This is a genomic window from Hyphomicrobium denitrificans ATCC 51888, assembly GCF_000143145.1.
GTDB classification, from domain to species: Bacteria; Pseudomonadota; Alphaproteobacteria; order Rhizobiales; family Hyphomicrobiaceae; genus Hyphomicrobium_B; species Hyphomicrobium_B denitrificans.
Genome location: NC_014313.1, coordinates 1253209 through 1366701, shown reverse-complemented (window position 1 = coordinate 1366701; position 113493 = coordinate 1253209). Strand labels below are relative to the sequence as shown.

The 113493-nt window shown below is 60.4% G+C and carries 112 protein-coding genes and 3 tRNA genes (2 of these 115 cut by a window edge); 40 read left to right on the top strand and 75 right to left on the bottom strand.

Going from position 1 to position 113493, the window contains the following annotated elements:
- A protein-coding gene (locus tag HDEN_RS06610; protein ID WP_169305484.1) for a non-ribosomal peptide synthetase crosses the window boundary here: on the top strand, positions 1 to 1670 show its 3' portion. The gene continues 4654 nt to the left of window position 1, outside the view; only the last 1670 of its 6324 coding nucleotides appear in the window; the start codon falls outside the window, past its left edge; its stop codon occupies positions 1668 to 1670.
- A 147-nt stretch (positions 1671 to 1817) separates the two neighbouring features.
- A complete protein-coding gene (locus tag HDEN_RS06605; protein ID WP_013215366.1) occupies positions 1818 to 2720 on the top strand; it encodes a cupin-like domain-containing protein in 903 nt (300 codons plus the stop codon).
- Positions 2721 to 2731: 11 nt separating this feature from the next.
- Here the strand turns inward: HDEN_RS06605 and HDEN_RS17735 are convergent, their stop codons facing one another.
- Together HDEN_RS17735 and HDEN_RS17730 are read right to left on the bottom strand one after the other, a co-directional pair.
- On the bottom strand, positions 2732 to 3688 hold the full coding sequence (locus HDEN_RS17735) for an alpha/beta fold hydrolase (protein ID WP_013215365.1): 957 nt from the start codon (positions 3686 to 3688) through the stop codon (positions 2732 to 2734).
- Positions 3685 to 4371: a serine aminopeptidase domain-containing protein gene (locus HDEN_RS17730; protein WP_013215364.1), complete on the bottom strand. Its 687-nt coding sequence runs from the start codon at positions 4369 to 4371 to the stop codon at positions 3685 to 3687. Before HDEN_RS17730 ends, HDEN_RS17735 begins: the two co-directional genes overlap by 4 nt.
- 818 nt (positions 4372 to 5189) lie before the next feature.
- Here HDEN_RS17730 and HDEN_RS18310 point away from each other — a divergent pair.
- The 3 genes from HDEN_RS18310 to HDEN_RS06580 are packed head-to-tail and all read left to right on the top strand — an operon-like array spanning position 5190 to position 8348.
- Entirely contained in the window at positions 5190 to 6308 is a 1119-nt protein-coding gene (locus HDEN_RS18310; protein ID WP_169305483.1) for an ATP-grasp domain-containing protein, read from the top strand.
- Positions 6305 to 7612, top strand: a complete 1308-nt coding sequence (locus tag HDEN_RS06585; RefSeq protein WP_013215362.1) for an NAD(P)-binding domain-containing protein — start codon at positions 6305 to 6307, stop codon at positions 7610 to 7612. The genes HDEN_RS18310 and HDEN_RS06585 overlap by 4 nt, the downstream gene beginning before the upstream one ends.
- Positions 7596 to 8348: a class I SAM-dependent methyltransferase gene (locus tag HDEN_RS06580; protein ID WP_013215361.1), complete on the top strand. Its 753-nt coding sequence runs from the start codon at positions 7596 to 7598 to the stop codon at positions 8346 to 8348. Before HDEN_RS06585 ends, HDEN_RS06580 begins: the two co-directional genes overlap by 17 nt.
- Here HDEN_RS06580 and HDEN_RS06575 read toward each other — a convergent pair.
- The 5 genes from HDEN_RS06575 to HDEN_RS06555 form a co-directional block, all read right to left on the bottom strand.
- Positions 8345 to 8542 carry a hypothetical protein gene (locus tag HDEN_RS06575; protein ID WP_013215360.1) on the bottom strand — a complete coding sequence of 66 codons (198 nt, stop codon included), beginning with the start codon at positions 8540 to 8542 and terminating at the stop codon, positions 8345 to 8347. The genes HDEN_RS06580 and HDEN_RS06575 overlap by 4 nt on opposite strands.
- A gap of 8 nt (positions 8543 to 8550) precedes the next feature.
- Entirely contained in the window at positions 8551 to 9699 is a 1149-nt protein-coding gene (locus HDEN_RS06570; RefSeq protein WP_013215359.1) for a PepSY-associated TM helix domain-containing protein, read from the bottom strand.
- A gap of 11 nt (positions 9700 to 9710) precedes the next feature.
- Positions 9711 to 12197, bottom strand: a complete 2487-nt coding sequence (locus HDEN_RS06565) for a TonB-dependent siderophore receptor (RefSeq protein WP_169305482.1) — start codon at positions 12195 to 12197, stop codon at positions 9711 to 9713.
- 337 nt (positions 12198 to 12534) lie between these two features.
- On the bottom strand, positions 12535 to 13470 hold the full coding sequence (locus tag HDEN_RS17725; protein WP_169305481.1) for a helix-turn-helix transcriptional regulator: 936 nt from the start codon (positions 13468 to 13470) through the stop codon (positions 12535 to 12537).
- A 273-nt stretch (positions 13471 to 13743) separates the two neighbouring features.
- Entirely contained in the window at positions 13744 to 14046 is a 303-nt protein-coding gene (locus tag HDEN_RS06555) for an EF-hand domain-containing protein (protein WP_013215356.1), read from the bottom strand.
- A gap of 248 nt (positions 14047 to 14294) precedes the next feature.
- Here HDEN_RS06555 and HDEN_RS06550 point away from each other — a divergent pair, with 248 nt between their 5' ends.
- Complete coding sequence (locus tag HDEN_RS06550; RefSeq protein WP_013215355.1) at positions 14295 to 14744, top strand: DUF3617 domain-containing protein; 450 nt, start codon at positions 14295 to 14297, stop codon at positions 14742 to 14744.
- Between the two features lie 57 nt (positions 14745 to 14801).
- Here the strand turns inward: HDEN_RS06550 and HDEN_RS06545 are convergent, their stop codons facing one another.
- The 4 genes from HDEN_RS06545 to HDEN_RS06530 form a co-directional block, all read right to left on the bottom strand.
- Positions 14802 to 15449: a hypothetical protein gene (locus HDEN_RS06545; protein ID WP_013215354.1), complete on the bottom strand. Its 648-nt coding sequence runs from the start codon at positions 15447 to 15449 to the stop codon at positions 14802 to 14804.
- A gap of 108 nt (positions 15450 to 15557) precedes the next feature.
- The gene (locus HDEN_RS06540) at positions 15558 to 16208 is read right to left on the bottom strand and encodes a response regulator transcription factor (protein ID WP_013215353.1); all 651 of its coding nucleotides are present in this window, start codon (positions 16206 to 16208) and stop codon (positions 15558 to 15560) included.
- Entirely contained in the window at positions 16205 to 17677 is a 1473-nt protein-coding gene (locus HDEN_RS06535) for an ATP-binding protein (protein ID WP_013215352.1), read from the bottom strand. Before HDEN_RS06535 ends, HDEN_RS06540 begins: the two co-directional genes overlap by 4 nt.
- A gap of 4 nt (positions 17678 to 17681) precedes the next feature.
- On the bottom strand, positions 17682 to 18182 hold the full coding sequence (locus HDEN_RS06530; RefSeq protein WP_013215351.1) for a hypothetical protein: 501 nt from the start codon (positions 18180 to 18182) through the stop codon (positions 17682 to 17684).
- A gap of 410 nt (positions 18183 to 18592) precedes the next feature.
- Between HDEN_RS06530 and HDEN_RS06525 the strand changes: the two genes are divergently transcribed.
- The 14 genes from HDEN_RS06525 to HDEN_RS06460 all read left to right on the top strand — a co-directional run bounded on the left by HDEN_RS06525 (position 18593) and on the right by HDEN_RS06460 (position 31124).
- Positions 18593 to 20452 carry a methanol/ethanol family PQQ-dependent dehydrogenase gene (locus HDEN_RS06525; protein WP_342446783.1) on the top strand — a complete coding sequence of 620 codons (1860 nt, stop codon included), beginning with the start codon at positions 18593 to 18595 and terminating at the stop codon, positions 20450 to 20452.
- Positions 20453 to 20683: 231 nt separating this feature from the next.
- On the top strand, positions 20684 to 21595 hold the full coding sequence (gene moxJ, locus HDEN_RS06520) for a methanol oxidation system protein MoxJ (protein WP_013215349.1): 912 nt from the start codon (positions 20684 to 20686) through the stop codon (positions 21593 to 21595).
- Positions 21596 to 21641: 46 nt separating this feature from the next.
- Complete coding sequence (gene moxG, locus HDEN_RS06515; RefSeq protein ID WP_425337343.1) at positions 21642 to 22235, top strand: cytochrome c(L), periplasmic; 594 nt, start codon at positions 21642 to 21644, stop codon at positions 22233 to 22235.
- Positions 22236 to 22377: 142 nt separating this feature from the next.
- Positions 22378 to 22641, top strand: a complete 264-nt coding sequence (locus tag HDEN_RS06510) for a methanol dehydrogenase [cytochrome c] subunit (protein WP_425337342.1) — start codon at positions 22378 to 22380, stop codon at positions 22639 to 22641.
- Positions 22642 to 22799: 158 nt separating this feature from the next.
- Positions 22800 to 23858, top strand: a complete 1059-nt coding sequence (locus tag HDEN_RS06505) for an AAA family ATPase (RefSeq protein WP_013215346.1) — start codon at positions 22800 to 22802, stop codon at positions 23856 to 23858.
- Complete coding sequence (locus HDEN_RS06500) at positions 23855 to 24712, top strand: DUF58 domain-containing protein (protein ID WP_013215345.1); 858 nt, start codon at positions 23855 to 23857, stop codon at positions 24710 to 24712. Before HDEN_RS06505 ends, HDEN_RS06500 begins: the two co-directional genes overlap by 4 nt.
- Positions 24712 to 25692 carry a hypothetical protein gene (locus HDEN_RS06495; RefSeq protein WP_013215344.1) on the top strand — a complete coding sequence of 327 codons (981 nt, stop codon included), beginning with the start codon at positions 24712 to 24714 and terminating at the stop codon, positions 25690 to 25692. Before HDEN_RS06500 ends, HDEN_RS06495 begins: the two co-directional genes overlap by 1 nt.
- Entirely contained in the window at positions 25689 to 26693 is a 1005-nt protein-coding gene (locus HDEN_RS06490; protein ID WP_013215343.1) for a vWA domain-containing protein, read from the top strand. Before HDEN_RS06495 ends, HDEN_RS06490 begins: the two co-directional genes overlap by 4 nt.
- Positions 26683 to 27261, top strand: a complete 579-nt coding sequence (locus HDEN_RS06485; RefSeq protein ID WP_013215342.1) for a hypothetical protein — start codon at positions 26683 to 26685, stop codon at positions 27259 to 27261. Before HDEN_RS06490 ends, HDEN_RS06485 begins: the two co-directional genes overlap by 11 nt.
- A complete protein-coding gene (locus tag HDEN_RS06480; protein WP_013215341.1) occupies positions 27258 to 28262 on the top strand; it encodes a vWA domain-containing protein in 1005 nt (334 codons plus the stop codon). The genes HDEN_RS06485 and HDEN_RS06480 overlap by 4 nt, the downstream gene beginning before the upstream one ends.
- A gap of 3 nt (positions 28263 to 28265) precedes the next feature.
- Entirely contained in the window at positions 28266 to 28808 is a 543-nt protein-coding gene (locus tag HDEN_RS06475; RefSeq protein WP_013215340.1) for an SRPBCC family protein, read from the top strand.
- Positions 28805 to 29761 carry a YncE family protein gene (locus HDEN_RS06470; RefSeq protein ID WP_013215339.1) on the top strand — a complete coding sequence of 319 codons (957 nt, stop codon included), beginning with the start codon at positions 28805 to 28807 and terminating at the stop codon, positions 29759 to 29761. The genes HDEN_RS06475 and HDEN_RS06470 overlap by 4 nt, the downstream gene beginning before the upstream one ends.
- 31 nt (positions 29762 to 29792) lie before the next feature.
- Positions 29793 to 30767, top strand: coding sequence for a TraB/GumN family protein (locus HDEN_RS06465; RefSeq protein ID WP_013215338.1), 975 nt, complete (start codon positions 29793 to 29795; stop codon positions 30765 to 30767).
- A gap of 21 nt (positions 30768 to 30788) precedes the next feature.
- The gene (locus HDEN_RS06460; RefSeq protein ID WP_013215337.1) at positions 30789 to 31124 is read left to right on the top strand and encodes a hypothetical protein; all 336 of its coding nucleotides are present in this window, start codon (positions 30789 to 30791) and stop codon (positions 31122 to 31124) included.
- 19 nt (positions 31125 to 31143) lie between these two features.
- On the opposite strand, the gene HDEN_RS06455 is transcribed toward HDEN_RS06460, so the two are convergent.
- The 4 genes from HDEN_RS06455 to HDEN_RS06440 form a co-directional block, all read right to left on the bottom strand.
- On the bottom strand, positions 31144 to 31527 hold the full coding sequence (locus tag HDEN_RS06455; protein WP_013215336.1) for a hypothetical protein: 384 nt from the start codon (positions 31525 to 31527) through the stop codon (positions 31144 to 31146).
- Positions 31528 to 31714: 187 nt separating this feature from the next.
- Positions 31715 to 32122 (bottom strand): lanmodulin LanM, encoded by a 408-nt coding sequence (lanM, locus tag HDEN_RS06450; protein WP_013215335.1) that lies wholly within the window; start codon positions 32120 to 32122, stop codon positions 31715 to 31717.
- A gap of 272 nt (positions 32123 to 32394) precedes the next feature.
- A complete protein-coding gene (locus tag HDEN_RS06445; RefSeq protein ID WP_013215334.1) occupies positions 32395 to 33012 on the bottom strand; it encodes a response regulator in 618 nt (205 codons plus the stop codon).
- A 165-nt stretch (positions 33013 to 33177) separates the two neighbouring features.
- Positions 33178 to 33498 (bottom strand): hypothetical protein, encoded by a 321-nt coding sequence (locus tag HDEN_RS06440; RefSeq protein ID WP_013215333.1) that lies wholly within the window; start codon positions 33496 to 33498, stop codon positions 33178 to 33180.
- Positions 33499 to 33834: 336 nt separating this feature from the next.
- Here HDEN_RS06440 and HDEN_RS06435 point away from each other — a divergent pair, with 336 nt between their 5' ends.
- Positions 33835 to 35661: a methanol/ethanol family PQQ-dependent dehydrogenase gene (locus tag HDEN_RS06435; RefSeq protein WP_013215332.1), complete on the top strand. Its 1827-nt coding sequence runs from the start codon at positions 33835 to 33837 to the stop codon at positions 35659 to 35661.
- A gap of 151 nt (positions 35662 to 35812) precedes the next feature.
- On the opposite strand, the gene HDEN_RS06430 is transcribed toward HDEN_RS06435, so the two are convergent.
- On the bottom strand, positions 35813 to 37078 hold the full coding sequence (locus HDEN_RS06430; protein WP_013215331.1) for an MFS transporter: 1266 nt from the start codon (positions 37076 to 37078) through the stop codon (positions 35813 to 35815).
- Positions 37079 to 37472: 394 nt separating this feature from the next.
- Here HDEN_RS06430 and HDEN_RS06425 point away from each other — a divergent pair, with 394 nt between their 5' ends.
- The 5 genes from HDEN_RS06425 (at position 37473) to HDEN_RS06405 (ending at position 41824) form a co-directional block, all read left to right on the top strand.
- The gene (locus HDEN_RS06425; RefSeq protein WP_013215330.1) at positions 37473 to 38741 is read left to right on the top strand and encodes a PAS domain-containing sensor histidine kinase; all 1269 of its coding nucleotides are present in this window, start codon (positions 37473 to 37475) and stop codon (positions 38739 to 38741) included.
- Entirely contained in the window at positions 38731 to 39387 is a 657-nt protein-coding gene (locus HDEN_RS06420; protein ID WP_013215329.1) for a response regulator transcription factor, read from the top strand. Before HDEN_RS06425 ends, HDEN_RS06420 begins: the two co-directional genes overlap by 11 nt.
- 103 nt (positions 39388 to 39490) lie before the next feature.
- A complete protein-coding gene (locus HDEN_RS06415) occupies positions 39491 to 40030 on the top strand; it encodes an OsmC family protein (RefSeq protein WP_013215328.1) in 540 nt (179 codons plus the stop codon).
- Positions 40031 to 40032: 2 nt separating this feature from the next.
- Positions 40033 to 41442 carry a dihydrolipoyl dehydrogenase gene (lpdA, locus tag HDEN_RS06410; RefSeq protein ID WP_013215327.1) on the top strand — a complete coding sequence of 470 codons (1410 nt, stop codon included), beginning with the start codon at positions 40033 to 40035 and terminating at the stop codon, positions 41440 to 41442.
- Positions 41423 to 41824, top strand: coding sequence for a glycine cleavage system protein H (locus HDEN_RS06405; protein WP_013215326.1), 402 nt, complete (start codon positions 41423 to 41425; stop codon positions 41822 to 41824). Before lpdA ends, HDEN_RS06405 begins: the two co-directional genes overlap by 20 nt.
- Positions 41825 to 42123: 299 nt before the next feature.
- Here the strand turns inward: HDEN_RS06405 and HDEN_RS06400 are convergent.
- Both HDEN_RS06400 and HDEN_RS06395 read right to left on the bottom strand, forming a co-directional pair.
- A tRNA-Pro gene (locus HDEN_RS06400) sits at positions 42124 to 42201 on the bottom strand.
- Positions 42202 to 42361: 160 nt separating this feature from the next.
- Positions 42362 to 43333 carry an alpha/beta hydrolase gene (locus tag HDEN_RS06395; protein WP_245256746.1) on the bottom strand — a complete coding sequence of 324 codons (972 nt, stop codon included), beginning with the start codon at positions 43331 to 43333 and terminating at the stop codon, positions 42362 to 42364.
- A 362-nt stretch (positions 43334 to 43695) separates the two neighbouring features.
- Here HDEN_RS06395 and HDEN_RS06390 point away from each other — a divergent pair, with 362 nt between their 5' ends.
- Together HDEN_RS06390 and HDEN_RS06385 are read left to right on the top strand one after the other, a co-directional pair.
- Complete coding sequence (locus HDEN_RS06390) at positions 43696 to 45048, top strand: APC family permease (RefSeq protein ID WP_013215324.1); 1353 nt, start codon at positions 43696 to 43698, stop codon at positions 45046 to 45048.
- A gap of 12 nt (positions 45049 to 45060) precedes the next feature.
- Positions 45061 to 46353, top strand: a complete 1293-nt coding sequence (locus HDEN_RS06385) for a hypothetical protein (protein WP_013215323.1) — start codon at positions 45061 to 45063, stop codon at positions 46351 to 46353.
- A 43-nt stretch (positions 46354 to 46396) separates the two neighbouring features.
- Here the strand turns inward: HDEN_RS06385 and HDEN_RS06380 are convergent, their stop codons facing one another.
- The 7 genes from HDEN_RS06380 to HDEN_RS06350 form a co-directional block, all read right to left on the bottom strand.
- On the bottom strand, positions 46397 to 47107 hold the full coding sequence (locus tag HDEN_RS06380) for a 4'-phosphopantetheinyl transferase family protein (RefSeq protein ID WP_013215322.1): 711 nt from the start codon (positions 47105 to 47107) through the stop codon (positions 46397 to 46399).
- Between the two features lie 37 nt (positions 47108 to 47144).
- Positions 47145 to 47693: a MerR family transcriptional regulator gene (locus HDEN_RS06375; protein WP_013215321.1), complete on the bottom strand. Its 549-nt coding sequence runs from the start codon at positions 47691 to 47693 to the stop codon at positions 47145 to 47147.
- Positions 47694 to 47775: 82 nt separating this feature from the next.
- On the bottom strand, positions 47776 to 48081 hold the full coding sequence (locus HDEN_RS06370) for an integration host factor subunit alpha (protein WP_013215320.1): 306 nt from the start codon (positions 48079 to 48081) through the stop codon (positions 47776 to 47778).
- Between the two features lie 133 nt (positions 48082 to 48214).
- The gene (locus HDEN_RS06365) at positions 48215 to 49195 is read right to left on the bottom strand and encodes a beta-ketoacyl-ACP synthase III (RefSeq protein WP_013215319.1); all 981 of its coding nucleotides are present in this window, start codon (positions 49193 to 49195) and stop codon (positions 48215 to 48217) included.
- A 2-nt stretch (positions 49196 to 49197) separates the two neighbouring features.
- Positions 49198 to 50286, bottom strand: coding sequence for a phosphate acyltransferase PlsX (gene plsX / locus HDEN_RS06360; protein ID WP_013215318.1), 1089 nt, complete (start codon positions 50284 to 50286; stop codon positions 49198 to 49200).
- 152 nt (positions 50287 to 50438) lie between these two features.
- Complete coding sequence (locus tag HDEN_RS06355; protein ID WP_013215317.1) at positions 50439 to 50960, bottom strand: YceD family protein; 522 nt, start codon at positions 50958 to 50960, stop codon at positions 50439 to 50441.
- Positions 50957 to 51409: a ubiquinol-cytochrome C chaperone family protein gene (locus tag HDEN_RS06350; protein ID WP_245256745.1), complete on the bottom strand. Its 453-nt coding sequence runs from the start codon at positions 51407 to 51409 to the stop codon at positions 50957 to 50959. Before HDEN_RS06350 ends, HDEN_RS06355 begins: the two co-directional genes overlap by 4 nt.
- 254 nt (positions 51410 to 51663) lie before the next feature.
- Here HDEN_RS06350 and HDEN_RS06345 point away from each other — a divergent pair, with 254 nt between their 5' ends.
- Together HDEN_RS06345 and HDEN_RS06340 are read left to right on the top strand one after the other, a co-directional pair.
- Entirely contained in the window at positions 51664 to 52152 is a 489-nt protein-coding gene (locus HDEN_RS06345) for an outer membrane protein assembly factor BamE (protein ID WP_013215315.1), read from the top strand.
- A gap of 124 nt (positions 52153 to 52276) precedes the next feature.
- The gene (locus HDEN_RS06340) at positions 52277 to 52531 is read left to right on the top strand and encodes a hypothetical protein (protein ID WP_013215314.1); all 255 of its coding nucleotides are present in this window, start codon (positions 52277 to 52279) and stop codon (positions 52529 to 52531) included.
- 90 nt (positions 52532 to 52621) lie between these two features.
- On the opposite strand, the gene HDEN_RS06335 is transcribed toward HDEN_RS06340, so the two are convergent.
- The gene (locus tag HDEN_RS06335) at positions 52622 to 54778 is read right to left on the bottom strand and encodes a sodium-translocating pyrophosphatase (protein WP_013215313.1); all 2157 of its coding nucleotides are present in this window, start codon (positions 54776 to 54778) and stop codon (positions 52622 to 52624) included.
- Between the two features lie 248 nt (positions 54779 to 55026).
- The gene (locus HDEN_RS06330) at positions 55027 to 55452 is read right to left on the bottom strand and encodes a hypothetical protein (RefSeq protein ID WP_013215312.1); all 426 of its coding nucleotides are present in this window, start codon (positions 55450 to 55452) and stop codon (positions 55027 to 55029) included.
- Between the two features lie 261 nt (positions 55453 to 55713).
- Here HDEN_RS06330 and HDEN_RS06325 point away from each other — a divergent pair, with 261 nt between their 5' ends.
- Complete coding sequence (locus HDEN_RS06325; RefSeq protein ID WP_013215311.1) at positions 55714 to 56595, top strand: DUF937 domain-containing protein; 882 nt, start codon at positions 55714 to 55716, stop codon at positions 56593 to 56595.
- 69 nt (positions 56596 to 56664) lie between these two features.
- Here HDEN_RS06325 and HDEN_RS06320 read toward each other — a convergent pair whose 3' ends face one another.
- The 4 genes from HDEN_RS06320 to HDEN_RS06305 form a co-directional block, all read right to left on the bottom strand.
- Entirely contained in the window at positions 56665 to 57015 is a 351-nt protein-coding gene (locus tag HDEN_RS06320) for a hypothetical protein (RefSeq protein WP_013215310.1), read from the bottom strand.
- A gap of 189 nt (positions 57016 to 57204) precedes the next feature.
- Positions 57205 to 57552 carry a RidA family protein gene (locus HDEN_RS06315; RefSeq protein WP_013215309.1) on the bottom strand — a complete coding sequence of 116 codons (348 nt, stop codon included), beginning with the start codon at positions 57550 to 57552 and terminating at the stop codon, positions 57205 to 57207.
- Positions 57553 to 57615: 63 nt separating this feature from the next.
- Positions 57616 to 58200 (bottom strand): GDYXXLXY domain-containing protein, encoded by a 585-nt coding sequence (locus HDEN_RS06310; RefSeq protein WP_013215308.1) that lies wholly within the window; start codon positions 58198 to 58200, stop codon positions 57616 to 57618.
- Positions 58197 to 59294 (bottom strand): DUF2157 domain-containing protein, encoded by a 1098-nt coding sequence (locus tag HDEN_RS06305; RefSeq protein ID WP_013215307.1) that lies wholly within the window; start codon positions 59292 to 59294, stop codon positions 58197 to 58199. The genes HDEN_RS06310 and HDEN_RS06305 overlap by 4 nt, the downstream gene beginning before the upstream one ends.
- A gap of 348 nt (positions 59295 to 59642) precedes the next feature.
- Here HDEN_RS06305 and HDEN_RS06300 point away from each other — a divergent pair, with 348 nt between their 5' ends.
- Positions 59643 to 61013, top strand: a complete 1371-nt coding sequence (locus tag HDEN_RS06300; protein WP_013215306.1) for an Nramp family divalent metal transporter — start codon at positions 59643 to 59645, stop codon at positions 61011 to 61013.
- A gap of 12 nt (positions 61014 to 61025) precedes the next feature.
- Here the strand turns inward: HDEN_RS06300 and HDEN_RS06295 are convergent, their stop codons facing one another.
- Complete coding sequence (locus HDEN_RS06295) at positions 61026 to 61652, bottom strand: hypothetical protein (protein WP_245256744.1); 627 nt, start codon at positions 61650 to 61652, stop codon at positions 61026 to 61028.
- Positions 61653 to 61804: 152 nt separating this feature from the next.
- Here HDEN_RS06295 and trmFO point away from each other — a divergent pair, with 152 nt between their 5' ends.
- Positions 61805 to 63238, top strand: a complete 1434-nt coding sequence (gene trmFO, locus HDEN_RS06290) for a methylenetetrahydrofolate--tRNA-(uracil(54)-C(5))-methyltransferase (FADH(2)-oxidizing) TrmFO (RefSeq protein WP_013215304.1) — start codon at positions 61805 to 61807, stop codon at positions 63236 to 63238.
- On the opposite strand, the gene HDEN_RS06285 is transcribed toward trmFO, so the two are convergent.
- The 6 genes from HDEN_RS06285 to yajC all read right to left on the bottom strand — a co-directional run bounded on the left by HDEN_RS06285 (position 63235) and on the right by yajC (position 70064).
- On the bottom strand, positions 63235 to 65736 hold the full coding sequence (locus tag HDEN_RS06285) for an SGNH/GDSL hydrolase family protein (RefSeq protein ID WP_013215303.1): 2502 nt from the start codon (positions 65734 to 65736) through the stop codon (positions 63235 to 63237). The two genes, trmFO and HDEN_RS06285, sit on opposite strands and share 4 nt — an antisense overlap.
- A 33-nt stretch (positions 65737 to 65769) precedes the next feature.
- Positions 65770 to 66606 (bottom strand): squalene/phytoene synthase family protein, encoded by an 837-nt coding sequence (locus HDEN_RS06280; protein ID WP_013215302.1) that lies wholly within the window; start codon positions 66604 to 66606, stop codon positions 65770 to 65772.
- A gap of 22 nt (positions 66607 to 66628) precedes the next feature.
- On the bottom strand, positions 66629 to 67003 hold the full coding sequence (locus HDEN_RS06275; protein ID WP_013215301.1) for an Mth938-like domain-containing protein: 375 nt from the start codon (positions 67001 to 67003) through the stop codon (positions 66629 to 66631).
- A gap of 28 nt (positions 67004 to 67031) precedes the next feature.
- The gene (secF, locus tag HDEN_RS06270; RefSeq protein ID WP_013215300.1) at positions 67032 to 68006 is read right to left on the bottom strand and encodes a protein translocase subunit SecF; all 975 of its coding nucleotides are present in this window, start codon (positions 68004 to 68006) and stop codon (positions 67032 to 67034) included.
- 12 nt (positions 68007 to 68018) lie between these two features.
- Positions 68019 to 69641: a protein translocase subunit SecD gene (secD, locus tag HDEN_RS06265; protein WP_013215299.1), complete on the bottom strand. Its 1623-nt coding sequence runs from the start codon at positions 69639 to 69641 to the stop codon at positions 68019 to 68021.
- A gap of 87 nt (positions 69642 to 69728) precedes the next feature.
- Entirely contained in the window at positions 69729 to 70064 is a 336-nt protein-coding gene (yajC, locus tag HDEN_RS06260; RefSeq protein WP_013215298.1) for a preprotein translocase subunit YajC, read from the bottom strand.
- A gap of 208 nt (positions 70065 to 70272) precedes the next feature.
- On the opposite strand from yajC, the gene HDEN_RS06255 reads away from it, so the two are divergent.
- On the top strand, positions 70273 to 71136 hold the full coding sequence (locus HDEN_RS06255) for an ATP-binding protein (protein ID WP_013215297.1): 864 nt from the start codon (positions 70273 to 70275) through the stop codon (positions 71134 to 71136).
- Positions 71137 to 71304: 168 nt separating this feature from the next.
- Here HDEN_RS06255 and HDEN_RS06250 read toward each other — a convergent pair whose 3' ends face one another.
- From HDEN_RS06250 to HDEN_RS06195, 12 genes are all read right to left on the bottom strand, one after another.
- Positions 71305 to 72891 carry a LysM peptidoglycan-binding domain-containing M23 family metallopeptidase gene (locus tag HDEN_RS06250; RefSeq protein ID WP_013215296.1) on the bottom strand — a complete coding sequence of 529 codons (1587 nt, stop codon included), beginning with the start codon at positions 72889 to 72891 and terminating at the stop codon, positions 71305 to 71307.
- A gap of 284 nt (positions 72892 to 73175) precedes the next feature.
- The gene (gene surE, locus HDEN_RS06245; protein WP_013215294.1) at positions 73176 to 73940 is read right to left on the bottom strand and encodes a 5'/3'-nucleotidase SurE; all 765 of its coding nucleotides are present in this window, start codon (positions 73938 to 73940) and stop codon (positions 73176 to 73178) included.
- A gap of 1 nt (position 73941) precedes the next feature.
- Positions 73942 to 74193, bottom strand: a complete 252-nt coding sequence (locus HDEN_RS06240) for a hypothetical protein (protein ID WP_013215293.1) — start codon at positions 74191 to 74193, stop codon at positions 73942 to 73944.
- Complete coding sequence (gene serS, locus HDEN_RS06235; RefSeq protein WP_013215292.1) at positions 74193 to 75581, bottom strand: serine--tRNA ligase; 1389 nt, start codon at positions 75579 to 75581, stop codon at positions 74193 to 74195. The genes HDEN_RS06240 and serS overlap by 1 nt, the downstream gene beginning before the upstream one ends.
- An 88-nt stretch (positions 75582 to 75669) precedes the next feature.
- Positions 75670 to 76500 (bottom strand): twin-arginine translocase subunit TatC, encoded by an 831-nt coding sequence (gene tatC, locus HDEN_RS06230; protein ID WP_013215291.1) that lies wholly within the window; start codon positions 76498 to 76500, stop codon positions 75670 to 75672.
- 3 nt (positions 76501 to 76503) lie between these two features.
- The gene (gene tatB / locus HDEN_RS06225; protein WP_013215290.1) at positions 76504 to 76887 is read right to left on the bottom strand and encodes a Sec-independent protein translocase protein TatB; all 384 of its coding nucleotides are present in this window, start codon (positions 76885 to 76887) and stop codon (positions 76504 to 76506) included.
- Between the two features lie 34 nt (positions 76888 to 76921).
- Positions 76922 to 77131 (bottom strand): twin-arginine translocase TatA/TatE family subunit, encoded by a 210-nt coding sequence (locus tag HDEN_RS06220; protein ID WP_013215289.1) that lies wholly within the window; start codon positions 77129 to 77131, stop codon positions 76922 to 76924.
- Positions 77132 to 77309: 178 nt separating this feature from the next.
- Positions 77310 to 78167, bottom strand: coding sequence for an SMC-Scp complex subunit ScpB (scpB, locus tag HDEN_RS06215; protein ID WP_013215288.1), 858 nt, complete (start codon positions 78165 to 78167; stop codon positions 77310 to 77312).
- Between the two features lie 39 nt (positions 78168 to 78206).
- The gene (locus HDEN_RS06210; protein ID WP_013215287.1) at positions 78207 to 79058 is read right to left on the bottom strand and encodes a segregation and condensation protein A; all 852 of its coding nucleotides are present in this window, start codon (positions 79056 to 79058) and stop codon (positions 78207 to 78209) included.
- Positions 79059 to 79299: 241 nt separating this feature from the next.
- Positions 79300 to 80970 (bottom strand): SPOR domain-containing protein, encoded by a 1671-nt coding sequence (locus HDEN_RS06205; RefSeq protein ID WP_013215286.1) that lies wholly within the window; start codon positions 80968 to 80970, stop codon positions 79300 to 79302.
- A 60-nt stretch (positions 80971 to 81030) separates the two neighbouring features.
- The gene (argS, locus tag HDEN_RS06200; RefSeq protein WP_013215285.1) at positions 81031 to 82791 is read right to left on the bottom strand and encodes an arginine--tRNA ligase; all 1761 of its coding nucleotides are present in this window, start codon (positions 82789 to 82791) and stop codon (positions 81031 to 81033) included.
- Between the two features lie 90 nt (positions 82792 to 82881).
- The gene (locus tag HDEN_RS06195) at positions 82882 to 84111 is read right to left on the bottom strand and encodes a deoxyguanosinetriphosphate triphosphohydrolase (protein WP_013215284.1); all 1230 of its coding nucleotides are present in this window, start codon (positions 84109 to 84111) and stop codon (positions 82882 to 82884) included.
- A 116-nt stretch (positions 84112 to 84227) separates the two neighbouring features.
- On the opposite strand from HDEN_RS06195, the gene erpA reads away from it, so the two are divergent.
- Positions 84228 to 84551, top strand: a complete 324-nt coding sequence (erpA, locus tag HDEN_RS06190; protein ID WP_013215283.1) for an iron-sulfur cluster insertion protein ErpA — start codon at positions 84228 to 84230, stop codon at positions 84549 to 84551.
- Between the two features lie 49 nt (positions 84552 to 84600).
- A complete protein-coding gene (xth, locus tag HDEN_RS06185; RefSeq protein WP_013215282.1) occupies positions 84601 to 85383 on the top strand; it encodes an exodeoxyribonuclease III in 783 nt (260 codons plus the stop codon).
- A gap of 8 nt (positions 85384 to 85391) precedes the next feature.
- Here xth and HDEN_RS06180 read toward each other — a convergent pair whose 3' ends face one another.
- Positions 85392 to 86504 carry a tetratricopeptide repeat protein gene (locus HDEN_RS06180; RefSeq protein WP_013215281.1) on the bottom strand — a complete coding sequence of 371 codons (1113 nt, stop codon included), beginning with the start codon at positions 86502 to 86504 and terminating at the stop codon, positions 85392 to 85394.
- Positions 86491 to 88215: a dihydroxy-acid dehydratase gene (ilvD, locus tag HDEN_RS06175; RefSeq protein WP_013215280.1), complete on the bottom strand. Its 1725-nt coding sequence runs from the start codon at positions 88213 to 88215 to the stop codon at positions 86491 to 86493. The genes HDEN_RS06180 and ilvD overlap by 14 nt, the downstream gene beginning before the upstream one ends.
- 420 nt (positions 88216 to 88635) lie before the next feature.
- On the opposite strand from ilvD, the gene HDEN_RS06170 reads away from it, so the two are divergent.
- Entirely contained in the window at positions 88636 to 89772 is a 1137-nt protein-coding gene (locus tag HDEN_RS06170) for a M48 family metallopeptidase (RefSeq protein WP_013215279.1), read from the top strand.
- Between the two features lie 67 nt (positions 89773 to 89839).
- Positions 89840 to 90475 carry a DUF2939 domain-containing protein gene (locus HDEN_RS06165; RefSeq protein ID WP_245256743.1) on the top strand — a complete coding sequence of 212 codons (636 nt, stop codon included), beginning with the start codon at positions 89840 to 89842 and terminating at the stop codon, positions 90473 to 90475.
- 149 nt (positions 90476 to 90624) lie between these two features.
- Here the strand turns inward: HDEN_RS06165 and HDEN_RS06160 are convergent, their stop codons facing one another.
- The 5 genes from HDEN_RS06160 to HDEN_RS06140 form a co-directional block, all read right to left on the bottom strand.
- On the bottom strand, positions 90625 to 93444 hold the full coding sequence (locus HDEN_RS06160) for a valine--tRNA ligase (protein ID WP_013215277.1): 2820 nt from the start codon (positions 93442 to 93444) through the stop codon (positions 90625 to 90627).
- Positions 93445 to 93565: 121 nt separating this feature from the next.
- Positions 93566 to 94255: a DUF2497 domain-containing protein gene (locus HDEN_RS06155; protein WP_013215276.1), complete on the bottom strand. Its 690-nt coding sequence runs from the start codon at positions 94253 to 94255 to the stop codon at positions 93566 to 93568.
- Between the two features lie 306 nt (positions 94256 to 94561).
- On the bottom strand, positions 94562 to 96058 hold the full coding sequence (locus HDEN_RS06150; RefSeq protein WP_013215275.1) for a DUF2497 domain-containing protein: 1497 nt from the start codon (positions 96056 to 96058) through the stop codon (positions 94562 to 94564).
- 285 nt (positions 96059 to 96343) lie between these two features.
- Positions 96344 to 97819 (bottom strand): TolC family outer membrane protein, encoded by a 1476-nt coding sequence (locus HDEN_RS06145; RefSeq protein WP_150103209.1) that lies wholly within the window; start codon positions 97817 to 97819, stop codon positions 96344 to 96346.
- A 302-nt stretch (positions 97820 to 98121) separates the two neighbouring features.
- Positions 98122 to 98778, bottom strand: coding sequence for a protein-L-isoaspartate O-methyltransferase family protein (locus HDEN_RS06140; RefSeq protein ID WP_013215273.1), 657 nt, complete (start codon positions 98776 to 98778; stop codon positions 98122 to 98124).
- Between the two features lie 242 nt (positions 98779 to 99020).
- Between HDEN_RS06140 and HDEN_RS06135 the strand changes: the two genes are divergently transcribed.
- A tRNA-Cys gene (locus HDEN_RS06135) sits at positions 99021 to 99094 on the top strand.
- A 225-nt stretch (positions 99095 to 99319) separates the two neighbouring features.
- Positions 99320 to 99394, top strand: a tRNA-Asn gene (locus tag HDEN_RS06130).
- Positions 99395 to 99745: 351 nt separating this feature from the next.
- Here HDEN_RS06130 and HDEN_RS06125 read toward each other — a convergent pair.
- The 18 genes from HDEN_RS06125 to HDEN_RS06045 all read right to left on the bottom strand — a co-directional run.
- Complete coding sequence (locus HDEN_RS06125) at positions 99746 to 100084, bottom strand: hypothetical protein (RefSeq protein ID WP_013215272.1); 339 nt, start codon at positions 100082 to 100084, stop codon at positions 99746 to 99748.
- Positions 100085 to 100131: 47 nt separating this feature from the next.
- Positions 100132 to 100734: a hypothetical protein gene (locus HDEN_RS06120; protein WP_013215271.1), complete on the bottom strand. Its 603-nt coding sequence runs from the start codon at positions 100732 to 100734 to the stop codon at positions 100132 to 100134.
- Between the two features lie 5 nt (positions 100735 to 100739).
- Positions 100740 to 101033 (bottom strand): hypothetical protein, encoded by a 294-nt coding sequence (locus HDEN_RS06115; protein ID WP_013215270.1) that lies wholly within the window; start codon positions 101031 to 101033, stop codon positions 100740 to 100742.
- Positions 101030 to 101425, bottom strand: a complete 396-nt coding sequence (locus HDEN_RS06110) for a hypothetical protein (protein ID WP_013215269.1) — start codon at positions 101423 to 101425, stop codon at positions 101030 to 101032. Before HDEN_RS06110 ends, HDEN_RS06115 begins: the two co-directional genes overlap by 4 nt.
- A complete protein-coding gene (locus HDEN_RS17720; RefSeq protein WP_013215268.1) occupies positions 101425 to 102303 on the bottom strand; it encodes a glycoside hydrolase family 108 protein in 879 nt (292 codons plus the stop codon). Before HDEN_RS17720 ends, HDEN_RS06110 begins: the two co-directional genes overlap by 1 nt.
- A 42-nt stretch (positions 102304 to 102345) precedes the next feature.
- On the bottom strand, positions 102346 to 103170 hold the full coding sequence (locus HDEN_RS18140) for a hypothetical protein (RefSeq protein ID WP_150103208.1): 825 nt from the start codon (positions 103168 to 103170) through the stop codon (positions 102346 to 102348).
- A complete protein-coding gene (locus HDEN_RS17715; protein ID WP_013215266.1) occupies positions 103167 to 104477 on the bottom strand; it encodes a hypothetical protein in 1311 nt (436 codons plus the stop codon). The genes HDEN_RS18140 and HDEN_RS17715 overlap by 4 nt, the downstream gene beginning before the upstream one ends.
- A 4-nt stretch (positions 104478 to 104481) precedes the next feature.
- Positions 104482 to 105399 (bottom strand): hypothetical protein, encoded by a 918-nt coding sequence (locus HDEN_RS06090; protein ID WP_013215265.1) that lies wholly within the window; start codon positions 105397 to 105399, stop codon positions 104482 to 104484.
- Complete coding sequence (locus HDEN_RS06085) at positions 105392 to 106123, bottom strand: DUF2313 domain-containing protein (RefSeq protein ID WP_013215264.1); 732 nt, start codon at positions 106121 to 106123, stop codon at positions 105392 to 105394. The genes HDEN_RS06090 and HDEN_RS06085 overlap by 8 nt, the downstream gene beginning before the upstream one ends.
- Complete coding sequence (locus tag HDEN_RS06080) at positions 106120 to 107202, bottom strand: baseplate J/gp47 family protein (protein ID WP_013215263.1); 1083 nt, start codon at positions 107200 to 107202, stop codon at positions 106120 to 106122. The genes HDEN_RS06085 and HDEN_RS06080 overlap by 4 nt, the downstream gene beginning before the upstream one ends.
- Before the next feature lie 12 nt (positions 107203 to 107214).
- Positions 107215 to 107808, bottom strand: a complete 594-nt coding sequence (locus HDEN_RS17710) for a phage GP46 family protein (protein WP_013215262.1) — start codon at positions 107806 to 107808, stop codon at positions 107215 to 107217.
- Entirely contained in the window at positions 107808 to 108065 is a 258-nt protein-coding gene (locus HDEN_RS17920; protein ID WP_013215261.1) for a PAAR domain-containing protein, read from the bottom strand. Before HDEN_RS17920 ends, HDEN_RS17710 begins: the two co-directional genes overlap by 1 nt.
- A 6-nt stretch (positions 108066 to 108071) precedes the next feature.
- Positions 108072 to 108431: a phage baseplate assembly protein domain-containing protein gene (locus tag HDEN_RS06070; RefSeq protein WP_013215260.1), complete on the bottom strand. Its 360-nt coding sequence runs from the start codon at positions 108429 to 108431 to the stop codon at positions 108072 to 108074.
- On the bottom strand, positions 108431 to 109477 hold the full coding sequence (locus HDEN_RS06065; protein ID WP_013215259.1) for a phage baseplate assembly protein: 1047 nt from the start codon (positions 109475 to 109477) through the stop codon (positions 108431 to 108433). Before HDEN_RS06065 ends, HDEN_RS06070 begins: the two co-directional genes overlap by 1 nt.
- An 8-nt stretch (positions 109478 to 109485) precedes the next feature.
- Positions 109486 to 110745 (bottom strand): DNA circularization N-terminal domain-containing protein, encoded by a 1260-nt coding sequence (locus tag HDEN_RS06060; protein WP_013215258.1) that lies wholly within the window; start codon positions 110743 to 110745, stop codon positions 109486 to 109488.
- Positions 110745 to 112577 (bottom strand): phage tail tape measure protein, encoded by a 1833-nt coding sequence (locus tag HDEN_RS06055; protein ID WP_245256780.1) that lies wholly within the window; start codon positions 112575 to 112577, stop codon positions 110745 to 110747. Before HDEN_RS06055 ends, HDEN_RS06060 begins: the two co-directional genes overlap by 1 nt.
- A gap of 341 nt (positions 112578 to 112918) precedes the next feature.
- Positions 112919 to 113323, bottom strand: coding sequence for a phage tail assembly protein (locus HDEN_RS06050; protein ID WP_013215256.1), 405 nt, complete (start codon positions 113321 to 113323; stop codon positions 112919 to 112921).
- A 38-nt stretch (positions 113324 to 113361) separates the two neighbouring features.
- Positions 113362 to 113493: the end of a phage tail tube protein gene (locus HDEN_RS06045; RefSeq protein ID WP_013215255.1), read on the bottom strand. It continues 234 nt past the right edge of the window; 132 of the gene's 366 nt are visible here — the last part of the coding sequence; the start codon falls outside the window, past its right edge; its stop codon occupies positions 113362 to 113364.

The following is a 113493-nucleotide window of genomic DNA, read 5'->3' as shown; positions in this document are numbered from 1 at the left end:
CCAGAGCGAACCAGCTCGCCAACCTATTGCTGCAGCAGGGCGCCAAGAGCGGCATGGTCGTCGGGGTCTGCCTCGACCGCTCGCTCGAGCTTTTGGTTTCGCTGCTCGCAATTCAAAAATCCGGCGCGGCCTATCTTCCACTCGATCCGGGATTCCCGGCCGAGCGCTTGACCTACATGGTGCAGGATAGCGGCGCGACGGTGTTGCTGACCGCCGGCGATGCAGCGGCGGCGCTCGACAAGCAGGATGGCGTCAGCATCCTAGATCTTGATCGCTTGCCTCTGGATGGAGTCTCGCGCGACAACCTCTCAGTCGCGCCGGGGCCCGACGATCCCGCCTACCTCATCTACACGTCAGGTTCGACCGGACGGCCGAAAGGCGTCGTCGTTCATCACCGTGCACTCGTGAATTTTCTCTCCGCGATGCGCGTGAAGCCGGGCCTGTCGGATCGAGACGTGTTTGCCGCGATCACCACGATCTCGTTCGATATCGCGGCGCTCGAACTCTACCTGCCCTTGCTCGTAGGCGCGCGGATCGAACTCGTGCCACGCGAAGCGGTCGTCGATGGCGCCAAGCTTTTAGAATTGCTGACCGCCAGCAAGGTCACGGCGTTGCAGGCGACGCCCGCCACGTGGCGCATGCTGATCGACGAGGAATGGCAGGGCAACGATCGTCTGCGAGCCTTCAGCGGCGGCGAAGCGCTGACGGCCGACCTCGCAAAGGCGCTGCTGCCACGGGTCAAGGAACTCTGGAATCTCTATGGCCCGACCGAAACGACGGTCTGGTCGAGCATTGAAAAGATCGAGCCCGGCGACGACCTTCTCTCCATTGGCCGCCCGATCTCCAATACGCAAATGTATATCGTCGACCGCGCGGGCAAAGCCGTATCCGCCGGCGTTCCCGGCGAAATCTGGATCGGCGGCGATGGCGTCGCACTCGGCTATCGCAACCAGCCGGACATGACCGCCGAACGCTTCGTGCGCGATCACTTCTCCGATCATCCCGGCGCACGGCTCTATCGCACCGGCGATCTCGGCCGCTGGCTGCCTGACGGGCGTTTGCAGCACCTCGGCCGCATCGACAATCAGGTGAAGGTCCGCGGCTTCCGCATCGAGCTTGGAGAAATCGAAGCCGCCCTCAAGGCATGCCCCGGCGTCGCCGATGCTGTCGTCGTCGCACGCGAAGACGTCCCAGGCGACAAGAAGCTCGTCGCATACTTCGTCGGCGTCAAAGGCGACGATCTGACGGCGAGCGAGATCCGCCGGTATCTGCGTAGCGTGCTCCCGGATTACATGATCCCGTCTTTCTTCATCACCCTGCAGGCGCTTCCCCTGACCGCCAACGGCAAGGTCAATCGCCGTGCTTTGCCGAATACGTTCCGCTCGGCAAGAAGCGATACGGTCGTCAGCGAACCGCCCTCCACGGACATGGAGAAGCTGCTCGCGAGCATCTGGCGCGATGAACTGCGGATCGAAAAGATCAACGCCGGAGAGAACTTCTTCAATCTTGGCGGTCATTCGCTGCTAGCGATCAAAGTGACAGTCGCGCTGCAGAAAAAAATCGGCTGGCGCATGGATCCCCGGAGCCTGTTCTTCCAGTCTCTGCGCCAGATAGCGGCCCAGGCCGAAGCCGCGGTCGCACGATCGCAACAGCGCGACGGAAGCACGTGAGGCGCCGGAATTAATGCAAACAAGCTAAAAATTGCCAATTCCCTGGTGGGGGAATAGTGTCCCGAAAAATGACGTCATGCTTTACGAACGTCCGCATGCGTCGCTCTTCAAGTTCATATATCTGAACTCGGTTTACAGGTGGTGGGAATGGATTTTCCTGTCGAAGATATTTCAGACGCTCCCATGTTCTCCGACAAGATCGACCGCATGGAATGGTCTGAGCTCAGCCCCGAGCGCTATCAGCGCGATTACGTCCTGCCCCTGAAGCCCGTCATCATCACCGGCGGTTTGGATCACTGGGCCGCGCGAGACAAATGGACGTTCGACTATTTCCAGAACCAGTATGGCGATATGCCCCTCGAAATCGAAGGTCGCCGCCTGTCGATGGCGGAACTCATCGCCGAAGTTCGCACGTCCTCGCCTCAGTCCCCCGCACCGTACCTGCATAACTATCCAGTCAAGAATTTGCCGAAAGAGCTGCAGGACGATATCGAGCCGATGCCTGCGTGCACGGCGCCGAACTGGCTCGACCATCCGCTGATAACGGTGCGCGCTCCGTATCTGACTTACAAGGAACTCTACATCGGCGGGCAAGGCGCGAAATTTCCCGTCATGCATTACGACGGCCTCCACACGCATGCCTTCCTGATGCAAATTCAGGGCGTGAAAGAATACATCGGCTTCGCGCCTGATCAGGGCAAATATTTATACGTTCGAAACGGCGGCAACGGTCAGCCGAACCTTTCGGACGTCAACGACGTCGACAAATATGATCCCGCACGCTTTCCGGAATTCCGCAACGCCAAGGGAATCCGTTTCAAGCTTCATCCCGGCGAAACGCTTTTCATGCCGTCCGGCTGGTGGCATACCGCGCGCATCCTTTCGCCCTCGATCACTGTTTCGATCAATGGGGCCAATGCCGCGAACTGGAGCAGTTTCCGGCGCGATTTCTGCCGTTACAATATGCCAGGCCGAAAGTTTCTTCCGTGGGCTTTGAACGGCTATCTCATGTTCGTGGGCAACTGGCTGTCCATGCTCCCGCCCATATAGGCGAGTTGCCTTCAGTCGCCGGCGGCACTCTCACGCGTCGGCGACACCGTCATCCTGGACAGCTCTTCGGAATTTTCGATTGAACCGTCTGCCGGCACAGCGACGCGATCGGGATCCTGAAATCCTCCGACCCAGCCATAGACCAGTTCTTGCAGCCGCTCACGCGCAGCCGGCGACGTAAACGTGTGATCGGCGTCCTTGTAGTATTCGACCTGCGCTCGCCCGCGCAGCGGAACATTCGGCAGGGCATCGAAAAGCTGCTCGCGATAGTTCTGGCGGCCGTCCAGCGTTCCGGCCGTAAGAACGATCAGAAGCTTCAAGTCGCGGTCGAGCGCCTGCCCATAAAGGTGCTCGAGCTCATTGCGAACCTTGTCATCCATCGTGCCGGGCGCCGGCCGCGCCTCCGCGCCAACCGCCCGCTTCGCGCGTGTACTCAGCTCTTGCCATATACGGCCGCGCCCGCTCGCGAATGACAACCAGCTGCGCAGACTAACCAAGCGCCGCGCAATATATTGCGCGTAGAAACGAGGAGTCGGAGGAACGGTCGGATCGAGCAGCACCATGCCGAGCACGCGCTGATCCTTATAACCGTACCTCAGCGCGATCTCCGCACCCGCGCACAGCCCAATCAACACGACATCTTGGACATCGCAATTCTCGGTCAGCCAATCGAGCGCGTCCGCCAAGTCCGCCTGGTGCGCATCCGTCGGACTGAGGCTGTCCTCTCGGCCCGCGCTGTCGCCGATGCCGGAAAAATCAAACCGAAAAACCAAATGTCCGAGCTTTGCCAGATCGCGCGCCATCGTCACGTACATGCGATGATGCCCGATCCGATGCGCTATGCCCGTATTGAGGATCACGACGGCCGTGCGCCGCACCTCGAACTCGGGAAGAGGCCGCGACAGAATTCCCACCAGCGATGCCGAGGGGCCGAACTGCACGGCAAGTTCGCTGAATCCTCGTGTCATTGTAGCCAATCTACTATGCGTTGAACCGCTTCGACCGGGATGGATCCTGAATTCAAACGCTCCTCGTCCCAAGCGGACATGTCGGGTACGTTCTGAACGGTCAAGGCGCCGAAATCCAACGGCGCGCGCGATTGCTCCGTGAGCAGCAGCATCGTTTTGGCAGGCAGCGATTGCGCTTTGCCCGCGATAGCTTCCTTCGCGAAATCCTCAGCGAGTTTGGACTTCGGCTCGCTCGATGCAGCCGGAATTCCAGCCGACGCAATCTCATCAGCCTCGAGCGGCTCCCAAAGGATGAGTTTGCTGATGTCTTTCCGGCGGTTGACGGCAACGCGAGCCGCGAGATTTGCGCCAAGCCTGAGCCCCGCCAGGTTCACCGTGGCGGCGCCGCTGATCTCCTTGATCTCGTCGATGGCCGTTTCGATGTCCTCGCACCACCCTGCGAGATCGCCTTCGCCGGATTCACCATAAGAGTCTCCGGTCCCGAAGTAATCAAATCGCAAGACGTGATGGCCGCCCGATGCCAGCCGTGCCGCCAGCTGCCGCATGGTTCGGTAGGCGAAGACCTGCTCGTTCCCCAACGGGTAGCAGAGCAAAACGCTGCGCGCTTTGCCAGTCTCGTCCAGTGCCGGTTCATAGTAACCAAAAAGGCGGCGGCGACGACTTCCGAAATGAAATGCCGTCATGCCGTGCATTTCCTCGACTGTCCGGCGTTCATTTTCTCCCAGCGAGTAGCCATCACCCCAAACTTTCTACCCGGCGCGTCCGATCACCACCAAACAACCGCCAGCCGGCGAGCGTCCGTTGCGATGCGAAACCACGAGACGCAATCCGATTTAAACCAATCGGTTTTGCGTTGTATCGACCAAAGTCTCTCTTTTCACACGCTCGCATATTCAAGAAATATGAGCCTTTACGCTATCATGTTTCAAGTCAACCTTGGCCGTCACAGTCCGAAAATCCATGTAAACCTAAATTGTCTCTAGAAATCCTTTTCTACCGCCGAGAAAGGGTTTCAGTACCGGATGGCCCGGAATTGCTGACGCCATAAAATCCGACTTCGAACACGCCTCGAATTGTCAGTTTCCGCGCACTGCCGCGATCGGCGTGACAAGGCAGGATAGAGCCGTACGCCAAGCCCGCGTTCGATCGCGAGCGCCCGAGATGCTCAAAATTTCAGCAAGCTGGAAAGGCTGTCATAGATCGAATTAAGTATTTGCAATGGAGTAATAAATTTTGACTCGCGACAGCAGCGGGGTGCGAATAAAAGACGATGCCTCAAGATTGGGGCACGGGGCAGTTTTTTATTTCAAACAGTGCATTAGTGGATTTTGGCGATCATAAGCGCGCTGAACGAGCGCAACCGAGCATCCTGCTCTGCAACGCGGGTTATTACGGCACATTGGCAGCGATCCGCTCTCTCGGCCGCGCCGGCATCCCAGTAATATCGATCGACCCTTCCCCGCTCTCCGCCGGATCTTATTCCCGCTATTGCACCTCTCATTTGCGATCTCCCCCGTTCGAGGAGACCACGCGATTTGCGCAGTGGTTGCTCGATGCCGGCAAGCCATTCGCCGGCAGCGTCCTCTATGCGACGAGCGATGCTGTTTCCTATGCGCTCGCAAAATACCGTCAGGATCTGGAGAAGCTGTTTTTATTGTATCAGCCTGACCTCGAGACCATGATGTGCGTCCTCGATAAGGGTCAGCTGCTGCGCCACGCTCAGGCTACGGGCATCGACACGCCGCCGACATGGCTCCCGACCTCGCGCGCCAACGCGCAGGAAATCGCCAACTCGATCTCAGAACGCCTGATCATCAAGCCGCGATGCCAACTCGCGGCGCGCAACTTGGTGAAAGGCACCGTTCTGAAGCCCGGCCCAGATGCACTGATGCAGCAGTTCGACCGCATGGCGGCAGTCGGGCCGGGCGATCCAAGCTTCGCGAAATCGCATCCTGAAATCATGTTTCCGATGTTTCAGGCTTTCTATCCCGAAGCCGTCAACAGCGTTTACAGCCTATCCGGATTTCGCGACCGGTCGGGAACGAAAACCGCCGTGCTTGCGGCCGTAAAATCGATGCAGCGCCCCCACAACCTCGGGATCGGCCTTTGCTTCGAGGAAGCCCCCGTCGATACGGCGCTCGCTGGCAAAGTCATGGAGCTATGCGAACGGATTGGCTATTACGGTGCCTTTGAATGCGAGTTCATTCAGGCTGGCGATAAAAAACTTCTGATCGATTTCAACGCCCGCTTCTATAATCAGATTGGCCTGGAAATTGCGCGGGGCCTCGACATTCCCGGATTGGTTTACGCCGCGGCGACCGGGCAGGACGAAAAAGTCGATGACTTGATCGCCGCCTTCGAGAAGCGCGAGAAAGGCCAGAACTATGCGTTTTGCAACAGCTTCCAGTTTCAGCTCATCACGCGCTTTCGTCGTGGCTTGGGATCGATGTCGCCCGAGGAATCCGGCCGCTGGACTGCATGGCGGCAGTCCTCGAAAAACATCGTAGAAGCCGCGTTCGATCAAAACGATCTCGTTCCCTACGCCATCGATTCCACGCAGCAGATCTTCGCCATTCTTCGTCGCCCACGAGCGTTCTTCAGAGACTGCCTAACGAAATGAGCATTTCGGCGCCCAACCCGGATGTCGTGATCATCGGAGCCGGCCCCTACGGGCTCTCCCTCGCTGCGCATCTGCGTGCACGCGGCGTGAATTTTCGCATCTTCGGCATCCCGATGGGCTTCTGGCGCGACTTGCCCGCGGGCATCAACCTCAAATCCCCGGCATCGAGCACCAACATTTCGGTGCCAAAGACGCCCGTCACATTTTCCGAATGGTGCAGAGAGCGCGGCCTTGAGGACTACGAGCCATGCTCGATGGAGTCGTTCGCCAACTACGGGCTCTGGATCCAGGCGCATTTCGTGCCGAACGTCGAGCTTACGAAAGTAACCGCCATTGCCCGGACGGATCGCGGCTTTGACATCACGCTCGATGACGGCTCCGAACTTTCCGCGCCGCATGTGATCGTCGCAACCGGATTATCCTATCTGGACGCAATCCCGGCCGCGTTTCGTGAACTGCCTCAAGAAATTTCAAAGCACACGTTCCATCTCTCCGATTATTCCGAGTATCGAGGCAAGCGTGTCGCGATTGTCGGCGGTGGCGCTTCCGCAATCGAAGCTGGCGCACTGGTGCACGAGGCGGGCGGATTCCCCGAAGTATTCATCCGCGAGCCGAATGTTCTGATTTATGATCGGACGCCGCGCTATCGCAGTCTTCGCGAGCGCATCCTGCAGCCGTCATCGCCCATCGGAAACGGCAAGGTGCCATTTCTGATCGGGCATTTCCCGCAATTGCCGTACCTGCTGCCCGAAGCTCGGCGTCTAAGATTGCTGCACGCGTTCGTTCCCCCGTCCGCACCCTGGTGGATCAAGGATCGCGTCGTAGGCGTCGTTCCGATGCATGTCGCGAGTTCGATCACCGGCGCGCGCACTCTTGAGCACGGCCTCAGCCTCACAATTCGGCAACAAGATCAGCCCGAGCGCGAGCAGGATTTTGACGCAATCATATGGGGCACGGGTTACGAAAAAGACGTGAGCCGCCTCTCCTTCCTGTCCGGCGATATTCTGAGAACAATGACGCTGATCGAGCAGGCCCCCAAGTTGTCCATCAACTTTGAGTCGTCCGTCGGCGGTCTCTATTTTATCGGCCCCATGTCCGAAATGAGCTTCGGGCCGATCACACGCTTCGTGGCCGGCGCCAGCTTCACAGCAAAATCGCTCTCCCGGCATCTCGCCCGCCGCGTTCCAAAACGCAGATCAGTTCAACCGTTACAGCAGCAAGCCTCCATCCCGCGCCTTGACGACAGGGTTCGCCAGCAACGCGCAGATCCAATGGATGTGAAGATCGATGAACGGCTCACCTGAATTGCAGCGCAGTTCAAAAACGCGATCCGCCGCGTTCGATCCGATCGCAGCCGCGAGAACGCTCAAACGCCGGTTAGCCGATCGCGTAGCAGAACATCTCACTCACAAATGGGACCAGCAGCACGGCGTTGACACCGGCGGACGCGTGGCCATCAACGCCTCGCGCGTCGCGGTCGTCGGAAATCACGCTGGGTCCGGCTACGACATCGTATCGACCCCGCCGAGCGTCTTTGCCTATCTCTCGCGATATTTCCCAGCGCAGCGCAACGACTACAGCTACATGGATATAGGCTGCGGCAAGGGCCGCACCGTCATGCTCGCCTCCGAGCTCGGATTCAAATCCTGCATCGGAGTCGACTTTGCGAGCTTCGCATGCGACGTCGCTCGCGAAAACTTGCCGCGCTATAAAAGCCCTGTTCCGGAGCGATCGCCGTGCGCCATCTTCAATGACTGCGCTACAAAGTGCGCTTTTCCCGACGGGAACCTACTTCTCTTCTTCAACAACCCGTTCGCGATGGATCTATGGCCCGAGGTCGCCCGCCGCGTAACCGAAGCGGCGGATCAAGAGCGTGCAGTGACCATCATCCTGATCGGCAGCTTCCCCGATACGATACGAGCCGCCGCCGATATTTTCACCCGCTCGCACGCCATCACCAAACGCGCCGAAGGATTGACACCGCGCTTTTGGGATTCATACGCCCCATTCCACTTTATTGTCCTCGCAAACGACCGCTAGCGTGCCTTGCCGCGGATAGACGTTGCTTGCCACCAAACCCACACCGCAATCGCGACCGGCAGACCGACCGCTAACCAGGACAACGCATCCCAGATGCCGTCGCCGAGCAGTGCGAAGATCAAGCCTACGCCGCTCACCACCGCCACGGCTGTTGGAAGAATGTAGGTTCTCTGCCAGATCGGCTTTCTCAGCATCGGCGGGCTCATGCGTGCGACCGCTCAACCGATGGCAACGCCAGCTCCGGCGGTTGCTCGGCAGGCAAGCGCCTGCGGGCAATCCAGAGGTAGAGCCCCGTGATGAGAATGATGATCGTGATCACGTCGAGGATCGCCCAGATTACCTTCAACGTCATCCCGCCGTAGTCGCCGAAATGCAGGGGCTTCGAAATCAACAGCGTGGTCACGAACCACGGCATATCCTGCATGTCCGTAAAGGCGCCCGTTTCTCCATCAATGACGACCGGCTTCAGCAAGTGCGACGTCAACGGCGTGTTGCCTTTGAAAAAGATGACGTAGTGCGCGGGGCCAGCGAAAATCGTGCCGGGAAAGGCGACGGTTTGCGGCTCCATATCGGGCAACTTGCTTCGCGCCAGCTGCATGGCGTCTTCCACGGAGGCGAGCTTCGTCGGAACCGGACGGTCCCTGCCCGGCCCCAGCATTTCGGAGAGCTGCGTGAACTGCCACACCTTCACGACGAGATCAGCCCAGGTGTTCACAACTCCTGTCGCGCCAACGACAAGCGTCCAGGCGATAACGACGATCCCGAGAAAATTATGCCAGTCGAGCCAGCGAACGGCGCGCGTTCGGTTAACGCGTATCGCGCCGAATTTCAGCTTTCGCATGAACGGGCCGTAGATGACGATCCCCGAGACGATCGCCGCAACAAAGAAGAGGCCCATCAACCCGAGAAAGAGCTTGCCGGGCAAGCCCGCATACATGTCCGTATGCAGCCGGTACATGATCATCGTGAACCGGCCATTGAAATCCGGCTCGTCCAGAAAGTTGCCGGTGTTCGCGTCAAATCGCGCGAACTGGTTTGTCGTCGGATCAGCACTGGCGCTGTCATTGACCGACAAAAACAGGACGCCGGGATTTTCATCATCCCACGACAGAAACTGAACAACCTTGCCGGGATAGCGCTCGCGCACGTTTTGCAGAACCTGGTCGAGACTGACCGGCTGCGTGCCCGGCGCGACCTCTGCCGGGTGTGCAGAGTCGTGCAGCAGATCGTCGATCTCATGATGGAAGATCAGCGGCAGCCCGGTGATGCAAAGCATGAGCAGGAAAATCGTCGAGACGAGGCTCGACCATTTGTGCACCCAGGCCCATTTCCGCAAAGAACTATTCGTCATCCGAACTCAGCTCACCATTTGTAACGCAACGTCGCGAGAATGGTGCGCTCCGCGCCAAGTCCGCAATAAGCGTCGCTCGTGACGCACGTTGCTACGTAATAAGTGTTGAACAGATTGGCGACATTCAGTTGCAGCGACGCGCCTTCGTATTTCGGCGACAGATAGCCGAGATCGTAACTCGCCGCGAGATCGAACAGGGTATAGCCCGGTACCTTCCAGACATTGCGCGAGTCGGCATACTGCGAGCCGGTATATCGAACGCCGCCGCCAAGTCCGAAGCCCGCGATCCAGCCTTCATGCCATGTGTATTTCGCCCAGAGCGAGGCGTTGTCGCGCGCAACGCTCGGAAAAACGTTGCCTATGTTCGCCGGGTTAGCGTCGTCCGTGATCTCGGCTTTGAAATAGTGACTGTACGCGGCGATGATATCGAGGTTCTCCGTGACCTTCGACCTAGCCTCGAGTTCCACACCGGCAACTTCGACTTCGCCCGCTTGTATAGTGATCGGCGGATTCGAAGCGTTGGGCGTGGCGACGTTCTGCTGCTTCAGATCGAATACCGCCGCCGACAGCATCGTTTGCGTTCCCAGCGGCTGATACTTGACGCCCGCCTCGACGCCTTCGCCCGTCGTCGGCTTCAGCACATTGCCGTTACCATCTTTCAGCGTCAGACCGCTGGCTGGCTGAAACGATGTCGAATAGCTGACATAAGGCGCAAAGCCATTGGCAAAGACATACGATAGCCCAGCAAAACCGGTCCACGCCTGATCGTCGATCGACACATCGACTGGATCATAGGCGAACGTGTTGAAGTTGAATTGCGTGCCGTTCGTCTCGGTATGCGCCCAATCGTGGCGCCCGCCGAACGTAAAATTCCAGCCATCGAACTTGATCTGATCCTGAGCATACACCCCGAGCTGATCATGCTGGTTGCGCGAGTTGAGATACCGCAGCAGCGCGCTCACAGGCGGAAGAGGTAGATCGTAGTTTGGGTTGTAGGCATCGATCGGCGGCGCGGCCCCGAACCGATAGTCCGAAGCGCCCTGGCCGTATTGGTAATCAAGACCGACCAGCGCCTTGTGCGCGAGTGCGCCCGTGAAGAAGCGCGCCTCGAGCTGGTTATCGACCACGATGTCGTTCGTATACCCGGCGACGTAATTATTCGTGCGATTGACAGTGCGGTAATCGATGATCTCACCCGTGAGATCTCTTGCCAAACCTTCCGTCCGGATGGACGTCACCTCCGCATCGACGCTGCTGAAGCGGACGTTCTGACGGAACGTCAGGGCGCTGTCGAAACGATGCTCGAAGGCATAACCGAACCAATATTCGTCGAGACGCGAATGATCGTTGTCGGGATCACCGAGATAACGGCTGTATGGAATACGCCCGAGCGGCGCGTATTTTTTCGTCAGCTCCAGCGGCACATATTGCTGCGGACCGTACCCGTTGGTCGTTGCGAAGCTTCCAAGTAGCGTGAGCGTGGTGCTGGTGTCGGGCCGGTAGGTCAGACTCGGCGCGATGAAGAAGCGCTGCCGATCGGTGAAATCCATCTGCAGATCGGTGGTATTGCCCATTCCGACCAGGCGGTATGAAAGCTTGCCATCCTTGTCGACCGGACCGCTGAAGTCGAACCCGCCCTGCACCCAATCGTGATTGCCGAACGTGAAGAAGACTTCGTTCTGCGCTTCCTCCGTCGGACGCTTACTGACCATGTCGATCAAGCCCCCGGGAGGCGCCTGTCCGTAGAGCGCCGACGCAGGACCCTTGAGCACTTCGATGCGCTCCAGCATGTACGGATCGACGAACGGTTTCGCGAACGTCAGGGTCTGCTCGTTCGGCAAGATCAGGCCGTCGAGATAGGTCGGCGCTTCGAACCCGCGAACGACGAACACGTCGAAGAGTCCGCTGGCCGTATATTTTTCGAGCATGATGCCGGGCGTATAGCGGAGCGCCTGACCGATCGTCTGCGCATTCTGTTGCTCGATCTGATCCTTCGTAACCACATTGACCGTGCGTGGCACTTCGAGCAAAGGCGTGTCGGTCTTGATGCCGGTCGCAGTTCTGGTCGCCACGATGCCATCGACAGGCCCCGTCGCCGTTTCGGTGGCGGTTCCGGCTGCACTGCCGACCTGCTCCGTAATTTCGACCGGAGGCGGTGCAGGCTGCGGCGCACGTGCCTGAGCGGTGCCCGCACGCTTCGTCGTCTTCTTGGCCTTCGACGCCGTTTTAACTTTGGGCGCCGTTGTTACCACGACTTCGGGCAACTCCGCTGCGCCAGGACTCGTTGCGTCCTCAGTGGCTGCGGGCGGAGCTTGCTCCGGAGGTACCGGAGATGATTGCGCGGGAGCTGGCGGCGCAGGCGTGGCGGGCTCCTGCGCAGCAGCCGGATACAAACCAGCCGCCGTCGTCGTTATAAAGAAGAATGCAAGCGTCCAGACATGACCGGCTCGCACCGAGCGCCGCGTACCAACCTCGGAAGCAATCACGGAACGAGTCAATTTCCCCTCCAACATACTCTTTCTCCCCCCGGAGAAATTTTCCGAACCGTACGAAGTGCATTGATCGCGAGTGCGCCGAGTACTCTTCGACGCGCAAGCGTTACGCTTGACCGCGCACGGCATGCGATCAGTCCAAATTCTCCGGTGCATCAGAAGCGAGCGCGCAGCAGGTTTCCCGAGGCCTCTCCGCAAAGCTCGCTCACCACTGACCTCGCAGCGCTTCGGCGCCCGCCGCAAATCCTTACTAAATTAGTCATCATTTAGCGGAGATGGCGAACGCTCCGCCAGACAGGCGGCTATTCTCGTTCAACGAAATACTATCGCGGAATGCGACGGCTCATCGGCGGGGAAACTTGCGCGTGGGCGGCTCGCCGAAGTGACGGCGATAGGCGGCTGTGAAGGCCGCGGGGCTCGAAAAGCCGACCTGATAGCCGACTTTCGCGACGGGCAGTTCCGTGTCACTCAGCATCGCGCGCGACAATTCCAGGCGTTCGCGGCGTATATAGCCGAAGATCGACGTCCCGTACGCGGCTTTGAAGTGCGCCTGCAAGGTCGTCAGGTTGAGCCCAACCTGCATCGCGAGATCGAGCGACTTCGGCGGCGATGCGAGGTTGGCATCTATGATCTCGCGCGCTTGCACGACTCGGTCATAGTTTTTTCGGCCGAGCGTGTTCGCAATCCTGTTCGCCTCTTTGAGCATAGATGCCGCTTCGAGGACGAATCCGAGCGTGTTGGTCTCGAGAAAGAGTTCAGCAAGTTCGCCGCGATAGGGATGCGCGAGACTGCGCTTCGCGATCTCGACCATGCGGCGGGACTTGGGAAGAACGACGGCCTGATAGTCGACGTTCAACAACCCACGCAACGCCGCCAGACCATCATCGGTCACATCCGGCCCGAAGCGTTCGAAGAAGTCTGGCTTCAGATAGAAGCCGGCCATCGCATTGTGCTGGTTTGCCTTGTAGTGGGTGAAGGCCTTTACGGGTTTGCCGTTGCCCGCGATGACGGCACGCCCGGCCTCATGGCGAACTTGGCCGTGCCCTTCGATATCGAAGACGGGAGGATCGCCGGAAATCAGAATTCCGCACCCTAGTGCGGACTCGATTTCGTACTCGACCTTACTATCGTAATTGACCCTCAAACGATGAGCGGCAGCAATCAGGCCGGGCTGAACCATGCTGAGAACGATCTGGCCGGTCACCGCTGGCGCGTCTACCTTGCCCGCATCGATCGAGTTCGCAGTTATGCGCGAGATCGACATGCACTTTGCAGTCAATCTGGCCATCTCCGAGACCGAGATGTCTCCGTCGTGAGTCTGGAATTCGCGCACGAGATCGTAGCTCCGCTAAATAATACAAAAATAGTATACTTAGCGGATCGCGAAAAGAACGCCGTTATGACAACGGCTTGATAAGCTGAGGCAACTGCCGACGGTCCTGGGCCGTCTCACGCGCATATTGAAAAACTTCTAATCTACAGAGCTCGCGAACCTCCCGATCTAGACCGAAACCCGGAGGCAACCGGGTTTCGGGACTTCATCAGGCGCAGATCAGTACTGCTTCGGGCACCAAGATTCCTTCGACGACTTGCAGGCTACGGGAAATGCTTTGGCCATCTTCTCGGCCTGGGCCCATTCGTCCGAATCGACGCTATTATTCACGTCCTGATCCATTGCGGTGAACGTCGGTGCCGGATCGAGCTTCAGGGTTGCAACGTTGGCTTCCCACTCGGTTCGGCTGATCGACCCGTTACCATCCGTGTCGAGCTGCTTGAACTTACTGGCCCAATCGTCAGCATAAGCCGCGCCGGAAAACAGAAGAATTGCAGCAGTCGCGAATATGGCTCTCGTCATGCGTCTTCTCCCAATATTATTTTATTGCGTCCCGTTCGGTCGAGCGCGAAGCCCATCCCGCGGCAACACCACTAGCGGCGCCTTGTTTCGGATTTTTCGCAATGGCACGTTTAGCAATATGATGCTGGAGAGTTGGCAATACGCCGAACTTTCACCCGTGCTTCAACGCATTACGGATAAATGATTTGACGATTTTATTTAATCGATCCTGATGTGTTCGATTACGAACGAAAGCAGGAAAGCGCGCCATGACCTATCGTAGAGTTTCCACGATTTACCTATGCGGCGCGGCGTTGCTCAGCACGTCCGGACATGCGCTGGCGGCCGACGTTCCGGCAAGAAAGGCGGGACAATGGCAGCTCACATCGGTTTCGGATTCAATCGGGATGACAACCATCAGATCGTGTATCGCCGCGACCGATAACGTCGTTCTCGGCGACAATTCAAAAAATTGTGGACCTGTCGACGTCAAGACAATCGCGAATGAAACATTCGTCAATGTTACGTGCTCGGCCGGAAATAGCCGGCAAAAGATCAGCACATTGCTGACCGGCGATTTCAATACCTGGTATCGAGCCGTTACAAAAATAACGTTCGATCCGCCTCAGGCCGGCGTTTCGCACCTCGGCGTGATCGTCGATGGCAAATATCTCGGCGAGACCTGCGAAGCGGACAAATCCGCCGCGGCCAAACCCTGAACTGACGCCTCCGGCGCTTGCAAACGCCGGAGTGCGCCGTCCTTTAGCGAGCCAGTATTAGTTGGGCAGCACCACTTTCGGCGGCTCGATGCTCAACTCCTTGACGATCGTGAAAGTGCCGTCGAACACGCGGCTTTCGGGCTCAGTGACCGGCGTCACGATGTTGCGCGCGGGCAGCCCTGTCGCCTTATCGACGTAGACGTTCTGCAGATTGGGCGCGCTAAGCGCTTTAACGCGCGGACCTTTGTCCTTGGCATCGGCAGGCAACGGCATCGCCAGAACGCCCTGATAAAGCGCGTAGGTCTTGCCCTCGAATTCCTTGTCGCCGAGGCATTTGTACTCGGTCGAAACTTTCGGAGAATCGGCAACCGTGTCCTTGATCTGGTTGGCCACCGTTTGGGCAAACGCCTCCGGCAATTCCGCCCAGCCACCACCCTGGTTCGACCAGGCTTTTTTGCCGACGACGATCATTTCCATGGCAGCACCCTCGCCGCCCAGCGTCACCGTCTGGTGCATGCGATCCGGCAGCACATAGTCCGCCTGCATCTTCAGCATGCCGTCCTTGTTTTTGATCGTCGTTTCCAGCCGGAATTTGCCCGCCTCGCGAAGCTTGGCGAATGCTGCATCGACCTGGTCCTTGCAGCTGACATCCGCAAACGCCGAACCGGATAGGCAAGTCAGAAAGATAGCGAAAATGATACGCATGGGGCTCCGCACCGGTTGGATCTGAAGGATGCACATGGATCGCCCGAAACCGATTTCCAAGTCACGGCATACTTCGATGGAAATAGTTCCCGGCGAGGACAGCGGCCGTCACTTGGTCCGCTGTCCTGCCATTTCCGGCAGATGATCGATGGCGATGCGCATGAGTTCGGGAAGGGATTTCACACCGAGCTTCGCCTTGATCTGCGAGCATGTGTTGGCGATGGTCTTATAGCTGACGTGCAGTTCCTCGGCGATCGCCGCATATTGCTTACCCTGCGCGATCAGCTCCAAGGTTTGAAGCTCGCGTAACGTCATGCCGCTCAGCGGATTGCTGCGGCCCTTGGTTTCCATCAGCGCGATCGCCGACGCGACCGTGTGGCTGAGAAACGGCCTGCCCTGGCGCACGGCCTGCAGCGCCTTCACGATATCGACCGACGACGTGTCCTTTAAGATGTAGCCGTTGGCTCCGAGGCGCAGCGACTGGCTGGCGATCATCGGATCCTCATGCATCGTCAGAACCAGGATGGGCGTATGCTTGTCATGCACGCGCAATCGCCGGATGAATGTCAGACCGACGAGAACGCCCTTCTTGATCGCAAGATCGATAATGATGACGTCGGGCTTGTCGTTCCGATAAGCACGGAAGCCATCGATCAGGTTCGAGGCCAGCGTGATGTTTTCGATGCCGGCATCCTCGAGAACGCGGCGGCATCCCTGCAGCACAACGGGATGGTCGTCGATCACAAGAATTTTTGTCATGATGTTATCCGTGAAGCTTCGCGTACCTGCAGGCGGCTAGCGTCCCTAGGCTCCGCTGGAATTTTGATGGCGATCGACGTGCCGCGTGGATTTCGCGCTTCGACGGCAAGCGTCCCGCCAGCGGAAAGCACACGTTCCCGCATCGCTGAGAGACCAAAGCCGGCAGCCGCCCCAGGTTTGAAACCGACGCCGTCATCGCTCACCCGCAAGCAGATCAGGATGCCGGGCTCCTGCTCTCTCGATCCGGCGCGAGACGATTCTTCCCGCAGTTCGATCAGGATGTTGTCGGCCTGCGCGTGCCGGACGGCGTTCGTCAAAGCCTCTTGCGTCGCCCGGTAGACGGTCAGCTCGATTTTCTCAGCATAAGCGCGAGCAAACGGACCGATCTCCGAAATGATGCGGACGTCCGTATGCCGCCGATCGAAATCGTTGATGAGATCCTTGATCAACGCCGGCAGCGGCACCTTGCCGATGGAAACCGGATGCAATCTTTTGAGTAGCGCACGGTTCATGGCTTTCAGACGATCAGCGATCGACAGGATTTCATCCGTTCGCGTCGTGATTCTGCGCGCCGACTCGTCATCGAGCTTTATCGATATTCTGTTGATCGACTCGGCGCTCGCCGTGATGCCGAACAGACAAGGCCCTGCTTCGTCGTGCAGCTCGCGCGCGATTTCGCGCCTTTCGTCTTCCTGAACGGATTGGATTTGCTTGTATAGCTCGCCGTTTTCCGCCCGCGTCTGATCGAGCGATGCCGCAAGCGAATTGAACTTGCGCGAAATGTCGGCGATCTCGACGACGCGCGGTATTTCGAGACGCCGCGCATTCTCGCCGGCTTCCAAAGCTACGAGGCCACGCGCCAGCGCTTGCAACGGCGTCAGTATCCATCCGAGCACGAAATAGAATGCTCCGACGAGCAGCAGCATTGAGATCGAAGCAACGATCGCGAGGGATGAGAGCTGCTGCCACTTCTCGGCGATTTCATCATCCGGATCGCCTTTGAGAATGATCTGCCGGTCGCCATTCGGCACACGGATGACGCGTGTATGATCCTCGCCGCCAGCCGGCATCATCAGGCTTTCGAACCAATCTGGCGTTTCGCTCAACGGCGACGGACCGTCATCGTCCGACGAGGACGAGCGCAAAAGCTTTGGCGGCGTGCCGCCATCCTGAACATAGATGCGCGCATGGCGCATATGGTCGACTTCCCGCGACACGAGGTAATCGAGGTTCGAAAGCAGGTTTTCCGCGGCGATGCGCCGAACCAGTTCGCGCAGCAGACCCTCCGCGAAATCTATCGACGCCTTGATCTCGACGTTCACCGCGTTACGGCCATTGACGACAGCAATCGTACCGGCAGCGGTGGTGGCGAGCAGAAGCATCAAGGAGATCGCGAGCAGGACCTGATGACGGATCGAACGTCCGAACCAGGCAAACCCCGAAACTTTCCGAAACAAGGCGTCCAGCATCAAACTAGCCGCGCGATCTGTAGCGCCGCGAGAGGTCATCGAGCGCGGCACGCTCGCTTAATCCCGCCTTGCGCAAATTGAAGTACTGTTGGCCGATTGCGCCAAATCCCTCGACCTTGCCCGGCTCGCGAACGACGTCTGCCAGCACTTCGACCAACCAGACCGCGGTTTCGCGGTCATCGGTCGGATCGAGCATCACCTCGAGCTGAACGGCCCTGTTCGCGATCATCCGTGGATCTTCTTTGAATATCTTAGCTGCGTTCGCAATCGACGCCTTGATGATGTCGGCCTCCTCCGCCTTGATGGCCTTGCCCCGGCTCGCCTCGCGCGAGATCAGCCATCCGGCTGGGTCAAGGTCCGAGGTCGGATCAAGCCAGCCCGGCTGTGCTTGCGATTGCGCCAACCTCGAGCGTTGATCCGCATGCTGATTGATTGAGCTGCTATCATCACATCCCGCGGAAAGCAGGGCGCACGCGCCCATCAGCCAGAATGTTCGAGATTTCATTGCTCTCGCGAGTTGTGAGGCGCGCAGAGCGCACGATGCGATCTGCGTTTGTGCCCGACCTATGCCAGAGAGAACGCCAGACTTCCAGGACAACGTCTGCAGCGTTCTTTGCCGATTCTTCCCGGCGCTATTTGCCGATCACACTGAAGACCCCCGCTAGTTACGTTGTTACGGTCCCGCCCGTGCTGAACGCGAAGTCATCGGAGAACCAGTAATCCGAGCGCGCGGTACGCCTACGAAGAGCGGAGAGATGGGCGGAGGAATTACCCAGATTTCCCTCTGACTAAAGGACGGATGTTGTGGCGTCGGGTTCCCGTCCCTCGCCACGCGCTCGTCGTCCAGAACAATAGCTGGGATTGGAAACGCGAGGATAAATTGGCATGAAAAGACTTGCTAGCACATCGATGCTGATGTCGGCGTCCTGCATGGCGTTAGCTGCCGCCGTGCACATGGGCGCGGCCACCAGCGCGCTTGCGAACGACAAGCTCATCGAGCTGTCGAACAGCAATGAAAACTGGGTAATGCCGGGCAAAAACTACGATTCGAACAACTACAGCACGAGCACGCAGATCAACGTCGACAACGTCAAGCAGCTGAAGCACGCCTGGTCGTTCTCGACCGGCGAGCTGCATGGCCATGAAGGTGCACCGCTCGTCATCGGCGACGTGATGTACGTTCACAGCTCGTTCCCGAACAAGACCTTCGCGCTCGATCTCAACGATCCCGGCCACATCCTGTGGCAGCACAGCCCGAAGCAGGATCCGGCCGCACGCTCGGTTGCCTGCTGCGACCTCGTTAACCGCGGTCTGGCGTACTGGCCGGGCGATGACAAGACACCTTCGCTGATCATCAAGACGCAGCTCGACGGCCATCTCGTCGCGTTGAACGCCAAGACGGGCGAAGAGTTCTGGAAGGTTGAGAACGGCGACATCAAGGTCGGTCAGACGCTCACGCAGGCTCCCTATGTCGTTCACGATCTCGCGATCGTCGGTTCGTCAGGCGCCGAACTCGGCGTTCGTGGCCACGTGACAGCCTACAACGTCCGCACGGGCGAGCAGGCTTGGCGTTACTACGCGACCGGTCCCGATGCCGAAATCGGTCTTGCTGACGACTTCAACAGCGCCAACCCGCACTATGGTCAAAAGGGCCTCGGCACCGCGACCTGGGAAGGCGATGCGTGGAAGATCGGCGGCGGCACGAACTGGGGCTGGTATGCCTACGATCCGGCAGCCAACCTGATCTATTACGGGTCCGGCAACCCGGCTCCGTGGAACGAGACGATGCGTCCTGGCGACAACAAGTGGACCATGACGATCACGGCTCGCGACGCCGACACCGGCAAGATGAAGTTCGGCTACCAGAAGACCCCGCACGACGAGTGGGATTTCGCTGGCGTCAACGTCATCATGCTTTCCGAGCAGACCGACAAGACCGGCAAGAAGCGTAAGCTTCTGACGCATCCCGATCGTAACGGCATCGTCTACACGCTCGATCGTGAAAACGGTGACTTGATTTCGGCCGACAAGCTTGACGATACCGTCAACGTGTTCAAGACGGTCGACCTCAAGACCGGCCTTCCGGTTCGCGATCCGGAATACGGCACCCGTATGGACCACAAGGGCACGGACATCTGCCCGTCGGCCATGGGGTACCACAACCAGGGTCACGACTCCTACGATCCCCAGAAGCAGCTGTTCTTCATGGGCATCAACCACATCTGCATGGACTGGGAGCCATTCATGCTTCCCTACCGTGCCGGCCAGTTCTTCGTCGGCGCGACGCTGTGGATGTACCCGGGCCCGAAAGGCGATCGTCAGAACTACCTCGGTCTTGGTCAGATCAAGGCCTACAACGCGATCACCAACGAGTACAAGTGGCAGCACATGGAGCGCTTCTCGGTCTGGGGCGGCACGCTCGCGACCGCAGGCAATCTGGTGTTCTACGGAACGCTCGATGGCTTCCTCAAGGCTCGCAACTCGGACACCGGACAGCTGGTCTGGAAGCATAAGCTTCCGTCGGGCGTGATCGGTTACCCGATGACGTACGAGCACAAGGGCGTCCAGTACATCGCTGTGATGTCGGGCGTTGGCGGTTGGCCGGGCGTTGGTCTGGTGTTCGACCTTCAGGACCCGACCGCAGGTCTCGGCGCGGTTGGCGCATTCAAGAACCTGCAGAACTACACGCAGATGGGCGGCAGCCTCGAGGTGTTCTCGCTTGATGGCAAGAACCCCTACGACGACGTCAACGTCGGCGAGTACGAGAAGGGCTGATGAAAGCCTCGGATCGCGGCTCGGCATCGAGCGGTGCCGCGATCCTCTCTCACAAGCTTAGCGTCTGCGAGGATGCTGGGCCGCGTGACGGCAGCCATTTCCGCTTCACTACATGGCGAGCCGTCCCGCGAGTTCCTTGCAACGCGATTGCCCCGAAGACTGGCGACTTCGGATCTCAAAATCACAAGCCGTCAGATGACTCTGACCAGCATTCGAAAGGTCTTTTTGCGCATGCCGCTTAGTATCCGTACGGATCGAAGCCATAGCACCATCGGCAAGGTTTCCAGACCGTTGCTCGCCGCCGCCGGGCTTTCCGTCCTAGCTTGGACGTCGATCACTCCGTCCTTTGCGCAAGACGCAACGACGAAAACAGCGGTCGACAGCTCCGTCCTTCGCGTATGCGCAGCCGCAAACGAAGCTCCGTATTCCACGAAGGACGAAAACGGCTTCGAAAATAAAATCGCGAAGATCATCGCTGAAGGGATCGGCCGCAAGGCGGAATTCGTATGGTCGGCGAAACCAGCGATCTACGCAGTTCGCGACCAGCTCGACAAAAAGCTCTGTGACATCGTCGTCGGAACCGATGCCGGTGACGAACGCGTCCTGACATCGAAGCCCTATTATCGCGCGCCTTACGTTTTCATCGTGCGCAAAGACTCGAACTTGAAGATCGCGAACTGGGACAGCCCGGACTTGGCGAAGGCCGGCAAGATCGGCTTCGTGCCGAGCACGCCCGCGTCGGTCATGATGGAAAAAGAAGATCTGTATAACGACAACATCAATTACGCATCGTCGCTGACGAACTTCAAAGATCGCAGAAACGCTTATACGCGCATTCCGCCCGATCGCATGGTGGGCGAGGTCGCGAACCAGACCGCTGGGCTCGCGGTGGCGTTTGCTCCCGAAGTCGCGCGCTACGTGAAGGCAAACGATGCGCTGAAACTGATTGTCGTCCCCGACAACAACGTGCGCTCGGACGGCATGAAGGTTCCGTTCCATTTCGACCAATCGTTTGCCGTTCGCAAGGACGACAAAGCATTGCTCTCAGCAATCGATGAAGCGCTGCCCAAGGTGCAATCGAAAATCGAAGATGTTCTGAAGGACGAGGGAATCCCTCTCGTTCAGCCGGCATCCAATAAATAAACGTCCGGCAAGCGCCGGTAATATCGAGGAAAGTGGACAAGTGGGACTGAAATCAAAGTTGAAATTCACAGTGGCGGCAGCGGGCCTGACTTTCTGTGCGTTGGTGGGGCTCGGTACGAGCGCCGGCGCACAGGAAGTTTTCCGGAATACGGTGACCGGCGAAGCGCTCGACGTAGAAGGTCAGGCTCCGAAAGAAGGGCGCGACACTCCTGCGGTCAAGCAGTTCATGCAGACGGGCGTCGACCCCTACGTTGAAGTCGCTGGCTGCCTTCCGAAAGGTGAGGAAATCTATCTCGAGTCTTGCTCGGGCTGCCATGGTCACCTCGGCGAAGGCAAAGTTGGACCGGGGCTCAACGACTCCTATTGGACCTACCCGAAAAACACGACCGACAAAGGCCTGTTCGAAACGATCTTCGGCGGCGCCAACGGCATGATGGGTCCGCACGGTCAGGATCTCGAACTCGACAACATGCTGAAGCTCATCGCCTGGATTCGCCACATCCAGAAAGATGATGTCGCGGATGCCGATTGGCTGAGCGACGAGCAGAAAAAGAACTTCAAGCCCTTCGACATCAAAGCCTGGGAAGCCACGGGCAAAGCTGCTGCCGAAAAGGCGCAGTGCAAGATTTCCGGAAACTAGTCTGGCCGCCGTCCCGATTGAAAACGGGCGGATCCATGCTGGTACGGAACAACAAGGGCGGCGAAGCCGCCTGAGCAAAGTAGAAGATGGAGGAAAGCCGATGAAGAAGAGTTCACTCCCGATCTTGGCAGGTGCAGTGATCATGGCCGCCGGTCTCATTGGTGCGACCGCACCGGCTGCGCTGGCATACGATGGCACCCACTGCAAAGCTCCTGGCAACTGCTGGGAACCGAAGCCGGGCTTCCCGGAGAAAATCGCGGGTTCGAAATATGACCCGAAGCACGACCCCAAGGAACTCAACAAGCAGGTTGAGTCTCGCAAGGGCGAAGAAGAACGCAATGCGAAGCGCGCAGAACACTTCAAGAAAACGGGCAAGTGGGTCTACGACGTAAAGAAGATTCAGTAGACGCGCACCCCTTAAAGACCCTCGGGATCTTGCCACGCTAAGACAAGACTTCCTCTTCCGAGGTCATTGGGGTGCTGCAAATGCAGCACCCCATTTTTTTTAATCGGCCGTCGAACCGATGCGTTTCTCCGGCAAATATTTGCATGGAATTTTCTGCGATGAATGGCGCGCTCGCGGGCTTGGAACAGGAACAAACCGCCTTGAAAAGCATGAATCTCGCGGACTGGCGTCAACACGCGCTCGAGCTTGAAAGCGAGGTTGCAAAAGCGGTGGTCGGGCAGGACCGCGCAATACGCCTCATGGTCATCGCCATCTTCGCGCGCGGCCACGTCCTGCTCGAAGGCGACGTCGGCGTCGGCAAAACCACCTTGCTCAGAGCCGTCGCACGAACGCTCGGCGGCGCTTACGAACGCGTCGAAGGCACGATCGATCTCATGCCTTCGGACATGATCTACTACACGTTTCTGAACGAAGAAGGAAAACCGCGCGTCGAGCCCGGCCCGGTACTTCGTCACGGCAGCGATCTTTCGGTATTCTTCTTCAACGAAATCAACCGCGCCCGTCCGCAGGTTCACTCTCTGCTCCTGCGCTTGATGGCCGAACGCAGCATTACGGCCTTCAACACGGAACATTCGTTCCCGCATCTTCTGGTGTTCGCCGACCGAAACCGCATCGAGCGCGAAGAGACGTTCGAGCTTCCCGCAGCCGCGCGCGATCGCTTCCTGATGGAAGTCGCCATCGCCACGCCGCCAGATGAAGAGTCACGCCGGCAACTTCTGTTCGAGACTCGTTTCCACGACGTCGACGCGCTGATCGGCATTTTGAAGGAAGGCGTCGTCGATTATCGGCAGCTCAATGCGCTGGCGAAAGTCATTCAGTCTAGCATCACCGTCAGCCCCGCGCTCGAACGCTACACGCTCGATCTCTGGAACGCGGTTCGCAATCCCGCAAGCGCCGGCCTGAACGTTGCAGGCGTCGACGTCGGCAAGCTGGTCGCGGGCGGCGCCAGCCCTCGCGGCATGAGCTACCTGATCCGCGCCGCACGCGTGTCAGCATGGTTGACCGGCCGCGACATGGTCGTGCCGGAAGATATTCGAGATATTTTCTACGAATGCATGGCGCACCGCATCTTCCTTGCGCCCGTCTACGAGCTACGACGCGAAGAACTCGTCCGCGCATTGATCAGCGACGTCTTTGCGAAGGTGCCCGCGCCGTGAGTGACGAGCTCCGAGATGTCGCCTACAGCATTCCGTGGCGAACGAGCGGCATTCGCGCCGGCGCGCATCGGAGTCATTTGTACGGCGGAGGCGGACGCTTCCGCGATATCGTACCCCTACTCTCTCTTCCCGATCCGAGGCGGATCGCAATCCGCGCTTCGCTGAACGATCCCTTCGAACGCCTTCTCGTGCGCCGCTTCGAGCAGCCGAGCGCGATCGACGTCGCCGTGCTTGTCGACGTTTCGACATCGATGGCATTCGAGGGCCGCTGCAATAAGATTTCACTCGCGGCGGACTTGGCGCAAGCGCTCGCGGTTTGCGCCGAGCGCGCCGGTGATACCTTCTCGCTCCTTCCCTTCGACAGCACGCTGCGAGAGGATTTGCGCCTGCAGAGAACGCTCTCGCGCGCCGCCCACTCGCAAGCCATCGAGAAATTGCGAGCGTTCACTCCGGAAAAACCTGGCGTCTCCGGAGTCTTGGAAGCGGCGACGGCGGTCTCCGGAACACGAAGGCTCGTGTTTCTCGTCTCGGATTTCCTATGGTCGACAGAAGATGCGCGCCGCGCCGGAGAAGCGCTCGCCTTTCACGACGTCGTGCCGGTCGAAATCGACGACAGCTTGCAGCTGGATGAGCTGCCCGACTGGGGCCTTCTCAATCTTCGCGACCTCGAAACGGGCTCACGGAGGCTGGTCGCCATGCGGCCGTCACTCAAAGCACGCTGGCAAGCCGCCCGCCAGGAACAACGCGCGCGCACGCGGCAAGTCTTCGATACGACGGCGCGCGAAATGTTCACGATCCGCGATCGCATCGACTGGATGCGGCTCACGTCATTTCTTCTATACGGAAGCGTTTGATGCGCGCCTGGCTGATCCTTGCATTTCTAATCATCGGCGGCGCGCCGTGCAAAGCGGCCGTCGAGGCGGTGAATATCTATGAGCCCCGCGCATTCGGTTATTTCATCGGCGATACGTTCGAGCGCCGGATCGAGGTTGTAACGACAGGCGATACCGAGCTTCTGGCGGCCGGACTTCCGCGATCCGGGCCACTCACCTATTGGCTCGAGCTGATCAACGTCGATCACAAGGTCCGCGAAACACAAGGACGCAAGATCCACGACATCACGCTGAAGTATCAGACGTTCTATGCGCCGATCGAAGCGGTCAAAGTCAAAATTCCAGCGTATCCGCTGAAATTCCGAAATCCGGGAACGGTTCCCGCCGCGCAAACTTCGGACACCGCACCGGGTACGGAGATTCCCTCATCCCAGGACGTCGCCTCGATCCCAGCGTTTCAAATCGTCATGTCGCCACTCAGGGAGTATGCCGTCAGCGACTTCATGTCGGGGAAATCGGTTGAGCTTGCCGACATCATGGCGCCCGATGCCAAGGCTCACGCCATCAGCACATCGCGACAGACGACATGGCTCGGACTTGGACTTGCGGCCTTGGCTCTCTCTGCGCTTCTGCTGCTCTGGCACTACGCCAAAGGCCCATTCGCGAAACGGAAAGGACGTCCGTTCACGATGGCCGATCGCCGGATTCGAGAGCTGCAAACCGCCGCGGGAAGCGATAGTCGCTACAGAGATTCGTTGATCGCGCTGCATCGCGCGTTCGATGAATCCTATGGCCGGCGCTTGTTCGCCGAGGATCTTTCGACCTTCCTCAGCCAGCGCCAGCGCTTTTCGACACTCAAGGAAGCGCTGCAGAAGTTCTTCGAAAGCTCGCGCATCTTCTTCTTTTCCGGAAACAAGCAATCCGCGGAAAGCAAGTTTCCCATCGAAGACGTTCGAAAGCTGGCTGCCGATCTCGCACGTGAAGAGAAGGCGGCGGCATGATCTTCACCAATCCCATGGCGCTCTATTTGTTGCCGCTGGCGATCCTGCCGCTTCTGCTCAGCGTGCAACGCCAGGAGGGCTACCCGTCACTTAGCGGCTTTGAAGCCGACCGAACGTCGCAAGTCATTGCGCTCGCACTCCGGATTGCCGGCACACTGGCGATGCTCGGACTCATTCTCGGCATCGCAGGGCTTTCGCTTCGCGAACGGACGATCGATCGCTTTGGCCAAGGCGCACATATCGTTCTGCTGATCGATCGCTCCTCAAGCATGGACGACACGTTTGCGGGACGACCGCCGAGCGGCGGGCAAGAATCGAAATCAGCAGCCGCAAAACGCTTGCTCAAAGACTTCGTAACGGAGCGTGCCCACGACCGCTTTGGAGTCGCCGCGTTCTCGACATCGCCCATTCATGTGCTGCCAATCACCGATCACAAAAAACTCATTCTCGGAGCAATCGACGCCATCGACCGGCCTGGCCTCGCCTTCACCGACGTCGGCCGCGGCCTTGCGATGGCGCTCGACATGACACAGGAGGACATTTCGCAGGCCTCGCGCGCGATCGTACTCGTCTCGGATGGCGCCGCCGTGATCGCGCGCCGTGTTCAGGAATCGCTACGCGCCGAATTCGCGCGCCAACCGGTCCACCTCTACTGGCTCTATCTTCGCACGCAAGGCACGAACGGAATTTTTGAGCCGCCGCCACCCGGCGTCGACGACATTCCGCAGGTTCTGCCCGAGCGCCATCTGAACATGTTCCTACAGGGGCTGCATGTTCCCTATCGCGCCTTCGAGGCCGAAAGCCCTGAAGCCGTGAAAGCCGCAATTACCGAGATCGGCAAACTCGAGCAGACGCCCATCGTCTATAGCGAACGCGTTCCTCAATACGATCTTTCGCGATGGGCCTACAGCCTCGCCGCACTTGGCATGGGCGTGCTGCTCGCCGCGAAATTTTTCGAACGATCGGTAACGCCGAAGCGGGGGGACGCTCATGCCGCTTAGCTTGGTCAAATTCTTATCGCCCTGGCGCGGACCGATCCTTTGGATGATCGCCGTCCTGGCGCTGCTTTTTACGGCGGCAACGTCCATGCAGCTTTGGCGAACGCAAAGCGCAAACAGTGCGATCTCGGCGCTTACCGCTAATAAGGACACCTCCGTTGATCCGAAACACTCGCCGTCGGAGCTCATTCTCGCGCGCGTCAATCAGCTGATTACGCACGATCGCATCGAGGATGCACAAGCGTTACTCAGCAGCAGCGAAGCGAACATCGATCCGCACGTGCGTGCCCGCGCGCTTTACAACATCGCCAACGAGCGCACGCGCCGGGGCTCCGAGTTTGTGCGCAAAGGCGACCTCGATCATGCCGCGGCTTTGATCAACGTCGCGAAATCCGAATACCGCCTGGCGCTCAAACTCGATCCGGCAGATTGGAACACAAAATTCAACCTCGACATCGCGATGCGCATCGTCCGCGATCTGCCGCAGGCTGAAAATCTTCCGGACGATGAGCAGGCAACGCCTAAGAAGGTGTGGACGGACCTGCCGGGCGTTCCGAAAGGCTTGCCATGATGGCATTCGGCATACCCTGGGATCGCCGCATGTTTCTGCTGATTGCAGGACTGACGTTGACGCTTGCGGCGCTCGTCGGATTTCACGTCGTCCGCAACCAGAACGTGGTCGATGCGGTCGCAATCGTCGACATCACAGGCAGCATGAACACGCGCGACATGGGGAGCCCGCCGGGCTCCGCTTCGCGACTGCAAGCGGCGCGTAACGCGCTGGTCGATCTGGTTCAAAGCGTGCCCTGTCAATCACGTTTGGGCCTCGGTGTTTTCACCGAGCGCATTTCGTTCCTGCTCTTCAATCCCGTCGAGATCTGCAACAACTATGACGGTCTGGAAGACGCACTGTCGGAACTCGACTGGCGCATGGCCTGGCAGGGCGACAGCTACATCGCGAAGGGGCTCTATTCCGCGATCGACATCGCCGCGAGCCTCAAAGCCGATCTCATTTTTCTAACGGATGGGCAGGAAGCGCCGCCACTTCCGTTCACGGGCACGCCGCCGTTCGAAGGCAAGCTCGGCGATGTCAAAGGATTGATCGTCGGCGTCGGTGGTACGGAGAAGGTCCCCATCCCGAAGTTCGACGATGAAGGCCGCCAGTCGGGCGTTTATGGACCGAGTGACGTTCCGCAAGACAACCGCATCGGCGCGGCACCGCCCGGAGCCGAAACGCGCGAAGGCTACAATCCCCGCAATGCTCCGTTCGGCGCGCCACCCGAATCCGGCGAGGAACATCTTTCGTCGGTAAAAACCGCGCACCTGACGGATCTCGCCGATAAAACAGGGCTGACATACGTCGAGCTTCAGAAATCCGGCGGCATCGCAAATAAACTGATGGCTTCGGCAAAAAAGCGCGTTGTGCCGACATCGATGAACATGGCCTACGTCCCGGCCTCCCTCGCGCTTCTCTCACTGATCCTTCTCTACGCGCTCTCGCTCGTCGGCGATCCCCGGCTAACAAATCGTGCCCGTCTGGCGCGCCTGCTTTCCTCAAAATCTGGAGCTTAACGCATGAATTTCGTTCCACCTCTCGTTGCTTCGCTTCTTATTCTTGCCGCAAGCTTCAGCGCCGCCAGCGCGCACGGACCAACGCCGCAGAAGGCCGATGAAAAGATCACCGTCGCGGCTCCGCCCGCAGCCGTCTGGGACGTGATCAAGGAATTCGCCGCAATCGGCGATTGGCACCCTGGTCTCGCGAAAGTGACGGCAGAAGGCGGCAACAAGGAAGGCGCGACGCGCACGCTGACGCTCAAGAGCGGTGGCGACATCGTCGAAAGTCTCGACTCCTACAACGAGAAGGAGATGTCGATCGAATATCGCCTTCTGAAGGAGAACGTCGACGCGTTTCCGGTGAGCTTCTATTCGGATCAGATCTCGGTTCGTCCTGCGGACGGCGGCAGCGAGATCGAATGGACGTCGCGTTTCTATCGCGCCGACACGACCAATGAACCGCCCGAGGACAAAAACGACGAAGCCGCAACCAAGGCGACAACCGACTTCTTCCAGGCGGGCCTCGCCGCGATCAAAGCGAAGGCGGAAGGCAAGGGCAAGTGATCGCCCGCGTCGTTGGCCTAGTGCTGGCGCTGACACTGGCTGCGGCTTCGGCAAATACTGCCGAAGCGCGGCAGGCAGTGTACGTCCTCTGCCAAGATGCGGGCATCCTTGCCGTCATCGACACTCAGGTCGATGAGATTTCCGCCCGCATCGAACTCGCGGGGAAACCCGCGTCATTCGCAATCGATGCAATGTCCGGCGACGCATTCGTCACCCAGCCCGAAACCGGTAAGATCGTCGTCGCCGATTTGAGGACGCACAACGTGGTTCGCACGTTGGATATCGGCGGCCAGCCCTTCGGCGTCGGCATCGATCGCAGCGGCACGCTCTACGTCGGAGACTGGAGCAAGGATCGAGTCGCCGTTGTTGATCCGCGGTCCGGGGCAATTTCGAAGTCCATTCCAACGGGTCGATCGCCGGCACATCTGGTGATTTCCGAGGACGGCTCACGCCTCTACGTTGCGAACCGCGAAGCCGATTCCATTTCCGTCATCGACACGCGCAAGCAGGACGTGATCAAGGAGATCGGCGTTGGCCATGCTCCGTTTGCGCTGACGCTGACGCCGGACCAGACAAAGTTGATCGTCGCCAACGCACAGTCGGCAACGCTTTCGATCATCGACACATCCTCGCTTTCCGTCGTCTCCTCATCCGAGACGCGCAAAATGCCTTATGGCCTCGCCGTCACCAAAAACGGTTCGCAGCTTCTCGTCGCGAACCAGGCAAACGGAAGCGTTTCGGTGTTCGACGCCAGCACGCGGCAACTACGCGCCGAAATCAAAGTCGGACGCTACCCCGAAGGACTGGCAGCCATCCAGGATGGGAATAAAGCCTATGTCGCAAACTGGTTTTCTGCGACCGTTTCGGTCATCGATCTCGCAACCAACACAGAGATCAAGCGCATCAAGACGCCCGACGGACCGCGCGTCGTGCTCGCCGCCTCGCTGCGCTAGGCACCGCTGCGGCTGGATTCTGTTGTTGGCGATGACAACAAACTTCGGCTTCTCAGCGACATCGAAAGACGCCGACGAGACGCCATGCGTGCCGACGAGCGTGCTGTACGAGATCGACCATCGCGATAGAGGCAAGCTCGAAAAGATCCTCAATGACGCAAGTCGCGTTGCCAACAGCGAAGCCGTTCTTTGGCGGATCGACAAGAGCGGGACACCCGCATCGTTCTTGTTCGGAACGGTTCATGTCATCGATAAAAATCTGCAGAGTCTGTCACAAGCCACCCTTGCAGCGATCGACTCCTCGAAGGTCGTCGCCGTTGAAGCCGCTGAGACATCGCGATCCTCTCTGACCAACGCGATGGCGCAAGCGCAGCCGTTGATGGTTTCGCGCGATCGCGAGTTGCAGCGCATTCTCGCCGACGATGAAATGGCCGTCGTCGAAAAAGTTCTTGCCGATGCCGGTTATCCGCCGCAGCTGGCTTTGGGCTTGAAGCCTTGGGCCGTCACGATGTTCCTGGCCGACTCGCGGTGTCAGCGGCAGCTTCAGGACCTCGGCATGAAGCCGATCGATACGCTCGTCATCGAAAGAGCGCAGGCGTCGGGCACGCGCATCGTCGGCCTGGAGACGACGTTCGAGCAATATAGTTCGCTCGCATCGATCCCTTCCGATCTGCAGGCGACGTGGTTGAAGGCGAGCATCGAGCTTCATCCTCGCGTCGATGACGTGACGCAGACGATGTCTGAGTTGTATCGCTTCCGCCGCATGGACGCGGCCTGGACTCTCACGCGGGAACTGGCGCCGAATGCCGGTCTGGATGATGCGACGCTCGCATCATTGCGCGAGGAGCTTGTCAGCAAACGCAACGAGCGGATGATCGAGCGCGCCTTACCGCTGCTCGATCAAGGCAGCGTCTTCATCGCCGTTGGCGCGATGCATCACCTCGGCCCGCACGGACTCGTTGCATTGCTGCGTGAGCGCGGCTTCGCGGTGACGGCGATTGAATGACAACCCAATCAGGAGCGACCGATGCTGAAAATTATCGACGCAAGATGTGCAGTTCTCATGTGCGTGACGCTTGCCGCAAGCATGCCGGCAGCAGCGGAGGGCCGGTTCTGCGGCTCACAAGTCGAAAGCGGCGAAGCGTCTGCCGCAACGGAGGATGAGGCCAAAAAAGCCGCGACCGTCTGGTGGTCGTCACGCGCGGGCGCACTCGGCCGCGGTTACGAGTTCTGGGAGAACTCCAAGGATAAGGCCGTCAATTGTCACGCAGGGCCGCGAAACACGTTCAAGTGCATCGCCGTCGGCAAACCGTGTCTCCCAGAGGGCGTTCTCCCCCAACATGGGCCGAAACAGGACTTGTGATAGCGCGGCGACATAAACGTCAGATGTCGCCGTACTTCGATTTCGAGTGCATCGAACCGAAATACGTCCCGGTCCAACGCTCGACCTTTTCAGGCAGGAAGACGAAGCTTTGCACCTTGAACACCAGTCCTCCGCTCATGACGACCTGGTCTTTGACCGGGATCGCGTCGGCAGGAAGGAAATAGGCGCAGGTCTGCTTGCCCGCAGATTTGTTCACGGTGTTGGCCGCGATTTCTTCGCTGTCGCCGGCAGCAAGGCGCTGCATGTAGGCGACCTGCTCGCTTTTAGCGCCGCAGAAATAACCCTTCACGCGTGCCGGAGCGTCGGAGAAAGCTGATATTGACCAACCAGCGATGACCGCCAGAGCAGTACCCAGAAAAAGAGGAGATGCTGACCGTTGCACGGATAACCTCCGAAGTGGGTTGGGATCAATTCGAGCTGCTTCCTGAGAGTTCCTCGCCGTCGATGTCTGCGTTTCTTGAAAAGCTGCAGAGAGATTCGGCAAACATCAATCACTGCACTGCCGGGCAACCAGACGAACGCGTGGCTGTTGTATCCGCCAAGCCACCCGGCAGCGCAGTAATGAGAAATTATTCCACGAGAAGCAGGAATGCTTTCCCGGCATCGGTCGAAAGCTCTTTTTCATCGAGCGTGCCGTCGTCGTCCGGATTAGCCGCCTTGAAGCGCGCTTCGACAATGGCTTCGTATTCTTTCTGATCCAGCGTGCCGTCGTTATCCGGATCAGCCGCCTTCAGCTCCGCTTCGTCCACACGGCCCGACAGCTCTTTTGCGTCGAGCGTGCCGTCGTTATCGGGATCAAGCTTCGTGAACAGCTTGGCGGCGGCTGCTTTGGCTTCCTGAAGATCCACGGTGCCGTCATTGTCCGGATCAAGCGCCGTCAACGATGCCGATGCCGCCATCGCCTTATCGAGATGAGCCGATGCGGCCAATCCCGGAACCAGCAGCAAAGCGGCCAAGCCTAACAATTTGAGCTTCATCCGTGTGAACTCCGATCTATCGATTGCGCAGCCGCAATCCGTGCCTCTCGTCCTGCCGCGCTAGAATTAATTCCCGGCGCGATAGGCGAATTGCACGGTATATGAGGATGAATTCCCGAAGTAAGGTGATAATTTCCCGATGAAATCGGGAATTTTTCCCATTGACATGGAAGCGCTCGCCAGCAGCGTCGCCTGGACGCCGGAGAGCCTTGCTTCTGCGCTATCGAAGCTGCACGGAGTTGGCGCTGACTTTAGGCCCGATCAGAGTTTTCTCAAACGAGTTTCAACTCGACGGCAATGCGGATCAATTCGGACGAGGTTCGCGCGCCGAGCTTCGTTCTCAGCATGGCGCAGTCTGCCGCAACGGTTTTGTACGATACAGAGATATCGTTGGCGATTTCCGCCATGCTGCGGCCGCGCGCCAACATTCTCAGCACCTGATGCTCGCGCTCGCTCAGGAACGTCGTCGCTCCAAAAGCTTTCGCGCGCAGCAGCGCCATCTCCTGGATGAGATCATCCGAGATCCAGATCTCCCCGCGCGCCACGGCGAAAACAGCGTCCTTCAGATCGCTGGGGCTTCCGTTTTTGCTGACATAGCTCTTGGCGCCGCACTCAACCGCCTGAATAGCGAGCATCGGCGTGTCGCTCATAGAGAAGACGACAATCTTGGCTTCTGGATCATGAGCAATGAACTCGCGCGTGAGCTCGAGGCCAGACCCATCGGGCAAATTGATATCGATAACGGAAACATCCGGCGCGTCATTCTTCAACGCTAAACGCGCCGCCGCAGCCGTACGCGCCTCGATCATCGTGACGCCAGCATCCTCGGTGAATAGAGCCCTGCATCCTGAGATGACGATCGGATGGTCCTCGACGACGAGTAGCTTCACAAGGTGCCCATTGAGATTAACTTCCGGAATTCAAACATGTTCTAGCGGCACATATTCGAATATCAACGCTGATTACGCCGAGAATTCTTCCCGACGCTAAGATCACACGGGATTCGACCGATTGCGCCATCAAAGACGAGACAATCGCGCTTACATGAACACGGACTAGCTTGCGTCGTTCGCGATCGCGCGGTTCCCCAGACAATCAAGCAAACTCCAGTAGCTTTCGACGTCTTTCGTCTTCAGTTCCTCGAGGCAGAACTGCCGGTCTCCATCTGGCGTCGCAAGCCATCGATCAAGCACCGTCGCCCGGCTCAACGCTTCCCTCCGCGTACAGGCCGTCACGGATTTCGCCGCCTGGCAGATGCTTCCCACCTCCCACCGCGGAGCATCGGTATTGGCCATCCCTGTCGATGCGCTGGCAATCAGCATCGGCACCAACAGCAACGTCGATGCGGCAGCAATCTTGAGACGAGCGGGTTGCATGCAATTCCTTCGAATTCCTCACGCAGAAATATTAGACCAAAAGCAATCAGGAAAATACCGATACAAAATCAGAAAATATTCCTGCATATATTTGGATATTTTCCCATTTGCATATTTTCCAGCAAACGCGACCGCAATTAATGCCAGCTGTATTGCCAAACTCGCCCATGAGTGAGTTAGTGCACGTGTTCATGAGAATTGCCGCTTTTTCACTCGTGGAAAGTGATTAGGCCTCCGGCATTCGGAACCAAGACGGGAATAAATCCCGCCGAATTGAATGCTGAGGTAAGCGGCGCTCTGAACACTTTACGCGTGGCAATCTTTGGAGGAAGCGCAATGCGCAAAAGTGCATTTACACTCGGATTATTGGCGACGGCTGCGTTTTCAGGGCCGAGTTGGGCCAACGAATCCGTGATCAAGTTGACCAGCGATCCGAATAACTGGGCAATCCAGTCCGGCGACTATGCCGGCACCCGTTATTCGACGCTCGACCAGATCACGACCGAAAACGTCGGCCAGCTCAAAGTGGCTTGGACGTTCTCGACCGGCGTCCTGCGCGGCCATGAAGGCGGCCCGCTGGTCATCGGCGACACCATGTGGCTTCACTCGGCGTTCCCGAACATCGTGTTCGCTCTAAACCTCGCCGACGAACAGAAGATCATCTGGAAGTACGAGCCGAAGCAGGATCCGGCCGTCATTCCGGTGATGTGCTGCGATACGGTCAACCGCGGCCTCGCTTATGCCGACGGCAAGATCTTCCTGCACCAGGCTGACACTTCGCTCGTAGCTCTCGATGCGAAGACCGGCAAGGAACTCTGGAAGGTCGTCAACGGCGACCCGAAGAGAGGCGAGACCGGCACGCAAGCTCCGATGGTCATCAAAGACAAGATTGTCGTCGGCATCTCCGGCGCCGAGTTCGGCGTCCGCTGTTCGATGACCGCATACGACATCAACAGTGGCAAGCGCGTATGGCGTGCTTATTCCATGGGGCCCGACTCCGATGTGCTGGTCGACCCCGAGAAGACCATGATGCTCGGCAAGCCGGTCGGCAAGGACTCGTCCTTGAAGACCTGGAATGGCGATCAGTGGAAGATCGGCGGCGGTTCGACGTGGGGCTACATGGCCTTCGATCCTGACTTGAACCTCATGTACTACGGCACCGGCAATCCCTCGACCTGGAACGCTGGCCAGCGCGCGGGACCGGATGGCAAGCCGATCGATCAGCTTTACTCGATGACGATGTTTGCTCGCGATGCCGATACCGGTATCGCCAAGTGGGCATACCAGATGACGCCGTTCGACGAGTGGGACTATGACGGCGTCAACGAGCCGATCCTTGCCGAACTCGACTTCGGCGGCACGAAGCGCAAAGCGGTCACGCACTTCGACCGTAACGGCTTCGGCTACACCTGGGATCGCGCTACGGGCGAGCTTCTCGTCGCTGAAAAATTCGATCCGGTCGTGAACTGGGCCACCGGCGTCGACATGGACAAGTCCAGCAAGAACTATGGACGTCCGATCCGCGTCGCCAAGTACTCAACGTTCGCGGATGGCAAGGGAACCGACGTCAACCACAAGGGCATCTGCCCCGCGGCTCTCGGCTCCAAGGACCAGCAGCCGGCTTCCTACTCGAAGCTGACCGGCTTGTTCTACGTGCCGACGAACCACGTGTGCATGGACTACGAACCCTTCAAAGTTTCGTACACCGCTGGTCAGCCCTACGTGGGCGCGACCTTGTCGATGTATCCGGCGCCCGACAGCCACGGCGGCATGGGTAACTTCATTGCCTGGGATGGCGTGAAGGGCAAGATCGTCTGGTCGAAGCCTGAGCAGTTCTCGGTCTGGTCAGGCGCGTTGACGACAGCTGGCGGCATTGCCTTCTACGGCACGCTCGAGGGCTACTTCAAAGCCGTCGATCAGAAGGATGGCAAGGAGCTGTTCAAGTTCAAGACGCCGTCGGGCATCATCGGCAATGCGATGACGTACACGCACGGCGGCAAACAGTACGTCGCCGTGTTCTCGGGCGTTGGTGGCTGGGCCGGTATCGGTCTCGCGGCTGGCTTGACGAATCCGAACGACGGCCTCGGCGCTGTCGGCGGCTACGCTGGCCTCAAGCAGTACACCAACCTGGGTGGCTCGCTCACCGTCTTCTCGTTGCCATAGCGCTTCCTCCATAGAAGTCTCAGGCTACGAGCACCTTGGCCGGCATGATCACGCTCATGCCGGCCATTTTCATTTGCGGCAGAGTAGCGAACGCATCCGGCTCCAGGTGGCGACGAGAAAAATATGATCGGCGCTATCGAGGCTCGGGTGCTTAAGGCCGCCTGGCCATCCGTCGATTATCGTCGGTCATCACAACGGCAACGACACAGCCCGATACGAATGTCAGAGCGCCGATAGCGCAGATGGCGGCAGCAAACCCAAAGCGATCTGCGATGAGGCCAGCCGAAAGCGCGCCGATTGCGTAGCCGAGGTCGCGCCAAAATCGATAGACGCTGAGAGATCGCGCGCGCCAGGAAGGATGCGCGGCATCGGAGACGGCGGCGATCAGGCTCGGATAGACCATCGCGGTGCCGAGTCCGAGAAGAACGCTTGCGACCATCCAGCCGCTGAACTCGCTGCTGACAGCCGTCAAAATTAGCCCGCCGGCTTGAACCCACATTCCTCCGACGATCAATCCCTTTCTGCCCCAGCGGTCGCTCAATGGGCCGGTCACGACCTGGGTGATACCCCAGACCATCGGATAGATCGCCTTGATGATGCCGATCCGCTCCACGCCAAGTCCGAGCCCGGTAAAGAATAGCGGGAAGATGCCCCAGCTCATTCCGTCATTGAGGTTGTTGACGAGTCCTGCCTGGCTGGCCGCGAACAGATTGCGATCCTTGCACGATGTCAGCAGAAACACCTCTCGGAAGGAGAGCGGAGACGCATCTTGAGCGGCACCTTTCGCCTCGAGCTCGACGTGATGGCGCGTATCGCGAACGACCAGCGTCGAAAGCAACGTGCCTGCAACGGCGTAAAAAACTCCGAGATAGATCGGTACGGGGCGCAGCCCGTATTGGCTCGCGAGATAGCCCGTCAGAAAAGCCGTCGCGCCAACGGCAAAATAGCCAGCGAACTCGTTCAGCCCGACCGCGAGCCCGCGGCTCTTGGGGCCGACGAGGTCGATCTTCATGATGACCGTCATCGACCAGGCGAAGCCCTGGCTCAATCCGAGCAGAACGTTTGCCGCGATAATCCATCCCCAGTTTGGCGCACCGATAATCATGAACGGAACGGGCAGCCCGATCAGCCAACCGATCACCAGGACATGCTTACGACCCCAACGGTCCGCCAACTGGCCGGATACAAGATTGGCGAACGCTTTGACCAAACCAAAGCTGACGATGAATGAGGTGATGAGCGTCGCGGACTCGATATGGAAATCCTCGGCGCCGATCAACGGCACGACGGTCCGCTCGATGCCGACCATGCCGCCAACAAAGGCGTTGATCAAAACCAGCAGAGAGAATTGCCGCCAATTCTGTTTCAATCCCAGGCTAACGGTGGAAATCGTTTGTGCTCGATCTGCAGGGATCATCGGATGACGTCTGATTATTTCGCAAAGAAGCGGACTTCATCGGTTTGGCGGCTGTAAGCCGCCCTTAAACTGTTTCGCTAGCGAGCAGCGAGTAGGCGCGTGCTGAATTCTAGAGATCCACCACCTTGGCGCGCATTGCCCCCCTGGCTTAGTCATCGTAGTCAATCTTGCTTACGATGGCCTCGAACATTCTTGTAATCAATCTCGGAGTTCATCGGCGCGCGGCGTCGATGCTCATCAATAGACAATGCAAATGCACCTATCTAAAAACAAAATATATGAACTGACAGCCTCGGCGTGGATGGCCTCGACGTTGGGCTGCCCATAGACTATTCGCTCGATATTTTATGAGCGCCCCAGGCAATCATCGACCTTGCTCGAGGGACATTGTCCAATGCTGCAGCCTATAGAGTATGGGCTTCTGTCTCTTGTCGCGATGCTGGTGGCAATATCGGCCTACAGTGCGCGCATGTATGCGTCTTTGAGGCGCGCCCGTTTCGGGCTCCAAACGGAGACGTTCAATCGCTTAGCCGCAGAAGAACGGCTCGCTGATCGAGAGCAACGTCTCTGCCAGATCATCGCCACCGAACCCGAATGCGTGAAAATCCAATCCCTCGACGGCGTCATCCTGGAGATGAATCCGGCCGGCCTTTCCTTGGTCGATGCGGACAACGCTGACGATATCGTTGGAACATCGGTCTACCGCGTCGTTGCGACGGAATACCATGAAGCCTACGAGGCGATGACGAAACGCGTATTCAATGGCGAGAGCGTCAAGCTGGAGTTCAAAATTCTGTCCTTGAAGGGGTCTTTGCGTTGGCTCGAAACGCACGCCGCGCCACTTCGCGATCAGGATGGCGCAGTGACAGCGCTGCTTGGCATCACGCGCGACATCAGCGAACTCAAGCGCTACGAAGATGAGATGCGCCTGCACTATCGCGAACTGTCGGTCGCTTCACGCCTCAATTCCATGGGGCAGATGGCGACAGCGCTCGCACACGAACTCAATCAGCCGTTGGCCGCCATCGCCAACTATTCGCGAGGCTGCCTCTACCGGCTCGAAAATGGGTCCAAGTCCGCCGAGCTAAAAAGAGCCATGGAGCACGTGTGCAGCCAAGCTGAGAGGGCCGGCGACATCATCGCGAGTATCCGCCGCTTCCTTTCCAAAGGTAACGTCACGTTTCGTCAGCTGGATATCGGCACAGTCCTTTCGGACGCTATCCGGATTGTTGCGCCGGAGGCTCAAGCGCACGGAGTTAAGCTCTGCACGCGCGGCGTCGGCTCCATCCCACCGATCATGGGCGAGGCCATCCAAGTAGAGCAAGTCATACTCAACATCGTGCGCAACGCCATTGAAGCCATGGCCACGGACGAAAACGGGCGCGGTCGGACCGTGACAATATCGTCGGAATATTCTCAGTCGGGGTTGGTGCGCGTCTCGTTCAATGATTGCGGTCCCATCGCACCTGCAATCGATACTGAAAAAATGTTCGAAGCATTTTTCACCACAAAGCCGAAGGGAATGGGAATGGGGCTGCCGATATCGAAATCGATTATCGAAGCACACGGTGGGCAACTACTCGTCAAAACGAATGCACCGAACCCCGGCTTAACGTTTGTCATCGAGCTTCCTGCTCGGAAGAGAGTGGAAAATGCGGACTAGCGAGTGGGTCTTTGTTGTCGATGATGACCGGGCGGCGCGAGAATCTCTGGAATACCTTCTCACCTCGGTAGGCTATCGCGTCTGCGGATTTCAATCGGCCAACGACTTCATCGCTGGCTATGGAGATCGCGTGGGGTGTCTCATTCTCGATGTGCGAATGCCGGGCATGAGCGGTCTGCAGCTCCTGCTCGAATTGGAACGGAGGCAGCCGCCGCTTTCGACCATTCTCGTGACCGGCCACGGCGACGTGCCGATGGCCGTAACCGCCATGCGGCACGGCGCAATCGATTTTCTGCAAAAGCCTTTCAACAATCAGGCGCTGCTCGACAGAACAGAAGAGGCGATGGCGCGCGCGCGCGGATTGTACAAAGCCGAAATCTCGCGTTCGGAGGTCGATGCGAACTTCAACAGGCTGACGTGTCGCGAGCGCGAGGTCGCGTGGCTCATATTCGGCGGAATGTCCAACAAGCAAATAGCTGCCGAGTTGGAGCTGAGTTGCAAAACCGTTGAGGCGCATCGCGCTAACGTCATGGGCAAGATGTCGGCTCATTGCGTTGTGGATTTAGTGCAAAAGCTCAACGTGCTTGTTGGGCCAAAGCCCTTTCCGGATCTGAAAAGCGTTCGATCCCACTCGACGGCCGGTTAGGGAAAATCCCTAAGAACTGCAGTGATGCACCCAATTGTGGAGCGCTTCTCCCGGCGCGTAGCCTGCGCCCACAATAATATCAAAACACGAGGGAGAACCGCTCATGTCGCAGGACGCCATCAAGCAAACGCTTCTCGCAGCGATCGACAACGTCAAGCAGAACCCGGCCGCCGCGAAGGTCGTTTTTCGCGCTTCAACGCAACTCGGCGAGGGCATGCACTGCACCGGTACAGTCCGTGATTTTCCTGCAATGAGCATTGACGAGCCCGCCGACCTCGGCGGCAGCGATCGTGGTCCCAACCCGGTCGAACTCGTCCTGGTCGCGCTCGGAACGTGTCAGGAGATCGTCTACCGCGCTTACGCATCGGTGCTGGGAATCGAACTCGAAAGCGTCACATGCAATTTGCGCGGATACCTCGATCTTCGCGGACTGTTCGGCATGGACGAAGGCGTTCCGGCCGGCTTCCAGAAGATCATCTTCGATACCGAAATCCGGAGCAACGCGAGCCGGGAAGATCTGCAGAAGCTCGCACAGATCGTCGAGGCGCATTGCCCCGTGCTCAACACGCTTCAGACTCCCGTCGAGGTCGCCGGCAACGTCGTTATCAATGGCCAGGCGATGGCGCTCGAGGCAACCGCCTAAGCATGAGCCACATCATTGTTCTTGGCGGCGGCCCGGCAGGTTACGTCGCCGCATCCCACGCCGCGGCGCATGGTGCCCGCGTCACTCTGGTCGATCCCAAACCGCTCGGAGGAACATGTCTCAACCAAGGATGTGTTCCGACGAAGGTTTTGGTGGAGAGCTGCGGTCTTCTCGAAAAGATTAAGCGGGCCGAGTCTTTCGGCCTGCAATTCTCGGGTTCCGTCGCGGGGAATTGGGCTGCGATCAATCGCCGTTCGGCTTCGATCATCGAGATGCTCGGACAGGGCATTGAGCGATTGATGGAAGACCGCGAGGTGACGTTACTTCGCGGATATGGCGAGCTTGTCGATGCGCATTGCGTTCGTGTCAACGATCAGGTCGTGCGCGCCGACCATATTCTGATCTGCACCGGGTCGACCCCGCAGGCTGATCCCCAGTTCGATATCGATGGCGCGACGATCGGCACATCCGATGATCTGCTCGCCTGGGAAAGCCTGCCGCGCTCAATGCTGATCGTGGGTTCCGGCATCATTGCCTGCGAGTTTGCCTTCGTTCTCGACAGTCTTGGCGTGGATGTCACGGTGCTGGCGAGTGGACCACGTCTGATGTCGCATGCCGACAAGGACATCTCGTCTGTGCTGCAACGGGAGATGCGCAAGCGGGGCATCAAGGTTCAGCTGAACTGCCGTATCCAATCGCTTACGCATACGGAAGAAGGCGTCAGCGCATATGCTGACGATAAAATCGTAGGCGCTGCCGAGCGAGCGCTCGTGGCGGTGGGACGACGCGCCAATACTGCCGGCATCGGGCTAGAGGCAGCGGGCATTCGAACCAACGAGTGGCGCGAAATCTGCGTCGATGACGTGCTGCGCACGAACGTGCCGCACATCTATGCCGCGGGCGACGTGAACGGCCGATCCGGCTTGGCCCACGCGGCATCGGCACAGGCGAAGCTCGCCATCGATCACATGCTACGCCGCGAGTTTTCCTTGCTGGATGACGGGGCAATTCCTGTCGCCGTATTCACGAACCCGGAAATCGGTTGGGTCGGCAGGACGGAGCATGCAGCCGTTGGCGACGGTCTCTCTGTTGAAATTGGAAAGTTCGATTTGCGCGGCCTCGGACGGGCTCATGCCTTGGACGAGATCTCGGGCATGGCAAAGGTGGTCGTCGATAAGCACTCTGGAGAGTTGATAGGCCTTCACGTCATCGGTCCGCATGCGTCGGAGATCGTGCATGAGGGCGCGCTGGTGATCCAGCGTAACGGTAAGGCGAACGAACTGTTTCGCACCGTCCACGCGCATCCGACGATCTCCGAAGGCATCCTTGAAGCCGTCGAGGACGCCATCGGGCAGGCAACCCACAAGCCCATGAACCGCCAAAGGAGCGCAAATGCCCTCCAGCTTATCTGACGAGATGGGCTTCCATCCCTGTCACCTTTGGGTGAGACGCTGCAGCGAACCCGGCGAAGCCCATGTCGGCTTATCGGACTTTGCGCAGAAACAGCTCGGCAAGATCATGTACGTTGATCTTCCTCAGGCCGGAACGAGCATCGAGGCGGACATTCCGTTCGGAACGGTCGAGTCGTTCAAAGTCGTGTCAGAACTTTTGGCTCCCGTGTCTGGCGTCGTTCTGGACGTCAACGGCAGCCTCAAAGGGCAGGCCAACCTGCTGAATGACGATTGCTACGGCGCCGGTTGGCTTGTCCGGATCCGTGTCGATGAAAACGCAAACCTGTCGTCTCTTCTAACCGCTGACGCCTACATGCAAATGCTCGGCGCAAAAGCCAGGTGAACGCGCGCGATTGCTGATCGATCCGCCCGCGCGCCTCATCGCACGCGGGCGCTTCTGTAGAATGGCGGCACAGCGGAGCAAATTCGCTGTGTCGCTTATTCTGTCGATCGTTGGATTGCGCCGCCACAGGCACGTGCGCTCACCGAGTTCGCAAACACCACCCGGCGCCCAATCTGCGTGGCGCAAAAAAACAACCAGCTTTGATGTTCTTGAATAGCGGACGACGGAACGCGCTTTACGCGCCTATCCTATAAGTCCTCGCCGCAAGCCGCTGATGACTGTTAAGTCACTGAAAATATTGGTCGGAGCGAGAGGATTTGAACCTCCGACCCCCAGTCCCCCAGACTGGTGCGCTAACCAGGCTGCGCTACGCTCCGTCCCATACGTTCCGGCGGTGTCAGGAAGCCCGCTTCGGGCCCACGGCCACCGGCGCGGTCGTCCGCGTTGGGTAAAGGAACGCTTCCCGCCCGTCAAGGCGCGTTGCCGCGGGTGGACTGACGCAAGCCAACGCCTGACGCCCTCCGCGCTCGAACCTGCTTAACGCCGGTATTCCGGCAGCCGCTGCAGGATGTCGATAATCGGATAATCCACCCAGGCATGGGTGACGAGATCGCGGTGGCGGCCCGCTCCGCCGGGGGCGACCGTCACACCGCCGGTCGCAAGCCGCGTGCTGAGTTCGGGACTGACGTCGACATCGTGCGCGGCGAGAATGCCCTCGAGCTGCGCATTCTGGTTCCGCGTCGACCCGAGATAGACGCTGACGAAAAATGCCGACGGATCGGCCTCGATCCAATGCGCGAACTTGTCGAGATCGCCATAAAGTGAGTCGAGCAGTACCACGCCGCGAACGCGCTTCTTCAATCCACCCTGCTCGATCGCAGACGCCGCCGCGACGTACCCGCCGCTATACGCAACGAGCACGATCGGCATGCTGGCGAACGTCCGGAGCGCACGCTTTTCGCCAAAAAGACGCGCCAGTTGCTGCCCGGCCTCTCCGACAAAACGCCCGAACGCGCCCGGTTGCCAGAATTTGCCGGCGCTCGAATCACGTGCGTCGATGGCAAGCTGAGGCGCAACGAGCACGACATTGGCGTTCGAGGCGGAAATCTGCGCCGGCACCTTCTGCCGATCGAGCACATCCCGTTCCAGCGTCGCGCCGTGGCCGTGAAAGAAGACCATCATCAAAGCCGGACGGCGGATATCGAAACCCTTCGGGATGTGAAGCAGAACGCGATTATCGTTGTACGTCTCATCTTCCCAGTAGACGCGCCCGCTGCCGGTGCGGTGGCCTTTGCGGCTGCCTTCCGTGACGTTCAAGAACGGCGCGTTCGATCCCGGCATCGTGCCACGATAGGGAAAGGGCGCCGTATCGAACGGAACCAGCGCCGTTCGCGCCGTCGCCAGCGGCGCGCTGCGCGACCGAACCTGCGTTTTTGATGGCGTGATCTGGCGATGGCCGGTGGTCTTGCGAGCGGCAAATGCGCCTGCGCTGCCGAGGGTTAACGCCACCCCCGTGCCAAATGCCGCCGCGAGGAAGCCCCGTCGCCCGTGGTTCATGCTCTCAAATGCGATTTTGCCGACATACCCGTCCCTGTGTACGCCGCGCCAAGATTAGAATCCCATTTACCTTGGCCGACAATAGTCAGTTGGCGGCCGACATTATTTCACGACGTTAAAGTCCAAAATTGTCCATATCGTGAGTTAAGAGGACGCATGAACTCCAGTTGCCTGCGGGCAAGAACTCGGAAATATGCCTGCAACGGCGCGTCAGGTGTATTTTGGCAACGCGAATTGAACATGTCTCGCCGCCCGTTGTTGGAATTAGTGCGACTCAATACTGTCGCCGAATTTGCTAGGGCAAAGCCTTACTGATGACCAGCTCCGCCAGCACGAGCGCACCGTCTTCCAAGGCACCCGCTCTCAATATCCGAACCGTTTCGACCATGACCGCCGTTGCTCTCGCCGTCGCCGATATGATCGGCATCGGCGTGTTCACGAGCCTCGGTTTTCAGGTCAAGGACATTCCGTCGGCATTCTCGGTGCTGATGCTGTGGATCGTCGGCGGCGCCGCGGCGCTTTGCGGCGCCCTGTCTTATGCCGAGCTTTCGGCTGCGTTCCCGCGCTCCGGCGGCGAATACAATTTCCTCACCCGGATCTATCATCCCGCCATCGGTTTCCTCGCTGGCTGGATTTCCGCGACGGTCGGATTTTCCGCGCCGATCGCGCTCGCCGCAATGGCATTCGGCGTCTATTTCAAGGGTGTTGTCCCAGGCTCGTCACCGCTGCTTCTCGGCCTCGCCGTCGCATGGCTGATCACGTTCGTGCACCTGAGCGGCGTCAAGCACTCGGCGAACTTTCAGAACATCTCCACCTTGATCAAAGCCGCCTTGATCGTCGGACTGATCATCGCCGGATTGGCGTTCGGCGAGCCGCAGCCGATCTCATTCGCGCCTTCGGCGAGTGACATGAGCTACATGACCAGCGCGCCGTTCGCGGTCAGCCTCGTCTTTGTCATGTACGCCTATTCCGGCTGGAACGCCGCGACCTATATCGCCGGAGAAATTCGCGATCCGGCCACCAGCCTTCCGCGCGCCATCATCGCTGCGACACTCATTGTCGTCGCGTTGTACGTCGCCCTGAATGCGGTCTTTCTCTACACGACGCCGATCGAAGCAATGGCCGGTCAACTCGACATCGGCCTGATCGCGGGCAAGCACATCTTCGGTGACGTTGGCGGCCGTATCGTCGGCGCGCTGATCTGCATCGGGCTGATTTCCTCGATCAGCGCCATGACCTGGATCGGGCCGCGCGTAACGATGACGATGGGCATCGATCATCCGCTGCTCGCTCCGCTATCGCAGACATCTCGCGACGGCGTTCCGACGACTGCCCTGCTGGTGCAGATTGCGATCGTGACAATCTTGCTCATGACACAGAGCTTCGAGGCCGTGCTTGACGTCATTCAGTTCAGTCTGACGCTTTGCTCGTTCCTCGCCGTGCTCGGCGTCATCGTGTTGAGAGCGAAAGAGCCCGGCTTGACGCGGCCTTATCGAACCTGGGGCTACCCTTTGACGCCGTTCATCTTCCTCGGTGTCACAGGATTTATGATGTATCACCTTATCGCAGAGCGGCCGTTACAGTCTCTCGCCGGTCTCGCCATCATGTTGGCGGGCCTGGGAGTTTACGCACTGTCCCAGTCACGCCCGCTTACAGCTCGGATCTAATTGGATCACCTCATGGCAAGAATGCGGTTTCTCGCTTCCATCATCGGCGCTTGCATCGTTGCACTGACGTCGACGGCGAATGTTTCGTTCGCTGCAAGCACGAGTCCCGATGACACCGCGCGGTTCCTCGCGGGCATGCCGCCATCCGCGCTTTCGCCGATCGCGAAATATACCGGAGACGCTTTCTGGAAGCAGCACGCCAAGAGCTTCGACGACTCCTGGAGCGGCCTCGAAAAGCGGCAGCTGAGCAAGATCCGCTCGTTCGTCTCGAAGAACCTGACCAACCCTCAGCCGGTCTTGTTCTACTTCTTCAGCGGTCCCGACTTCCTATATGCCGACGCGTTCTTCCCGTCGGCCGACACCTACATCATGGCCGGGCTTGAACCGCCGGGTCCCGTTCCCGATCTCGGCAAGTTCTCGCATGCGGAGCTTCCCGGCGCTTTGCGCGAGCTGCGCGGCTCGCTCAATTCGGTGTTGAGCTACAGCTTCTTCCGAACCAAATCGATGCGCGTCGATTTCAGTCACGGCCGGTTGACGGGCACGCTGCCGGTGCTGATGACGTTCCTGGCGCGCTCGGGAAAGACGATCTACGACGTCTCGCTGTTCGATCTTCAGGCCGACGGCACGCTCCACCCGGAGGATGAGAAGATTGCCAACGCGACCGCCAAGGCCGCCAAGATCATCTTCTCCGACAACACCGGCAAGAAGCGCACGCTGTATTACTTCAGCACCGACCTTTCGAACGGCGGCATCGAAGCCAGCGGCTTCATGAAGTTCTGCGACACGTTCAGCCACGGCGACAGCTTCATCAAAAGCGCGTCGTATCTGATGCACGAAGACAAGTTTTCGACCGTGCGCGATTATCTGCTGAAGCACAGCGATGCGATTCTGGAGGACGACTCCGGCATCCCGATCCGCTTCTTCGCGCAGGGCTGGCGTTTACAGCCCTACGGCCGCTACGTCGGTCCGATCCCGCTGTTCGCCGGACAACGCCAGGCGCAGTTGAACGACGTGTTCGGAAAGGGCCGCGCCACACCGATCGATTTCGGGCTTGGCTATCGCTGGCGTCCGATGGAGTCGAACCTGCTGCACGCAGTCAAGGACAGCACCGTTACCGCGATGGTGCTGCCGCCCGAGAAACCCGAGGCAGCGGCCGTCCCGCGCAAAAGCCGCCTCGTAACGAAAGCCGCAATCCGGGAAGCCAAGGCCGATACACCGCCGCGGCGGCGCGTTCGCTATTACGCCCGCAACAAGGAACAGGCGCGCGTCTATAACCCCTATACGATCTTCGGATACAAACCCTGATCGTTGCGCGTGCGAGAACGCGCGCAACGACGTTTGGCCCTCGCTAGCGCAGGAAGTCTTGCAAGGCTTCCACGCGGGCCGGAAAGCGTCGAACGCTGATCGCGGATGGAAGCGTGTCCGCCGCGATGGCAGCGATATACGGCGGCGCCACATCGAGCGCCGCTGAGGCCAGCGACGGCTTTTCAGTTTCGCGCGTGGATCGATTGGCTCCTCCAATCACGCCTTCCTCCGTCAAGAGAACACCGATCCCAGACCCGCGCGCCTTGGCAATCGCTTCCAGGCGCACCCATGCCCTCAGCACGTCAACATCGCTTTCGGGATTGAGCGCTCCGACAGACGCAAGATCATCCGCGGCGGCTACGATGCGCCGCCGCCGCTCCGAGGACATCGAAAGAGTGCGCTGACACTCGACGTCGACGCCAACAGGAGACATCTGGCAAACCGCGATGAGAGCGACGCTCGCCGTATGCGAAACGTTGAAATGCGGCAGGCCATCACCGAGAGACGGACGCCCTCCAGCAGCGATTTCGAACTCCGCTCCGCGCACGCTCCGACCGGCCCAACGTTCGAGCACGATGCGCGTCGCAATCCGTGACGCACGCCACCGAGCTTGCCTTACGGGATCGCCGGAAAGCCGATCAACGCGAAGTCGATCGGATGGCGAAAGCCGAGGCGTGCTTGCTTCTTCATGTTCGAGAAGCGCTCGCGACGCATCGAGGTCGACAAAAACGACGTCAAGATCGCGCAAGCTCATGCAGGCTGCTCACCTCGGCTGAGCACAGCAGTCATGCTCAGGTCCGGCTCGCGCGGACCTTCTTCGCATCCTCGGCGCGGCTCGCCGGCGATTGCGGAACAGGCTGTCCAAGCAGGATCGCACGCGCAATCTGGAGCTCGCGGACCGCCGCAAGAACGTGCACGTTCATGGTGCAGCTCGCAGATTTCAGCTCGGGCGCGGCGGATGTAGCCGTTTGAGCAGAAACGCGCGAGGCAGGCGCGACGATCGGCTTGCGTCCGCGCTTGCGTGCCGGCGGCGGCGATGCACCCTCCGCGGCGCTTAGCGTGGGGATGGAGCGGCGTGCGGCCGCCTTCACCTGATCGACGCCATGCTCGCGCAAAATCTTCTGGACGCCGCGGATGGTATACCCCTCGGCGTGCAGCAACGTGCGGATGCCGCGCAGAAGCTCCATGTCCTCCGGGCGATAATAACGCCGGCCGCCGCCGCGCTTCATCGGCCTGATTTGCGGAAAACGGCCTTCCCAAAAGCGCAGCACGTGCTTCGGGATTTCAAGCTCGTCAGCGACTTCTCCGATCGTGCGAAACGCTTCCGCCGATTTGTTCATCGCTCAACTGCCTTTCCAATTTCCCGAAACCGTCGGAGAGCGTTGCCCGCCCCACATGACCCGCGTTCACGCCGAAGCGATGCTAGCCCTTCACGTGGCCTTTGTTGATGCGGTCCTTCATGATGTTGGAAGGCCGAAACACCAAAACCCTGCGCGGTGTGATCGGGACTTCTTCGCCGGTCTTCGGATTGCGCCCGACGCGCTCACCCTTCTGCCGGATGCCGAATGAGCCGAACGACGAGAGCTTGACGGGATCTCCGTCCGCAAGACTGCCCGAGATTTCCTCGAGCACGCGCTCCACAAGGTCCTGGCTTTCGTTACGCGGCAACCCGACTTTTGAGACCACCGCTTCAGCGAGGTCCGCCCTCGTCAATGTCTTGCCGACCATTTTTTTATTCTCCCATCAACGCCGAGACCGATCATGGTAGCGGCAGTTGGTCGCGGGGTCAACGTAATGCGTTGAAGAAGCAGGTAAAAAGTTGAGGACGGGCGATTTTTCCTGAGAGGCACCGCAACCGCGGCTACCAGCGCGCCAGAACCGCGCCCCAGGTGAAGCCGCCGCCCATGGCTTCCATCAAAATGAGGCTGCCTTCCTTGACGCGATGAGCCTCGAACGCCTCGTTGAGAGCGAGCGGGATTGACGCCGCCGAGGTGTTGCCATGCTTGTGCAGGGTCATGACGATCTTCTCGGGCGCGACGCCGAGCTTTTTCGCAATGCCGTCGAGAATCCGCTTGTTGGCCTGATGCGGAATAAAGAGATCGATCTCGTCCGCCGCATACCCGGTTTCGACCAGCGTTTCTTCGATGACGCCGGAAATCTTCTGAATCGCGTGCCGGAAAACCTCGCGCCCGTTCATCCGCAGATGCCCGACCGTTTTCGTCGACCCGGCGCCACCGTCCACGTAAAGCAGGTCTTCGTAGCGGCCGTCCGATCGCAGCCGTGTCGCGAGGATACCGCGATCGTTCCGCGTGCCGTGCTGCGGCTGCGCTTCGAGAACGACCGCTCCCGCGCCGTCGCCGAACAGCACGCACGTCGAACGGTCCGACCAGTCGAGAATGCGCGAAAACGTCTCCGCGCCGATGACGAGCGCCCGTTTCGATTGCCCCGTCTTGAGGAAGTTGTCTGCGATCGTCAGCCCGTAAACGAACCCCGAGCAGACGGCCTGCACGTCGAACGCCGCGCCTTTCGTAACGCCCAGCATCGACTGGATTCGAACCGCTGTCGCCGGAAACGTGCGATCCGGCGTCGCCGTCGCGCAGACGATCAGGTCGATGTCGATCGGATCGATGCCTGCACGAACCAGCGCCTGCTTCGCCGCCGCCGCGCCGAGATCGGACGTCTTTTCAGTCTCGTCCGCAATGTGCCGATTGACGATGCCGGAGCGCTCTTGGATCCACGCGTCGCTCGTATCGACGATCTTCGACAGATCTTCGTTCGAGACGATACGCTTGGGCAAATGCGCGCCGACACCGCGAATGACCGAACGAAGAACAGCAACCACGCCTAGACCTTTCCGAGCGCGCTGCCGGCGGAACGCTCGGGCGGAACACCGCCGCCACTGGCCGCCGACAACCGATGATGAAAACCGTCGATATCAGCCGTCAGCCGCGCGATCAAACCCGAATCCGCCATTTCATACGCAAGATCAACGGCGCTCGCGAATCCGAAGGCGTCAGTGCCGCCATGACTTTTAACCGCGATACCGTTAAGGCCCAGAAACGTGCCGCCGTTAACCCGTCGGGGGTCCATTTTCTGCTTCAGGACGCGGAAGCCGCCCTGCGCGAAAAGCGCTCCGAGCTTGCTCATGAACGAACTGGTCATCGCCGCCTTAAGATACGTGCCGATCTGGCGTGCCGTGCCTTCCGCGGTCTTGAGCGCGATGTTGCCAGCAAAGCCTTCGACGACGACGACATCGACAGCGCCCTGCCCGATCTGATCGCCTTCGACGAAACCCTTGTAGTCCAGCGGCAGCGCATCGACGGACTTGAGCAGCGCATGAGCCGCCTTCACGTCCTCGTTGCCCTTCATCTCCTCGGTTCCAACATTCATCAGCCCGACCGAGGGGCGCTCGACGTGAAATACGGCACGCGCCATCGCCGCGCCCATCAACGCATAGACGGTGAGCTGATCCGCCGTCGCACCGATGTTGGCGCCGACGTCGAGGACGATGCTTTCCGATTTGATCGTCGGCCACAGCGCGGCAATCGCCGGACGCTCGATACCGGCGATGGGCCGGAGAACGAGCTTCGAGATCGCCATCAGCGCGCCGGTGTTCCCCGCTGAAACGGCGGCGTCGGCTTCGCCCGACTTTACCGCCTCAAGGCTGAGCCACATGCTCGAACCCTTGCCGCGGCGCAGGGCCTGGCTCGGCTTCTCATCCATCGAGATGACGTGATCAGTATGGACGACGCGCGAGCGCGCTGCGAGCGCCGGATGCTGCGCCAGCGCCTGATCGATGCGCGCCTTATCGCCGAAAAAAATAAAACCCAGCGCCGGTTGCCGCTCAAGCGAAAGTGCGGCTCCAGGAACCAGGACCTCAGGTCCGTGGTCGCCGCCCATTGCGTCGATTGCGATTGTCTTCTGGCTCGCCATGCTCGCCGACCGGCCAAGACTCGCGTTCGGCGCAACATTCCGCCGGACTCGATCCTAAACCTGTTCTAACCCCGAAATTCGTCGAGACCATAATCTTTTGAAGCCCGCGAACAAGGCGAAATCGCGCCTCATGCACGGTTGCCGCAGGCGGACTATTTTTTGTCTTTCAACTGCGACAACGCCGCGAACGGGCTTGTTTCTTTTGGATCGGCCTGATGCGGGTCCTGCCAATCAAACTCCGCGCCCTCGCGCCGCGGATAAGGATCGAGCGAGGCCGAAACCGTCTCGAAAACGATCCGGCCGACCGGAATAACACCGCGTTCGAGAATATCGACGTCCGGGCCTGCGAGTACGCTCGCCTCCTCGTCATCATCCGGATCGTCGACCTCGTGCCGAAATTCGACGTCGAACGTCGCGTCGATGTCGTCGGGCACGGGATTGAGCGTCACGACGCAGGCCTGCTCCACGGCGGCAATGACCTTTCCCGTCAGGCGGTAGCTACCGTCTCCCTGAAGCTTGATGCGATAGCGCGTCGTCAGACGATCGAGCTTCAGCAGCTTGAGCGCTTCCGCAATGGCCGCGCGTTCGCTCTCGCTGGCGTCACGTTCGCGATCGAGTCCGCCCGCTGGAATGTCCGTGACGTTGTGGGTCCAATCGCTCAATTGCTCGCTCACGACACCTCCTCCGCGCCGTCGGCCTTCAGCAGCCGCGCAAAGCTTCCGTCGGCAACCAGATTGTCGAAGGGCGTCTTCGATGAAAGCTCTGCCGCGGCCCGCGTGTAGTGTGCGAGCCGAGCCGCCCGATCGCGAGCCGCGCCATCGCCTTCGAAAACATACCGCATAATACCGTCGTCGAGTTCCGAGCCTTGCTCTGCAAGGGCCGCGCGATAGACCGACGAACGCTCGTAGAACGCCGCTGCGGCGCGCTTCACCTTTTTTCCGACGACCATGTCGCCGACGCCCATTTCCCGCATGCAGTCGTCCATGTCTGTCACGAACGTCTCGATTGTGCGCTGCGCCACCTCCGGATCGGCGGCGTTCTGCCCCTTGAGCCCCTCGAGCATCAGAAACAGGTGCAGTGCAACCAGTTCGAACCGCCCCTCCGGTGTGTCGGGAACGCCCATACCCCGATAAAACTCCGGGTTCCGGGCAGCGGCCACGACACTGCCATAAAGCTTTTCTGCTGTGCGTTGAACTTCCGCGCGCCGCCTGAACCAGTGCAACATAGCTTGTAAGGTCCTTGATCCGCCTGGGAGCCGAGGGAAATGTCTGGGGATCGTGCGCGGCAGCGCGTATGGCTCGCGTTGCCCGCTTCTGATGCGCACTTTAAACACAGCGCGTCGGAGAGCGAAGCGATTCTGAGGGGATGAAGGGTCGAATGCGACAGCATGACAAGACGACGGGTTTAGTGGCGGCAGGTTGCCGTCTGCTCGCCCTTGTCTCTCTTCTGGCGCTCGCGGGCTGCGGCGGAACGGTCACCAAGCATGGTCAGGTGTTCAAGGATACGGACCTTCAGGCCGTCCAGGCCGGCATGAGCCAGGACCAGGTGCGCGCCGCCCTCGGTACGCCCGCGACGACCGCCGTCATCGGCGACGGCCGCGCGTTCTATTACATCTCCAGCACCGACACGCAGCAATCGTTCTTCCTGCCGACGGAGCAAAGCCGTCAGGTGGTAGCCGTGTACTTCACCAAAGGCGGCACGGTCGATCACGTCGCCAACTATGGCCTGAAGGACGGCAAAGTCTTCGACTTCGTGAGCCGCAAGACCCCATCCCCTGGCGGCCGCGACGAAACCATCCTGAATCAGCTGTTCCGCAACCTCGGAAAGCAGCAGCTCTTCGGAGCAGGCAGCGCATTCGGAGGCTAACGCGTTCGGCGCAGCATCCGCCTGAATTGGTTGCTGCGCGCGCTGGATCTCGCCCCGAAATTGGCGGGCGAAATTTTCGCCATCCCGGTCTATGCTTCGCTCGCTTCAACGAGCAGGTAGCTTCATGACCGAAAATATCGAAGAAGGCTTCATGGCGTTCCTCGGCGACGGCCAGGAAGGCATCGGTGCCGTCCGCGAGGTCAACGACACATCCATCGTCATCTATGTCGAGAATGCCGGCGAATTCGTCGTCCCGCGCACGGCGGTCAAGGACGTTCACTTCCAGAAAGTGATCCTGCGGCCCGATCGGCTCGATAAGCGGCTGCTTACCGCTATTGGACACGAGCACGACAGCGAGGACCCGAACCTCGTCGGCTAAGCGCAGCACACGTCTCCACCCCCGACGCTCGACCAAACAAAAAAGGCTCCGGACGAACCGGAGCCTTTTCCTTTGAAGCGTGAGTGTCGCTTACCAGTGCGCAAGCACAGCGAGCAACAGCAGAGCCACGATGTTGGTGATCTTGATCGCCGGGTTGACAGCCGGACCGGCCGTATCCTTGTAGGGATCGCCGACGGTGTCGCCCGTGACCGACGCCTTGTGCGCTTCCGAACCCTTGACGTGCTTGACGCCGTCCACGTCGACGAAACCGTCTTCGAAGCTCTTCTTGGCGTTGTCCCAGGCACCGCCGCCCGAGGTCATCGAGATGGCGACGAAGATGCCGGTGACGATCACGCCGAGCAGCATCGCACCGACCGCCGAGAACGCGGCGCCCTTACCGGCGATGGCGTTGACGACAATGAAGAGAACGATCGGCGACAGAACCGGCAGCAGCGACGGGATGATCATTTCCTTGATCGCGGCGCGCGTCAGCAGGTCGACCGCGGCAGCATAGTCGGGCTTTTCGGTTCCCTTCATGATGCCGGGCTTGGCTTTGAACTGACGGCGAACCTCGAGCACGATGGCGCCGCCCGCACGTCCGACAGCCGTCATTGCGAGACCGCCGAACAGGAACGGGATGAGGCCGCCGAGCAGCAGACCCGCAACGACATAGGGGTTCTCAAGGCCGAAGTTCACCTGAACGTCCTTGAAGAACTGATAGCCCGTCGCTCCGGTCTTGTTCGCTTCCTCGATGAAGTGATGCAGGTCGTAGTTGTAGGCTGCGAAGAGAACGAGCGCGCCGAGACCGGCCGAACCGATCGCGTAGCCCTTCGTCACCGCCTTGGTGGTGTTGCCGACGGCGTCGAGCGCGTCCGTCGAACGGCGGACTTCCTTCGGCAGGCCGGCCATTTCGGCGATGCCGCCGGCGTTGTCGGTCACCGGACCGAACGCGTCGAGCGCCACGATCATGCCGGCGAGGCCGAGCATCGTCGTCGTCGCGATCGCCGTGCCGAACAGGCCGCCGAGCTGGTACGTCGTGATGATGCTGGCGACGATGGCGAGCGTCGGCAGCGCGCAGGCTTCAAGCGAAACCGCAAGGCCCTGAATGACGTTGGTGCCGTGTCCCGTCACCGACGCCTGGCTGATCGACTTCACCGGACGGTAGCCGATGCCAGTGTAGTACTCGGTGATCCAGACGATCAGGCCGGTCAACGCCAGACCGACGAGACCGCAAAGGAACAGGTTCCAGCCGGTGATCGACTGCCCCGCAGCCGTACCGACATCGCCGAAGCCGCCGAGAACGTACTGCGTCGCAGCCCAGAGACCGGCGATCGACAAAACGCCCGAAGCGATGACGCCGCGATAAAGCGCGCCCATGATCGAGCCATTAGCGCCGAGGCGCACGAAGTACGTGCCGACGATCGAGGTCACGATGCAGGCCGCGCAAATCGCCAGCGGATAGAGCATCAGCACACCGAGGTTCGGCTGACCGGCAAAGAAGATCGCAGCCAACACCATCGTCGCAACGACCGTCACGGCGTAGGTTTCGAACAAGTCGGCCGCCATGCCCGCGCAGTCGCCGACGTTGTCGCCGACGTTGTCGGCAATCGTCGCCGGGTTGCGCGGATCGTCTTCCGGAATGCCGGCTTCGACCTTGCCGACGAGGTCGCCGCCAACGTCGGCGCCCTTCGTGAAGATGCCGCCGCCGAGACGCGCGAAGATCGAGATCAGCGATGCGCCGAAGCCCAGCGCAACGAGCGCGTCGACAACGTCACGGCTGCCCGGTTCCTTGCCGAGGCCAACCGTCAGGAATGCGTAGTAGCCGGCGACGCCGAGAAGAGCCAAGCCCGCAACCAGCATGCCCGTGATGGCGCCCGACTTGAATGCGATGTCGAGGCCTTTCGCGAGCGAAACGGTCGCCGCCTGTGCGGTCCTGACGTTCGCGCGCACCGACACGTTCATGCCGATGAAGCCAGTGAGCCCCGACAGCACCGCGCCGATCAGGAAGCCGAACGCCTGCAGCGGTCCGAGAAGCAACCACGCGAGAATGAAGATGATGACGCCGACGATCGCGATCGTGCGATACTGACGGCTGAGATAAGCCTGGGCGCCCTCGCGGACGGCAGACGCAATTTCCTGCATCCGCGCGTTGCCCTGATCTGCACTCATCACAGCGTTCGAGGTGATGAACGCATAAAGGATCGCCAGCGCACCGCAGGCGATGATCCCCCAAAGTATGTTGATCATGGAGTGGTCCTTTTAGCCCCGCTTCTTTTTGTTTGTGCAAGCGGGCCTTGCCGGGATGGCGGACCCACCTTCGCTCCCCAGGCAGACTCGCCTGCTGAAAGTCGCGCGGACCATGCCAAAAGTGCTGCTGCGTTGCAACTCGGGCACTCTAGCCCTTTCGCACGAAAAAAGCGGTCCGCACCGGAATTCCCGTGCGAACCGCTCGAAGTCGTCTAATTAAAACGTGATCCTGAGGAAACTCTCAGGCTTTAGCGGCGATGATGACGACCGCCCCAGCCGCGGTGGTGACCCCAGCCGCGATGTCCCCAACCGCGATGATGGCGCCATCCGCGATTGCCGCGCCAGCCATTATGACGCCAGTGGCGATGCCGCCAGCCGTAGCTGCGATAAGGATAGTATCCGTCGCCATAATAATAATAACGCGGCGAATAGAACCCGTATCCGTAATAGGGCCAACCGAAGCCAAATCGCCAGCCGCGACGATGGCCCCACCGGCGATGACCCCAGCCACGATGACCCCAGCCACGATGGCGCCAACCGGTCTTCGTAGCGACGCTTGAAGATTCACCGATGTGCGACGGAGTCAGACCGGCCGCCGCGCGCGCGGGAACAGGCATCGTCCCCACGAAGAGAAGTCCGCAAAGAACGGACATCGATAAAACGAGTTTGCGCATGACAATCTCCACTATAGGCATCCGGTCTTACGGACGCTCAACTCACGGAACGCTAACGTTCAGATGCAGGCGTAGTTGCACGACGCTGATGCGGATTGCCGCCTCTTATTGCAGCAAAGTAAATGCCTGAATGTATGAACCTCTAATGAATGCAGAAGGTCGAAAGAGCAGCCGGACTTATCACCCGATAGACCATAGCTGTCAGCGACGAGCGCGCATGCTAGGCATCGCCTGCATGCGATCGGCAAGCGGGAGGTTTTGATGACAATTGCCGCGACCTTGGACAGTGCAGATGGCCAGCGTCTTATCGAACAAGTTGCGCAGACTTTTGGCGTTGATGACGACAAGGCCGGGCAAGCGGTTCACACGCTGACCGACGAACTGCAGGCGCGCGTTCAACGGCGCATGCTTAACAGGGCCGGCGTCGCGGATGTTGCAGCGCTGGTGACGAACCCGGCCGCCGGGACTGCCTTGTCCGAACCGCAGACGCTCGCCTCACCCGAAGCTGTCGACAGCGGCAACCACATTCTCGACGTGCTCATCGGCAGCAAGCATGTCAGCCGGAAAATCGCGGCGCGCACGGCATCGAGTTCCAACCTCGATACGGGAACGGTCGAAAAGTTGCTGCCAGCGGTCGCGAGCTTGCTGGTTGCCGAGTTGCAACGACAATCACAGCCCGCGCTCCAGAAAGCCGTCAGCGGCATTCCCGGACTCTCAGGATTCGGCGGCAGCCCGCTCGGCCTGCCCGGAGACGCACCACCGCAATCGGGTTCGGCGAGCGACTGGTCGTCAGGTAATGGGCAATCACCATCCGGTCGGCCTTCCGGTGCTCCGATCGATGCCGGACAGCCGCTGCCGATCCCAGGGGACAATATTCCGGGTCTTGGCCGGAGATCGGGCCGCTCCTATCCGCAGCCCGACGACAACGACGATCCCTATCAGAGGCTGCCCGACATCATCCGGCGCGGCGGCCAACAGGTCCCCGGCGGCGGCGGATCACTCGAGGACATCATCCGCTCGATATTCGGCAAAGTTCTCGGATCGAACCGCGGCGTCATCGGAACGATGATCCAGCTTTTTCTCATTCGCTGGCTCGCATCGCTGGCGCGCCGGTTCCTGTCGCGTATTTTCACCGGACGATAAAAATAGCGAAGAGCCGCGCGCAAAAAACGCCGGCTCTTCCAAGGCTATTTCAGTCTGTGACGTAGCTGCTCAGCGTCCGCCGCGGCAGGGACGCGAGTTCACGTCGCAGCTCCACGCGCCGCCGGTACCGGCGTGATCGCACTTGATGCTCTTGCTGCCGGAACGCGCCCAGCTCGTCCATGCGCCGCCGTATTCAAAATTGACGAAATCGGCCCAGGACTTGATCGCGGCGGCTTGTGCGGCCTTCTTGCTCGAAAGGCCCGAACTCGATCCGTAGTGATAGTGATCCGTGAAGCAGACGAAGCCCCGTTCGCGCCGCTGTTCGTGAATGTCGGCCACCTCTTGCGCCATCACCGGCGCAGAAAGAGAAACCAGAACAGCGGCGATCAGCCCCCGTTTAAAACATCCCGTCTTGGTCATTTGTCCGACCCCCCCGAAAATGACTATGAGAAACCCCGGGGCGACTTCTTGCAGATTCAAGAGTCGGCTCGAAGGGTTCTCGTCAAATCCAGTCGAGAAAAATATTCGGACGCGGCAATCGGGGCACAGACGACCGCCGGGTTTTTCGACCCGGCGGCTGAAAAACAATCAGACCTTCGGATGATCGCTTTATTTGACGGCAACGACCGAGATCTCGACCAACATGCGCGGGTCGATGACCTTGGCTTCGACGCAAGCGCGCGCCGGAGCGTCCTTGCCCCCGAGCCACGCGCCCCAGGCTTTGTTCATGCCGTCGCGATTGCGAATGTCGTTGAGCCAGACCGTTGCCTGGACGATTTTCGACTTGTCCGTGCCTGCGAGCGCCAGCAGCCGGTCGATCTCGGTGAGAACCTCGGCCGTCTGGCCTTCCACGTCACGTGACAGGTCGGTCGGGATGACACCCGCCGTGAAGACGAAGCCGTTCGCCTCGGTCACCTTGGAATAAACGGCTGAAGATTCGTAGCGTTGGACTGTCACGTTCGTTCTCCCTGATATCGAATTTCAGGGGCTCATAGCAGCCAGAGCGGCGTGCCAGAAGTGCTAAAGCAAGGGCGGGTCGACGTGCCGCTCACCATCGACAACGAGGCCTTTCAGCGCTGCGCTTCCGTCCGCGCCAACGGCCAGAATAGCATCGATCTTGTGCTCCCGGACCTTGCTTTCGAGCACGCGGCCGGTTCCTTCCGGCACGAAGTAGGTCTCGATGCCATACCGCAAGCTGAGAACACCATCCGACCCCGACTGCCCGCGCCACATGCGATCGACACGGGCTTTCAAGACGACATCGGAAGGCGACACGCTCTTCGGGAATTCAGGCGAGACGGACGTGACGTCCCAGCCGCCGGCCGGGTTCGGGGCAACCGTTACGTACGCCGGCGCACCAACGGCGAATTTATCGAAGCTTCCGGCCGGCACCTGCGACGCGTTCAAGCTCGAAATGTCGTAGCCGAGCGTCACGTAATCGCCGCGGAAGATATCCCGTGGATCGACAGGCTTGACCGGCAACGTGATCTCCCGGCCCGACTTGAGCAGGCGATCCTTGTCATAGACGATCTTGAACAGCGCCGCCGTCTGCACGAACGCGACGAAGATCAGCAATGGCCAGAAATAGCGAGACGCACTATTCATGCCGCAGCCTCCGTTCGGCTAGGCCCGCGCTGCGCGATCTTGAGCGCCATGTAAGCCAGCGCCGCGACGAGCAATGCCGCCACGAGGAAAAACAGCGAGGTGTTGAGAATGGTGCCGACGGTTTTCCCGTAGACGGAGAGCACCTCGAGGGAAAATCCGATATAGCCGAGCCAGAGAACGCCGCGATTTCCCGTCGCCAGTCCGTAGCTGATCGCGCCGAGCAACAGCACCAATGTCAGCGCTGCCAACGCGATGAGAGTTCCGAGCGACGTGCGTTCGAAAAATTGCAGCGCATAGAGACCCGCGAACGCGATGACCATCGCATACGCAAGGACCGGCGCCGCGACGTGATCGAAGTGCGGCAAGGCCTTTTCGACACCGATCGCCGCCGCCGCGGCGAGCAATCCGATGATGGCGACGGCCGTGTGCTCATGCCCGTGCCCGAGCAGATATCCGAGCGAAATGATGAAAATCGTCAACGCCAGCGCCGAAAGGTGCAGGCCGGGGAACCAGCGCTGCCAGAGAAACGCCGCCGTGACAGCCGCCCAGCCGATGAGGAACGGCCAATGCACCGCGTTGCTCTGCGACACTTCCATGCCTGACCAGACGCAGACGAGGATCATCGCCAAAGCCAAGGCCGGATTAGAGCGCAGCAGGACGCCAGCAAACAAAGCTGCAAGCCACCACATCAAAACCGCGTCCGTCGGATTGCCGTCGACGTGATACATCTGGCTGATGAGCATGATGCTCGCACCGAACATCCCCAATGCGAACAGGATCGCTGCGTCGGCAAGTGCCGCGTGTCCGCGCGATGCCAGCCACCCGGCCATGCCGTAGCCTGCCCAGATCGATGCCAGCAGCAAGGCGAGCCGTCCGAGACGCGGCACCTCTTCCCAGTTCGCAGCCACGAACGATATCGCCGCAAATCCGAACAAGACGCTGGCGAGGATGGCGAGCGCCGATGCCAGGCTGACGGACGGGCCACGGCTTGCAATGTCGGAAAGGATTGCCGCGTGACCGTCTCGCGTCACCCAACCATTGGCTTGCCAACGGTCGAGATCGCGTTCGAGGCGCTTCTTATAGGGAGCCCACATGTCGAACCTTATCCGGCGTACACATCATTTAGCCCGTCATCCGAGCGGCAGCATGGCGATCGATCCCGATGGCGACCCTGAACAGTCAAGGCGAGAAGCGATGAAGCCTTCATAAATGAAGCCATGACAAATGCGATTTGGCCAGTCCGTCCTGGCACGGACTTCCGGCGAATTCCTGACGCTGACGGCCGATACCTCCAAATTCCGCTGCCTCGCCACGGCGCAGGGTGCCATTCCACATTGCCCCCTTTTCCTCTGCCGCATTGCCGCGTCCGCTTGACGGAAGACGGAGGTTTCGGCTATCTCAGTTGCAAATGATTGTCATTTGCGAAATGGACCTCCTCCACGATGGACGTGAAATCTGAAGCTGCGGCGGCGCTAAAAACGCCGGCATCGTGGAACGCCGACTGGCGCAGAGAGCTTGCCGACCGCTCGCTCGCGGACGTCCACGGCACGGTCGCCGTAGCCCGCAAAGGAACGCCCTGGCGCCGTTTCGCTGCTTTTCTCGGCCCCGGATACATGGTCGCCGTCGGGTACATGGACCCGGGCAACTGGGCGACATCGATCGCGGGCGGATCGAAATTCGGATACACGCTGCTGTTCGTTGCGCTGCTGTCCAACATCATGGCCATCATCCTGCAGGCGCTTTGCGCGCGCCTTGCGATCGGTTCAGGCCGCGACCTCGCTCAGGCGTGCCGTGACGGCTATCCGCGCTGGACATCATTTCCGCTTTGGCTGTTCGCAGAGACCGCGATCATCGCGACCGATGTCGCCGAAGTCATCGGCACCGCAATCGGTCTCAACCTGCTCTTCGGAATGCCTCTGGAAATCGGCGTGCTGATCACCGCACTCGACGTGTTCGTCGTGCTGCTGTTGCAGCGTCTCGGCTTCCGCTATCTCGAAGCCTTCATCGTGACCATGCTCGGCGTCATCACGATCTGCTTCGCCGTTCAGATCGCGCTCGCCGACCCGGAATGGGGCGCCGTCATCCGCGGCTTCGCGCCGACGACCGACATCATCCGCAATCCGGACATGCTTTACCTCGCGCTCGGCATTCTCGGCGCGACGGTCATGCCGCACAATCTCTACCTGCACTCGGCCATCGTGCAGACGCGCGCCTATGGCGATACGACGGAAGAAAAGCGCGAGGCCCTGAAGTTCGCGACGTGGGATTCCACGATCGCGCTCTCGCTCGCACTCATCATCAACGCCTCGATCCTCATTCTCGCGGCCGCGACATTCTACAAGACCGGCCAGACCGACGTTGCCGAACTCGGACAGGCGCAATCGCTGCTGCATCCGCTGCTCGGCTCGGCCATCGCGCCGACGCTCTTCGGCGTCGCGCTTCTCTGCTGCGGATTGAATTCAACGGTAACGGCGACGCTGGCGGGTCAAGCCGTGATGGAAGGCTTCCTGCAAATCCGGATGGCGCCGTGGGTGCGCCGCCTCGTGACGCGCATGGTGGCGTTGGTTCCGGCAGCAGGCGTGACGTTGCTTTACGGCGAAGCTGAAACCGGCAAGCTCCTGATCCTGTCTCAGGTCGTCCTCAGCCTGCAGCTGCCGTTCGCAATCGTTCCGCTGGTTCAGTTCACGGCGAGCCGGACGAAAATGGGAGCGCTCGTCTCTCCGCGCTGGCTGACGGCGATCGCCATGCTGATCGCGGTGCTGATCATCGCCCTCAACGCCAAACTGGTCTACGATTTCGTTGCGGGCGCTTGAGTTCGTCCGGTTTTACTTCGCGGCAACCGGCAGACTGTCGAGGTCCTTGATGTACCATTTGTCGACCTCGACGACGGCCGGGTTCTCGCCGTTGGCATAGATCCAGCTGTCGACGGCCCAGCGCTGGCTGTTCGACGTTTCCTTCAACACCGCCGTCCAATGCGTCCAGCCCGCGACGCCCTTCCAGAGCTGGTCCTTCGAGAACGGCGTTCCGACGGTGTGATACTTCAGCAGACCATTGTTCTGCATGACGAGCATGTAGCTGGTCGTGTTGGTCGACTCATCGACGCAGTCCATTTGCGTCGGGTCTCCGGAGGCTTCGAAGTCCATGCCCGGACGATCCTTGTCCGTGCCGATCACCTTGCCGACCCGCGTTTCCATCCAGCCGACCGCATACGCAACGGCGCGACGCTCCTCGGCGGCCGTGTCACCCTTTTTGACCTTCTTGAAGATTGCCCGGAGTTCGTCGATGTCGGCGTCGGTAAATCTGAACTTCGTCCGCATCTTGCAGGTATAGGCGTGGCAGACCGACACCGTATTCTTGTTCGGCGCGTCGACCTGGAAATCCGCGTAATGATCGCTGACCGGCCCGTTTCGCTCGTGCGTGCAGGCGCCGAGCGCTGCTGCGAGCGACACCATACAGAGAACCCGTTGCAAGCCCATGCCGCCCCGCTTAAGTACCGGTAGGGGCGCGCTTGGCCGCCCCTTTCCGATCTCGCTTAACATTCGAACGATTCGCCTCAAACCGCCACGCAGCGGAGCGATTCGCAAGCTGTGGAAGTCCTGTGCATATGATCAAACCCGCTGCCATCCACGTCGTCGGCGCCGGCCTCGCCGGATCGGAAGCCGCGCACCAGATCGCGCGCGCGGGCATTCCTGTCGTGCTGCACGAGATGCGGCCCGAACGCGGAACCGACGCGCACAAGACGGATGGCTTCGCGGAGCTTGTCTGCTCGAACTCGTTCCGTTCAGACGATTGGGAGAACAATGCCGTCGGTCTGCTGCACGAGGAGATGCGCCGCGCGGATTCGCTGATCCTGGCTGCGGGCGACAAGCACAAACTGCCGGCTGGCGGCGCTCTCGCCGTCGATCGCGACGCCTTCTCCGCAGAGGTCACCGCACGCCTTTCCGAAAACCCGCTCGTGACGATCGTGCGCGGCGAAATCGACGGATTGCCTCCGGACGATTGGGCGAGCGTCATCATCGCGACAGGTCCGTTGACCTCACCCGCGCTCAGCACGGCGATCGCAAAACTGACGGGCGAAGACTCGCTTGCCTTTTTCGACGCCATCGCGCCGGTCATTCATCGCGACAGCATCGACACGTCGATCGCGTGGTTCCAATCGCGCTACGACAAGGCGGGCCCCGGAGGCACCGGCGCGGACTATCTCAATTGCCCGATGACAAAGCCCGAGTACGAAGCCTTCATCGATGCGCTGCTCGCGGGCGAAAAAACGTCCTTCAAGGACTGGGAAGCCTCGACGCCCTACTTCGACGGCTGCCTGCCGGTCGAAGTGATGGCCGAGCGCGGTCGCGACACACTGCGCTACGGGCCGATGAAGCCCGTAGGTCTCGACGATCCGCGCACCGGCCGCTGGCCCTACGCGGTCGTGCAGCTTCGTCAGGACAATGCGCTCGCAACGCTTTGGAACATGGTCGGCTTCCAGACGAAGCTGAAACACGCCGAGCAAGTGCGCGTGTTCCGCACGATCCCCGGATTGCAGAACGCCGAGTTCGCACGTCTCGGCGGCCTGCATCGCAACACCTATCTCAATTCGCCCAAGCTGCTCGATCGCTCGCTGCGCCTGAAGGCAAACTCGCGTTTGCGTTTCGCAGGCCAGATCACCGGCGTCGAAGGCTATGTCGAAAGCGCCGCGATGGGTTTGCTTGCCGGTCGCTTCGCCGCTGCGCAGGCGCTAGGACGTGAAACGGATGCCCCACCGGCAACAACGGCTCTCGGTGCGCTGCTCGATCACATCACCGGCGGGCATCTCGTCAGCGACGATGATGAGCGCTCGTCGGCGCGCTCGTTCCAGCCGATGAATATCAATTACGGGTTACTGCCCGATCTCGCACAGGCGCCGACACACGATCAGAACGGCGCGCGCCTCAAAGGCCCGGAACGTGGTCGCGAGAAAAAGCGCGCGATGTCACGCCGCGCGATCGCCGACCTCACGCGCTGGCTCGATGAAACCGCCGCGCAAAGCGCCGATCAGTCCGTCTAGTTCGACGATCCGCTGGCGGGCGCAAAAGGCCGGATGGCCGTTTCGGGCAAGGCACCCGTCGACGCATCACCGTTCGCTGCCGGTGCGGGCGCGGCTGCCGCATCGGTTGCCGGAGCGTTCGCGTTCGATGCCGGAGCTTCCGATCCCGCAACCGGCAACGGCACGTCGATCTTCGGAGGCGCGAGCAATTCTTTCGCCTCGCCCAATCCCGTTTCGGGCTGCGTCGCGTTGCTCGGCGCGGCGACACCCACCGGCGGCGCAAGAGGCTCGCTGCCAACGACGTTCGCATCCGCACCGCCTGCCGCTCCGGCCGCCGGCAAAGGCCCGGTCGTACCCGGTCCAGTCACAGGCGGCGGCACGCCCGGCTGCGGCTGCGCCGTCTGAGGCATGACGCCGACCTGCACATCGTCAGGCCCCGAAACGACAGCTTTCACCCCTTTGGATTCCGGTTCGACGTCAAATGCCGGAGCACCCGCTGCGGGCGTCGTGATCACTGCCTTGACGTCCGGAATTTCGCGCCCCGGCTCATCGACCGCGGCCGGCAGCGCCTCGTCGGGCTTGATCGATGAAAGATAAGACGCATCGGCGTCCGGCCCTTCGCCGTACTTCGCGAGCACCGCGCGCGCCTTCTCGACGACCGCATCGGCAATCGCCGCCTGACCTTCCGCGGTCGGATGGAACGCGCCGGAATACGTCGTCGCAAGCAGCAACTGGAACGGCGCGAATGGCTCGATCTTCAAAACTTTTGTCAGCATGCCGGCGGCGACATGAAAGTTCGCCGTCATGAACGCGTCGTTCGGCGTCCGGAACCAGCGTTGCCGCGACGCATACGGAAGATAGTCGGCGGGGTTATAGGGCGTCCACGCGCCATCGACCTTGCGCGGCAGACGCAGATCGTCAACCTGACTGACGCCCGCGACGCTCAATCCCGCGCAAATGCCACGGCCAATGAACGCACGCCGGTGCGTCTCGACGAACGTCCAGCCGTACTCGTAAGCGCTGTCACGCATCTGACGATGCAGCTTATCCGCGAACCACGTTCCCAGTCTCAGCTTCACCGCATCAAGCTGAAAATCCGGAACGGATTCCATGCCCGCGTTGCCGCTTCCGCAGGTCTCGCTGCCGTCGCCCGCGAGCGCCATGCCCGGATAAGCGACGAGCAGAATGCGATCGCTTTGATCCCAAGGAAGATAGAGAATGTTGTGCAGCGCGCGATTGAGAGCTTTATAACGCGCGCCGAGATGTTTGAGCTGCGCCGACGCTTCGGCCTCGCCGTGCACCTCGCCGAGCCAGCCGCCAAGCTCGCGCAGGATCGATTGATTGGACAGCACCGCGTTCGCCAGCAAACGTGAGAAGCCGATGTCGTTGCCGCCGATCGACACCAGTGCAAGATCGATCTTGCGCGCCGTTTCCTGCGGACACTTGCGCAGGATGAGATCCTTGAGTTCCGGTACCTGCCCGTTGATGTGGTAGGCTTCCGGCACGTCGGCCTGTTGCGTCGCATTCGCGCCGCACTGAGCTTCCGCAAGCGCGGAAATCTGCGAATATCTCGGCGGGTCCGGCACCCACTCGTTGCCTTTGTAGCGCAGGAACAAGCCGTCGGTGACTTCCGCGCCCGCGCACGACACGCCGACGAACGTCACCGCACGATGCGGGTCTTCGAGAGACAACTGCAACGCGGTTCGCAATTGCTCGGAATAGAGCGAGCGATGGCACGCCTGATCGAGCCAGCGCGCGTTCGCCTTGATGAATTGCTTGTCGCCGAGATCGCGCCAGGGGCCGACCCGGGCCGGATAACCGGTCAAGCCGCTATAGAAGCCGACGGTCGAATAATCGGCCGCGCGCTCGCGTGAGAACCTGACGGCAAGATCGGGATTGCCTTCGCCGGACGCAAAACTATCGCCCATCCCCGCGACCAGAATATCGCGCACGCGGACATCGGCTTTCGCAACCTCGAGCCCGCCGATCTCGAGCGTGACGACCGCGCCTTTCGGATAAGGAATGACGAAGCGCGCCGGTTCGCTGCAAGACTGCGTAAGCGCGTCCCCGCGTGGCGTTTCCGATCCGCGCGGAGCGGTCAACCATGTGCACGACAACATCTTCGCGTCTTCAATGCCTTCGACGCGAAAGATGACCGCATGGCTCGTCGGATTGATGTAGTCTTCGTAGGCGTCGCACTTGAAGCGATTATTGTTCCAGCACGTCTTGCGGTACATCGACGATGCCCAGCCGTCGGCATCGGTGCTTTGCAGCGCCCGCTCTCCGGAGAGCACAGGCGTCGAGCGCTGATCCGGGCCGAGCGAGCGATAAACCTGCCGGTGGACTTCCGTGTCACGCGGATCGGTGAAGAAGCGAAACGGGTTTTCGACGCGCCAGGCAATCGTGGCCGCCGCCTCCGCGCACCGGGGAGCCGCAACCGCTGCAAAGCTTACGACGGCGAGAAACAAAAGCGACGTGACCGCGACGCGGCGCGGTGTTGTTTGCCGGCGAGAAATCATCTGCCCCCTTCGCTTGGTCGTCAGTCGAACGCGTCAGAGCGTTCCGGTCCAATGCGCGCGTGCAATGCGCCACAAACGAGCGAGCGGTGCGATATCCATGATGTCACGGCTCGGATCGTATCCAGGCTTCTGCAAAGCGCGAAAATAGGGCTCGATGAGGGCAAGGGGCAAAAGCGCCGTCGTAAAGGCACGAGTTTTGCCCTTGAGATCGCTCTGAACTAACGCCAGGGATGACCGCGCTTCGCGGGCCAGCCATGCGATTTGCGGCCGCCAATCGGTGTCCGGCGGGACTGGAATGCGCGCCTCCGGCAGCGGTGTCCGCCCAGCCGCAAGGGCATTCGGCAACGTGCGAGCAACGCGCGTCAGTCCGCTGGCACGACTGGCCGCGTTGATCAAAGGGCCTGCGTCATCGGCCGGCCCATGCAGGATCTGCAGCGCGAACGCGAGGGGCGTTCCATCAATGACGCGAAAGCTTTTTTCCAATGCCGCATCGTCAGCAGGCGGATCGGCAAAAAGCGCCGCCATATGCGCTTCGAGATAGGCGTCGAGCGCCGGGCGCGAAAGCTCGCGGCGCCGCATGACGTCGGCGAACTGATCGAGAATGGGATTGCCGGAGAGATTGGAGGTATCGCCGCTGCCGAGCAGCGCATCGCGCCACCACGCCACGCGGATTTCGCCGAGCGCCGCATCGCTGACGATCTGACCGATGCGCGCGATCTCGCCGTCGAACGCCGCCAACGCAATCAGATCATCCCGGACGCTTACCGGAGCAAACAGCGCCGCGTAATAGCGATCCGGTGCGTTGAGGCGCGCGCTCGCACGGACGGCATCGGCGTTGGCGTTGGCGGTCGCTTCTTGGGGTTCGCGCACAGGCAGCTCTTGAACCTCAGATTTAGGGCACCGCCAGCAACGCCGCCGCGATCCGCCGCTTTTCCGCGACCAGAATGTTGTAGGTCCGAGCGGCGGCGCCCGTCGACATCGGTTCGAGCCCGATATTGGCTTTCGCGAACGCCTCGTAGATTTCCGCCGCCGGCCACACCTGATCCACGCCAGTACCAAGCAGCAGCGTAATCGGCGGCTCCAGCGAACTCAGAGCGAAGTCGAAGTCGGCGACACGAAATTCGGCCGCCGCCGTCGCGTTCCAGGCAAAAATGCCGTTCGGCAGGCACAAAATCGAACCGCGATGGCTCATGTCCGCAAAACGAAAGCCGCCGTTACCATAGGCGGTAACGGCGATCTCATACGGATATCGGGGACCTGTTTCCATCGGAGCACCACCGCTCCCGTCGCGGTCTTCAGGCCTTGGCTTTTGTTTTTGACGTAGCAACGGCCTTCGCCGCCAAGTCGCTCCAGTCCCGCTTGACGCCGAGGTAGCCGAGTAGCGGCGCCGCGATGAAAATCGACGAATAGGTGCCGATCACGACGCCCAGCAGCATCGCGAGATTGAAGTTCCTGATCACCTCGCCGCCGAAGACATAGAGCGAAATAAGCACAGCAAGTGCCGTCATGCCGGTCAGGATGGTGCGAGACAGCGTCTCGTTGATCGACAGGTTCAAAAGCTGGTTCAGTTCCATCTTTTTGAACTTGCGCAGGTTCTCGCGGATGCGGTCTGACACAACGACGGTGTCGTTCACGGAATAGCCGAGAATGGTAAGCAGTGCCGCCACCGTCGACAGGTCGAACTCGAACTGAAACAGCGCAAAAATACCCACCGTCACGATGACGTCGTGCGATAGCGCCAGCACCGCACCCAGTGCGAATTGCCACTCAAACCGGAACCAAACGTAGGCGACGATCGCCAGAATACCGGCCGCGACGGCAATGAAACTCGTCATGCGCAGTTCGCTCGACACCGCTGGGCCAACGACCTCGACACGGCGCTCGACATAGGTCTCCGACGTGGCATCGACGACCTTCTTCAAGGCCGCCTGCTGCTCCGCTTCTCCGCCGGGCTGCTCCTCAAGACGAACGAGCACGTCGTCGGGGCTGCCGAATTCCTGAATCTGGACGCTGCCGACGCCGATGCTATTCAGCTTCTCGCGCAAAGCGCTGATGTCGGCGTTGCCACTCTTCGTCTTGAGTTCGATCAGCGAACCGCCTTTGAAGTCGACGCCATAGTTCAGGCCCTTGATGCCGATCAGCCCGATCGACACGACCATCGCGATGATGGAGAGGACCAGCGCCGGCCCTTTGACCTTCATGAACGGCAAGTTCAGGTCATGGGGGAAGAAGTCGAATCCCTTGAAGACCGGTATCAATCTCATAAGCACTGCGCAGGTCTCCTAGACGGGAACGTAGATCGCACGGCCCTTGGGCTGGGCCCTGAGCCAGTACGAGATCAGCAGACGGACGACGGTCACGGATGCGAAAATCGAGGTCAAGATGCCGATCGTCAGCGTCACGGCGAAACCGCGGATCGGGCCCGAGCCGAGCCAGAACATGATGATGGCGCAAGCCAGCGTCGTCAGCTGACTGTCGAGAATAGTCACGTATGCGCGCTGGAACCCGGCATCGATCGCAGAAACCGGCATTTTGCCGAGCCGCAATTCTTCGCGAATACGCTCGTAGATGAGAACGTTGGCATCGACGGCCATGGCGACGCCGAGCACCAGACCGGCAATACCCGGTAGCGTCAGCACCGCTCCGATCATCGTCATCAACGCCACTGTCAGAATCAAGTGAACGAGTAGACCGACGCAGGCAAAAATGCCGAACGTGCCGTAGTAGAGGATCGTTAGAATAACGACCGCGATGCCGCCGACGACGCCGGCGAGCTTACCGGCCGAGATCGAGTCTGCACCCAACGATGGACCGACTGTCCGTTCCTCGACGATCGTGAGTTTTGTCGGCAGCGAACCCGAGCGCAACTGAACGGCGAGCGTGTTCGTACCTTCGACCGTGAAGCTCCCCGAGATCTGGCCCGAACCGCCAAGGATGGGCTCGCGAATGACAGGAGCGGACAGCACCTTGTCGTCGAGAACGATCGCGAACGGACGACCAACATGATCTTTGGTGAAGTTGGCGAACTTGCGCGCGCCGATCTGGTTGAAGCGGAAGTTGATGACCGGCTCGCCGTTGCGGCTGTCGAAGCCTGGCTGCGCATCGGCGAGGTCGGCGCCCTGCACGACGGGCTGCTCGCGCAGCAGATACTCGCCGCTGCTCTCTCCCTTGTCGCCCGGATAGATCTTGAAGCCCGTCGGCACCTTCGTCATTTTGGCTTCATCGCCGGACATGGACGGGTGTACCTCATGGAAGGTGAGCTTCGCCGTTTCGCCGATGAGCTTCTTGAGATCGGTGGTGTCTTTCAAACCCGGAAACTGAATGAGAATGCGGTCGGCGCCTTGGCGCACGATCGTCGATTCCGAGGTTCCGAGATTGTTGACGCGCCGGTTGATCGTTTCGATCGATGCCGAGGCGGCATTCGCGACACGCTGCCGAAGGCCCTGATCGCTTTCCTTGATGACGATCGTTCCCGGTTCTGTTCCCGAAGACACCTCAACGTCGTAAGCACCCGCTCCGAGTAGGGCATTGCCGATCGGCTGCCTGACCTTGTTGAGAGCCTTGAGCGCGGCGGCTTGTTCCTCCGGCTTCGCAAGTTTGACGACGAGCTGCGTCAAGCCCTGAGTGCCGATACCCGTAAAGCCGATCTTCGCGTCACGAAGCTCCTTACGGGCTTCATCGCGCAGGTTGTTGATCCAGTCCTTTTTGATTTCGTCCTGGTCCATGGCGAGCAGAAGATGCGCGCCGCCCTGTAGGTCGAGACCGAGCGTCAACTGCTGTTTCGGCATGAAGGACGGCCATGACTGCACGGTTTCCTTCGGGAAGAAATTCGGCAGCGCCACGAGCAGACCGGCAAGACAGGTCAGCAGAGTGGCTATAATTTTCCAGCGAGTGAAGTGCAGCATGGCAAGGATCTCGAATCTTCAAAAGTGCGGGCAAGGCAGCTTGGTGCGAAGACCGCACGCTATAGTCGCACGCGATCGGTGCTTAAATCACGTTGCGTCTTTGACAGGTTCGCCCTTGGAGCGCACCTCGAGCAGCGTACCCTTCACGACTCGCACCCGGAGGTTTTCAGCGAGTTCAACCTCGATTTCGTCGCTCGATTCGGAGACTTTCAGCACCTTGCCGACCATTCCACCCGACGTGATGACCGTGTCGCCCCGGCGTACGGCATTCACGCGCGCACGCAGTTCCTTGGCGCGTTGCGACTGCGGACGGATCAGGAAAAAATAAAAGATGCCAAGCATCAGGATCATCGGGATCAGAAGACCACCGAAGGGCTCCATGGGGCTTGCAGCGGCTTGAGCGTACGCGGGTGTCGTAAACATCTGCTGGTAGATTCCTCTGGATGAGATTGGAATAAACACCCCTGCCCCGGGCCCGTCGGGCTCAGGGGAGCGCTCAATCAAATTCGGGGCGGACTATAGTGTTCGCTATCCTATTTGCAACCACAGAGCGGCGCCATTGTTTGGCGTTGGCATCTGCGGATGTAGCGATTAAACAAGCTGTTTCCAATAGATAGCTGCTGGATTTTAGATGAGCGACACTGACGCAATAAGGCCACTGCTGGAACGGATCGCCGTCGCGTTGGAACGTCTCGGGCCGCCAGCCGCAGAAACTCCCGATTTCGAAGCGGCCGACGCGTTTGTCTGGCACGCCGAGCCCGGCCGCTTCGAGCCGGTTCCTGAGGTCAACCGCGTGCCGCTCGCCCTTCTCAAGGGTATCGATCACACGGCTGGCATTCTGCTCGACAACACCCGCCGGTTCGCCGCCGGACTATCCGCCAACAACGCGCTGCTCTGGGGCGCGCGCGGCATGGGCAAATCGAGCCTCGTCAAAGCCGCGCATGCCGACGCGTTGGGCCGCTATGGCAAACTCAAACTGATCGAGATTCAGCGCGAAGACATCGACTCGCTGCCGCAGTGCCTGTCGTTTCTCAAGGCTGCGCCCTATCGCTTCATCGTCTTCTGCGACGACCTTTCGTTCGACCACGACGATACGAGTTACAAATCCTTGAAGGCCGTTCTCGAGGGCGGCATCGAGGGGCGGCCGAAGAATGTGCTTTTCTACGCCACATCGAACCGCCGGCATCTGATGCCTCGCGACATGATCGACAACGAGCGCGCGACGGCGATCAATCCCGGCGAGGCGACGGAGGAAAAGGTTTCACTGTCGGACCGCTTCGGTCTGTGGCTCGGTTTTCATAACGCCAGCCAGGATGACTATCTGACGATGGTCCGCACCTACGTCACGCATTTCAAACTGAAGATCGACGACAAGGAACTCGAGCGCGACGCGCTCGAATGGTCGACGACGCGCGGCGCACGCTCCGGCCGCGTTGCCTGGCAATACGTCCAGGACCTCGCCGGTCGCCTCCAAACCCCCACCGACAAAATCTGATTTTACGGCTCCGACGCACTTGGCGGCCGGTGCCCCATCTAATGCGCTCGGCGGCCGGCTCCGCGAAGCGGAGTCGCCGAGCGCAAACAAAAAAGAAGCCGGATCAGATGATCCGGCCTCCTCGTTTCCCTCAGTGCCAGCGCTTAGTCCCCACGCTAGGTCGTAACGTCAGAGTTTCTCGAGATAGGGTGTCGGGTCCACCGGCCTCGATCCTTGACGTAGTTCGAAATGCACCTGCGGCTGATCGACGGACCCTGTCTTGCCCGCTTTGGAAATGACCTGACCGCGTTTCACCTTGTCGCCGCGCTTCACGAGCAGCTCGTCGTTGTGGGCGTAGGCCGTCACCCAGCCGTTGTCGTGACGAAGCAACACGAGATTGCCGTAGCCTTTGAGTTCATTGCCGGAGTACGCGACGACGCCCGACTCGGCAGCATGAACTTCTGTGCCGAGCGGCACGGCGAGATTGATGCCGTCGTTGTGCGTGCCGTCGGGACGTCCACCGAATCCAGCGATGACGCGGCCCGTCGTCGGCCAACGCAGCTTGACGCTGTCGGCAACGGCCGATGCTGCAGCCGGAGCCGCCAGCGCAACCTTCTGCTCGGCCTTCGCCGGAGCAGCCTCAGCGACAGGCGGCGCACTGGCCGGAGGTTCGGACAAAGCAACCGAAGGCGCCGGAGCGGCGGGTGCTGCGGGAGCCGCATCGGTGGCCTTGCCAGTATCCGTCAATGCCGCGACGCGACGTTCGCTATTGATGATCGTCGGTCGCGTCGAAAGCGACTGCCCGTAGGCAGGAATATCCGACCCCTTCTCGGTCGCGGCCAGCGGCGGAACGATCGCCGCCGGAGCATTGTCGGCGACGCTTGCGGGAGCGGCAGGAGCCGGCTGTGACGCAGGCATGTCAGCGCCTGATCGGCCTGGCACCTTCAGCACGACACCCGGCTTCACGCGACGCGGGTCGGCGATACCGTTGACCTGCTGCAGTTCCGCGAACTTCACATTGTGCGCGCGTGCGATGCCGTAAAGCGACTCGCCCGCCTTCACCGTGTACGTCGAATTATAGTTGGCGGCGACGTCGTGCGGCGGCTCAGCCAGCGGAGCCGGTGCGGGACGCGCCGATTCAACCGCCTTCGCAGCGGCAACGCTGCTACGCGACGAACGCGCTCCGCTAGAACTCGGCAGAATGAGCTTCTGCCCCGGATGGACATTCGGATTGCTCAGCGAGTTGGCCGACATCAGCTCGGCGAGCGAAACATGATGCGCGCGCGAGATCGAATAGAGCGTATCCCCCGGCTGCACGATGATTTCATTGCCGTTGAGCGCCGCCTGCATCGCGGGTCGCGCGCTCGGCGCGGAGTCAGAACGCGCTCGCCCGAACGGCTTCGGCTCGTACGATTTCGCCGGAGCCGAGTAAGCCGGAGGCGGATTGTACGCCGGCGGCGAATAGGACGGAGCGGGCTGATAGCTCGGACCAGCATCAGGCAACGCCGCAACCTGAACCGACGACGCGCCAGCGCCATAAGGCCCACGTGGAGGCTGCCCGACAGCGGTGCTGTCACTGAGCGAACTCGTTCTGATCGACTGCGATGGGATGGGACGAGCGTCAGGAGGATCGTTAAGATTGAAGGACGCACTGTCGAAGCGCGTCACGTCTGCGCTGCAGCCCCCGATTGCGAGACCGGCAATGACGGTCGATACGGCCGCTGCGGACTTGAGGCTGAAACGCCCGCCGTGGCTAACGCCAAAACAATTCATCATGGTACGCACCTCTACTCGCACCATCCATTAACCTTTAACAGGTTAACGAGCGGTAAACGCTTCCAGCCAGATTTGCCCCAAATCCAGAAGTAGCGATGCGTTCATGCCGATTTGCGAGCCCCTCGCACGTTCGGCATGGAATGAATAGTGGAAGTCGATCAGCGAAAAGCGCCGCATGAAACGACGCCCTATGGTTATTCCATTAGGTGAGAATTGCGCTTTATTCGCGAATAGATTTCGGCTTTCCGGCGACTTTTCGGATGCGAGTTGTATCGAGCAGCGCGCTAGCCGAGTCGCGCGGCGAGAACCTCGGCGGCGTTACGGTCGGTCAGATCGACACTCAACGGCGTGATCGAAATTTTGTTTTCGGCGATCGCAGCAAGATCGGTTCCCGGCACCAGCGTCGACAAGCGCCGCTCAAACCCGAACCAAAAATACGGCGTCCCCCACGGATCGGAGCGGCTGTCGATATTCAGCAGCGCCTGATCGCGAACGCCTTGCGAGGTCACGGCAATGCCCGTGACATTTTCCGGCGCCGTGTCCGGAAAGTTGACGTTCATCAGCACGTGCGGATTCCACGTTTGCGCAAGCAGCTTCTTGATGACCTGCGGTGCGTGCGCGAGCGACGTATCCCAGATGGCACGACGCTCGCCGTCCTCGAACCCCATCATCTGCGACAGCGCAATCGAATGAATGCCGAGCAGCGCGCCTTCCATCGCAGCGGCGACCGTTCCCGAATACGTCACATCCTCGGCGAGGTTCGAACCGTGATTGACGCCGGAAAGAATAAGCTCGGGCGGCTGATCCTTGAGGATGTGGCGAACCGCCATGATCACGCAATCGGTCGGCGTGCCGGTGACGGCATGCGTGCGCTCGTCGATGGTGCGCAAACGCAGAGGCGTATGCAGCGTCATCGAATGCGCGGTTCCAGACTGGTTCGTCTCTGGCGCGATCGTCCACACATCCGGCGAAATGCCGAGCGCGATCGCCTTCAGGATTTCGAGCCCCTTGGCGTGGATGCCGTCATCGTTGGTGATCAAAATGCGCATGCTAACCGACGATCTCGCCTCGACTGTTCACGCGGATCACGGGTCCGCGATAGCTCTCCGCTTCGATGTCTCGCTCGCCTGTTTTTCGCACGTCGTTCGGATGCAGGCACCAGACGCGTTCCAGATCATAGACGAAAACAGCCAGCCCCGTAGGCGTCACCTCGCCGATGAGATAGCCACGCTTGCCGCGCACCTCCTCGTCTTCGAAATCCAGAGCGATCACGACGACGTCGAAGGTTGCAAGTTCGCTCATCAGGTCTTCGCTGCGGTTATCTTTGTCAGGCCACCCATGTACGGCCTCAGCGCATCGGGAATTATGACGCTGCCGTCCGCCTGTTGATAATTCTCGAGCACGGCGATCAGCGTGCGTCCGACGGCCAGACCCGATCCGTTCAGCGTATGCACATAGACCGGCTTGCCGCCGTCTTTCGGACGGAAGCGTGCATCCATGCGCCGCGCCTGGAAATCACCGCACACGGAGCATGACGAAATTTCGCGATAGGCATTCTGTCCCGGAAGCCAGACCTCGATGTCGTAGGTTTTCTGCGAGGCAAATCCCATGTCGCCGGTGCAGAGCACGATCGTGCGGAACGGAAGCCCGAGACGCTTCAGAACTTCCTCCGCGCAAGACGTCATGCGCTCGTGTTCATCGAGCGATGCGTCAGGCGTGGTGATCGAGACGAGTTCGACCTTCGAAAACTGATGCTGGCGGATCATGCCGCGCGTGTCCTTGCCCGCAGCACCCGCTTCAGAACGGAAGCATGGCGTCCACGCCGTCACACGCATCGGCAACTGCGCTTCGTCGATGATCTGTTCGCGAACGAGGTTCGTCAAAGGCACCTCGGCAGTCGGAATTAATCCCTTCGCTGCTTCGAGAGCTGCTTCTCTTGCAATCTGAAATGCGATTTGTGGATCGGTCTTGCTGGCTGAGCGTTTCTCTATTTCGCCCATATCAAAAAATTGTATTCCTGAAAGAGCCCAAAATTGATCAATCTCAAACTTTGGTAGCTGCGCTGTTCCAAACATCGCTTCGCGCCTGACCAGGATCGGCGGATTGACTTCCGTGTAGCCGAATTCGCTCGTGTGCAGATCGAGCATGAAACTCGCGAGCGCGCGTTCGAGGCGAGCGAGCGCGCCCTTCAGAACCACGAACCGCGCGCCGGAAATCTTCTGCGCCGCTTCGAAGTCCATCAGTCCCAGCGCTTCGCCGATCTCGAAATGCTGCTTCGGCGTGAAATCGAGCCGCGCGGGCGTCCCGACCCTGCGCACCTCGACGTTGCCTGTTTCGTCAGCGCCGTCCGGAACGTCCGCACGCGGCAGATTCGGAATGACCTCGAGAGCCGCTTTGATCTCCGCGTCGAGCTTGCGCTCGTCGTCCTCACCTCTGGCGATCGTGTCCTTAAGGTCCGCGACCTCGGCCATCAACCGCGCCGCGGTCGCCTCGTCCTTCGCACCCTTGGCCTTGCCGATCTCTTTCGAAGCTGCATTCCGCCGCGACTGCGCATCCTGCAACGCCGTCAGCGTCGCGCGGCGCTTGTCATCGAGCGCCACCAACGCCGCCGCCTGCGGCGCCAGCCCGCGGCGCTGCAAGCTCGCGTCGAAGGCGTCGGCGTTGTCTCTGATCCATTTGATGTCGAACACGGTCGGGCCTCGTCACGATGTCTGTGTCAAAGGCCGTCGTATACGATGCCGGCGAAGCGGTCCAGCCGCAGCGCCGGAGCGATGATTATCACTCCGGCGGATCGCCGGGATCGGCATGCTTCTTCTCGACGAAGCGCACCGCCAGGATTGAAAGCTCGTACAGTGCAACCGTCGGCAGCGCCATGATCACCATGCTGAGCGCATCGGGCGGTGTCAGCAGCGCCGCCGCCGCGAAGATGGCGACGATCGCATAGCGCCGTCCGTTTTTTAGCGTCGCCGAGGTGATGAATCCGGTCCGCGCCAGCAGCGTCAGAATGACAGGCAGCTGGAACACGATGCCGAAGCCGAAGATCAGCGTCATGATCAACGACAGATATTCCGAAACCTTGGGCATCAGTTCGATAGTCGGAACACCCGCCCCGCTGTGCTGCGTCAATCCGATAGAAAAACGGATCAGCACCGGCATCGCGATGAAATAGACGACCATCGCGCCGATGACGAACAGGACTGGCGTCGCGATCAGGTACGGCAAAAATGCCCGGCGCTCGTTGCGGTAAAGCCCTGGCGCCACGAACTTGTAGATCTGCGTCGCGATGACGGGAAACGCGAGGAATGCCGCGCCGAACATGGCGAGCTTCACTTGCGTCATGATCTGTTCGAGGAAGTGCGTCGCGATGAGCTTTACGTGATCATCGCCCGACGCCCACATGTACGGCCAGACAAGCACGTTGTAGATGTGGCCGGCGACCGCGAAGCAGCCGAAGAACATCACGACGAACGCCGCCAGCGCCCAGATCAACCGTTGCCTGAGTTCGATCAGATGATCGAGCAGCGGCGCCTTGCTGGCATCGATTTCATTCTGTCCGTCGCGCGGCGGCTCATCACCGGGCGGCGTCGACGGCGGCAACCGTTCCAGCATCGCTCAGGTCTCCCCGCGCGGTGGAGCCGGCATCGGCGGCGCCAGCGTCGCCGATGTATCGGATGATGACGTTTCGGACGCTATCGTGTTGGCCGTCGATGGCGGCTCGACGCGCGCGAGCTTGCTCGCATCGTCGACGTGCTCCGTCGCCCGCATCACCTCGTTATTGATCGAGGTCTGCATTTTCTGGACTTCATCGCGCATCGCTTCGAGATCGGCTTCGCGCATCGCGGCGTCGAACTGCGATTTGAACTCGTTCGCATGGCGGCGAATGACGCCTGCGTACTTGCCGAGCGTGCGCATCAATGTCGGCAGCTCTTTCGGGCCGACGAAAACCAGCGTCACGACGCCGAGGATCAGAAGCTCGCTCCAGCTGATGTCAAACATGGGATGACCTTGCCGGCATCAGCCGTGAGCTCTTTTAGCTGACCTTCGTGCGATCCGGATTGGACGCTTCATTCTCGATCGTGCGCGGCACCGGCCGGGAAGGATCCTCGTCCTCCGCCATGCCTTTCTTGAAGCTCTTGATGCCCTTCGCGACGTCGCCCATGAGTTCCGAAATCTTGCCGCGCCCGAAAAGCAGCAGAGCAATGATCAGGAACAGAAGCAGGTGTTGTGCACTAAAACCCATTGTAACCTCTCGGCGGTTGCCGCTCGCAGTTAAGCACTTTATCGCAGACAGTGCCAGAAGGAGCCTGAACTCTGGTCAATGAGCCCAAAGCCTTGCGATGGCCTTTACTTTGGAAAGCTCCGCCTACGTTTACAAGATTACATCTTTTTAACGCGCAGCCTGAGCCATATCGTGCCGCCTAGGTGGTCTCGCTGTCCGTCGGCTCGGCGCGGCTGCCGTCCCCGTCTTCGCCGGTTTCCTCGTCGAGAGGCAGCAACGCCTGCTCTTCCTCGGAGTTCTCGTCTCCATCGTCGGAGAGGGGCAATTCATCCGGCATCAGCGCCGCGACATCGGTCGGCGCCGGCATCGTGAAGTTCGGCGGCAGATTGGCATCCAGCAGACCGGCGGCCTTGAGATCGGCGAGGCCAGGCAGATCCTTGATCGTATCGAGCCCGAAATGCACGAGGAACGTTTCCGTGGTGCCATAGGTCAGCGGACGCCCGGGCGCACGACGGCGGCCCCGCGGGCGAATCCATGCCGTCTCCATCAACACGTCGAGCGTGCCGGGCGACGTCGAAACCCCACGGATTTCCTCGATCTCGGCGCGCGTCACCGGCTGGTGATAAGCGATGATCGCCAACGTCTCGAGCGCTGCCTTCGACAGCTTGCGCTCTTCCTTTTGCTGCCGCTCGAGCAGATAGGACAGATCGTCCGCCGTCCGAAACTGCCAGCGCCCGGCGACACGGACCAGCGCTACGCCGCGATCCTTGTAGTCGTCCTGCAGTTCCTTGAGCAGCGCGTTGACGTCGTCGCCAGCATCGAGACAGCGCATCAGAGATTTTGCGTCGACCGGTTCTGTGGACGCAAAGAGCAGCGCTTCCAGACGGCGAAGCTTCTGACGCCGGGCAGTCTTCGAAAGACGATCGACGGCGGCCTCCGGATCGCTCAGCGCGTCAGGGACGGTTCGCTCATGCGCATTATCGGCATCATCGTTTGCCGACATCACATCAATCCCGCGGCTATTGTCCGACACGACACTCAGTCTCGGCGGAACCATAGATTTTCTAGCCCCCTTATAACGGCGTTTCCGGCAGCGCTAGCCGATCTTTTCCCACTCCGCCCCTGCTTCACGTTTGCGCATATAAATCGGGGCGAACGGCTCGTCCTGCCGAAGCTCGATTAACCCTTCCCGCGCCATTTCGAGCGTCGCGCCGAAGGAGCTTGCCAGCGCCGTGCGCTCCTCCTCGTTGCGCGGGAGAAACTGGTCCAGGAACATGTCGAGCTGCGCCCAGTCCCCGGCGGTCGCGCCAACGAGGCGTTCAAGCCTGAACCGTGCTTCCTTGATCGACCAGACGCGCCGTGCCTTGACGACGTGAACGACCTTGATCGTCCGCTTTCGCTGCTCGGAGTAAGCCTTCAAAAGATCGTAGATCGTTGCGGTATAGGTCGTGTCGCGCGTGACCTGGATGCGCTCCGGCCGCCCGCGCGCGAACACGTCGCGCTCCAGCCGATGCCGGGTCAGCAGCGTCGCCGCCTGATCGCGCATCGCGTTGAGCCGCATCAGCCGGAACGACAGGCGTTGCGCCATCTCCTCAGCCGACGTTGTATCGGGATCTTCCTTGTCCTTGGGCAGCAGCAGCCGCGATTTCAGAAACGCAAGCCAGGCCGCCATGACGAGATAGTCGGCTGCGATCTCGAGCTTCAACTGCTGCGCTTCAGCGATGAACGCGAGATACTGCTCGACCAGCGCCAGAATGGAAATTTTGGCGAGATCGACCTTCTGCGTTCGCGCAAGCGCCAGCAGAAGATCGAGCGGCCCTTCGAAGCCCTCGATTTCGACGAGGAATGCCTCACCAGCGGCCGGCATGCTGTCCAAGCCTGGGCTCTCCCAGTCTTGCGAACCAGCGGCCTCAGCGCCCGTCTCGGCTTGTCCTATCGATTCAATCATCTGCGTCTGGATTTGGTCCCGATGCGGCGCCCTGTCCGGGACCTGCCGGCCGACATTACACTGATTCAGACAGGGCCAAGCCCTTACGCCGGGGTACGCTCATACCTGACAAAGGTTGCAGCACCGACTATGGCCCGCGCGCCTCGCCGCGGAATGCACGCGCGGATCAGCCAAAGCCCGCGAGATTTCTCTCGGCCGATCCGGTGATTAACGCTATCAGATATCTCAATACTGGGCGGCGTCAGTATGACGTGACCCAGCAGCTCGAATAGCCTTGCGCTTTCAGTTGCGCGCAAACGTTGCTGGCTTCCTGCCGCGAACCGGGCGGCCCGACGACAAGACGATCGAAGTTGCCCTTGGCGCCGAGATTGGCCGTCGCGATGTCAGGCGTCTTGCCGGCCAGCGCCGTCGAATACTTCTGCTGCATGTCGGCGAAGCGCTTCAAGGCGTCGATACGGCTCGACGCCGAATGCGGCACGGATGCGAGCACCGCGACAAATCCCGTGCCTCCGCCGGACGACGTCACCGGTGCAGCCGATTCGGAATAGGCATCCGAAGTGGTGGCCGTTTCGGCCTTGGCGACTTTCTTCAGCTTTTTAGGCGGCGCTGGTGTTCCCGAACCGTCGATGCTGCCGGTCGCCGACTTGGAAGCCGAGGCGCCGTTGATTTTGACCGGCGTCACAGCAACCTTTTTCATCGGAGCCGGCGTGTCGTCGCCGCTGACCGGCGTCGCCGGCCTGGATTGCGGTTCATCGCGGATATGATCCGGCGCGCCGTGCCCGTTCTGGCCGAAAACGTCGACCAGCGCCGTGCCCGGCACGGACGCCGCATGCTGCACAGGTTCCTCGGGCGGCGGCGATTGGATCGATCCGTCACGGCCGACGACCAGCGTCGAAACCTTGCGCGGGCCACCGGCGGCAGACTCATCAGCAGACGCTGACTGCGCGGTATCGCCCGGCGGCGGCGACTGATCCGGCGCCGCGTCGGCCTGCTCGGACGAAGTTCCGTCGCCGAGCCTGCCCATGATCTTGGTATCCGAGTAGGGGAAGGTTTTTCCCCCTGCATCCGCCGGCTTTGTCTTGGATGGAAAATCTTCGCTCTTGATGATCGGCGGTTCGCCCTGCGGCCCGGACGAACCGAGCTTTTTGTAGCCGTACGCCATGCCTCCGCCGATGAGGATTGCTCCCGCCAGCGCCATCATGATCACCATCGGCCGCCGGCTGCGCGGCGCGGGCTCGTCCTCGTACTCGCCGTCATCTTCGCCGTAGGCCTGATCGAGTTCGCCGCCTTCGGCCGTCGCAAAGCCGAGGTTGTTGCCGCGGCCCTGCTGCGCATACGGATCGTGATCGAATTCGCTCGGCTGGCCCGCCCAGTCGGCGGCACTCAGCTCATGGTCCTGGCTATAGGGATCGGCAAAGCCTGCCCCATGGCCGCCTTGCGACGGCGCATACCCGGCGTTGCCGTACCCACCGGCGTCGAAACCGCGGGGATCGGAAGCCCCTGCCCGGCCCGGCCATTGCGGCGCGCTTGGCTGCTGATCGTAACCGCTCTGCCCATAAGGCGTGCTGCCGGGGGCGACATAAGGTTCGAATTGCGGCGCATACGGATCAGCTGCGGCGGGGCTTGGTTGATGGCTCTGTCCGCTCTGATAGCCTGGCTGCAACGCGCCCCACTGGCCGTAGTCGGCCGGCTGCTGCGGCGCTTGCGGCTGGCCGAAGCCCGGATGCTGACCATAGGCATCGTGTGACGACGACGGCGGCTGTTGCGGCGGCCACGCGCTGCCCTGTTGCTGTGGATAACCGGATTGAGCTTGAGGATTGACCCAGGAAGGCTGGCGCAGACGGTCCTGATCGGCAGGATTTGCAGCAGGCCTTCCCCCGGCCGGCCGCTGGAACGAATTCTGCGAGGACATCGCGAAACCCCTCAATATCGGGCGCAGACTCGAGCTGCACCAAATCGTCGATTCGAGACTTTAGCGCATCGCATCGGGCGCCTCGACGCCAAGGACATCCAGTCCCGATTTTATCACCGTCTTTGTGGCGGCAATCAGCGCGAGCCGCGCGGAAGTCGCAACCCCGTCATTTGATTGAATAAATCTCAAATGTGGCGAATCGTTGCCGCGGGTCCACTGCGAATGTAGCGCACTCGCGAGATCGTAGAGATAGAACGCGATCCGGTGCGGCTCGTGTGCCGAAGCCGCGCCCTCGACCAATCGCGGGAAGCTCGCCAACCGCTTGATGAGATCGATTTCACCAGTATCGGTCAGCAGCGACAGGTCGGCGCGCCGCAACACGTCGACGGACACATCGAGTCCCGGGATCTGTTCGACGGCGTTTCGCAGTACGCTCGCCGATCTCGCATGCGCGTATTGCACGTAGAAGACAGGATTGTCCTTCGACTGTTCGGTCACCTTCGCGAAATCGAAATCGAGCGTTTCCTGGTTCTTCCGGTAAAGCATCATGTAGCGGACCGGATCGCGGCCGACTTCGTCGACGACGTCGCGCAGCGTCACGAATGTCCCGGCGCGCTTCGACATCTTATAGGGCTCACCCGCTTTAAAGAGCCTGACGAGTTGCACTACCTTCACGTCGAGGTCAGCCGTCTTATCGGAAAGCGCGGCGACGACCGCCTTGATGCGCGGTATGTAGCCGACGTGATCGGCCCCGAAGACGTTGATCAGGTGACGGAAGCCGCGGCTCAACTTGTCGTAGTGATAGGCGACGTCGCCCGCGAAATACGTGTAGGTGCCGTCCGACTTCTTCAGCGCGCGATCTTCGTCGTCTCCGAAGTCCGTCGATTTGAAGAGCGTCTGAACCCGGTCTTCCCAATCGTCGTCATCGTGTCCCTTGGGCTTCTCGAGCTTGCCTTCGTAGATGAGCCCCTTCTTCTCGAGCTCCGCGATCGCCGCCTTGATCTGATCCTTGCCGTCCGCTTGCAGCGAGGCTTCCGAGAAGAAGACATCGTGCCGGATGTTGAGCGCGGCGAGATCGTCCTTGATCATCGCCATCATCTTTTCGATTGCGATGGAGCGAACGATCGGCAGCCAGCGCTCTTCCGGCATGTTGATGAGCGACGGCCCGTGCTCTTTGGCGAGCGCTTCGCCGACCGGCTTCAGATAGTCGCCGGGATAGAGCCCTTCAGGGATCGCGCCGATGTCTTCGCCCAGCGCCTCGCGGTAGCGGAGGAACGCCGAACGCGCGAGCACGTTCACCTGCCCGCCCGCGTCGTTGATGTAGTATTCGCGCGTGACATCGTAGCCTGCGAACACGAGCAGGTTGGCGAGCGCATCGCCGAACACCGCGCCACGGCAATGACCGACGTGCATCGGACCTGTCGGATTGGCCGACACGTATTCGACGTTGAGCTTGCCGTCGCCGCGCGATGAGCCCGCTCCGTATCGTCCACCTTCGCTGAGAATGTCGCGCACGAGACCGTGCCAGACTTCAGGCTTGAATGTGATGTTGAGAAAGCCCGGTCCCGCGACCTCGATCTTCTGGATATCGCCGTGCGCTTCGAGTTTCGCTTTCAAGGCGTCCGCGATATCGCGCGGCTTCTTCTTCGCCGCCTTGGCGAGCACGAGCGCGGCATTGACCGCGATGTCGCCGTGACTCGCATCGCGCGGCGGCTCCGCATCGAATTCCGGCAGCGCGAGGTCGGACGGCAGCACGCCTTCGGTCTTCAGCGCCTCGAGCGCAGCTCTGACCCGTGCTTCAACTTCGGAAAAAACGTTCATGGGTGTCCTTGAGAAAACGCCACGGAAACCGCGGAGCGCTGGCGGCCGGCACGACGAAGGAGTGTCGCCAGCGCCAATCAAAGCTCGCGCCTATCGCAGTTCCGCCGTGGCGTCAAACAATCGGCGGTATTCGGCGATGGCGTAACGGTCCGTCTGCCCCGCAAGGAAGTCGCATGCCAGCCGCGCCCGGCCGTTGGCATCGAGGCTTAACGCAGCGTCGCGCCAGTCCTCCGGGAGCGCCGCGGGATCGGCGTTGTAGCGGGCAAACAGATCGCGCACGATCTGCTCGGCACGTTCCATCACGTCGAGCACCTTGCGATGGTGATAGACGGACTTGAACAGAAACTTCCGCAGCTGAGCGAGGTCCGCGAACATCTCCCCGGAGAACGCCACCGTCGCCTTACCCGCATGGCGGATATCGTCCGCCGACGACGGCGCGAGCGCTGCAAGTCTGCGGCGGCTTTCGTCGATCACATCGCCGACCATCACCGTGATCATCCGGCGTGTGATTTCGTAGATCACCCGACCGGTCTCGACCGTCTTTCCGAGCGACATGACCTCCCGCGCCATGCCGCCGGCGAGCGGCGTCTCGGCCAAAGCGCCGAGCGAGATCAACCCGGCGCGCAATCCGTCGTCAACGTCGTGCGAAAGGTACGCGATGTCATCCGCAAGGCTCGCGACCTGCGCTTCCGCCGACGCCCACTTGTCGAGATCGAGAGGCCGCCAATCGTCGAACTGGCGCACGACTTTCGCGACCGCCGACCGCGAAGCCTTGACCGGCCCGTTGTGCTTCACCAGCCCTTCGAGCGTCTCCCAAGTCAGATTGAGCCCGTCGAACGCTAGGTACTTGCGCTCGAGCTTGGTGACGACGCGAACCGACTGCGCATTGTGATCGAAGCCGCCGAAATCCGTCATGGCGGTGTCGAGCGCGCGTTCGCCCGCGTGACCGAATGGCGAGTGTCCGAGATCGTGCGCCAGCGCGATCGTCTCCGCGAGATCCTCGTCGAGCCTGAGCTGCCGCGCCATCGTTCGTGCGATCTGCGCCACTTCCAGCGTATGCGTCAGGCGCGTGCGGTAATGATCACCCTCGTGCGGCAGGAACACCTGTGTTTTGTACGCCAGCCGCCGGAAGGCCGAGGAATGCAGCACGCGATCGCGGTCACGCTGAAACGGACTGCGGGTTGTACAGTCCGGCTCGGCCGCAAGCCGTCCCCGAGACGGCACGGCGCTGGCGGCATAATTGGCCGGTACGCGCTCACCCGGTCGCAGATTCTGGCCGTAATCTGCGAGGTCGGCGCCCGGCTTTAACCTGGTTGGCATCGGCGGCCGCACTTGATATTTGATATGTTCACGCGCCTTCCTATCTATTTGGAGCCGGGGGCGCCAGCCAGGCTCCCCAGTTTCGTGGTGCAGATCAGGAAAAAGCCCAGAAACCGATGACCGTCACCGTAACCGAACAAGCCGCAACACGAATTTCCGAAATCGCAGGCAGCGAACCGGGATCGCCCGTTCTGCGTGTTTCCGTCGAGGGTGGCGGCTGCTCCGGATTTCAGTACAAATTCGATCTAACCAACGCGCGCGCCGCCGACGATTTCGTCATCGAACGGGCCGGCGCTGTCGTCGTCATCGATCCGGTCTCGCTGCAATACATGGAAGGCGCCGAGATCGACTTCGTCGACGATCTGATCGGCGCCGCCTTCAAGATCAAGAACCCGGTTGCGACCGCATCGTGCGGTTGCGGCACCAGCTTCTCCGTCTGAACCGATCTCAAATTGATTTATGCGCGGTGCGATGGCACATGGTGGAACCATGATCCTCGCCACGTGGAATATCAACGGCGTCAAGGCCCGCCTCGAGTCGGCGCTGACGTATCTGCGCCAGCAGTCTCCGGACGTCATCTGCTTCCAGGAGATCAAATCCGTCGACGACGGGTTTCCGACGTCGGCGTTTCAGGACATCGGCTACAACGTTGCGACCAACGGCCAGAAGGGTTTCAACGGCGTCGCGATCCTCTCGAAGTCGCCGCTCGAAGACGTGGTGCGCGGACTTCCGGGCGATGACGCCGATCAGCATGCCCGCTGGATCGAGGCGTCCGTTCCGCTCGGCGATCGCATGGTCCGCGTCGTCTCGCTTTATCTGCCGAACGGCAATCCGATCGGCACCGAGAAGTTCTCCTACAAGCTTGCCTGGATGGCGCGCATGCGGCTCCGGGCAAAGCAACTGCAGCAAGATGAAATGCCGCTCGTGCTCGCAGGCGACTTCAACGTCATTCCGGAATCCGTCGACGCCAAGCGTCCGGCGGCGTGGGTCAACGACGCATTGTTCCAGCCGGAAAGCCGCGCGGCCTGGCGCACGCTGGTGAACGAAGGCTTCACGGACGCAACGCGCGCCTGCCATCCGGGTCCCGGCGTCTACACGTTCTGGGACTATCAGGCCGGCGCCTTCCAGAAGGACGACGGCATCCGCATCGACCACATCCTGCTCTCGAGCCAGGCCGCCGATCTGCTCGTGGCGTCAGGCATCGATCGCGCGACACGCGCGCAGGAAAAGCCGTCCGATCACGTGCCCGTTTGGGTCAAGCTCGCGGGCTAGCGGAGCGTCTAGCGGTCGCCGCCTGGAGACGAAGCGCCAGCCGGAGCGAACCCGCTCGACGATCCCGTCGAAACCGGCGGTCCGCCGATGCCAGAGGCTGGCGCAAAGCCGGGCGCGCTGATCCCGATTCCGATCGTGACCTGATGGCTCGGCCGGACAGCCGGGCTTGCCGCCGGCAACTGCGCTGAAACGGCAGGCGGAGCATCCGTCGCCATCATGGGGTGTACGAGTTCACCGTTTGCGCACGTCCTGACCGGTTCGGCGGACAGACTGTCGAGACCATCCCGATTGTCGCGAACTTGCGGACTGCGCCCGTAACGCTTGTGCCAGTCGGCGACGCGGCCCGTCGCCTGCAGACGAACGCCTTCGCCCGCGTTGCAGAAAATCTTCTGATAGATGTCCTCGATCCAGACACGCTCCGTCGGCGACGCATTCGAAACCGCGACATCGATCAGATTGAGCGCGGCTGCCTGATCCTTCTGCACGAACTTGCCCCGCCAGAGCAGGTCAGCAAGAAAGGCTTGCGCGCCAGGATGACCGGAGCGGGACAGCCGCGACAGCCAGTGACGGCCATTCTCGATCTTGCTCGACGGATCTTCGGAGCCGGCCATCTCGGGCCCTTCGCCGCGAAGGAAAACCTTCGCAAGCTCGAACTGCGCATCTTCATCGTTGAAGGTCAGGGCCGCGCGCTGCAACGCCTGATCGGCGGCGGCAACGTCTGGGCGGACACCTTCGTCGGTAATGCCGTCGCGAAGATACATCGACACCGCCGTCAATGCCTTCGCGGCGATCGGCGCGAGTTCCTCGTCGTCGGGATCGACGTCCTTCAGCTCTTCGGCGAGCTTCGCGTAAATTTTGTAGGCCTTGCCGTGATCGGTATAAGCGCCTTCGTTGTCGCCGTAGATGCGCGCCTCGTAATAGCGCGCGATCTGCGGCTTTGACGCTTCCAATGCTTCGAACGCCGGAAGCGCCAGCTCGTAATATCCGCCGTTGAACGCCGAGATGCCCTGCTTCATCGCATCGTCAGGCGATCGAAACGTCACGCCGGCTGCAAACGCCGAACCGACCATCGTGCAAAAAATTGCAACACTACCCGCAATGGAAAGCTTAGATATCCGCATAGCAGTGCACTTCCGCCTTTCCTCCCGCATGGGTTACGGCGCCGTACCTGGCCGGTCCCACTTGGTCTGCAAATTTTCTCAGTGCCCCTGACTGATACATGTTCGCCGGCGCCTTCCACGTCTTGCGCCGCCGTTCCAACTCCTCCGCACTCACCTCGACATCGAGCGTGCCGAGTTCGGTATCGATGACGATAATGTCGCCATCCTTCAGAAGTCCGATCGGTCCGCCGACCGCTGCTTCCGGACCAACGTGGCCGATGCAAAGCCCGCGCGTCGCGCCCGAGAACCGTCCGTCGGTGATCAGCGCGACCTTGTCGCCGGAGCCCTGGCCGTAAAGCGCCGCGGTCGTCGACAACATCTCGCGCATGCCCGGGCCGCCCTTCGGCCCCTCGTAACGGATGACGATCACCTCGCCGTCCTTGTAGTTGCGCTCTTCGACGGCCTGGAACGCATCTTCCTCGCAATCGAAGCAGCGTGCGGGTCCGCGGAACTGATGTGTCTTCAGCCCGGCGACCTTCACGATCGCGCCATCGGGTGCGAGCGAGCCCTTGAGCCCAACCACGCCGCCCGTCGGCGAAATCGGATTGGAGACCGGAAATACGACTTTCTGATCGCGGTTGAATTTCACGCTTTCGAGATTCTGCGCGAGCGTCTTTCCAGTCACAGTTAGACAGTCGCCGTGCAAAACGCCGCCCTCGAGCAGCGCTTTCAAAATCTGCGGAACGCCGCCGATATCGTAGACGTCTTTCGCAACGTACTGACCGCCGGGCTTCAGGTCGGCGATGTACGGCGTCCTGCGGAAAATCTCAGCGACATCGAAAAGATCGAAATCGATCCCGACCTCGTGCGCCATCGCCGGTAGATGCAGCGCGCCATTGGTCGAGCCGCCCGTCGCGGCGATAACGACAGCGGCATTCTCGAAGGCTTTTTTCGTGCAGATATCGCGCGGACGAATGCCGTCGGCGATCAGGCGCATGACGGCCTTCCCGCTTTCGGTCGCGTACGCGTCGCGACTTTCATAGGGTGCCGGCGCGCCAGCCGAACCCGGCAGCGCAAGCCCGATCGCCTCGGACACGCACGCCATCGTGTTGGCCGTGAACTGGCCGCCGCATGAGCCCGCCGACGGACACGCGACGCATTCCAGCTCATGCAATTCCGCCGCCGACATTTTGCCCGCCGAATGCATGCCGACGCCTTCGAACACGTCGACGACGGTGACGTCGCGGCCTTTGAATTTTCCCGGCAGGATCGAGCCGCCGTACATGAAGACGCTCGGAACGTTAAGCCTCAGCATCGACATCATGATGCCGGGCAGGCTCTTGTCGCAGCCCGCGATGCCGACGAGCGCATCATAGCAATGCCCGCGCATCGTGAGCTCGATCGAATCGGCGATGACCTCGCGCGACACGAGGCTCGACTTCATGCCCTGATGGCCCATCGCGATGCCATCGGTGACAGTGATCGTGCAGAACTCGCGCGGCGTGCCGCCAGCTTCAGTGACGCCCGCCTTGGCCGACTGCGCCTGGCGCATCAGCGAAATATTGCACGGCGCAGCTTCATTCCAGCAGGAGACGACGCCGACGAACGGACGCTTGATGTCGGCCTCTTCCAATCCCATCGCGTAATAGTAGGAGCGATGCGGCGCGCGCGACGGGCCTTCCGTGACATGGCGGCTGGGCAACTTCGACTTATCGAACGTCTTGGCGTCCATTACTTTCCTCTTCGGCCCCCTGCCTTGCCTCGAGTTCCGTTCCAGGGATGCCGGCCGTCACGCTCGAATAGGAATCGCTCTCACCTGCATGAGAATTATTCCAAAGCGTCGGCCTCACTTCTGCACCTGCGCGCGCTTTGTGGCTCGAAAGTGGCGCTGCACCGCAAACGAGTTGCTGTTAAGCAACATTTGGGTGGCATGTCCCCGTTCATGGTAAAGGGACGTCTTTCGCCTCACCCGCATGGGAGAACCGATCCGCCTTTCCTCAACGTCAGCGTACCGATTGGATAGCCGACGAGTACGTCATCACCGCGGCCCGACTTTGTCCCTCTGGAGACATTCATTTTCGGCTTTCGCATGCTTAGATGACGGCCGGTGCGGCGCGCCTTTCACCCCCACGTCCAATGCCGGAATTCTCTGATGTCACCGAACGACACGACCCATGCCGATCCCGTCCGGTACTATTGCCGCTTCACCGGCGGCCGGGCGACTTCGCCTGTGGATGGCGTTGCGACGCTCGGGCTCAGCGGCGTCGAGATCGATCTCGGGCCCGGCCATCCGTCGCAGATTTGGCAGTACGACAGACTGCGAACGCTGGAGCCGGTCCGCGCCAACGCGATCGACGTGCTGCTGTCGTCCCCGGACGCCCCCGGCGCATCGCTGTTCGTGCAAGGCGGCCGATTCGCCGCTGATCTGGCATCGCACGCCCCGCATCTGACGGCGCGAGCCGCGCGCTGGCGCAACTGGAGATGGGGACTGCTCCTCGCCGCCCTCGTCGCCTTGGCGGTCGCCGCGAGCTTCGCCGCCGGATGGAGCCCGCTCAGATCATTTGCGACGGCGCTGCCCGATAGCTGGCGGCAACGTCTCGGCGACTCGGCGCGCGAGTCGATGACGCAAGGTCATAAGCAATGCGCCGACGCGAGCGGCGTCGCGGCGCTTGCGAAACTGTCCGAGCGGCTCTCCAAGGCCGCGCCGGAAGGCGTCTCTTTCAACGTCCGCGTCTACGACTGGCCGCTGATGAACGCCTTCGCCGTACCCGGTGGGCAAATCGTCCTGACCAAAGGCTTGATCGACAAAGCCGAAAACCCTGACGAGGTCGCGGGCGTTCTGGCGCACGAAATGGGCCACGGCATCGAAATGCATCCGGAAACCGGCATCATTCGCAGCGTCGGTCTCGCGGCGGCCGTTGAAATCATGCTCGGCGGCGGCGGCCTTGCCAACGCCGGTCTGATGCTGGCGCAGCTCGGCTATTCGCGTGGCGCCGAGCGCGAAGCCGATCTCGACGCTCTGCATCTGCTGAAAGGCGCAGGCATCGCTCCGAAAGGGCTCGGCAATTTCTTCATGCGCGTCACCAAAATGGAGACGGACAACTCCGGCTCGAACGGCGGTGCGCTCAACTGGCTGCGGACGCATCCCCCAGCAGCCGAGCGCGCGAAGCTCGTCCGCCAGCAGCCCGATTATCCCGCGACACCCGCGCTCGATGCGCAGTCCTGGCAAGAGTTGCAGTCGATCTGCAAAACGACGATCGAACCGCCGAAGCCCGACAATAACGGTTGATATGCGGCCGCCGGTTGTGCTCGGCCCGAAGATCGTCGGATTTGGGTGTAAATTCGCGGAGTGCCAGTTGAACCGCACAGGGTCGCCACCAACCACGATGAAAAAGCCGCTCTGGATTTCGGTCGGGCTGATCGCCCTCCTCGCCGTTGGCTACATCGGCGCGCCGTTCCTCACGGCGTGGAACATTCGCGAAGCCGTGCGCAACGGCAATTCCGCGTATCTGACGACCGCGATCGAATGGCCGAGCGTGCGCGAAACACTGAAGCCCTCGATCGCGCGCATCGCACTCGACTTGCCGAATGCCGAGCAGACCGAGCCCGCAAATCCGAGCCTCTGGCAGCGAGCGAAAGCCTATTGGGGCCGCGGCGCCATCGACAGTCTCGTCGACTCCTACGTAACGCCAGAAGGCCTGCCGCAGCTCTTCACGGTGCAAAAAACGTATCGCGATTACGTTTCAGGCGATGACGGCACGAACGCGCTCCCGATCCTTGAGCGGGTCTCTCGGGCCTGGGCGCGTGTGAAGCGCGCCGAGTTCACCGGCTTCACCACGTTCGAAATCGACATGGCGGACAAGAACGACGAAACGCGGCTCTATCTCGGCAAGCTGGAACTGACGCGCGTCGGTTGGAAGCTCGCAGAACTGCGCGTCGAATTTCTGAAACCGGCGACCATCACGATCCAAAATTTCGCCGGCACGCTTTGAGCGCGAGAACAAGACACGCGTAGATGGCCGCCTGCGCGGCCATGACGGAATGAGACGAGCAAACAATCCGTCACGGCACCCGTCCTGCCAACCTGATCGTCATGGCCGCGAAGGCGGCCATCCACGACAGGCTCGGCAAAGAACTCAGGTCAGCCGACATCCTCCAGCCGTTTTAGCGCAGCCGAGAACCGCTTGATCTCGGCTTCGAGTTCGGCCTTGCGTTCTTTCGCTTCCTCAATGGCTTCTTCCTTCGCCCGCTCCATGAACTGCGGGTTGGAAAGTTTCGCATCCATCTTCTTGAGGTCGCTGTCCGCCTTGTCGATCTCTTTCGCAAGACGCCGCTTCTCGGCAGCCATGTCGATAATGCCTGCGAGCGGCAACGCCGCCGTCGTCTCGCCCGCAACGATCAGCGCCGCGCCTTTGGGCGCGATATCGGCGAAGTCGATACCGTCGAGACGCGCCAGCCGCTTCAGCGTTTCGTCATTCCGATGGACGCGCTCGCGCATGGCGTCGCTGGCACCGACGATGACGAGCGGCACCTTCGCGCCCGCCGGAACGCTCATTTCGGTACGCACCGAGCGCACTTCCGAAATCAGCGACACGACCCAGTTCACCTCATCGACAGCGTCGCGCTCGACAAGGCCGTCGAGGTTCGGCCACTCGCTGAGCACCAGAAGATCGTCGCGCTTGACGCCGTGCTCGACCATGTGCGCCCAAAGCTCTTCCGTGATGAACGGCATGAACGGGTGCAGCATCTTGAGGATTTGATCGAGCGTCCACGCCGTGACGGCGCGCGTCTCGGATTTCGCGTCCTCGTCATCGCCCGCGAGCAACGGCTTGATCAGTTCGAGATACCAATCGCAGAACTCGCCCCAGACGAATTCATAGATCGCAGCGGCCGCTTCGTTGAATTTATAGCCTTCGAGCGCTTCGGTAACGGCCTTCGCGGTCAGTTCGGCCTCGCCGATGATCCATTTGTTAAATATCTGCGTCGCCGACTTCGGATCGAAATTGCGCTGCCGCACGCACTCGTTCATCTCCGCGAAGCGCGAGGCGTTCCAGAGCTTGGTCGCGAAATTGCGATAGCCTTCGACGCGTGACTTCGCGAGCTTGATATCGCGCCCCTGCGCCGCCATCGCCGCGAGCGTGAAGCGCAGCGCGTCGGCTCCGAACTCGTCAATCAGGACGAGCGGGTCCATGACGTTGCCCTTCGACTTCGACATCTTCTGCCCCCTCTCGTCGCGAACGAGGGCATGGATGTAGACGTCCTTGAACGGCACTTCGTCCATGAAGTGCAGGCCCATCATCATCATGCGGGCGACCCAGAAGAAGATGATGTCGAAGCCGGTAACGAGCACGCTCGTCGGATAGTAGCGGCCAAGCTCCGGCGTCTCGTCCGGCCAGCCGAGCGTCGAGAACGGCCACAAAGCCGATGAGAACCACGTGTCGAGCACATCCTCGTCGCGCTTGAGCACGACGTGACTACCCGACGTTTCCCCTCCCCCTTGCGGGGAGGGGTTAGGGGTGGGGGACTTGGCGTAATACGCCTGCGCCAGCGCCTGAGCTTCGTCTTCCGTCGCCGCAACGAAGTACTTGCCGTCCGGCCCGTACCACGCCGGAATCTGGTGCCCCCACCACAGCTGACGCGAGATGCACCAAGGCTGGATGTTCCGCATCCACTCGAAGTAGGTCTTCTCCCAATTCTTCGGAACGAAAACCGTCTTGCCGTTCTCGACCGCCGCCATCGCGGGCTTCGCAAGCTCGGCGGCGTTGACGTACCACTGATCCGTCAGCCACGGCTCGACGACGACATTCGATCGATCGCCGTGCGGGACCGTATGCGTCGTCGGCTCGATCTTTTCGAGCAGGCCCAGCGCATCGATATCGGCGACGACACGCAGCCGCGCCTCGAAGCGATCGAGCCCGCGATAGGCCTCTGGCACGTCGTCGACCAGCTTGCCGTACGCATCGAGCACGTTGATCTGCGCGAGATTGTGCCGCTTGCCGACCTCGAAATCGTTGAAGTCGTGCGCGGGCGTGATCTTCACCGCACCCGTTCCCTTCTCGGGATCGGAGTATTCATCCGCAACGATCGGAATTTCACGCCCGACAAGCGGCAGCTTCACTTTCGCGCCAGCCTTGATCAGCGCCGCGTAACGCTCGTCGTCGGGATGCACCGCAACGCCCGTATCGCCGAGCATCGTCTCGGGCCGTGTCGTCGCGACGACGATGTAATCCTTGTCGTAGCCAGCCACCTTCGCTGCGAGCGGATAGCGGAAATGGTACATGTGCCCGCTCGGATCTTTCGCGAGCACTTTGCCGAGCGCCGCCGCATCGAACGGCTCGCCGCCGTCCTTCGACCACGAGAATTTTCCGCGCGCCTCGACCTGCACGACTTCCAGATCCGAGATCGCGGTCTGAAACTTCGGGTCCCAATTGACGAGACGCTTATCCTTGTAGATCAGCCCCTCGTTGTAGAGCTGCACGAAGACCTTCACGACCGCCTTCGACAGCCCCTCGTCCATCGTGAAGCGTTCGCGCGACCAGTCGCACGACGCGCCGAGGCGTTTCAGCTGATTGATGATGGTGCCGCCGGATTCCTCTTTCCACGCCCAGACGCGCTTCAGGAATTCCTCGCGCCCAAGCTCGCGCCGCGACGGCTGCTTACCGGCGGCAAGCTGGCGCTCGACGACCATCTGCGTCGCGATGCCGGCATGGTCGGTGCCGGGCTGCCAGAGAACATCGCGGCCCCGCATGCGCTCGAAACGCACGAGGATGTCCTGCAGCGTATTGTTGAGCGCGTGCCCCATATGGAGCGAGCCGGTGACATTCGGCGGCGGGATGACGATGGAGTAGGACGCGTTCTTTCCGCCTGTAACGGCGCGACCGGCCTTGAACGCTTCGGACTTGTCCCATTCGGAATTGATGCGCGGCTCGATTTCGGCCGGGCGGAACGTTTTTTCAAGCATCTGAGAGGGTGTCGTTTCCAACCGCGGTTGTTCGACACCGGTGGTAAGGCTGACATTCGTACGCTGTCAACCTTGCCACCCTCTTGGACGCATGCAGGTGCCGGATTCCGGCGCGTTGCAATCAGCGCTTGCCGGTTTCGTCCCGCAGCGCCTTTTCGACAATTTTAGGCATATTCTCGGTCAGCCACTGACGCAGGATCGGCCGTAGAAGCTGCGCTGCCGCATCCTCGACACCGCCATTGGCGAAATTGCCGCCATCGGGCAGCCGGGGCGGCTCGGGCACGTAGGCCCTCTGCGCCGGCTGAGGAGCGGGCTCCGGTTCAGGCTGCGGCACAGGCGCCGCGAACGTCATGCGGCTCATACGCGTGTCGAAAAACGATGTCATGACGCGCTTGACGTCTTCGCTCTGCGGCGCGGGCTGGGCAGCTGTTTGCGCCGGCTCCTTGACCGTGTCGAGCGCGACCGGCGGCGGCTCGATCATGCGCCCGTGGATCGGCTCGAAGGGTATGACAGTCCGCGCAGTTCGCCGGCCCCACTCGCTCTCCTGCGCATGCTGCGCGTTTGTACCGAGTGCTTCGCTGAGGCGTCCCAGCAAATTCGGCCGCTCGGCCTGGGGTTGCGCCGGAGCCTTGAAAATAGCCGGCAGCTCAAATTCCAATGCCTCATCGGCAATATTTCCGCGACCTCTTAGTGTCGTCACACGCGCCTCCCGCCTGTCTGCGTCGAACCCTGGCGATCGATCGGCGATACTCGTGCGGATCGATGCAAGTATGTCTTCGACGTCGTTTCTTGCTCCATTCATCATGTTCATGACGCTTCCTCTCTGCGTACGAATACGAATTCGCAGAACCGCGTCGGCACCCCGTTGCCCCTCCGGTTCGTCCTGTCTGGAAAGAAAGCGCTGCGCACTCCGATCGCAGCTCAGCCCCCCAGTGACGTCACGTGCGGACCGCATCACCCAACTGGTGACTTGGCGTCGCCCGCCTGAGACAAATTGCTAAGGCCCACTCGCGGCAACCGTGTGGCGGAAGTCACGATCAAGGAAAATTTGCTGCAGATACAAAAAAAGCGGAGATACCTCCGCTTTTGCTCATGCTCTGCATTGAATTTCAGATTGTTAGTCGCGGCTGTTCTTGTGCCCTGGCAACAGCCGCTCGGTCATTTCACGGCGAAGTGCGCGCTCCACGATCTTTGGCATATTTTCGGCAAGCCACGTCTTGAGCAGCGGGCGCAAAAGGTCTGCGACCGCGTCTTCCATCGTGCGATCGCCACCGATGACCGGCTCAGCTTCGACGTCCAGCGGCGGCAGGGCCGATAGTGGCGGCACGTGTGCCGGCTGCAATCGGTTGTCGAGCGGCGGGCGTGCCGGTTCGGCTGGCATCTCGACGCTTCTCGGAAGAGCGCGGAACGGAAACGGATCCGCTTCCGACTCTGCAGGCTTGCTGTGCGCCGGAGCGGCAGGCTTGAACGAGTCCGACAGAGGCTCGAGCGTGCGATGCGGCCCAAGCGTCGCCGAAACGCTCGGCACGGCGAAAGTCTGCGGACGTGCAGCAGCGGGCGCTGGCTGAGACTCCGCCGCTCTCGGCGCCGATGTAGGTGCCGGTGCTGCCGCAGGACGCGCCGTTTCCTGCACAACGGGCGAGCCATTGGCTTTCGGCCATCCTGGCAACGCGGGCGACGGTCGAGCGTCATGTTGCTGCGGCACGCTTGCGCGCGGAGGCGCCTGCGCCGGATCAATCGAAATCTGCTGCTGCGTCGGCTTCTCGTTCAGCGCGCGAGGCAGAAATGGCGAAGGACCGAGATCGAACGCGAAAGGATCGGCGGCGGCAGGCGTTTCCTGCGGCTCGACCCGTGTCGCAACCGGCGGGGAAATGGCGCTAGCTGCCGCGCCATTGACTTTGAGGGTAGGCTCCGCCGGCTTCGGCGCGGCAACTGCCGGTGTAGGCGCGACCTTTGCCGCAGCGTCGAGCGTCGGCGCATTCTTCCAGTCCTGACGTTCGTCCGCCTCGCGTAATGCTTTGAGATCCTCGCCGAGAAGCTCGACGAGTTGCGCGTCGATCAGCTGTGCTTCCGATGTGGTTTCGACCGTCACCGATTTGTGCTCGGCGTCGACGATCGCCTGGACCTCTGCCGCAATCGATGTGTCGGCAGGCTTTTCCGGCTCCGGCTTGATCGACGAAGCTTGCGCCTTCTCGGGCTCGAAAGGTTTGATCGCGACGGCAGCCGGCGTCTCAGCGGATTTAGGTTCGACCTTTACGGGCGCCGGAGCCGGCGCAGGTGCGGCTTTCGCGGCGCTGACTCCACTTGCCGATTTCGGAGCGGATTCAGGCGTGACCGATTCCTGCGGCGGCGTCACGGGCGTGAAAAAGCGCTGGTCACCTGGCTCGTCCGCCGGAGCCGACGATTTCATGAAAGCTTCGCGCGACATGAACCCGCGCTGTTGCGGCGCTGCGGGCCTCACAGCTGCGTTCGGACGAACGGGCGATTGTGGTGCGCGCGACGGCGCCGGAGGCGGCACGGTCCTCGAACCCGACGTGTCTTCCGCGATGATCTTGCGGATCGAAGCAAGGATCTCCTCCATGCTCGGTTCGACGTTGGGTTCAAATCTCGACATACTCGTACCTTCTCGCGACGGCGACGCCAGGCTGAGAGACCGTGAACTTTCACGGATTTAGCGAAGTTCCCGCCCTCATACCAATCGGATAATCTGCTCCGATGACAAATATGGTGGCAGGTTGCGCAGCGCCCGGCAACGATCCCGGTATTAGTTATCCCCGGAGCGCGGCACTCTCAAGGCAGCGACCGCACGCAATCGCCGCGAAACGTGCCAAAACGAGCCAATATTGCGCCGCCCGGAGGCCACAAGCCGACGATCATGGACGGCCTGCGATCGCGCCCGCTACTTCAGCGGCTTGCCGTCCTCGCCGACGTCGATGTGCTCACGGCGGCCATCGTCATGCGTGATGTCGATGCCCCACCACTTTCGGCGCACTTCTTCGTAATGCACTTCGGGGTGATAAACTTCGGTAGCAGCGCCGACCTCGGACACGCTGAGACGCCCGACGGCGGACACCAGCGTATACGACGCCACGAGAATGTTGCGCTTCGTCGTCTCGAGATTGACCTGCGACTGCAACAGTTCCTGCTGCGCGTTCAAAACGTCGAGCAATGTCCGCTGCCCGACGCGCTCTTCTTCCTTGACGCCTTCGAGAGCCGTCGTGTTCGCCGTGATGGACGCACGATCGGATTCTGACTGGGCTTTAAAGCCTTGTAGCTGCGCCCACGCTTGGACGACCTGCGACTGCGTCAGCGAGCGCGCTTCCTCGATCTGCTGCAAAAGCGAAATGTGCGTATGCTTCGCCTGCCGCAGCCGCGCGTAGACTTCGCCACCCGCCGGATAGATCGGAACGTTGACGCGGCCGACGACGGAAGCCGTGCTCCCCCGGTCGATAAGTTCCGAGCTGTCGAAGCTGTCCGTCCAGTTGGCTTCAAGCTGCGCCTGCGGAAGAAGTTCGCCACGAATCTGATCGACGCTGAACCGGCCAGCCTGCTCCGAGTAGAGCGCCTGGACGACCTGCGGATTCTCTTTCGTCCCGATCGCGATGGCGTCCGTGACGCTGCGAGGAACGAGCTTCGTATTCGGATTGGGTTCAATCAGGTTTGACGGAGGATGTCCGACGACCTGCTCGAAGATGGCGCGGCTGGACTTGAGGTTGGCGCGCGCCTGATCGAGATCCGACTGCCCCGCTGCACGCCGGGCCTGAGCCTGCGCGACGTCGGTCTTCGTCACTTCACCGACGTTGAAGCGATCCTGCGTCGCCTTCAGTTCGGCGTCGAGGAACTTCAAGTTGTTCTCGTTGAGCTTGACGATCGCCTGATCGCGCACGACGTCGCCGTAGGCCGTGACGGCATCCAGCAGAACCTGCTGTTCCGTATTGCGCAGCGTTTCACGCCCGGCCCGGTCCGTCGCCTCCGCCGCATTCACGGCGTTGGTGACTTGAAAGCCCGTAAAGACGGGCTGAACCAGATCAACGCCATAACCGCGCGGCGATGACACGCTGCTGCTATTGCCCAGCGGAGTCTTGCTCCACGTTCCCTGGCGGCCGACGCTGGCGGAAAGATTGATATCGGGACGATAACCGGAATTCGCACGCGCGATGTCTTCGTCGCGCGCTCTCTGCCGGGCGCGTTCCGCATCGAGCGTCGGGCTATATTGATATGCGGCTGAGAGAGCATCGACGAGTGTCTCGGCCGATCCCGATGTTGGAATCGCAAAAACCCCGGCCAGAGCCAGCAGAGCCGAGATCGCGCAGCGTGACCTAAGCCGCGCGCGCATTCGTGACGGTTGAGCTTGCGCTATCATCGACAATTGCATGAACCCATTCTGGCGTTCGCGGCCCCGAACTAGCGAACGCTCCCCCTCAGAAATGCAGAAACGTCATTTACCCGATTCGCTGCGAGTGGCTTTCACTAAGGCGAAGCGTCCCCGCAACAACGTACCGGATAACTTGGGTCGCCACGCCTATCCGTCTAGCATTTATTAATATTTTCGTGCCGAGCGTGGCGCGAAACACACTCTTCGCGCGAACTTCGAGTTTAGAAAGCCGGATGCAAAAACGCCGGCGCGGCGATGGAATCGTCGCGTTCGATAGATCAGCGAGTGAGAGCAGTCCGGAACTAGAAAACGAAAGCAGGCTTCGCGGATTCAAAGCCCGTCAGCAGCGGCGCAGCCGTCTGAAACGCGTCGCGGCGAACGAAAAATTCGCCCGTCTTCTGCAGCAGAAACGCATGGCCGAGCTCACGCTCGACTTCGATCGCAACGAGACGGCCGCCATCTGACAGCTGCGCTTTGACTGCGTCGGGAATTGTTTCGACGCCGCCCTCGACGATAATGACGTCATAGGGTGCCTGAGCTTTCCACCCTTCCGACAGTCCACCGGCGACCGCCGTGACGTTGCCGATGGAAACGCTGCGGCAAGCATCCGTGACAGACGTTGCGGTCTCTCTATCTGGCAGCAACGCGACGACCGATTTCGCAATCTGCGCGACGATTGCCGCTGCGTATCCGGCGCATCCGCCGATAACGAGGACCGAGTCGGCGGGATTGATGTCGGCGAGTTGCACGAGCTTCGCGAGAACGGTCGGCGGCAGCATCACGGCACCAGGCGCCACATGAAGCGCTTCATCGCTATAGGCGAGCTTCGCCAGTCTCGCGGGGACGAACGCCTCGCGGGGAATCGCGCTCATCGCGGCCGTCACGCGCCGATCGGTCACGTCGCTCGGGCGAATTTGGCTCTCAACCATGTTTTTGCGTTGTAAAGCGATGTCTGCCATTGCCGTCCCCAGCTATAAGCCTGTTGTCACCCGGCTGACGCCGGAACGAAGGCCGCGAATTCGAGACCTGTTCTATACGCGAGCAAAGCGCGCGGCGCGACGGGAAAGCCGTCGCATGGATAGGCAAATACCGTTACGACTTGTAAGGTGTCGCCGCTCTATGTTAGACGGCCGTTCGCTTCGGTAAATCGACTTGATTTCCGCAAAACGACGAAGGCGGTGCGCCGCTGACTGAGCGTTGAGGCCACGTGGCGGAGTGGTGACGCAGCGGACTGCAAATCCGCGTACCCCGGTTCAATTCCGGGCGTGGCCTCCAATCTTCCAAAAAAACAAAGCCCACCCAGACCCACCCGTGCGGAAATCCGGTGCAATTGCGCGCCGGAATCAATGCTGGGACGGGTGGTCGCAGTTGCCGCATCGGCACTGAAATGCGATCACGTCGTGCGCTTCTGCCTGGGCGCATGAAGAAAGAGAATAAAGGGCCTCGCCAGAGACGAAACGTTCTGCTATGCGGAGCGCTCTCCGGCATTTTGCACGGCATTCCGCGGTAGCTCAGTGGTAGAGCGTCCGACTGTTAATCGGATGGTCGTAGGTTCGAATCCTACCCGCGGAGCCACCCCTTACCCCCTAAAATACGTCGCAAATACTTGAAATTCATAGGCTTTTTCTATCTGGAAAAACCACTCGATTTTCTGAAATCCGATTTTGCTACACGGTTTGCTACACACTTTGCTACACATCGGCGTCGGAAGATTGAACAAAAAAAGACCCCGCCGCCCCCTTTAAGGGGCGGCGGGAGTGGCGCGCGCAGGGAGGCTGACGCGGCGCCGACGGGCGGCGTTACGCAGAGGAAGGGGGAAACCTCAGACGCCGAACAGAACCGATCGCGGCAGCAAAAGCACTAGGCCGGCAGCTGCAAAAAGCACGTAGCGAACGCGCGGTCGGCGGAAGATGCGACGAGCACGGACTAATGCCCTAAGAACCCCAGATCGAAACCGAGGTATTTTGCCAGTGCCGCGAGCGGCACCGCCAACAATGGGGCCGCTTCCTTGATGAACTCGAATACCTTCGTGCCGATCTCCAGCATCGGCACTTGCCGCGGTTCCTCGCTCTTGATCTTGGTCGCCAACCGCTCTGGCAAATCTCGGATCTCGTCCAGCATCCCCAGAGATATTTCCGATTGGCGTCCCAATTCGTTGCGAATCGAGCCGAGCAGTATTCCGATCTCGAGCGCGGAACCCGTCGACCAACGACCGGGGTAATCCGGCGGCAATTCGTCGATATGTCTCGGCGGAAATCGGTTCATGGTTTGACTCAAATGTGGCGTCTGCCATTGGCTGCGTCTCCGATCCGCTACGGCAGTATCTTCCAGGTGCTAGGATCGGTAAGCGACGGCGTGACAGTTACTGCCGCCGGCTTTTTCTTCTTTGGCGAAATGGAACTGGTCGTGAGTCTGGCTGCAGGCTTAGACGCGTTGGCGTCTTCGAGTGCGCCAACCTCGAGCTGCAGCTGCCGGACGCTGTCCGAGAGCCCGTCGAACTTCTCGCCCAGCGCATCGACCTTCTGTTTCAGCGCATCGACGGCGGCTTTGTAACTCGCTTCGGCGAGGCGCAAACGCTTATCGGCATCGGTTTTCACACTCTCGACGTCAGCCTTCGTCACCACGTCGCCGTGAGCGTAGGCACGAGCCGCCTGAAGGTTGCCGCCGGCGATGTCAACGACGCGAACACCGTAGCGGACGCCCGCAAACGCGATGAGAGCCGCGACGGCCAGGAACGCCCCGCGCTTGGTCCAGGTCCAGATGCGCCATTCCGCGACGAACTGCTTCCATTTCGGATTGGCGAGGCCGAGGAACGATGAAGCGGCGCTTGTGACGGTAGCGAAAAAGGATTTCGCGCCCTTTTCGATATCGGCCGCAGCGTCTTCGATGTTGTGTTCGATCGATTTCAGGTCCATGTGCTCTATCCCTTGAAGTCCGGAGTTTCGGTAGCCTTCAGCCCGGCCCGGCACACGGAACGCTCGGCGCGCATGGCATTGAACGCGCGCTTATTCTCTTGTTCCCGGCGCGACGTCGACGCCGCGCGCTCGCCGTCTGCCGGCGGGTTCTTCCACGCCGGATCCGGCACCAGGCACTCGGCCGGCGGCTCCACTTCGACGTTGCGGACGACGATGGTCGGCTCCGGCGGTTCGGACGCGCAGCCACCCGTGCCCATCAGGAACGGCACGATGAGCAGTGCGGCGAGGTGCAGTTTCATTTGCGCAGGATCCTCGTGATTTCCGGCGTGTAACAAACCGGGTTGTCTTTCAGCGCCGCCAGCTCCTGTTCGAGCTCGCGCACCTGGTCGACGGCGGCGACGGCCTCGGCGCGCGCCCTATCCCGCTCGGCGTTGGCGGCACGCTCGCGCTCGGCGCGCTTTGCCGCTTCCTCGTTGCGGGCCTTGTCGGTGGCGGCCGTCAGCGTCTTCGTCCAGGCGAGATCGCGGCCGGAGATCGCGCCATCGACGATGACGTTCTTGAGCCAGACGATGCTGACGATGACCAGGACGATAGCGAGAACGACCAGGACGGCGGCGCCGATCGCGCCACCGCCGATTTGAGCGGCGCGCGTCTTGAGCCGCCCGAACAGCAGAGCCAAAGCGGTCCACATCACACCGCCTCCTGACGAATAATACGGCCACGGCCGAACCATCCGATCACGGCACCGACAAGCGCTGCCACGCCGACTTGAAATGTCGGATCGCTGGCGAGCGTCAGGATAAAGAGCACCAGATCGAAGTGACCGCCGCTATAGGCAGCATTGGCGGCATGGACTCCGGATACAACGACGCCGCCGCCGCCCGCTGCGCCCGTTGCGACCGCAGACTTGCCTTCAGGCGTATCCCACGGCTTCTCCGGCGTCTCGTCGTAGGCCTTGCCCTGGCAGGCCGCCTGCAGGTCGCCATCGAACTCCGGCTGGGTCATGAAGCCACCCAGCGCGACAGCGGCGCTCGTGCCAGCCCAGGCGAGCGCCTGCTGCTCGATGCCGTCGCAGCGCCGCATCCAGCCCTTACCGAAGCGCCAGAACGTCTTCAGCGCCTTTAGGAAACCGCGCCGCTGCTTCATGATCGCTTCGACCAACTCGTCGGGATCGACAGCAGAAAGCGCATCAAGTGTAACCTGTCCGATGTTGCCCGTGGCAGAAACACCAAGAGCACGCTGCATGGCCTTCACGGCGCGCAGCGGGCCGGAGTTGACGCCGTAATCGAACACGGCGAGGTCGACGCCCTTCGGCAATTCGTCGGCGCGGACCTCGTCCCAATAGCTATGCTGATAGATTTCATGTTCTTCAGCCTGCGAGATCAATCGCACCGACTGCTTTGGCAGACTTTTGCGCGCGCGGAAGGCGTCGTACTCGCGCTGAATGATGCCATGCATCGTCGCGCCGCCAGGATCGTATTTGTCGTTCGAATAGCCGCCTTCCCATTTCAGAGTTTGCCCCAGGCACGCGCGAAAGCGCGCCTCGGCGTCAGCCGATGCGTTGATCATAGTGTCCCCCGTTGAAGTGCTGCTGGCTACTTTGACTTCTGTTTATCTGAACGTCGCAAACACCGCACAACGCCCCCCGCTCGTCGTATTTGACCAAGTGCAACTCGCGGACAGCGAGGGAATGTTGCTATCCGACGTCGCAACGGCGGTGCTAGTGGAGCCGACACTAGATGACACAAGCGATTGCGTGAAAGCCAATGCCAGGCCGGACCATGTCGCGGTTGGCGCGGTCACACCGCCGCTGTACGCAAGGCCAATACCAAAACCTTTTGCTGGAATGTTCAGCGTAGCCACGGCCGGCGCGGCCGTCGATCCGGCAGGGGTGCTGGTCGGCGTGATCGAACGCAAATTCTCCACACTGAAAATTTGCACCGACGCGCCGCTCATAGATGCGGAGAACGTCACCGCGACAGTTCCAGTGTTGCCACTGTCTAGTTGAACGGCCCAAAATTCGACAACACCAGACGTCGTCGTGTTCTGAGCACGACAGCCGGGCACCATCGTCGCGGAATTACCAAAGACGGTGACTGACGAAACAGTGCGATTGGAGCTTGTGCCGTATCCATGGACGGCAACGAGCAGCCACCGCCCAGCGAATGCTGGAGTTGGCAACGTGAACGTAAAGGAGAACGAAGTTGAGTTGCCGTTGTCGAAATGCGCATCCTGATATGTCGGTACCGCAGCAGGCTCAGCGGCGAAGCCGAGCATAGGATTGAACATGCCAGGGAGGCCGCTACGCCTCGTCTTTTTGATCTCGGAGCGGACGCTTTTCCAATCTGGAATAAGCATACCTGCGGCGTTGCACGTATAGCCCTCTGGGGCGGGCCTAATAATCGCCGGAGCTTTATGCAGATCAATCACGATCAAGCCCATCCCTTAGAGAGGCTGAGCCGCACTTCGCTCGACGACCGCGCGTCATAATCGAGATAGTCCACTGCATTCGCTGCTGTAGACAGAACGCCAGCGTTGCCGCCGACCCACTTATACACAGAGCCCCAAGCCGTGATCGTTCTCCCCCCTGTAGAATCCTGCTGAATGCGAACCCTGCCCTTCTGGCCCGGCACGATGTTTGTAGGGTTAGGAAACGTTCTGGCAGCGCCAGCAATAGCTAATGTAAAATCGACGCCAGTTGACAAATCGAACCCACTTATCGAGGCGCCATCGGTCAGAGCGACTTCCGTCATCGCCCCCCAGACACTTCCTGCCGTCAGAGCCTTGCTCGTGTTTGTCTTGCCGAGATAGTCCGCCTTGAGCGCCGCGGTAACAGTGATCGTCTGATCTGCCCCAAGAGTACCGCCACCAGTGGCGAGCCCTGAGGTTGAAATACTTCGACTAGTAGTGGCTGGCGTGTAACCGAGTGCCGATAACACGTCGCTGGACGTTAGCGAAACGGCTCCGGTGCGCGTATTGAACGACGCCACACCACTAGATATCGCCGCAATGGCTGCAGCGACAAAAGCGGTGTTCGCAAGTTTTGTGCTATTATCGCCACCCGTCTGCGTGGGTGCCGTCGGATTGCCACTGAAGCTCGGAGAGGCCAGCGGCGCTTTTCCACCCAGCGCGGAATTTATAGCTGCAAGATCAGCGGAAAGCCCCGAAACATCAGATTCGGTGATTCCTAAAGCGGCCTTAAGAGCAGTCGCAGTAATGGCGCCCACAAGTCCAGCGACCGACAATACTGCGTCCGTCGGCGATTTAAGCAATTTCCAATTCGCAAGCGTCGACGCCGGTGCCGCAGCAAGAATGTAGCTCCTGTTAAGGTCGTCTCGAATGCATACGTCCCCCTTTTGAGCATCGAGCAGAATCATAGCCGCGTCGCTCGATGCGCTGAACGTATCGGTAATGGCTACCGCGGGAAGGCGTTCAACCGGCACCAAACCGTCGCCGTCCAGCGGCGCAATGCCGCCAGCCTCACCGACAGGTGCAGAAACCGCCGCCCGAATAGCATCGGCTAATGCCGCATCGTCGCCCGCATTAGAAGTTATGCCAAATGCTACGAGGGTTGCGCGGATAAGAGCGACGACATCGTTTGCAAACGTTGCATCAAGTCGCGTGCCGTCGCTGCCGTTTGGCCCTGATGGATCTTTTGCCCATGGCTTGCGAGATCCAACGCCAGCGCGCGCCGGACGCGTGTCGCTGCCATAGTCGCCGGAGAAGTCGAGAACATCAGACATTCGGCTAGGCCTCCTTGATGATTTCGAGCCAGCCGTCGACGTGGAAATTTCCGGAACCTATGTCTTGGTCCTCTGTGTCACCCATTCGCGCAGTGACTGATATCGAGCTAGCGTAATAGGTTTGCAGTTCGAGAGTTTTGGGAGCAGCAAGAGTAAACCAGCAAATGCCGCTGGAAGGATTGAGCGTTGAATCATTGTTCCCTGTCTGGGAGTGGCTGTCGGCAGAGTGCCCAAAACCCAATGTCTGGTTATCGGTTATATTTTGCAGCCGCGTCCTGTGATGCCCAGCATTCGACGCAGTCCCCAAAAATGAAACCCTGAATGTGCCTATAGGCAAAGTGATCTGTGAAGCTGAAAGCGACGCGCCACTAATCTGATTTTTTAATACCGTGTTGATTGGGCGCGTTGTCCAAGCATTGCGCGTCAGCGCCGGCGCGCCGGCGAGATTGGCACGCCGTTGCTCGATCATCATAACTGGCGCGAGCCCCGCAAGGCTGACAGCATCTCCACCGACAGTCAGAACGATTTCGCCAGTCGTCGGATCAATTGCAACTGTGAGGCCGGAACCGCGAAGCCGCCGAAGCTTGTAATTATTTGTGCCCGCATTGACGCCATCATGAATCGAAACACCGAGTGCCGGGTTGCCTTTATCCTCGAGGCCGCGGACGGTCTTTTGAATGGCCTTCAAAAGCATGTCGTCATCGGTGGCATCGTCGGTGACACCCATGCCCCGAATAGCACGACGCAAAAGCGCCGTTACCTTGTTCAGCCAAATGGCTGGGACTTTTGTACCGGTCCCAGCCGCGCCGCCGACGCAAGGCTGAAACCAGGTGTCTGTCGATCCAGTCGGGTCGGCATCTTCGGGGCGATCCGTCGTTTCATTTACGCCGCTTCCGAACGGACCAACGATATTTTCAGACATTGGTAACGACCTCATAAATTGCTCGGACGTGAGCGGGTTTGAATCTTTCGATTAAACAAACGACCTGTTCGGGCGCGCTCGGGCACGGCGGCGTGCAATCTGCGACTAGAGCGTCGGCTTCGAAAACTGTCGGGACTAGGGGTTTCGGTCCGTCGAAAATTCGGATCCGAATGGCATTCAGTTCGCAATCACAATCGAGAGCGTCTAGGTTGGCCTCGAGGCAGTCCGCGCGCGCAGTCGCAGTCGGGCATTCATCGCATTCGACGGTGTAACCAAGGCGGGCGGCGAGACTGGCGAGATATGCGCAGGTGCTGCCCCCCACTGCGACGACTTTATCGCAAAGCGTATCGTACGGTTCGCAGCTATCTGGAAAACCGTAGTCGTGCCCCCACTCGCCGCGAAGTTCTTTAGTCGTATCGCAAAACATTTCTTCCATCAGCGCGCATGCGCGCTGATGCAAATATTCGTGGACCTCGGCGCAAGCGAGCCAGTAGCGCTGCAGGCCTGTCAGCTGCTCAACAGTTGGCTCGATCGCACCAATGCCAGTATGCCCCACCTCGAACGTTCCGACCTGGCTGGAATCGCGAACGACAATTTGGCGAGCATCAAGATTGGTCTGCCATGCTCGACCGCGCGGCAGCAGAGCCATGATCTGCCGCCAAAGTTGCCATTTGTTCGGGCACAGAAAAGGATCGTCGGTCGCGGAATCGCAGCTTACGGTCATGCGAAAGTCACCGAGCCAAGCGTCAGCAATTTCCCAACGGTCGCCGCTGTATCACCGGCCGGCGCTGTCAGCGTGTGGTGATCCTCCCCCACGGCGATCGAAATCGCCTCGACGACTTTCGAGCGATATAGTGTGAATGGATTTGTAAGCGTCGAAACCGCAACGCGACGGCGGAATAAATCTGCGAGCTCGGCCCTTACCGCGTCACGCACGATGGTCGTATCCGGCGAGAGCCCCGTGATCGTTATATTGACAGCCTGTTTGATCGGTGCCTGAACATCGACGAGCGCACCGGCCGGCCGGACCGTTTCGATATAATCGGCGACGTTCTGGACGTCTGACCCTTGCGGGATCCCGTCGGAATATGTGTCATCCATCAAAAACCAAACGCCGACGGATGTACGATCATTGGACTGCGTAACGGGATCGACGAATACGCGCGTTACGCCGTTTATCTCTCGAGCCCAGGCAACATAATCATGCGCGGCGCCGCCGTGCGGCGGCAGTCGCTTCCGAAACAGGACGCGAGATCTCAGGCTCTCAATCGACTCCAAATCCGCACCGCTTCCGATCCCAGCGCTTGCTACAACGGCAGCTGAATTCAATCGATCAAGAGCGGCCGTCATGGTGAGTGCGACGCCAGACGCGGCATTACCTGCCCTTCCTGGGGACTGGGCGCGAACCTGAACGGTGGCGTTGCCGTCGCCGTCAGTCACACCAGCCGAAATAACATCGTAGGCCATGTTATCGGCGCGCAGCAGAACGATGCCGGCCGGAACCGCAATGCCAGGATCCCCAGCGATGACGACCGCGCCAGTCGCAAACGTAGCCGGAAGTCGCGCCATGCCATACTCACGCGCATGCCGCTCGACGAATTCTCCGTCGGCCGTCGAGACAAGAATTTGCTTCGAGATCCATTGCAGGAAAGAGAAATTCTCATAAACGGCGCCGGCCATAACTTTCGCAGAAACAGCGACGTTGTTAGGCCAGAGGCGCGCGTCCGACCCCTTGAGGTTTCCGCGGAACGCATTGGCGGCGCGCTGAGCGAGCGCCGGAAGGTCCGGAATCTGAAATGCCACTATTTCGCCCCCTTATGCGAAAATCTCGTCGCCGTAGTTCATGCGGGCGCCGTTCAGCGTCTGTTGCCAGACGACGCCAAACCGCTGCTCGTATGTCTTCTCCCCTACGCGACTGAAGTGCTGCACGACGAGAAACAGAGCTCCGATCGAGACGTCGACCGAGGATGTAATCTCCGTCCGCGCTACGGCTGCCTGCTCAATCAATGTTGCAAGCGCCTCACGCGCGTAGTCCTCAGCCGCTTGCTGCGTTCGATAGTTGAGAGCAGCGCGCTCGAGCAGCCAGAGACGCGAACCGATCGGCGTATCTGGCTCGCCATCGATCTTGACGCTATCTCCCCACCACCCGCGGCGATCGCCATCGTTTGCCGGCAGAACGTCGTCTGCGCGCGCAGGTGCATCCGTAAAGAGGCAGAGCAGCGTCGCCGTGTGCAGCGCTGCCTCGGCTCTGAGGCCTCCGAGGCTCTCGACCTGGTCGCCAGCATCCGAGCGCGCGAGGATCCAATCGCCGAACCCGCCAGCGGCGTCTGTTCGCTGAACCCAAATCGTATCCCAGAGCAGCTGCGGCTGGCGCTCGCAGGCCTCAGTGTCACGAATTCTGATTTCCATTATTCGTCCAACGATTTTGTTGCGCCTGAGATCAATGACGCGCCGCATTCAGTGAGGTCGCCATGCCGCGCAACGTAAGGCCCTTCACAGCGCATTTTGCTCGAGTGGCCGACAATCGGATTAGGTCCGTGAATAGGGCAATCGAGAATGTCGCCCTGGCGCGCGATCAAAGCGCCCTCGCACTTGGAAATTGACGCACTCGTTATGATTGCGCCCCCGTGTGTTGAGGTATCGCCAAGCCGGCAGATCAATGGCATTGCTGTTTAGCCCGGCGGGTTAATGTGCACTTCGCCGCCAGCTGGCGAACGGATCTCGACGTTTTTCCCGCCGCTCGAATAGATCGTCGTAGCACCCGGGTCCTTGCCCTTGATCCTGTCGTCGGGATGCTCGAGGTTCAAAACAAAAGCCTGGTCCGGACGGCCTCCCGCAAGAAACAAATGGCCGATCGCACCGACGCGCGGGACCCCGGTTAGACCGTGACCCTGCCCCCGCATTGAGATTTTAAAAATCTCGTCGGCCAGCCCCTTCATTGTGACGATTTGAGACTCGCCCTTGTCGTCGACCTCGATAACCTCGACGCGGCGAACCATCCCGCGGCCAGCGTGCCTGTCAGCGTGAAACATCACTCGACCCCATCATTCCAACTGGCATCGGATCCCTTTCCCGATTTGCCCTCGCCCCGATAGTTTCGAGGATCGACCAGGTTGAGCGTAGCCCTTGTGCCGCTGCCGTCTTCTTCCTGCTTAAGAATAATGTTCTCGATCAGCATGTCCTGCTCGAGGTGCATCAGTTTCGGGGCAGATACAAAAATCAATGTGTTCGGCGTCCAAAGCTTGCCGGCTCCATCGCGCCAACTCGGCGTTGTGATCTGCGCCTTGATACAAGCGCCGGCCGATCGTTCCTTTTCGTGGTTGGCTCGGTTGCGCGCACGCTTGTTGTCACAATCGCCTTCGTGAACGATAAGCTTCGGCCGGTACCGCTTAACGCCGCCGTCCTGCGCCTGCTGTTTGATGCGCAAATTATGGTCGCCGTGGCCGTGCCGGTTCTGCCCCTTGATCGTATATTCAGAGTGTCGCGTGCCGTCGGTGAGATCGACACTCCACGGGCCGATATTGACACCCTCAACAAGGGCGCCGGCCGCGCGCTCGGCAACCGAGGCATTTGTAATCTCGATCCCGCCGTCAGGCGTTCCCATTTGCGTTGCGCCTTGCGGCCTGAGCGCCCTCTCGAGATACTCGAAACCCGTCTCGCCTTGCATAATCTGCTGATAGGGGATGGAGTCGAGGCCGATTTTATCGGTTATCGAAAAGCCGTACGGGTTGAATTCCCGGGCAAATTCGACCGGCGTTTTGTCCTCGGCATAGCCGGTTGAATGAATGGCCGAGCAATCAACCCAATCCTGAGAACTCGAGCGGCCTTTGACCGAGATTTGATGCGTGTCCGCGTCACCATTGCCTGAGTACGCATTGACATATCCAACTAGAAACAGATCGCTAGACGCAAGAATCTCAACCGACGTCCCTGGCGGAAATGAAAACTGACCAGGACGCTCCGTGGATTCGAAATTAAACTTTCGGCACGCTTCATTGATTGCGGCGTTGAGAGTGACTTTCGACCAGGCGCGATAACGCATCCCGTCAGCGAGGACGGTAACGAGCTCAGTTGCCATTTATAAAATCAGTCCGCGAGAGCTTCAAATTCGTGCGGCATGAATGCGGCGTGCTTCACGCCATTACGCGCGACGAGCTCGTCTGCGCGATCGGCCGTCCCGTACAGCCTCTGCGACCACCAGAGCGCCGGCATCCGGCGCGGCGCCTCGATCGCCACGACGGGCGCAAGGTCCGTAATCAGCCTCGAGAGATAGTCGGCGACCTTCCCGGACAGCGTCTGCACCGCGACAAACACGTCATAATCCGCCAGTCCAGAAATGCGATCAAGCTCTGCCGCGAAAGCCTCTGCAGCATCGGCCCGTGCTTGAATCGCCTCGCGCCGATCGACATAAGTCCTGTTCGCAATAGCCGTCGCGAGCGTCGTTAGAGCCAGGATCCTCAAGCAAGAGCGCAACGCTTGGACATTCGCAAGCGATTGGCGGCCGCTTTCTGTGGTTGTCGACGCATTGTCGGCCGGCACATATAAGGCGAGCGGCAACACCGCCGCCTCAAGCAGGTCCGGCGCGATCGCGCCAGCGGCTGCTGTGAATATGTCCCCCATGCGCGTAACGATATCGGCGGCAGCAGACGGCGACTGCTGAGCAATGAATGTCGTGTCATCGTACTGATCAGCGCGCTCCCCGACGGCAGCTAGGTCGTCCGCATCGGAATAAAAATCGCCAATCTGCTGTAGCAACGCCGGCGCCTTATCGACATCCACCGTGGTGCCGCGCACGGCCGAATCTAGCTGGCCGGCAATACTGCGGATTTCGTCCGCCGCATCGTCGTGTACATAATCGGCGAAATCAAGCGTCGCGAATGAGCCAACAAAAAGCCTTGCAAGTGCCGCGACAATGCCGCCGACGCTGGTTTCAATGATGCGACCGAGATACGCGACCGGGAACGGCGCGGCACCGGATCCGTCGCGAACAAAGGACAGCGAAAACGCAATATAGCCTAGTTGGTCCTTTTTGAAATCGCGACTGCAATCTTCGCAGTGCGCCTGCATGGAAATGATCGGCAAACTGAGTGTCGCGGCGCCACCAGCATCGCACGCCCTCCGGAGAGCATCCTCAGCGCCGTCGGCGTTGTCGCCAGCGACGTAGGCTGTCACATCAATCTTATTTGCCTTGCGGCCGAGATCCTCGACATAAGGATCGTCTGCGAGTGGAAACTCGTGAACGACCAAGCGCCGTCCGGTTTTGATCTTGTCTGTCTCAACGAAAAACGAGGCGCCACGATAGGAGGCACGGCGCAGCGTTCGGAGCCAATCTCTGAATACCGCCATTAATGCCCGCCCCCATAACTCTTGTCGGTGTCGCTCATGCTGCGGCCGGTATTAAGCGGGACCTCGGCGCGACCGTCCGTCGTCGACTGTTTCGTAACCTGACCGTTACCGTCGACCTTGATCGTCGCCTCGAGCTTCGTCCGAACCTCCGCAGATCCGGTGACATTGATCTGCTGCGCATGCAAATCGAGAAGCTGCAGAGGCGATTTCGCTCCGCCTCCGCCGAACGGGCTGAACGTTTCCTCATGCGATTTGCCGGACAGCCAGTCTTGAAGCCGGTCCCACCGACCGCCGTGTGTATTGTTCTGCAGCTGGTTATCAAACGCGCCTTGATTCAGATTTTTAGCGCCCGTTTCGATCAGATGCTTTGCCCAATCCGGGAGCATGTTGTTGAGGACCAGATCGACGACAAAGCTGATCCGGTCCTTTGCCTTCGTGAGCTTGTCCCAGTTTTGCCAAACCTCGTAGAGCAGATATGCGCCCGCGATCGTGATAACGATCGGACTGCCGGCAATCGCAGCAAGCAGGCTCAGAGAGCTCGCAATGCCGCTAATCACGTAACCAAGCGGCGCAAGCGCCGCAACGCCAGCGAATACATAAAACAAGCCGCGTAGCGTCTCGGGGTCGATTTTCTGAGCCGAGTCGAACATATCGGCGATCGACTTAAAAACGCCCTCCATATCGCCCCGAATGCCAGCGCCGGCAACTGAGTTCATAAGGTTGTCAATCGCGGTTTGAGCTCGCGAGAATTGAAATGCAAATCCCTCGCCAAAGATCGACCATTTGCGCTCGAGCGCGCCTGGCGCGTGCTCGAGAATATTCTCAAGGTTGACGCCGTAGTGTTCGGCCTGCTTGAGCAGGTCCATAAACTTTGCGGCGTGCTCTTTGCCAAAAACTTGAGACATGAAGGCGACGTTTTTGGCGAGCGGCGCGAACGTCTCGAAAAATTTCTTTGGATCGAGCCCGGTCATGGCTCCGCTAAAGAAGTTAAGCAACGTCGCCTGCAAAATCTTCCTATCCTGCGCGCTGACTTTTTTGCCGCCGAACCCCTTAACCAGCTGCGTATTCAATCGCTCCATTACCGGATCTATACCCTGGCTCAGATCGGCGTGAGCGAGCTCGTTCTGTATCATTCGCGCCATGCCGCGCGAGATGTTGAACGAGCCGGTACCTTTGAGGGCCTTAACAAGCGCATCGCCGTCGCGCAGTTTCTTTTCGTCAAAATTGCCGAAACTGGTCGGATCGATGCCCGCAGATTCCAGCATCGCTTTCGACTTTGGGACCGGCGCAACGAGACGCATCATGCCGGTTTTTAATGCATTGCCGATCGCAGAGGCGTCAAACTGGCCGCCAAGTGTTTGAGCGAAGGCTGCCGCCTGTTCGAATGTTAAGCCGAGACCGGAGGCAATAGGTGCCCAGGATTGCATTGCCTCGCCGAACGCTTCGGCACCGCCCTTCATGCCCTTAGAGGCTACCAGATAGACTTCCTCGTAATGCTTAAACTGTTCTGGGTCGTTGAGATTGGCACCAAACGCTCTGAGCAGAGCCGAGCTTTCTTTCATCTGCTCGGCGACCGAGATTCCCGTAACTCGAGACGTTCGCGCTGCAATTTCCGCGTTTTTAATAAAGCTCGTCGGCGAGTTACCGAGCTCCTGCCAACCTTTCGCAGCCTCGAGCAACTCCAACTTATTGACGCCGGTTGCATTCGAGACGTTCAGTATTGCCTTTTCGACCTTCGCGAACGCATCGGGGGCGAGCTCTGCTATCGCGCGATACTGGTGCACCGCGCGATCCCATTCGAGTTGATCGTGACCGAACGCACCGACACCCATAGCAGCCGGCAGCGCCATAGAAAGCGCCCCATGCATTTTATGGCTAGCCGCTGCGAAGGCGCCAGTGGCCGCCGCATATCTGCCGCTCGCCGCGCGCGCGTTTGCAGCGACGCGGGCGAAAACCGCCGACGCGAGGTCGCGCGCCGCAATGATTGCGGTCGCCTGCATTATTGACATTTAGGCTTTCCCTGCGCCGTCGTTTGCGCGCTGTCGAGCTTCGTTGCGTTGCTCGTAATGATCGCTCAGCAGTTCGTACCACCAGGCGAGCCGAACAAGCGGCATGCGTTCAATGACTTCGGGAGAAAAGCGGCCGATAAATGCGAGAATACCGACCGCTTCCCTCAGTTTCCCTTGGTATAGGGTCCGACCATCGCAGCGAGAGCGTTAAAGAGATTGCGAAAATCGCGATAATCGAGAGGCTTGAGCAACGGCAACGGGATGCCGGTAAGACGCGGCAGCCATTTCTCGACGGACTTCGTGTCGACTTCAAAAACCATCGCGCCGAGTTCCCCGTCATCCCCCTTTAACACTTTGGTTGTTTGGAAGTCGCCGCACTCCATCCAATCGCCAGCGGTAGGCGCGCGGAGCGAAATCTCGCTGATCGGCTCTCCTTTGGTGTTATTGATAGTGCTGTACAGAAGCCGGACGATTGTTCCGCGAGGCGCCGCGCCGGCGCCGGCAGCGCTCATCGCTGCCGGCGATGGCTGCTGAGGCGAGAAGGCGTCATTCTGATTACGGTTGAACATGATTGAAAGTCCCCCTTTTACCGAAGAAAAGCGCCACTTTAGAAGCGCGTGAGCTTGTCGCTAACGATTTCAAATTCGGAGTACTCGCCCGTAGCGGTATTGCGCGACGCCTTTCCCTTGATAAAGGCATCGGTGAAAAGCGTCGTTCTGCGGATATCCTTTTCGCTGAG

Excerpts from the sequence above, each read along its gene's own strand:
- HDEN_RS06605 (WP_013215366.1), top strand. The coding sequence starts at position 1,818 with ATGGATTTTCCTGTCGAAGATATTTCAGACGCTCCCATGTTCTCCGAC.
- HDEN_RS17735 (WP_013215365.1), bottom strand. The coding sequence starts at position 3,688 with ATGACACGAGGATTCAGCGAACTTGCCGTGCAGTTCGGCCCCTCGGCA.
- HDEN_RS17730 (WP_013215364.1), bottom strand. The coding sequence starts at position 4,371 with ATGACGGCATTTCATTTCGGAAGTCGTCGCCGCCGCCTTTTTGGTTAC.
- HDEN_RS06585 (WP_013215362.1), top strand. The coding sequence starts at position 6,305 with ATGAGCATTTCGGCGCCCAACCCGGATGTCGTGATCATCGGAGCCGGC.
- HDEN_RS06580 (WP_013215361.1), top strand. The coding sequence starts at position 7,596 with ATGAACGGCTCACCTGAATTGCAGCGCAGTTCAAAAACGCGATCCGCC.
- HDEN_RS06575 (WP_013215360.1), bottom strand. The coding sequence starts at position 8,542 with ATGCTGAGAAAGCCGATCTGGCAGAGAACCTACATTCTTCCAACAGCC.
- HDEN_RS06570 (WP_013215359.1), bottom strand. The coding sequence starts at position 9,699 with ATGACGAATAGTTCTTTGCGGAAATGGGCCTGGGTGCACAAATGGTCG.
- HDEN_RS06555 (WP_013215356.1), bottom strand. The coding sequence starts at position 14,046 with ATGACGAGAGCCATATTCGCGACTGCTGCAATTCTTCTGTTTTCCGGC.
- HDEN_RS06550 (WP_013215355.1), top strand. The coding sequence starts at position 14,295 with ATGACCTATCGTAGAGTTTCCACGATTTACCTATGCGGCGCGGCGTTG.
- HDEN_RS06545 (WP_013215354.1), bottom strand. The coding sequence starts at position 15,449 with ATGCGTATCATTTTCGCTATCTTTCTGACTTGCCTATCCGGTTCGGCG.
- HDEN_RS06540 (WP_013215353.1), bottom strand. The coding sequence starts at position 16,208 with ATGACAAAAATTCTTGTGATCGACGACCATCCCGTTGTGCTGCAGGGA.
- HDEN_RS06535 (WP_013215352.1), bottom strand. The coding sequence starts at position 17,677 with ATGCTGGACGCCTTGTTTCGGAAAGTTTCGGGGTTTGCCTGGTTCGGA.
- HDEN_RS06530 (WP_013215351.1), bottom strand. The coding sequence starts at position 18,182 with ATGAAATCTCGAACATTCTGGCTGATGGGCGCGTGCGCCCTGCTTTCC.
- HDEN_RS06525 (WP_342446783.1), top strand. The coding sequence starts at position 18,593 with ATGTCGGCGTCCTGCATGGCGTTAGCTGCCGCCGTGCACATGGGCGCG.
- moxJ (WP_013215349.1), top strand. The coding sequence starts at position 20,684 with ATGCCGCTTAGTATCCGTACGGATCGAAGCCATAGCACCATCGGCAAG.
- HDEN_RS06510 (WP_425337342.1), top strand. The coding sequence starts at position 22,378 with ATGGCCGCCGGTCTCATTGGTGCGACCGCACCGGCTGCGCTGGCATAC.
- HDEN_RS06505 (WP_013215346.1), top strand. The coding sequence starts at position 22,800 with ATGAATGGCGCGCTCGCGGGCTTGGAACAGGAACAAACCGCCTTGAAA.
- HDEN_RS06495 (WP_013215344.1), top strand. The coding sequence starts at position 24,712 with ATGCGCGCCTGGCTGATCCTTGCATTTCTAATCATCGGCGGCGCGCCG.
- HDEN_RS06490 (WP_013215343.1), top strand. The coding sequence starts at position 25,689 with ATGATCTTCACCAATCCCATGGCGCTCTATTTGTTGCCGCTGGCGATC.
- HDEN_RS06485 (WP_013215342.1), top strand. The coding sequence starts at position 26,683 with ATGCCGCTTAGCTTGGTCAAATTCTTATCGCCCTGGCGCGGACCGATC.
- HDEN_RS06480 (WP_013215341.1), top strand. The coding sequence starts at position 27,258 with ATGATGGCATTCGGCATACCCTGGGATCGCCGCATGTTTCTGCTGATT.
- HDEN_RS06475 (WP_013215340.1), top strand. The coding sequence starts at position 28,266 with ATGAATTTCGTTCCACCTCTCGTTGCTTCGCTTCTTATTCTTGCCGCA.
- HDEN_RS06465 (WP_013215338.1), top strand. The coding sequence starts at position 29,793 with ATGACAACAAACTTCGGCTTCTCAGCGACATCGAAAGACGCCGACGAG.
- HDEN_RS06460 (WP_013215337.1), top strand. The coding sequence starts at position 30,789 with ATGCTGAAAATTATCGACGCAAGATGTGCAGTTCTCATGTGCGTGACG.
- lanM (WP_013215335.1), bottom strand. The coding sequence starts at position 32,122 with ATGAAGCTCAAATTGTTAGGCTTGGCCGCTTTGCTGCTGGTTCCGGGA.
- HDEN_RS06440 (WP_013215333.1), bottom strand. The coding sequence starts at position 33,498 with ATGCAACCCGCTCGTCTCAAGATTGCTGCCGCATCGACGTTGCTGTTG.
- HDEN_RS06435 (WP_013215332.1), top strand. The coding sequence starts at position 33,835 with ATGCGCAAAAGTGCATTTACACTCGGATTATTGGCGACGGCTGCGTTT.
- HDEN_RS06430 (WP_013215331.1), bottom strand. The coding sequence starts at position 37,078 with ATGATCCCTGCAGATCGAGCACAAACGATTTCCACCGTTAGCCTGGGA.
- HDEN_RS06425 (WP_013215330.1), top strand. The coding sequence starts at position 37,473 with ATGCTGCAGCCTATAGAGTATGGGCTTCTGTCTCTTGTCGCGATGCTG.
- HDEN_RS06420 (WP_013215329.1), top strand. The coding sequence starts at position 38,731 with ATGCGGACTAGCGAGTGGGTCTTTGTTGTCGATGATGACCGGGCGGCG.
- HDEN_RS06415 (WP_013215328.1), top strand. The coding sequence starts at position 39,491 with ATGTCGCAGGACGCCATCAAGCAAACGCTTCTCGCAGCGATCGACAAC.
- lpdA (WP_013215327.1), top strand. The coding sequence starts at position 40,033 with ATGAGCCACATCATTGTTCTTGGCGGCGGCCCGGCAGGTTACGTCGCC.
- HDEN_RS06405 (WP_013215326.1), top strand. The coding sequence starts at position 41,423 with ATGCCCTCCAGCTTATCTGACGAGATGGGCTTCCATCCCTGTCACCTT.
- HDEN_RS06390 (WP_013215324.1), top strand. The coding sequence starts at position 43,696 with ATGACCAGCTCCGCCAGCACGAGCGCACCGTCTTCCAAGGCACCCGCT.
- HDEN_RS06385 (WP_013215323.1), top strand. The coding sequence starts at position 45,061 with ATGGCAAGAATGCGGTTTCTCGCTTCCATCATCGGCGCTTGCATCGTT.
- HDEN_RS06380 (WP_013215322.1), bottom strand. The coding sequence starts at position 47,107 with ATGAGCTTGCGCGATCTTGACGTCGTTTTTGTCGACCTCGATGCGTCG.
- HDEN_RS06375 (WP_013215321.1), bottom strand. The coding sequence starts at position 47,693 with ATGAACAAATCGGCGGAAGCGTTTCGCACGATCGGAGAAGTCGCTGAC.
- HDEN_RS06370 (WP_013215320.1), bottom strand. The coding sequence starts at position 48,081 with ATGGTCGGCAAGACATTGACGAGGGCGGACCTCGCTGAAGCGGTGGTC.
- plsX (WP_013215318.1), bottom strand. The coding sequence starts at position 50,286 with ATGGCGAGCCAGAAGACAATCGCAATCGACGCAATGGGCGGCGACCAC.
- HDEN_RS06350 (WP_245256745.1), bottom strand. The coding sequence starts at position 51,409 with ATGGGCGTTCCCGACACACCGGAGGGGCGGTTCGAACTGGTTGCACTG.
- HDEN_RS06345 (WP_013215315.1), top strand. The coding sequence starts at position 51,664 with ATGCGACAGCATGACAAGACGACGGGTTTAGTGGCGGCAGGTTGCCGT.
- HDEN_RS06340 (WP_013215314.1), top strand. The coding sequence starts at position 52,277 with ATGACCGAAAATATCGAAGAAGGCTTCATGGCGTTCCTCGGCGACGGC.
- HDEN_RS06335 (WP_013215313.1), bottom strand. The coding sequence starts at position 54,778 with ATGATCAACATACTTTGGGGGATCATCGCCTGCGGTGCGCTGGCGATC.
- HDEN_RS06330 (WP_013215312.1), bottom strand. The coding sequence starts at position 55,452 with ATGCGCAAACTCGTTTTATCGATGTCCGTTCTTTGCGGACTTCTCTTC.
- HDEN_RS06325 (WP_013215311.1), top strand. The coding sequence starts at position 55,714 with ATGACAATTGCCGCGACCTTGGACAGTGCAGATGGCCAGCGTCTTATC.
- HDEN_RS06320 (WP_013215310.1), bottom strand. The coding sequence starts at position 57,015 with ATGACCAAGACGGGATGTTTTAAACGGGGGCTGATCGCCGCTGTTCTG.
- HDEN_RS06310 (WP_013215308.1), bottom strand. The coding sequence starts at position 58,200 with ATGAATAGTGCGTCTCGCTATTTCTGGCCATTGCTGATCTTCGTCGCG.
- HDEN_RS06305 (WP_013215307.1), bottom strand. The coding sequence starts at position 59,294 with ATGTGGGCTCCCTATAAGAAGCGCCTCGAACGCGATCTCGACCGTTGG.
- HDEN_RS06300 (WP_013215306.1), top strand. The coding sequence starts at position 59,643 with ATGGACGTGAAATCTGAAGCTGCGGCGGCGCTAAAAACGCCGGCATCG.
- HDEN_RS06295 (WP_245256744.1), bottom strand. The coding sequence starts at position 61,652 with ATGGTGTCGCTCGCAGCAGCGCTCGGCGCCTGCACGCACGAGCGAAAC.
- trmFO (WP_013215304.1), top strand. The coding sequence starts at position 61,805 with ATGATCAAACCCGCTGCCATCCACGTCGTCGGCGCCGGCCTCGCCGGA.
- HDEN_RS06285 (WP_013215303.1), bottom strand. The coding sequence starts at position 65,736 with ATGATTTCTCGCCGGCAAACAACACCGCGCCGCGTCGCGGTCACGTCG.
- HDEN_RS06275 (WP_013215301.1), bottom strand. The coding sequence starts at position 67,003 with ATGGAAACAGGTCCCCGATATCCGTATGAGATCGCCGTTACCGCCTAT.
- secD (WP_013215299.1), bottom strand. The coding sequence starts at position 69,641 with ATGCTGCACTTCACTCGCTGGAAAATTATAGCCACTCTGCTGACCTGT.
- yajC (WP_013215298.1), bottom strand. The coding sequence starts at position 70,064 with ATGTTTACGACACCCGCGTACGCTCAAGCCGCTGCAAGCCCCATGGAG.
- HDEN_RS06255 (WP_013215297.1), top strand. The coding sequence starts at position 70,273 with ATGAGCGACACTGACGCAATAAGGCCACTGCTGGAACGGATCGCCGTC.
- HDEN_RS06250 (WP_013215296.1), bottom strand. The coding sequence starts at position 72,891 with ATGATGAATTGTTTTGGCGTTAGCCACGGCGGGCGTTTCAGCCTCAAG.
- surE (WP_013215294.1), bottom strand. The coding sequence starts at position 73,940 with ATGCGCATTTTGATCACCAACGATGACGGCATCCACGCCAAGGGGCTC.
- HDEN_RS06240 (WP_013215293.1), bottom strand. The coding sequence starts at position 74,193 with ATGAGCGAACTTGCAACCTTCGACGTCGTCGTGATCGCTCTGGATTTC.
- tatC (WP_013215291.1), bottom strand. The coding sequence starts at position 76,500 with ATGCTGGAACGGTTGCCGCCGTCGACGCCGCCCGGTGATGAGCCGCCG.
- tatB (WP_013215290.1), bottom strand. The coding sequence starts at position 76,887 with ATGTTTGACATCAGCTGGAGCGAGCTTCTGATCCTCGGCGTCGTGACG.
- HDEN_RS06220 (WP_013215289.1), bottom strand. The coding sequence starts at position 77,131 with ATGGGTTTTAGTGCACAACACCTGCTTCTGTTCCTGATCATTGCTCTG.
- scpB (WP_013215288.1), bottom strand. The coding sequence starts at position 78,167 with ATGGTTCCGCCGAGACTGAGTGTCGTGTCGGACAATAGCCGCGGGATT.
- HDEN_RS06210 (WP_013215287.1), bottom strand. The coding sequence starts at position 79,058 with ATGATTGAATCGATAGGACAAGCCGAGACGGGCGCTGAGGCCGCTGGT.
- HDEN_RS06205 (WP_013215286.1), bottom strand. The coding sequence starts at position 80,970 with ATGTCCTCGCAGAATTCGTTCCAGCGGCCGGCCGGGGGAAGGCCTGCT.
- argS (WP_013215285.1), bottom strand. The coding sequence starts at position 82,791 with ATGAACGTTTTTTCCGAAGTTGAAGCACGGGTCAGAGCTGCGCTCGAG.
- HDEN_RS06195 (WP_013215284.1), bottom strand. The coding sequence starts at position 84,111 with ATGCCAACCAGGTTAAAGCCGGGCGCCGACCTCGCAGATTACGGCCAG.
- erpA (WP_013215283.1), top strand. The coding sequence starts at position 84,228 with ATGACCGTCACCGTAACCGAACAAGCCGCAACACGAATTTCCGAAATC.
- xth (WP_013215282.1), top strand. The coding sequence starts at position 84,601 with ATGATCCTCGCCACGTGGAATATCAACGGCGTCAAGGCCCGCCTCGAG.
- HDEN_RS06180 (WP_013215281.1), bottom strand. The coding sequence starts at position 86,504 with ATGCGGATATCTAAGCTTTCCATTGCGGGTAGTGTTGCAATTTTTTGC.
- ilvD (WP_013215280.1), bottom strand. The coding sequence starts at position 88,215 with ATGGACGCCAAGACGTTCGATAAGTCGAAGTTGCCCAGCCGCCATGTC.
- HDEN_RS06170 (WP_013215279.1), top strand. The coding sequence starts at position 88,636 with ATGTCACCGAACGACACGACCCATGCCGATCCCGTCCGGTACTATTGC.
- HDEN_RS06160 (WP_013215277.1), bottom strand. The coding sequence starts at position 93,444 with ATGCTTGAAAAAACGTTCCGCCCGGCCGAAATCGAGCCGCGCATCAAT.
- HDEN_RS06155 (WP_013215276.1), bottom strand. The coding sequence starts at position 94,255 with ATGAACATGATGAATGGAGCAAGAAACGACGTCGAAGACATACTTGCA.
- HDEN_RS06150 (WP_013215275.1), bottom strand. The coding sequence starts at position 96,058 with ATGTCGAGATTTGAACCCAACGTCGAACCGAGCATGGAGGAGATCCTT.
- HDEN_RS06145 (WP_150103209.1), bottom strand. The coding sequence starts at position 97,819 with ATGCAATTGTCGATGATAGCGCAAGCTCAACCGTCACGAATGCGCGCG.
- HDEN_RS06140 (WP_013215273.1), bottom strand. The coding sequence starts at position 98,778 with ATGGCAGACATCGCTTTACAACGCAAAAACATGGTTGAGAGCCAAATT.
- HDEN_RS06125 (WP_013215272.1), bottom strand. The coding sequence starts at position 100,084 with ATGAACCGATTTCCGCCGAGACATATCGACGAATTGCCGCCGGATTAC.
- HDEN_RS06120 (WP_013215271.1), bottom strand. The coding sequence starts at position 100,734 with ATGGACCTGAAATCGATCGAACACAACATCGAAGACGCTGCGGCCGAT.
- HDEN_RS06115 (WP_013215270.1), bottom strand. The coding sequence starts at position 101,033 with ATGAAACTGCACCTCGCCGCACTGCTCATCGTGCCGTTCCTGATGGGC.
- HDEN_RS06110 (WP_013215269.1), bottom strand. The coding sequence starts at position 101,425 with ATGTGGACCGCTTTGGCTCTGCTGTTCGGGCGGCTCAAGACGCGCGCC.
- HDEN_RS17720 (WP_013215268.1), bottom strand. The coding sequence starts at position 102,303 with ATGATCAACGCATCGGCTGACGCCGAGGCGCGCTTTCGCGCGTGCCTG.
- HDEN_RS17715 (WP_013215266.1), bottom strand. The coding sequence starts at position 104,477 with ATGTCTGATGTTCTCGACTTCTCCGGCGACTATGGCAGCGACACGCGT.
- HDEN_RS06090 (WP_013215265.1), bottom strand. The coding sequence starts at position 105,399 with ATGTCTGAAAATATCGTTGGTCCGTTCGGAAGCGGCGTAAATGAAACG.
- HDEN_RS06085 (WP_013215264.1), bottom strand. The coding sequence starts at position 106,123 with ATGACCGTAAGCTGCGATTCCGCGACCGACGATCCTTTTCTGTGCCCG.
- HDEN_RS17710 (WP_013215262.1), bottom strand. The coding sequence starts at position 107,808 with ATGGAAATCAGAATTCGTGACACTGAGGCCTGCGAGCGCCAGCCGCAG.
- HDEN_RS17920 (WP_013215261.1), bottom strand. The coding sequence starts at position 108,065 with ATGCCATTGATCTGCCGGCTTGGCGATACCTCAACACACGGGGGCGCA.
- HDEN_RS06070 (WP_013215260.1), bottom strand. The coding sequence starts at position 108,431 with ATGTTTCACGCTGACAGGCACGCTGGCCGCGGGATGGTTCGCCGCGTC.
- HDEN_RS06065 (WP_013215259.1), bottom strand. The coding sequence starts at position 109,477 with ATGGCAACTGAGCTCGTTACCGTCCTCGCTGACGGGATGCGTTATCGC.
- HDEN_RS06060 (WP_013215258.1), bottom strand. The coding sequence starts at position 110,745 with ATGGCGGTATTCAGAGATTGGCTCCGAACGCTGCGCCGTGCCTCCTAT.
- HDEN_RS06055 (WP_245256780.1), bottom strand. The coding sequence starts at position 112,577 with ATGGGTGTCGGTGCGTTCGGTCACGATCAACTCGAATGGGATCGCGCG.
- HDEN_RS06050 (WP_013215256.1), bottom strand. The coding sequence starts at position 113,323 with ATGTTCAACCGTAATCAGAATGACGCCTTCTCGCCTCAGCAGCCATCG.